This window comes from Agromyces salentinus (assembly GCF_009749395.1).
GTDB lineage: Bacteria > Actinomycetota > Actinomycetes > Actinomycetales > Microbacteriaceae > Agromyces > Agromyces salentinus.
On sequence record NZ_WBIR01000005.1, the window covers coordinates 225270 to 313596 of the forward strand.

Below are 88327 nucleotides of genomic sequence, written 5' to 3' on the forward strand. Positions count from 1 at the left end.
TCAGTGCGTGACGCACGATCGGTGACTCTAGCCGGTCACCGCCCCGCACTTCACCGTGCGTCACGCACCTCGAGGTGCGTGGCCTCGCACCGAACCCCTCCGAAAGGACCCCATGACGATCACGGATGCCGCACCGGCCCGCCTCGGCGACGACGTCGGAGCCTGCAGCTCGGCGCCCGTCGACCCGTGCGGCAGCGAGAGCAGCGAGGCGCGCATCATCCGCGACGTCCTCTCGCGCGTCGGCGACAAGTGGAGCTTGCTGGTCATCCGGATGCTGCACAACGGGCCGCTGCGCTTCACCCAGCTCCAGCGCAGCATCGACGGCATCTCGCACCGCATGCTCACCCAGACCCTGCGCAACCTCGAGCGCGACGGGCTGGTCTCCCGAACGAGCTACCCCGAGATCCCGCCGCGGGTCGAGTACGCGGCGACCGACCTCGGGCGCTCGCTCGCGCTGCCCGTGCTCGGGCTCGTCGAGTGGGCGTCGGGCAACCACGCGAGCATCACCGACGCGCGCGACGCGTTCGACGCGGCGCGGGACTGAGCGGGGCTCCCGGTCGGCATGGGCCGCGCGCTGGCGACCGGCATCGGAGCCGGAACTCGCCGCGGCGCGGACTAGACGATGAGGAAGAGCTGGCCGAACACGAGCGCGGCGATGATGAAGAGCACGACGATCGTGCCGACGATCGCGAGCGACTTGACCGACAGGTTCGCGACGGCGTAGCCCACGAGGAACGGCAGCGCCAGCAGGAAGATCGTGACGATCCACCAGAAGGCGGTGTACCCGCCCTGGCTGGTCTCGTCGAGGCGGCCGGAGAAGAGCTGCTGCGTGTTCGGGTGCGTCGCGAACGCGAATGCCCCCGAGAGCGGGACGGCGATGAACGCCGCCACGATCAGTCCGGCGAGGAACCCCCACAGGCCCGACTTGCCCTCGTCGATGTGCATCGCCTCTTCGTGCTGCTGCTTGGCCTTCGAAGTCATGCGGCTCACTCTAGTAGTACGGGGCTCACGGGATTAGCCTGAAAACACCGACGATCGGGGACGAAGATGACCGTGAAACCGACTGGCCACTATCAGCACCGGGCCGACGGCCTGTACCTGCAGTTCGACCGGCTCTTCCACGCACCGATCGAGGACGTCTGGTACAGCCTCACCAACCCGACCGCGATGAAGTCCTGGATCGGCACCTACACGGGGCGCCCGGCGACGGGTGCCGTGCGCTTCCAGATGACCGAGGAGGGCGCCGACTGGATCAACGTCACGGTCCTCGAATGCGAGGCGCCGCACCGGTTCACGGTCGATTCCGGGACGGGTCCGTCGGCGATGCGCCTGTTCTGCCACCTCCGCGAGGCCGGGGGCATGACGACGCTGACCCTCGGCCAGCGAGCGAAGGACGATTTCGACGCGTCGAGCATGGGCCCCGGCTGGGACTACTACCTCGACCGGCTCATCGCCGCCCGCACCGGCGCGCCCCAGCCGGCATGGGAGGCGTACTACCCGGCGTTCCGCACGTACTACCGCGACCTCACGCCGCCTGCTCACACCACCCCGACGGGACCCGGGTTCCAACGAGGAGGTCGCGGCGAGCCGGGTCACGGTCCCGAAGACGGGTTCGACCCGGCGCACGACGCCGACCTCCGGGCGCCGTTGCGGCACGACGGCAGGGTCGCGGCGCCCGAGTGATCTCCGCGTCGGCGCGGCGCGGCGGCGGAAGGCGCGCAGTGCGCGCTCCCTAAACTGACGCCGTGAACACGGCAGAGCGAATGCGGCGGCGCGAGCCCCAGGAGTCCAAGAGTTCGTTCTTCGCGAACCACCCGTTGCGGTGGGGGTTCATCGTCACCCTCGGGGCGCTGCTCGCGATCCTGCTCGGCATCGTCGTGTCGAACCTCCAGAGCGTGCTGCTCTCGGTGTTCATCGCCGCGTTCGTGGCGCTCGGCCTCGACCCGCTCATCCGGTGGTTCGAGCGGCGGGGCCTCAAGCGCGGCATGGCGATCGTGGTCGTGATCCTCCTGTTCGTGGGCGTCGTCGTCGCGATCATCTGGGTCCTGGTGCCGCCCGTCGTCGAGCAGGCGGTCGGACTCGTGAAGAACATCCCGACGATGGTCAAGAACGCGCAGGACGCCGGCTGGTACGACCAGGTCAACGACGCGACGAACGGCGTGCTCGCGACCGTCGTCAAGTCCGTCGAGGATGCCCTGAGCGACCCGAACCTCTGGGCCACGGTCGGCGGCGGCGCGCTCGCGTTCGGCGCCTCGGTCATCGGCGCCGTCTCGACGGGGTTCTTCGTGTTCGTGCTGTCGATCTACTTCATCGCCACCCTCGACAGCACCAAGCAGGCCTGCTACACCCTGATCCGCAAGTCGAACCGGGCGCAGATCTCAGACCTCGCCGAGCGCATCATGCTCTCCGTCGGCAAGTACCTCAGCGGCATGGTCATCCTCGCGTTCATGAACGCGACCTATTCGACGATCCTGCTGGTCCTCGTGGGCGTTCCCTACGCGCTCATCATCGGCGTGGTCGCCTTCTTCGTCACGCTCATCCCGCTCATCGGCACGGTGCTGACCACCATCCTCATGACGATCATCTCCCTGTTCGTCTCGCCGACGGCCGGCCTCATCGTCCTGATCTTCATGCTCGTCTACATGCAGGTCGAGGCGTACATCCTCACGCCAAAGGTCATGGGCAAGGCCGTGCAGGTGCCGGGCACCATCGTGCTCATCTCGGCCCTCGCCGGCGGCACGCTGCTCGGCCTGCTCGGGGCGCTCGTCGCGATCCCGATCTCGGCCGGCATCCTGCTCATCATCCGCGAGATCGTGATCCCGAAGCAGGCTCGCCTGTAGCCCAGGTCGAGGGCGCCTCGGCGCGCGTGGCCGGCAGCGCGACATCCGCGCCCCAGCGCTCGATCCACTCGGGGAGCCCCTCACCGCCGGCGGCGCCGAACGCCTGGACGAGTTCGGGCACCGGCACGACGCCGCCGGTCTTGCGCAGGAACCGCCCGCGGATGAAGCCCGTCGCGTAGATCTCGGGCCGCCCGTCAGCGCCTGGGCGCACGAAGCGCTGCTCGACGTAGACCGCCTTGTCGTCGAAGCCCAGGATCTTCGACTCGATCGTGAACCGCTGCCAGAGCTGCAGCGACTTGCGGAACGTGATCGTCTCGCTGGCCACGACCGGGTACCAGCCCTTCTCGCGCATGATGCGCCAGACGCCGTTGCGCACGAGCATGTCGAAGCGCGCGACATCCATGATCGAGAAGTACACGCCGTTGTTCATGTGCCGGTTGATGTCGAGGTCGGTCGGCAGCGTGATGAAGTCCGTGCGCGCGATCTCGTAGTGCCCGAGGCCCGACTTGCGGCGCGAGAGGAACAGGACGTGCAGCAGCGTACGGAAGAACATGTGCATAGTCGACGACTGTACGACCGTTTCGTGGTCGATTCCCCATCATTGGCGGGTCGCCACAGTGCGCGAGCGGATGCCGCATGCCCGCGTTGTACGGATGCGGGAAGGCTCAGCCGCGGTCGGGCACGTGCCGCTCGTCGGGGCCGTTGTACACCGAGAGGGGGCGGATCAGCGCGTTGGACGCCAGCTGCTCCATGATGTGCGCCGTCCAGCCGGTGACCCGGCTGGCGACGAACAGCGGCGTGAACGTCTCGGTGTCGAAGCCCATGAGGTGGTACGTGGGGCCGGCCGGGTAGTCGAGGTTCGGCTTGATGTTCTTGCGCTCGCCCATCGCGGTCTCGAGGGCGACGTAGAGCTCGAGCAGGTCGGGCCGGTCGTAGTACTCGACCATGCGTTCGAGTGCGTCGCGCATGGTCGGCACCCGCGAGTCGCCGTTCTTGTACACCCGGTGGCCGAAGCCCATGATCTTGCGCTTCTCGGCGAGCGCCGCGTCGAGCCACTCGACCGCGCGCTCGGCGCCGCCCTCGCCGGGGCCGATCTCCTCGAACGTGTGCATGACGGCCTCGTTCGCGCCGCCGTGCAGCGCGCCCTTCAGCGCGCCGACCGCTCCGGTGACCGCCGAGTACAGGTCGGCGAGCGTGGAGGCGATGACCCGCGCCGTGAAGGTCGAGGCATTGAACGAGTGCTCCGCGTACAGGATCATCGACACGTCGAACGCGCTCACGACCGGCAGTTCTGGCAGCTCGCCGAAGGTCTGCCAGAGGAAGTTCGCCGAGTAGCCGAGGTCGTCCCGCGGCTCGACGAAGTCGAGCTCGTGCCGGCGCCGCTGGTCGTAGGACACGATCGAGGGCAGCTTGGCGAACAGCCGGATCGACTTCTCGAGGTTCGCCTCGCGCGAGTCGTCGGGCGTCAGCGGGTCGATCGCGCCGATGACGCTCACGGCCGTGCGCACGACGTCCATGGGGTGGGCGGTGAGCGGCAGCTCGTCGATGACGCGCTTGATCTCGTGGTCGAGCCCGCGCAGCGACCGCTCGAGCGTCTCGAAGTCGGCGAGCTGGCGCTCGTCGGGCAGTTCGCCGTGCCAGAGCAGGTAGGCCACCTCTTCGAACGTCGCGGACGCCGCGAGCTCCTGCACGGGGTATCCGCGGTACAGCAGCGAGTTCGTCTCGGGGTTCACCTTCGAGACCGCCGTGTAGTCGACGGGGACTCCCGCGAGTCCCTTGTAGATCTCGGGTGCCTGCTGCTGGTCGCTCATCGTGCTCCTCGTGAGTGCTGGCGGGGCGGCGCCACGGTGCGACCGCTCCCCAAGCCTACGACCACGGCGGCGGCGGGTGGCTCGTCAGCGCAGCAACCGCACGCGCGCCGTCGGCGCGCTCTCGAGCGTGACCGGGTCGGCACCGCCGAGCGTTCCGGTGACGCGCACCGAGATCTTCGAGTACAGGTCCCGGATGCCGAGGCGGTAGGTCGACGCCGTCGCGCCGGGGATGGCCTTGCCGTTGCGCTCCCACCGGTAGGAGAGCGCGACGCCGTCGGGGGCCCACTCCCCGGCGTCGACGGTCAGCCGCGCGCCCAACCTGGCCGAGCCCGTGATCACGGGGACGGAGCCCTCGACGACCGGGGGTTCGTCCGCGATCGGCACGGCGACGCCGTCGGTGCGGCACTCCGCCGCGGGAAGGAACCGGAGGTTGTCGACGATGACCACGGAGTCGAAGAAGTCGTCGCTGATGTCCATCACCGACACGATCACGTCGGTGTAGCCGTCGCCCGCGACCGATCCGGCGCCGCTGAGCGGCACGTTCACCTCGAGCGGCGGCGACCAGCCGTTCACCCGCCAACCCGGTTCGGGCGAGAGCCCCAGCGGGCTCCGGGCGTCGATCACGCGACCAGCGGGGCTGGCGGCATGGTTGTCCGGCGGGTTCCCGTCCTCGGCGTCGTCGAAGGCGGGGCTCTCGACGGTGAAGTAGTCGATGTCCCCCGGTTCGAAGGGGTAGTCGAGCGCGCCCGGGTAGTCCTCGGTCCCGAACATCACGTCGAGGGCGAGGCACGCCGCATCCGACGGCGGTGCCACCGTCAGCCGGAGGCGCGTCTCATCGCTCTCGTCGAAGAACTCGAACGGCGCGGAGTCGATGTCGGTCGAGAGCTCGATCGCGGCGTCACCCGGTTCGATCGCCTCGGCCGCGACACCGGTCGAGAGCACGGCGTAGCTGTCGCCGGCCGTCGGGAAGCCGCGGATCGGCCGGGTGCCGACCGAGATCGCCTCGGCCTTGACGTAGGACGACGGGAGGAATCCGCCGAAGCGATCGCTGACGTGCGTCTCGTCGTCGGGGTCCATGGCGGCGAGCAGTTCGTCGATGCCCTCGACGGGGTCCGTCTGCAGGTATCCCCCGAGGCTCGGCCATTCGCTGTACCCGGCCTTCTTCGGGAAGACGGCGACGAGCACGTCCTCTCCTGACGAGCCGAGCGTGTACGAGTCCGTGGTCGCCCCCTGGACGGGAACGCTGCCGCGCGTCCACTGGAACGCGAAGGCGTCCGGCGTCGGCGTCCAGGTGCCCGGCTCGACCGTCAGCGGGGTGCCCGGTTCGCCGAGGCCGTAGACCGCAGGCGCATCTGCCGGGTCGATCGAGAACGAGAGGGCCGGGATGTCCAGGTCGAAGTCGACGACGGAGGTCTCACCGGCGCCCACGACGATGGTCGCCGCGGTCGCGAACGAGGTTCCGCCTCCGGACCACTCGGTCGCGCGGGCCTCCGTCACGGCCGAGAGGCGGTAGGAACCGGCCGGCAGGTCGAACGCGAAGTCGCCGGCCGACGACGTGATGTCGTACGCGATCGGGGAGGTCGGGGCATCGGCCCGGTAGGCCGCGACGAGCGACGCACTCCAGCCGATGTCGGGATCGGGCTGCACGCCCGAGACGGTGCCCGTGAGCTGCGCGGATCCGGCCGACTCGGACTCGAGGGCCTCCAGCGACGGGAGTCCTCGGCCCGCCTGGGGCACGGGCTCCGGCTCGGCACCCGCCGCCGACGTGGCGATGCCGAGCACGGCGACGAGCGGCAGGACGGCGAAGGCGCCGACCAAACCGGAGGCGCCGCGAACGCGGTGGGCGGATGGGCGGCGAGAACGCTGAACTGGCATCGGTGGCTCCACGCGTCGAGGTCGGGGTTTCCAGCCGGTTCGGCTGCACCCACGGTATCGAGTTCCGGGCACGCCGAACGTGAATTCTGAGCTTCCGTCAGGTTTCGGATGGATGACCCGGGCGCCCCCGAGGCGGCCCCACAACGGCCCGGAGCGGGCCGGCGATCGCCTGCGCTGCGGCTAGAACAGGCCGGTGGGGATCTCCACGCCGACCAGCGACCCGGGCGCCGCGGTGAAGGTCAGGGCACCGAGCTCGTCGGGGCCGAGCTCGGGCAGCCGCTGCGCGAGGTCGAGGAAGCGCTCGATCTCGGCCTCCTCGAGCGCCCACTCGGCGAGCGTGCGGAACTTCTGCACGTACTGCTCCCGAGCGAACGGTCGGGCACCCAGCGGATGCGCGTCGGCCACCGCGATCTCGTCGACGATCTCGCCGCCGTCCGCGAGCGTGATGACGACCCGGCCGCCGAACGCCTTCTCGGCCATGTCGTTCGAGTGGTACCTGCGGGTCCACTCCTCGTCCTCGACGGTCGAGACCTTCTTCCAGAGTTCGATCGTGTCGGGCCGGTGCGCGCGCTCGGGGTCGTACGACGTCTCATGGTTGAACGTGCCGTCCTGCAGGGCGACCGTGAAGATGTACGGGATCGAGTGGTCGAGCGTCTCGCGCGAGGCATCCGGGTCGTACTTCTGCGGGTCGTTCGCACCCGAGCCGATGACGTAGTGCGTGTGGTGCGAGGTGTGCAGCGTGATCGACTCGATGCGCGCCGGGTCGAGGATCAGCGGGTACTCCTCGTGGAGCTTTCGCGCCAGGTCGATCCAGGCCTGCGCCTGGTACTCGGCCGAGTGCTCCTTCGTGTAGGAGTCGAGGATGGCGCGCTTGGACTCGCCCGCATCGGGCAGCGGCACCTCGTAGGAGGCATCCGGCCCGTCGAGGAGCCACGCGATGACGCCGTCCTCGCCCTCGTAGATGGGCACGGGGCTGGTCTGGCCGCGCATGGCCCGGTCGACCGCCTCGACGGCCATCTTGCCCGCGAACGCGGGGGCGTGCGCCTTCCACGTCGAGATCTCGCCCTTGCGGGACTGCCGCGTGGCCGTCGTGGTGTGCAGCGCCTGGCCGATGGCCTGGAAGATCGTCTCCTGGTCGAGGCCGAGGAGGGTGCCGATGCCCGCGGCCGCCGACGGGCCGAGGTGGGCCACGTGGTCGATCTTGTGCGCGTGCAGCGAGATCGCCTTCGCGAGGTCGATCTGGATCTCGTACCCGGTCGCGATGCCGCGCACCAGGTCGCGGCCCGTGAGGCCCCGCGTCGCGGCGAGGTGCTGGGCCACGGCGACGATCGGCGGGATGTTGTCGCCCGGGTGCGAGTACTCCGCGGCCAGGAAGGTGTCGTGGAAGTCGAGCTCGCGCACGGCGACCCCGTTGGCCCAGGCCGCCCACTCGGGGCTCGTGCGGCGCGCGGCATCCGCACCGAAGACCGTGGCGCCGTCGCCGCCGATCGAGACGGGGTGTGCGAGCGCCTGGCTGCGAGCCGAGACGACCGGGCCGCGGGCGAGGGATGCCGCGGCGACCGCCGCGTTGTCGATGACCCGGTTGACGACCATGTCGACCACGTCGTCGTCGAGCTCGACCGGATCGGTCGCGATGGCCGCGAGCTGCCAGGCGAGCTGGCCCTCGCGCGCGAGGTTCTCGTCACTCCGGTGGGTGCGCAGGTGGTGGGTCTTCACCCTGCAACGCTATCCCGGCCACACCCGCTCATGCACCTGCGCGGCCAGCACCCGGTCGAAGATCCCAGGTTCGACGTCGGCCAGCGTCGCCGGATTCCAGGCCGGATTGCGGTCCTTGTCGATGACCTGGGCACGGATGCCCTCGTGCAGGTCGGGCTGCTCGATGAACCAGGACACGAGCTGGAACTCCTGCTCGAGCGCCTCCTCGAGGCGCGGGAGCGTGCGGGCGCGGCGCACGGCGGCGAGCGTGACGGTGAGGGCCGTGGGCGACAGCGTCTCGAGCTCGTCGGCGGCCTCCGCGGCCTCTGGCTCGGGGCGCGCCCGAAGGCGGCCGATGATCTCGGCGGGCGTCGGGGCCGAGTAGCAGGCGTCGACCCATTCGCGACTCGCCGCGAGTGCCGACGGGCCGGGCGTGTCGTCGAAGAGCATGACGATCTCGGCCGGGCTCCCGGGGTCGGCCCGCTCCGCGAGGGCCTGCAGCAGGTGCGGCAGGTGCTCGGACGGCACGAACGCGTCGGCGAACCCCGCGTGGATCGCGTCCGCGGCATCCATGGTCCGCGAGTTGAGGGCGAGGTGCGCGCCGAGTTCGCCGGGGGCCTTCGCGAGCAGCCACGAGCCGCCGACGTCGGGGGTGAAGCCGATGCGCGTCTCGGGCATGGCCACGCGCGAGCGCTCGGTCACGACGCGCACCGACGCATGGCCGGCCAGGCCGATGCCCCCGCCCATCGTGATGCCGTCCATGATCGCGACGACGGGCTTCGGGTAGCGGGCGATCGCGGCGTTGAGCCGGTACTCGGTGCGGAAGAAGGTGCGGGCGTCGGCGGCGCGCCCCCCGGTCGACATCTCGTACAGCTCGCGGATGTCGCCGCCGGCGCAGAGCCCGCGCTCGCCCGCACCGTCGAGCACGATGACGGCGACCTCGGAGTCGTCGCGCCACGCGTCGAAGACCTCGGTCAGGGCGAGGATCATCTCGTAGCTCAGGGCGTTGAGCGCCTTCGGACGATTGAGCGTGACGTGGCCGACACCGTCGGCGACGCTCGCGGAGATGTGGTCGCTCACCGTGCCACCGTACCCGCCCGGGCGCGGGCCCTCGCGAGGAGTAGCATCCGGGGATGGTTCCCATCGAGTCCCTCTGGGCGTTCGTCGTGGCGTCGATCGTGCTGATCGTCATCCCCGGCCCGAGCGTGCTCTTCGTCGTCGGGCGCTCGCTCGCGCTCGGTCGGGTGGGAGGCCTGCTGAGCGTGCTCGGCAACGCGCTCGGCATGATCCCGCTCGTGATCGCGGTGGCGCTCGGCGTGGGTGCGATCGTCGCCCAGTCGGTCGTGGTCTTCACGATCGTGAAGTTCGCGGGTGCCGCCTACCTCGTCTACCTCGGCGTGCAGGCGATCCGGCACCGGGCGGATGCCGCGGGCACGGCCGCCGGCGGCACGGCACCTCGTTCGCACTGGCGCCAACTGGCCGAGGGGTTCGTCGTCGGGGTCTCGAATCCCAAGACGATCGCGTTCTTCGTCGCCGTGCTGCCGCAGTTCGTGTCGTTCGGCAGCGGGTCGATCCCGCTGCAGCTGTTCGAGCTCGGACTCGTGTTCATCGTCCTGGCCCTCGCGTTCGACTCGGTGTGGGCCCTCGCGGCGAGCGCGGCACGCGATTGGTTCGCCCGGTCCCCCAAGCGCATCGAGCACCTCTCGGCCGGCGGCGGCGTCATGCTCATCGGCCTCGGCGGCGTGCTCGCGTTCAGCGGCGACCGGCACTGAGCCGGGTCTCGATACGGCCCTGGCGGGCCTACTCGACCGCCGGGCCGCACGACTCGCTCGCGGGATCGGCCCTGGCGGGCCTACTCGACCGCCGGAGCCGCGCTCGCCCGTGCGATGGCGTCCGCTGCGCGGACGAGCGAAAGGTGCGAGAGCGCCTGCGGGGTGTTGCCCATCTGCGTGCGGCCGGTCACGTCGTACTCCTCGCTGAGCAGGCCCACGTCGTTGGCGAACGAGCAGAGCCGCGTCATGAGCGCCTCGGCCTCCGCGATGCGACCGGTCGTCGCGTACTGCTCGACGAGCCAGAACGAGCAGGCGAGGAACGGATGCTCCGACCCGTCGAGCCCGTCGACCCCGCTCTCGGTCCGGTAGCGCAGCAGCAGGCCGTCCCGCAGCAGGTCCTCCTCGATCGCGGCGACGGTGCCGAGCATCCGCGGGTCGTCGGCGGCGACGAATCCGACCTGGGGCAACTGCAGCAACGCGGCATCCGTCTCGCTGCTGCCGAAGGCCTGGGTGAACGTGTTGCGCCCGGCATCGAAGCCCCGGGCGAGCACCTCCTCGCGAATCTCGTCGCGGATGCGCCGCCACCGGTCGACGGGGCCCTCGAATCCATGCCGTTCGACGGCGCGGACGCCGCAGTCGAACGCGGCCCACGCCATGACGCGCGAGTGCGTGAACTCCCGCTCGGGCCCGCGGATCTCCCAGATGCCGTGGTCGGGGCGCCGCCAGTTCTCGGCGAGGAAGTCGAGCAGGGAGCGCTGCAACGGCCACGAGAACGCGGTCTCGTCGAGCCCGGCCTCGCGGGCATGGTCGAGCGCCAGCATGACCTCGCCGAAGATGTCCCATTGGATCTGCTCGGATGCCGCGTTGCCGACGCGCACCGGGCGCGAACCCCGGTGGCCCGAGAGCTCGGGGAGCTCGAACTCGGCGAGTCGCCGGCCGCCAGCGACGTCGTACATGATCTGCAGGTCGGCCGGATCGCCGGCGATCGCCCGCAGCAGCCAGCGCCGCCAGACCTGCGCCTCCTCCACGTAGCCGTGGTCGACGAGCACCTGCACCGTGAGGGCGGCGTCGCGGAGCCACACGAACCGGTAGTCCCAGTTGCGCTCGCCCCCGATCACCTCCGGCAGGCTCGTCGTGACGGCGGCGACGATGCCGCCGGTGTCCTCGTGGGTGAGGGCGCGGAGCACGAGGAGCGACCGCTCGACCTCGCGTTCGAATCGCGCGGGGGGCGCGGCCTGCTCAGCCCACTCCCGCCATCCGTCGATGGTCGCCTGCAGCTCGGCCCCGATGTCGACGGGTGCGCTCGGATGCCGCCACGACCGTGCGTACGAGAGCCGGAGGTCGACGGCCTCGCCCTCGGCGACCGCGAACTCCACGACATGCGAGTGGTCGCCCGCCGTGCGACGCGGCCCGCGCAGGACCACCGAGTCGGGACCCGCGACGGCGAGGAGCCCGTACCCGCGCCCGTCGTCGATCCGTCGCACCCAGGGCACGACCGACCCGTAGTCGAAGCGGAACCGCACCGTCTCGCGGAACTCCATCCGCCCTCGGATGCCGCGGACCCGGCGCACGATCGCGGAGCCGTGGTCGCGCAGCGGCATGAACTCGATCACCTCGGCCTCGGCGCTGCCGTCACCGCTCCGCCAGCGCGTGCGGAGCACGAAGGTGCCGCGGTCGTACTCGCGGGTGCTCGTCGCGGCGGCGTCAGTCGGGCGCAGCGTCCAATGGCCGGCATCCGGCCCGCCGATCAGGGCTGCGAAGACCGACGGCGAGTCGAACCGCGGCAGGCAGAGCCAGTCGATGCCGCCCTCGCGGGAGACGAGCGCGGCCGTGCGGCCGTCGGCGAGCAGGGCATAGTCCTCGATGGCGGGAAACTCGCGCATGACTGGACGCTACCCCCGCCACCCGTGCGACCCGTCCTCCCCTGCCGTACCCGTGCGCGCCGGCCACGCCGAGGGCCTGCGGCGGGGCGCGCCGACGTGGGCGGTCGGTAGCGTGCCGGCATGATGCACCCGTTCGAGATCGCAGCCGAACCGATCCGCCGGCGGGTCATCGAGGTCCTCGCGACCGGTCGGCACCCGGCGTCCCTGCTGGCCGACGTTGTGACCTCGGAGTTCCTGGTGAGCCGCTCGGCCGTCTCGCATCATCTCCGGATCCTCCGCGACGCCGGCGTCGTCTCGGTGATCCCCGACGCCGCCGAACGGCTCTACGGCCTCGAAGAGGAGTACCTCCTGCGCCTCGACCAGGCCGTCGGCGAGCTCTTCACGCTCTGGGACCATCGCTACGGATTCGACGTCGAGCGCACGCCGTTTCCCCTCGTCGCGCCGTCGCGGACCCCGCAGTCCCACCGCGCCGGTCGCAAGGGGTTGCGCGGAACCACCAGGCGAGGACTCGAGCCGGACGGCTGGGGAGGTCCTCGCACGTAGTCGCCCCCCTCCACGGGGGCCGGGGCCTCACCGTGCCCGGATTCTCGAATGCCGGTCGCTCGACGTCGGCCCATCGGCATCGGTCCCCTCGCCCTGCGCCCATCGGCATCGGTCCCCTCGCTCTGCGCCCATAGGCATCGGTCCCCCGCCCTGCGCCGACCTGCATCGGTCCCCCGCCCTGCGCCCACCTGCACCGGCCCCTCGCCGTGTGCCCGAGCACCCCGGGTCGCTCGAGCCCCGTCGAGTTTCCTGATTCCCGTATGCCAGTTCCCCCTCAGCGATTGAGGGGGAACTGGCATTCCGGTTCGGTGACCCGTCGCGGGAGGCTGAACGGGCTGACGGCTGAACGGGCTTGACGGGCTGACGGGCTTGACGGGCTGACGGGCTGACGGCTTGACGGGCTTGACGGGCTGACGGGCTGACGGGCTGACGGCTGAACGGGCTTGACGGGCTTGACGGGCTGACGGGCTGACGGGCTGACGGCTGAACGGGCTTGACGGGCTTGACGGGCTGACGGGCTGACGGCTTGACGGGCTGAACGGCTTGACGGGCTGAACGGTGGCCGGCGACTGCTGGCCGCTCTCGGCAGGCACGCGGCATCCGCTCGTAGAATCTCGGGGTGGCCCTCGCCAAGATCCTCCTCTACTACGCCTTCGCGCCCATCGGCGACCCCGATGCCGTCCGCCTGTGGCAGCGCGACCTCGCCGAGTCCCTCGGGCTGCGGGGCCGCATCCTGCTGTCGAAGGACGGCATCAACGGCACGCTCGGCGGCGAGATGGGCGCGCTCAAGCGCTACGTGCGGAAGACCCGCGAGTACGCCGCGTTCAAGGACATCGACTTCAAGTGGAGCGAGGGCACGGGCCTCGACGAGCAGGGCGCGAGCCTGGACTTCCCGAAGCTGAGCGTGAAGGTGCGCGACGAGATCGTGTCGTTCGGCGCGCCGGGCGAGCTGCGGGTCGACGAGTCCGGCGTGGTCGGCGGCGGCACGCGGCTGACGCCCGACGCCCTGCACGACCTGGTGGCCGAACGCGGCGACGACGTCGTGTTCTTCGACGGGCGCAACGCGCTCGAGGCGGCGATCGGGCGCTTCGCCGGCGCCGTCGTGCCCGACGTCGAGACGACGCGCGACTTCGTCGAACTGCTCGACTCGGGCGAGTACGACGAGCTCAAGGGTCGACCGGTCGTCACCTACTGCACGGGGGGCATCCGCTGCGAGGTGCTCTCGAGCCTCATGACGAGCCGCGGGTTCGGCGAGGTGTACCAGCTCGAGGGCGGCATCGTCCGCTACGGCGAGCGCTTCGGCGACGACGGGCTCTGGAACGGCTCCCTCTACGTGTTCGACGGGCGCGGGTCGGTCGACTTCAGCGACCACGCCGCGGTGATCGGCACCTGTTCCACCTGCGGGGCGGCGACCAAGCGCACCGTCAACTGCACGGATGCCTCGTGCCGGGTCCAGCTCGTCGTCTGCGAGTCGTGCGGCACGGCGGAGTGCGCGCTGCACGCCGTGACGCAGGTCGGGTAGGCGGCGAGCGATCAGGCACGGCGACGCTTCGGCCGGGGTCGGCGGGCGTACGCGCGCGCGGCGCGGCTCGAGAGCGCGAGCATCACGAGGATGTCGAGCGAGAGCGTGAGCAGGGTCGTGCGCACCGTGATCTCCTCGCCGCCGGTGAAGTAGTCGACCGCGGCGGCCGTGATGCTGAAGGTCGTGAAGGTCATCACCAGCAGGCGTGCCACGTTGCTGCCGCGATAGACGGCCAGCCCGAACAGTGCGACGACGAGCAGCCCGAGGCCGGCGACGACGAGGATCACCACGAGCACGAGCGTGAGCGTCTGGTCGTCCTCGCTGCCCGGCACCACCTCGACGCCGAACTCGTCGGACAGCACCGGGCGCCAGGAGAGCGCGAAGGCGACCATCCAGATGACGCCCGCGACCACCCGCAGCATGACGAGCACCGCGCCGAGCGAGGTCGCGATCGGGCGTCGCATCGTCGGCGGGGCCGCCTCCCGCTCGGCCAGCACCGCCGGCGACTCGAAGGCCGCGCGCTTGCGGGGCACGGGCACGGGTGCAGGCCCGGCTGCGGGCACGGGGAACCGCCCGGGCGCGGCGTCGGGCGCGGGCCCGGCGCTCACGAGGGCTCCTTCACGGGCGGCGCGGCCGCTGCGCCGAGGGGCGGCGCCGCGGCATCCGGAACCGCATCGAGCTCGAGCACCGGCAGGTCGCCGTCGGTCGAGATCGAGTCGCCTCCACCGTTGCGGGAGTGGTAGCCGGTCGCGAAGTCGCGCAGCACCTCCACGCGGGCCTCGGGATTGGCGGCGAGCACGGTCGCGACGATGTGGTCGCGCTCGACATCCGTGTCGGCATCGATCTTGTGCGTGACCTGCAGCGTGAAGAGCGAGAAGCCGACCGCACGGTCGAACGTGCCGGCCGCCAACCAGTCGACGCGCCGGCCGCCCGGCAGCAGCCAGCCGTCGGGGGTGCGCCAGAAGCGCACGTGATGGCGCCTGGCCGGATTGCCCTCGACCTCCTGCTGGTACGCGGCGTCCTGCTGGCGCCCGAAGAGGAACAACGGGCTCACGGGGGCCTCGTCGTAGCTCCGCCGGGTGAGGGTCGAGGTGATGATGCGTCCGCTGGTGCGGAGCGTGATCTCATCGGCGCGGGTCCATCCGGCGCGGAGCATCGCCGCGTGGAGGGCCTCCGCCGAGCCGTCGACCGCGAGGTTCACCGGATCGCCGAGCAGTCCGTCGCTGGTGCGCGCACGGCCGATGAAGTAGTCGGGCACGTAGATCGTCGTGAGGATGCGGTGCAGCCGCGGCAGCACGAGGTAGGCGAGCAGCACCCAGAAGGCGACGAAGAACGCGATGCCCCACCAGCCGAACGCGAACGACTCCGTGAACACGAGCCACGCGAGCCACACCGCGGCGATGCCGGCGTAGACGAAGAAGAAGCCGTCGAGGACGGCGTTCACGGAGAACCGGCGCGGGCGCGGCGCCGGCGGTGCCTCCGCCCCGATCGCGCCGGAGCCCTCCCCGCTCATGACTGCATGCTACTGCCGGGCCGGGTCACCGTCGCGGTGGGTTCGCCGTAGGCTCGCGGCATGGCCTACGACGTCCCGCGCATCCGATCCGGTTTCCCGTCGCTCGCGAGCGGGTGGGCGCACTTCGACGGTCCGGGCGGCACGCAGACGCCGACGGTCGTCGGCGAGGCCATGGCGTCGATGCTCTCGGGGCCCCTCTCGAACCGCGGCTCGACGAGCGAGTCGGAGATCCGAGCCGACCGGGCGGTGCACGAGTTCCGCGCGGCGATGGGCGACCTGCTCAACGTCCAGCCGGCCGGCATCGTGCACGGGCGCAGCGCGACGCAGCTCGCCTACGACTTCTCGCGGCACCTCGCGAAGGACTGGGGGCCGGGCGACGAGGTCGTCGTCACGCGCCTCGACCACGACGCCAACATCCGGCCGTGGGTCCAGGCGGCCGAACGCGTCGGGGCCCTCGTGCGCTGGGCCGACTTCGACCCCGAGACCGGGGAGCTGCCCGTCGAGGCCGTGACGGGACTGCTGACCGACCGGACCCGCCTCGTCGCCGTCACCGCGGCGTCGAACCTCATCGGCACGATCCCGGATGTCGCCGGCATCGCCGCCGCCGCCCACGACGCGGGCGCGCTCGTCTACGCCGACGGCGTGCACTCGGCCGCGCACGAACTGCCCGACCTCGCCTCGCTCGGCGCCGACTTCTTCTCCTGCTCGCCCTACAAGTTCCTCGGCCCGCACTGCGGGGTGCTCGCCGCCAGGCCCGACCTGCTCGAGTCGATCGCCCCCGACAAGCTGCTCCCCTCGACGAACGTCGTGCCCGAGCGCTTCGAGTTCGGCACGCTCCCGTACGAGCAGTTGGCCGGCGTCACGGCCGCGATCGAGTTCATCGCGGGGTTCGTCGCGCCCTCCAGCACCGGCATCGCCTCGATCGACGCCGAGCAGTCGGATGCCGCGGGCTCGCGCCGGGCCCGCCTCACGAGGTCGTACCGGGCGCTGCACGCGCACGAGCGCCGCCTGCTCACGCGCCTCGAGGCCGGCATCGCCGAGCTGCCGGGCGTCACCGTGCACTCGCGGGCGAGCCGGCGCACCCCGACCCTGCTGCTGACGTTCGCCGGCCACGAGGCATCCGCCGTGTCCGCGAAGCTCGCCGAGGCGAAGGTGCTCGTCCCGAGCAGCCACTTCTACGCCCTCGAGGCCTCGCGCCGGCTCGGGCTCGGCGACGTCGGCGGCCTGCGGGTCGGGCTCGCGCCGTACACCGACGACGACGACGTCGACCGGCTGCTCGCGGGCCTCGCCGGCGCGCTCGCCTGACCCATACGCTGGAACCATGACCACTGCCGAACGCGCCACCGAACTCCGCCGCCTGCACGCCGCACCCGAACTGCTCCAGGTGGTGAACGTGTGGGACGTCGTCTCCGCGACCGCCGTCGCCGCCCTGCCCGGCACCCGCGCCCTCGCGACCGCGGGCCACTCCATCGCCGCGACCTTCGGCTACCCCGACGGCGAGCAGATCCCCCTCCACCTCATGCTCGACATGGTGGGCCGCATCGTCCGCGCGGTCGACGTGCCCGTGAGCGCGGACCTCGACGCCGGCTTCGGCGATGCGGGCGAGACGGTGCGACGCGCGATCGGCCAGGGCGTCGCCGGCGCCAACATCGAGGACCAGCTGAAGCCCCTCGACGAGGCGGTCGCCGCCGTGAGCGCCGCCGTCGCGGCCGCCGACGCCGAGGGCGTGCCCTTCGCCCTCAACGCGCGCACCGACGCGTTCGTTCGCGGGCGCGACCGCTCCCTCGACACCAACATCGCCGACGCGATCGAACGCGGTCGCGCGTTCCTCGATGCCGGTGCGACGAGCGTGTTCGTGCCGGGCATGTTCGGCGAGGACGTCGTGGCCCGGCTCGTGGACGGCATCGGCGACCGCAAGGTCACCCTCATCGGGCTGCCCGGCGTGCCGGCGCCCGCGCGCCTGCAGGAGCTCGGCGTCGCCCGCCTCTCGTACGGTCCGACGACGCAGCGCGTGGCGCTCGGCGCCCTCCAGGACCTCGCGACGAGCCTCTACGACGGCGGCGTGCTGCCCGAGGGCATCCGCCCGCTGAACTGACCCGACCGGCCCGGCGATCTCGCGAATCCCCCGCGCGACGGATGCCGCGTGCACCCCTCCCTCGCTAGGGTGAGCGTGAGGCGACTCGTCGCCGGGCCGTACGGGGGTGCGGTCATGCGCGGCCCGTACACCCCCGGCTACGAGGAGAGCGCATGAACAGCGGCATCCCCATCGAGATCACGGGGCTCAGCAAGCACTTCGGCAGCGTGACCGCCGTCGAGGACCTCAGCTTCACCGTGCAACCGGGGCGCGTCACCGGGTTCCTCGGACCGAACGGCGCCGGCAAGACGACGACCCTGCGGGTGCTGCTCGGGCTGGTCAAGGCCTCCAGCGGCACGGCCACGTTCGGCGGCACCCCGTACCACGCGCTGAAGCGGCCCCTCGAGACCGTCGGGGCGGCGCTCGACGCGAGCTTCCATCCCGGTCGCACGGCACGCAACCACCTGAAGGTCACGGCGACCGCCGCCGGCATCCCGTCCTCGCGCGTGCCGGTCGTGCTCGAGCAGGTGGGCCTCTCCGAGTTCGCCGACCGGCGGGTGGGCGGGTACTCGCTCGGCATGCGGCAGCGACTCGCGCTCGCCTTCACGCTCCTCGGGGATCCCGCCGTCTTCGTGCTCGACGAGCCCATCAACGGCCTCGACCCCGAGGGCATCAAGTGGATCCGCCTGTTCCTGCAGCGCCTGGCGCAGGACGGCCGCACGGTGCTCGTGAGCTCCCATCTCCTGAGCGAGGTGCAGCAGAGCGTCGACGACGTCGTGATCATCACGCGCGGACGGCTCGCGAAGACCGGCACGCTGTCGAGCCTCGAGCTCGAGTCGGCTCCCCGCACCATCGCCGACTCCCCCGACCGTGCGAAGCTCGCCGTCGCCCTCTCGCAGGCCGGACTGGAGTACACCGAGGGACGCAACGGCTTCATCGTCGCCGAGCCCGATCCGGGCCTCGTGGGGCACGCCGCCTTCGTCGGCGGCGTCGAGCTGAAGGCCCTGCACCGGCTGAAGTCGGGCCTCGAGGAGTCGTTCCTCGCGCTCGTGAACGGCGAGGGCGAACCGATCGAGCTGCACGAGACGGCGGATGCCGCGGCCGAGCCCGGCGCCACTGCCGGGGCGGGCTCCCCGGCCGAGCCGGCGTCCGCGGCCGAGCCGGAGTCATCCGCCCCGGTCGATTCCACTGACATCCCCGACGCACCCCCGCCACCCGACGCGCCCGATGCGCCGGCCGACGAGGCGAAGGGGTGACGGCATGATCCGCGCACTCGGCTCCGAGTTCCAGAAGATCTTCACCACCCGCATGTGGTGGCTCCTCACGCTGCTGCTCGTGCTGTACGTCGCGTTCCTCGCGGGCGGCTTCGGCGCGTTCCTCGGGTGGGCGTCGGAGAATCCGAGCGCCGCCGCCGGCGCCTCCACGACCCCGCTGCCGACCGACGGACTGGCGCCGCTCATCTACAGCTTCGCCTCCTCGATCGGCTACGTGTTCCCGGTGCTCGCCGGAGCGCTCGCGGTCACGACCGAGTTCCGGCACAAGACGCTGACCCCGACCTTCCTCGCGGAGCCGCACCGCGCCGTGGTGCTCGGCGCGAAGTTCGTCTCCCAGCTGCTCTTCGGCGCGGCCCTCGGCGTCGTCGCGTTCGCGGCCGCCGTGGGTGCCGGTGCGGGGGCTCTGGCGGGCTTCGGCATCGACACCGCGCTGGACTCGTCCGACACGTGGGCGCTCATCGGCCGCGGCGTGCTGGCGATGGCCCTCTGGGGCACCATCGGCGTCGGCCTCGGCTCGCTCGTGCCGAACCAGGTCGCCGCGATCGTCATCGTGATCGCGTTCACCCAGTTCGTCGAACCGATCCTGCGGCTGGGCGCCTCCTTCAACGAGGTCACGGCGAACATCGGGCAGTTCCTCCCCGGGGCCGCGAGCGATGCGCTCGTCGGGGCGTCCTTCTACAGCGTCGCCGCCGTCGGCGGGGCCGCGACCATGCTGGAGTGGTGGCAGGGCGGGCTCGTACTCCTCGGCATCGCCGTGGTCACGACCCTCATCGGCGGCGCGACCACCTGGCGGCGGGACGTCTCGTAGCGATGGACCTCGCGGCGCTGCGCGACCTGCGGCTTCGCACGCAGGGGCTGCGGCATCCGCCGGACGCATCCGCCGCCGAGTCGGTGCGCCGGTTCGTCGCGGTGCAGGCGCAGGAGTTCCTGCCCGCGCAGTGGGGGCTCGCGCAGCGGGTCCCCCTCGAGAGCCGTCCGGATGCCGCGAGCACGCTCGCCGACCTCGACGCGGGCCGCATCCTGCGGACCCACGTGCTGCGTCCGACGTGGCACTTCCTGCACCCCGACGACGCCAGGTGGGTGATCCGGCTCTCCGCCGAACGCGTGCACCGCGCGAACGGGTCGATGTATCGCTCGACGGGCGTCGAGGGGGAGGTCGCCGCCCGCGCCGTCGACCTGGTGGCCGAGGCCGTCGCGGGACGCCATCGCACGCGGGCCGAGTTGGCGACCATGCTCGCCGACGCCGGCCTGCCGTCGAGCGGCGTGCCGATGGTCTACGTCCTCATGCGCGCGGAACTCGAATGCCTCATCATCAGCGGCGCGAACGCCGGCAAGCAGCGCACCTACGCGGCATTCGACGAGCGGGTCCCGGCGTCGGCGCCTCGCGACCGGGCCGACGCGCTCGCGGAACTGGCCGCGCGCTACGTCGCGGCGCGCGGACCCGTCACCGAGCGGGACTTCGCCTCCTGGTCGGGGTTCACGCTCGCCGACACGAGGCGCGCCTTCGCCGACGCGATCGAGCGGGCGGATGCCGCGGGGCGGCCGATCACGACGGTCGACGTCGACGGCGTCGACCACCTCGTCGACGCGAGGGCGCTCGATCCGGAAGCGCGCGGCGGCGAGGATGCGACGGATGCCGCGGAGCCGCGCGTGGACCTCCTGCAGGCGTACGACGAGTACATCATGGGGTACGCCCCGCCTCGGGCGTACCTGCACCGCGTCGGTGACGAGGGCCTGCATGCCGAGTTCCCACTGCACGCGTTCATGGTCGACGGCATCATGGTCGGCCGGTGGGCGCCGCCGGTCGCGTCCGGCAGGCCGACCGTGCGCATCGTCCCGTGGCGCCCCCTCGCTCCCGCCGAGGAACGCGGGCTCGCGGCATCCGTCGCCGAGTTCGAGCGGTTCTTCGGAACCGGCGTCGCGGTCGAGGTCACGGTTGACAGCCGCGAGGGGTCCGCGGTGCAATGAGGGCATGACGAGCGCGGGCGAGGCATGGCTCGAGCGGTACGTGCGGGCGTGGGCGACGAACGATCCCGCCGACATCGCCGCGGTCTTCAGCGAGGATGCGGTGTACGACTACCGACCCGACGGCTCGGACTCCGTGGTCGGGCGCGACGCGATCGCGGAGGACTGGGTGCAGGAGGGCGACGAGCCCGGCACCTGGACCTTCGACGGGCGCGTGCTGACCGAGTCCCCCGGGCTGGTCGTCGTGCAGGGCATCACGAGGTACGCGGAGAACCCCGACTACGACAATCTCTGGGTGATCCGGCTCGACGACGACGGCCGTGCCACCCGATTCACGGAATGGTGCACCGAGCGCCGGGCCTGACGCCATCGCCGGCGGCCCGTTCCGCCCGCGCGCCCGCGCCACCGCCGGGCCGCACCGCCGATACGATCACGGCATGCTCGTCATCGCCAGCGTCTTCGTCGCCCTCGCCGCGCTGCTGCACGGCTACATCTTCCTCATGGAGAGCGTCTGGTGGACCCGGCCGGCCACCTGGAAGCGGTTCGGCGTCGCCGACCAGGCCGCGGCCGACACCACGAGGCCCATGGCCTACAACCAGGGGTTCTACAACCTGTTCCTGGGCATCGGCGCGGCCGTCGGCCTCGTGCTCGTGTGGACGGGAGCCGAGGAGGCCGGTCGAGCGCTCGTGCTCTTCAGCACGGCCTGCATGTTCCTCGCCGCCGCCGTGCTCACCACGACCGGCCCGGGGTACCTGCGCGCGGCCCTGACGCAGGGCACGCTGCCGCTCATCGGGTTCGTGCTCTTCCTCTTCGCCTGACGCCCGGCTCCTCCTTGGGCATCGCGGGGGCGAACGAGCGTCCGCAGGGCTGAGGAGCGTTTCAGCCGGCGAGTGCGCCGATCGCCGCCACGGCAACGGCGGCGAGACCGGCGACCGCGACCGCGCACGCCGCAGCGAAGGCGGCGATCACGACGACGGCCGACCGGCGAGAGCGGCGCGCGACCGACGGCAGGGCCGTCGTGGCATCGCGCGTCGGCGGCGGGCCGGCCGGGACGACCGGCTGCGGCGACGGGGTCGGAACCTCGACCTCGCGCGCCGCATAGTGGCCGGCGAGTCCGGGCCCGATGCCCGGCTCGGCGGTGCGGAGGACGTCGTCGGAGACCGGCGCGGGAGCCGGCCGGCGCCGGTCGCGGCGCGTCGGCGCCTTCATGATCTGCTCGGCGGCGTGGGTGAGCGCGGGCTCCGCGGGCTCGGCTCGCTCGGCGCGCTCGGCCCTGACCACGACGCGCGTGGCCTCCGCATCGTCCGTCTCCGCGGGCGCGTCGGACCGCGCGACCACGACCGTGGCCTCGTCGACGGCGTCGTCGGTCGGCTGCCCGTCGGGCCGGCCGTCGGACGCGCCGGCGGTTCGTCCGGTGCGGTCGACCACGACGGTGGCGTCGGCGTCGGCATCGGCACCCCGGTCGACGACGACCGTCGCCTCATCGAGGTCATCGAGGTCATCGAAGGCGTCGGGGCCGTCGAGGTCGCCGGCTCGCGCGAGGGGGTCGAGCGCAACGCGCTCGCGTTCGCGTTCGGTCATCGGCCCCTCCCGGGCACGGGGATGGTCGTCGAGTCCTCGTCGACCTCCTCGTGGGCGAGCGAGGGGACGCCGGTCGTGGCGTCCGACTGCTCGTCGATGCCGCCGGCGAGGACGTCCACGACCACGACCGTGACGTTGTCGCGCCCGCCGGCCTGCAGGGCGCGCTGCACGAGCGCCGCGGCCGCGGACTCGGGTCGGCCGCTCATCGTGAGCGTCGCCCTGATGCCCTCGTCGCTGACCTCCGAGGTGAGCCCGTCGCTGCAGATGAGCAACCGCTCGCCGTTGACGACCGGGAGCAGCCAGCTGTCCGCGGTGCTGTCCGGAGCACCGATCGCCCGGGTGATGACGTTGCGGCGGGCGTAGGTCGCGAGCTCCTCCTGGCGCAGCTCGCCGCTCTCGACGAGCTCCTGCCCGAGCGAGTGATCGACCGTCAGCTGCTCGAGCTCGATGCCGTGATGGCGATAGACCCGGGAGTCGCCGACGTTGAAGACCAGCCAGGCGGGGCCCTCCTCGTCCTCGACGAGTGCGATGCCGGCCACCGTGCTGCCCGCACCGCGATCCGTGCTCGCCGCGACGGCGTCGACGGCGCTGCCCGCGGCGGCGAGCGCCGCCCGCACCTGCCCGACGCTGGCCACGTCGCCGCCCGCCACGTGCTCGCGGAACGCGTCGATCACCGCGGCGCTGGCTCGATCGCCGGCCTCGTAGCCGCCCATGCCGTCGGCCACGACGAAGACCGGCCATTCGGCGAGCGCGGAGTCCTCGTTCGCCCGTCGCACGAGGCCGACGTCGGTCGCGACGGCGGAGGTCAGGCGGATGCTGGGGTGGGCCATCAGTACAGCGCCCCCGGTCCGGTCGGGTCGGGTTCGACGCGGGCCTCGAGGGTGCCGAGCACGAACCGGCCGGTGAACGGCGTGGCGACGCCCACCTCGATGAACTGGTCGGTGCCCGCGCCGTCGGCGATGAGGACGCCGTTCGTGGAATCGAGGTCGGTGATCCACCACTGCGCCCCGTCGAACTGGATCATGGCGTGGGTCTTGGACAGCGTCCGGCTCGGGTCCGGGACGACGAGGGCGCGAGCCGCGGCGTCGCCGGTGCGCGGGTTGCGCCCGAGCATGACGGTCGGCGCCTCGAGCGGCAGCGCCGTGCCGTCGGCGAGGACCAGTCGCCACTGGAACGCGGGTCGCCGATCCACGACGACCGTGCGGTCGAAGGGATCCTCGTCGCCCGTGACGATGGTCGCCGCGTCATCGACCTCGAACGCATCGAGGGGCGACGCGACCGCCTGCGCACCGGTCGCGGCGGCGCTCGGCGGCGCGAAGGCCGGCAGCGAAGCCGGAATGACGGGGCCTGCGGCGGGCCCGGTGGCGACCGGCCCGGTGGGCGGCGCGACGGGCGGGGTCGCCATGAACGGATTGGTGAGGGTCGCGAACGTCGGGGCCTGCGCCGGGGCGGGACTCGGGACCGCGGCCTGGCCGGGCGCCTGTGCCTCTGCCGGTCGATCCTGCGGCTGGGCCTGCGGCGCTCCCGGCATCGGCGGCAGCGGCTCGATGCGACCAGGGACGCGCGGCGGCTCGTCGATGCCGAACGCCGACGGCGGCGCGAAGGGGGACGACGCCGGGTCGGGAGCCGGCGTCGCCTGCCCGGCGGCCGGTGCCGCGAGCGGGCCGGTCGTCGGCTGGGCAGCCGGCCGGACGGGCGCCGCGGGTGCCGGCGTGATGGGGACCGCGCCGATCGGCGCGGGTGCGACGTGAGCGGATGCCGCGACCGGTGTCGCATCCACCGCGGGTCGGGGCGCCGCGAGCGGTCCGCCCGTCGTCGCCTCTGGATACGGTGCCGCGAGGGGGCCGCTGGGCTGCACGGGCGGGATGGAACCCGTGGCGCCGGTCCGCGACATCCGCCCGCGCTCGGGATCGGGCGACGGCCCGACGGCCAGCACCGTCGCCCAGACGGGCGGGAGCAGCACCCCGAGCACCGTCGTGCCGACGCCGCGCCAGCTCTGCCGGCTGATGCGGTGCAGCGCGAACACCTTGAAGACCAGCCCCACGACCTGTGCCAGGGGGACGTAGAGCAGCAGGGCGAGCCAGGGCTGCTGTCCGCCGATGCGGAACACCTGCATCTCGTTGTAGACCGGCACCCACGCCGACCAGGCGGGCCGGCCGTACTGCGCGAAGACCTTCGCGAGCATGAACGCGTACCAGACGTAGAGGCCGATCGCGATGACGAAGGTCACCCCGCTCACGAGCAGTGAGGCGGCGGCGATCTGCTGGGCTTCTTCGGGCGTCATCGTGCTGGCTCCTGGAGTGATGCTCGTGCGGGGCGGAGGGATCTGGCGAGGGAGGCGAACGAGAGACGCGCCGACAGCCGGCGGCGCGCTCGCGCCCCGCCCCGGAGTTCGTCACGCTCGCGATCGACGAGCGACCACGCGGCATCCGCCTCGCTCGAGGTGGGCGGGTCGCCGGCGAAGACCGCGCGATCGACGAGCGCCGCGAGCGTCGCGGCGGCCGGGCGGCCGACGGCGCGCGCGGTGTCGGCGCGCACGACGTGCTCGGCCTCGAGCAACCCGTGGTCGGCGTAGAGGTCGACGAGCTCCTCCCAGGCGCCGACGACGCGGACCTCGGGCGAGGGGTCGCGCCGCCGGCGACGCGACCGCAGGGACTTCGCCAGCAGCAGGACGGCGAGGGGCAGGAGCGCCAGCAGCACGGCGGCCGCACCGAGCCCGGTCCACCGCAGCCATGCGGCCACCGCGGGCGGCACGGCGGCGGCGCTGTCGTCGGGAGCCGCGGCCGCGTCGTTGGACTCGCTCTGCGCGGACGGCGGTTCGACCACCGGCGCGTCGGGACGCTCGGGCGTGGTCGGGTGCTCGGGGAGCTGCTCGCCCTCCTGGATGAGGCTCGGCGCGACCTCGTGCTGCGGGGTCGCGTCGACGGGCACCCACGCGTCGGCCCCGCCGGACACCTCGGTCCACGCGGTCAGCGCGGCGCCCGTGCAGACGTCGGTGCAGGCGTCGACGCCGGGCACCTCCGGGGCGCCGGGCAGCCGGAACCCGAGCACGACCCTGGACTCGTACCCGAGCGCCCGGGCGATCAGTGCCACCGCGACCGCGAACTGCTCGTCGTCGCCGATGCCCGCCACGAGGGCGGCGTCGGATGCCTCGGGCCCGGCGAGTCGCTGCTGGTCGGCAAGCTGGGTGAACAGGGCCTCGATGCGGGCCTTCGAGTGGCCTGAGTAGCTCGGCAGGAAGGCGTAGCCGCTCCCGAGTCCCGCGATCCAGCCGGCGGCGTCGGGGCCGTCGGCGGTCGCGTGGCTGAGGTACCCGCGCGTGCGCAGGCGATCGACGAGCTCGAGGAACCCGGCGGCGGTCGCGGACTGCCCCTGCAGGTCCAGCCAACCCGTCAGGGCCGGGTACTCCTCGGGATCGAGCAACGCGGTGCCGCCCGGCTCCCCGAGTTCCCGCGTGCCGTCGGGTGCGGCGATGACGGCGTACTCGTCGCCCGAGGCCAGGCCTCGAGGGGCGCCTCCGCCCGCGCCCGAGGCATCCGTGATCTCCGCCGTGTCGATCGAGGTCGCGTCGTCGGCCGAGCGGTGGAACCCGTCGTCGAGCGCTGCCGCGCGAGCACCCGTGAAGTCGGGCGCCGCGCGCAGGCCCAGTGGCGCGGGCACCCAGATGCCGGAGTACCCGTCGCCCACGCGCAGCTCGAATGCCGCGTCACCGGGCGCACGGACCGCCGCGCGCGGGAGGCGGTTGAAGCGGACGGCCTCCTCGTCCTCGTCGATGCCGACGTGGAACGTCTCGCCGTCGTACGCGTCGAGCGTCGCGAGCCGGAGCCGCTCGATGCCGGCGGTGTCGCCCTCGATGCTCAGCCACGGCTCGTCGATGCGCTCCGCGGTGAATGCGGATCGATAGCTCGCGAGCGGCGTCGGCGTCTGCCGCAGCACGACTTCGGGCTGCACGGCGTCGCGGAGCGCCGACCGGTCGACGATGCCGGCCGCGGCGGGCGCGACCACGGCGCCCGCGACGAGGGCGACGGCCACCAGCAGCCCGGCCAGTGAGCGGCGTCGGAACGCCGGCCAGCCGGAGAGTCCGGCGCGCTGGACGGTGCCCGCGGTCGCGCGCCTGAGCGCCATCGACCTGGTCGTTCGCGCCCGCAGCAGCAGCCAGGCGAGGGCGGCGACCAGCCCGCCGACGGCGACGAGGAGCTCGCGTGGCGCGGGCACCGAGATCGACCCGAGGAGGACGGGGGCGCTCACCGCGCTCGACCCGAACGCCAGGCCGAATCCCGACATCGCGAAGCCGACGAGCACCGCGAGCGGCGAGGTCCGGCGATCCGGCACGACGAGCAGGCCCGCGACGACCGTGCCGACGAGCATCACGAGGAGGAACGGCACGAGCACCGCCTGGTACTCGCCGAGCGGCAGGGAGAGCGTCAGCACCTGCTTCCAGCCCACCACGATGCCGACGGCGCCGTCGCGGATGCCGCGCCCCCATGCCTGCGGCCCGCCCGCCATCGCACTCGGGATGGCCACCGGGACGACGAGCAGCAGGTACGCGACGACCGTGGCCCCGACGATCGCGAGCCAGCGGAGCGGGCCTCGGAATGGAAGCGCCCGGGCGAGCGCGACGATGCCGAGCCCCGCGAGGATCCCGACCGCCGCGACCAGGATCGCCCGCGCCGAGCCGTAGATGGGCCACGCCGCGACGGTCGCGAGCAGGCCCGCGACGACGACGTAGCCGAGGCCCAGGGCAGCGCGGAACGCACCGGCATCGGACGCCCGTGCCGGGCGGTCGGCGCGACGGCGGGGCCCGCTCATCGCACGGCTCCGCGAGCGAGCAGTTGCGGCAGGTCGTCCAGTTCGCCGAGGGTGAGCACGGTGAGCTCGTCGGAGCGGCGGACGCCGGGCTCGGCGCCGGGCTCGCAGCGCACCGCGACGACGGCGATGCCGGGCGGGAGGGCGATGGACGCCCGCCGCAGGCGCTGCAAGGGGACGAGCGACCCGGTCACGAGGAACGCGATCGAGAGGTCGCCGAACGACTGGGCGACGAGTGCCGCGACGGATTCGAGGCGGATGACGCGCGCATCCGCGCCCGACGCGGACCCGCCCTCGAGGCCGGAGACGGCGTCGAGGAGGGTGCGCGGCGTGATGGTCGGGAGCGAGCGCATCGACTGCACCGCCCCGCGGTCGGCGACGTCGAGGCCGGAGCTCACGGCGACGAGCACGTCGCGGCCCTCCGAGACGCCTCGGACGCCCAGGGATGCCGCGGCGCTGACGGCCACCTCGAACTCGTCGTCGTCGGCGTAGCCCTCGAGGTCGAGGTCCAGCAGCACGGCGATCCGCGCGTGACGGGACTCCTCGTACTGGCGCACCATGAGCTTGCCCGTGCGAGCGGTCGACTTCCAGTGCACGTGCCGCTGCGAGTCGCCCGGCACGTAGTCGCGCACCGCGTGGAAGGAGAGGTCGGCGTCGACGAGGCGATTCGACGGCGCCCCCTCGAGGTCGCGGATGAGTCCTGCGCTCGAGGACGGCAGGAGCGCGGTGACGGGGTGCACGTGCACGCGCTGCACCTCGGGCCAGCTCATCGCGCGGCGGAGCACGCGCAGGGGGTCGCCACGGGAGACGGTCATCGGGCCCACGTCGATGATCCCGCGCCGCTGCGCGGCGATGACGAGGTCCTCCCGATGGTGTCCCCCGCCGCGGAGGAGTGGGACGTGCGCCTCGACGAGCCCCGGCCCCACCGGGATGTCGACGACACCCGGCAGCGCGGGCCGCGAGCCGTCGTTCACGATGTCGAGGGTGCCGCGGATCTCGGAGCCGGCGACGACGCGGTCGCGATCCAGCTCCAGCCGCACCCGGTACTCGTGCGCGCCGAGCAGGAACGGGATGCAGACCAGGAGCAGCGCCAGCGCCATCGCCGCGACCACCCACGCCTCGAACCATCCGAACGCCGCTCCGGCGATCGCGCCGCCGACCACCAGGCCGACGAGCAGGAGTCCGGCCGGGGAGACCGTCTCCTGCACCCAGGCGCCGGCCCGAGCCACCGCGGCGGCGACCGCGCGGGCACCACGGCGCACGCGCGCGGCGCCGGCAGCGGCGGGGCTGCGGTGCGTGCGCGCGAGTCGGGTGACCGTCGCGCCACGGGTCGAGGTGACCGTGTCGGTGGTCGCGGGTTCGCGGAGGAGCGCGTTCTGAGGGGTCACGCCACGCCGTTCTCCCGAGGCGCGGCCACGTCGAGCAGGATCTGGTTGATCACGGCGACCGCGGTCACGCCGTCGAACTCGGCCTCGGGCTCGAGCACGAGCCGGTGCGAGAGCGCCGCGACGGCGAGCGCGCGCACGTCGTCGGGGGTGGCGTACGTGCGGCCGGCAGCTGCCGCCCAGGTCATGGCCAGGCGCGACAGGGCGATCGCCCCGCGCACGCTGACGCCGAGGCGCACCTCGGAGGCCCGCCGCGTGGCGTCGACCAGGCGCATGACGTAGTCGGAGACGAGCGGATTCACGTAGACGCCGCGGGAGAGCTCGGTCATCGCGACGATCGTGTCGGTGCCGACGATCGCCTCGAGCTTGGGCTTCGGGGCGCCCACGGCCTGCAGGATCCGCATCGTGGCGGCCTCGTCGGGGTAGCCGATCGAGGTCTTCACCGAGAAGCGGTCGAGCTGCGCCTCGGGCAGGCGGTACGTGCCGGCCTGCTCGATCGGGTTCTGCGTCGCGATCACCATGAACGGATTGCCGACCGGGCGGGTGACGCCGTCGATCGTGACGTTGCCCTCCTCCATGACCTCGAGCAGCGAGGACTGGGTCTTCGGGCTCGCGCGGTTGATCTCGTCGGCGAGCACGATGTTCGCGAAGACCGGCCCGGCGTGGAACTCGAAGTGGCCGGCCTTCTGGTCGTACACGGTGATGCCGGTGACGTCGCCGGGCAGCAGGTCGGGCGTGAACTGGATGCGCGAGGAGGTGCCGTGGATGGTCTCGGCCATGGCGCGCGCCAGCGCGGTCTTGCCGGTGCCGGGTGCGTCCTCGAGGAGCACGTGGCCGCCGCTCACGGCGGTCGCGAGCACGAGCTCGACGACGTGCCGCTTGCCGAGCACGGCCTGCTCGACGTTGTCGGCGATGAGCGAGAACGTCTCGGCGAACCAGGCGGCTTGCTCCGGTGCGATCGTCACGGGGTGGTCCTCTCGGAGGGGGTGGGGTCGGTTGGTCTGGGGTGGGCCACTGCTACGGTCCGGCCGGCGGCACGGGGGGCTCGGGGTCCGGCGTGGGCGTGGGCGTGGGCGGGTCCGGCGGGTCCGTCGGCTCCGGCGGCGGGCACAGCGATCCACTGCGCACGATGGGCGCGAGGTCGACGTACTCCCCCGTGAAGACGAGGTCGTAGGTGACCGCGAGCGGCGCGTTGACGGGATCGGGCACGACCCAGTTGCGCACGACAGCCGAGCCCCATGCCGCCTGCGAGACGGTCGCGAAGACCTCGTCGAGCGTCGGGGCCGCAGCGTCGGCCGGTTGCGGGAGGCACTGCTCGGCGAAGTCGACCGTGACCTCGGTCGGCGCCGTGGCCGCGGTGACCGCCACCTCGTCGGAGCACTTGGTGCTGAACCACGACTGCTTGCAGGTCTTCACGCGCACGTCGCCGGGCGAGGCCGACGTCTGCAACGAGAAGTCCTCGCGCCAGTCGCCGTACATCCAGTACACGGGCCGGAATCCGCCGCTCGCCTCGACCACGGGCGCCTGCTGCAGCCGGTACTCGAAGTGGCTGCCGCCTCCGGACGGCGTGGTCGCCACGGTGTAGCTCAAGGAGCCACCGGGCAGGTCGACGTCGTGGATGGTGTCGGCCCTGGCCGTGTCGGACTGCACGACGCCGTAGCCGTTCGAGGCGCACACCTTCACGTAGTAGCGCTCGCGCTCGCCGAGCCCCGAGAGCGTCGAGGAGGTGGACTCGACCTCGGCACCGGAGGTCTGCAGGCCGCCGTCGCCGTCGACCCAGCAGCGGGCGTCGCCGTTGCGCCAGGCGAGGTAGCGCACGTCCGACGGCCGGTCGCTGAAGTTGACGTCGAGGCCGACGCCGGAGACCAGGATCGAGGTGTTCGAGGCGGATGCCGCGGCGATGGCGTTCGGGCTGAGTCGCGGCGCACCGGCGACGGTGACGGGAACCGCCGTCGTCGCGCCCTCGTTGCCTCCGCGCCCGGTGGGCGGGTCGAAGATGCTCACCGGCACGAGCGTGAGCATCTTCGGTCCGGGCGCCAGCGTCAGCTCGGTCCTCGTCGTCGCTCCGCTGCGCTCGATGACCGTCCCGGTCTCGACGACCCGGAAGGATCGCGCGTCCCGGTCGGCGGTGATGCTGAGTGCGACGACGCCGGCATCGGGTGAGGTCGTGCCCTCGCGGTAGACGGGCTCGGCCGAGGCGGACGCGATGTCGGGTGCCTCGTAGCTCCAGGTCGTCACGGGGTTCGTGCTCGTCGAGACGCCGACGCCGTTGACCGCCCGCACCGCGAAGTCGTGCCGTTCGCCGGGGGTGAGGCCGGAGACGGTGCACCACCAGGCGCCGGGCGCGCGGGGTCCGCAGTCGGCGGGAACGGTGCGGCCGCCCTCGAGCACCTCGAGGCCGGTGACGGGCGGGTGCGCGCGCATCGCCTCGCCGAGGGAGACCTCGAGGGTCACGCTCGAAGCCGTGTAGTCGGCCGTGGAGACGGCGGCCGGAGCCTGCGGCAGGCCGAGCAGGTCGACGGTGAGGCGGCCGGTGCCGGTCCGGCCCTGCGCATCGGCGACCGTGAACGGCACGACGCACTCGCCGCCGAAGGCGTCGGCGCCGCTCGGCCACGTGACGACGATGGTGCGATCGTCGGCGGCGCGAATGGTCGCGACCTGGCAGGACGTCGCGCCCGCGCCGAGTCCGGTGAGCTTCAGGCCGGAGCCGGTCTTGCCCGCGAACGGGTCGTACTCCCCGCCGACCCCGATGACGGTGACGGCGCAGGAGGCGCCGTCACCGACGGAGCACTGCTGGGTCAGCACGGCGCCGCGCGGGGCATCCGCGGGAGCGGAGCCGACCACCAGCGAGATGGCGGAGGTCAGTCCGTCGAAGGCGCCGATGCTGACGGTCGCGGTCTCGCGGGTCCCCGGCCTGGCGTCGGCGCGAGCGACGATGCTCACCCGGTCGCCCGCCTGCTCGACGGTGAAGGCGCTCCCGGAGTACGCGACCGAGTAGTCGAGCTTGGAGGGATCGCCCTCGCGGCCACCCTCCCATGTCGTCATCTCGTCGTAGAGCGCGACGGTCTCGCTCGCGCCGGGCGGCACGGTGCGGCTCACGGCCGAGAGGATCGCCTGCGGGTCCTTCGGGATGATCGCGATCGGCACGCCGACCCACGACCATCGCTTCTGGCCGTCGAGGCGCACGGGGATCAGGCAGTGGTCGCTCCACGGCGCCTCGCGCCCCGCGGCGTACTCGACCTCGCCGCCCGCAGCCGGTCGGCAGGTCGCGGCCGCGCGCTGCACGGCGTACGTCTCGGCGGCGTCGACCTCGACCGCGTCGCCGGAGGGGAGGTCGAGCAGCTCCCGGACCTCGAACTCGACCGACTGCTCCTCGCCGACCTCGATCGGGTCGGCGTCCGCGCGGAGCTGCACCCGCAGGTCGTCGGATGCCGGGACCACGAGGAATCCGAACGCCTCCGCCTCGCGGCCCGCTCGGTCCGTGCCGTGCACGCGGAACGGGACGAGGGCTCCGGCCTCGGGCGTGGGGCCGACGATGCTCTGGCCCGCGACCCGGTAGGCGTCGGAGCCGTCGCCCCAGATCTCGACCTCGAGCTGCCCGAGCTCGCCGGACGCCCATTCCACGTGACCCGAGACGACGTCGAGCCCGCGCTCGGGCAGCTGCGCGCGGGTGCTCGCGGTGACCACGGTGTCCGAGACGACCGGCGCGTCGGGCGACTCGGACTCGGTCACGTTGACGACGATGAGGCCCTCGGCCGTGCTCGAGGTGCGCGCGGACTTCACCGTGTACCGGTACGAGTTGGTGCCGGCGACGTCGCCGGGGCGCAGCACGACCCGGCCGTCCTCGAGCGAGGTCGAGCCGTCGACGAGCCCGTCGAGGCGTGCGTACTCGCTGCTGCCCTCTGGCGCGTTCGGCACGAGTGCGACCAGATCGAGGTCGCCCTGCGCCGGGTCCACGTCATTGCCCGCGGGCTGGATCGTCACCGGCGCCTCGGCGGACTGCTGGGCGCGCACGTAGTCGCTGAACGTCACGGGCGCGGCATCCGTCACCGAGGCCGTGAGCACGCCGATGCGCACCCGGCCGGTGCCCTCGTCGCCCGAGGCGTCCCGCACGGTGTACTCGAAGGCGGGCTGCTCGGCGCCGGTGCCGTTCTCGGGTGCGGTGTAGACGATCGTGTCGCCCTCGGCCGAGATCGTGGCGATGCCGAGGCCCGTGGCCGGCTGCGTCACCGAGGTGAGCACCGTGCGATCGCCGTCGGGGTCCATGCCGACCGCCGGCACGGGCACGCGCACGCTCTGCCCGCTGAGCACGCGGGCGAGGAGGAGCCTGGGCTCGGGCGCGCGGTTGGCGCCGTCGGGCAGAACGGTCACGGTCACCGTGCTGTGGTCGAGCCGCTCGGGCGCCTGCTCGAGGCCGACGGCGTATCCGAGCTCGTAGGTGCCGGGCGTGGTCGGGGCGAGGTAGCGGACCCGGTCGCCCGAGGCGAACGCGAGCTCGCCGGCCGCCGCGGAGGAGCTCACGTCGGGGTGCACCACGAGGCGCTCGCCGCGCGGGCTGACGTCGTTCGCCGTGACGGGGATGTCGACGAGCTCGCCGACTCGCACGGTGACGGTGTCGGGCATCGCGATGGGGCTGAGGCCGACGGATGGCGCGACCTGGAACACCGCGAGGTCGCCCACGGCCGTGCCGCCGGCGCCGTCGGCGACGGTCACCTTCGCGCGTCCGACGAGCCCCGGCTGTCCGTCGACGGTCACGCCCGTGGCGCGTACGAGCGACTGCGACACGACGCCCACGCCGAGCTCGGGCGTCGCCGAGACCGCCCCGGTGACGACGAGGACGCGGCCGGTGGTGTTCTGGGCCGCATCGAGGATGTCGACGAGCGCATCCTCACCCGCGCGCACGAACGCCGTGACGGGGGCGATCGCGAGCGCCGCGCCGGGCGCCGCGACGGTGACCCGGATCGAGGCGGTCTGCTCGGCCCGCGTCACGAGGTCCTGGACCGTGAAGGTCGCGAGGTACGCGCCCGGCGCCTCGGCCGAGAGCTCGATCTCGCCGGAGGACGCGTTCGGCACGACGGTCAGTCCGCCGCTCGCGGCGGTGGCCGTGGGAACGGCGTCGACGAGGCGGAGCGAGCCCGACCCGCCGCTCACGTGGTCGGCGATCTGCACGGTCGCGGTCTCTCCGGCGCCCGCGGTGACGGCGACCGGCGCGAGGTCGAGCGCGGCGCTCGAGGTCACGCGCAGGTCGAGGGTCGCCTCGGCCGTCGCCCCCCGCTCATCGGCGACGGTCAGGCGCACCTGGACCTTCTCCGCGCCCGCGTTGGGGTCGGTATGGCGCACGGCGACCCGGCCGTCGGCCATGGGCACGACCGAGATCGGCGCCGACGGGTCGACGGGCTGCGCATCGGCCAGGACGAAGGCGTCGCCCTCGGGGTCGACCCACCCGGAGAGCACCGAGACGAGCGCGGTGCCGCCCGGCATGAGCTCGGGCGCGGGCCAGCGCTGCACGCAGTCGGCGACGCCGCACCAGGCGGGCGCACTGTTGACGTCGTCGGGGACCACGGTGAGCGTCACGGTCGTGGCCGCAGAGCTCGCCGCGCCATCCGTCGCCGCATAGGTGAAGGTCGCCGACCCCGACGTCGCCCGCACGCGCACGGTCGGCGTCTGGTCGTTCGAGACGAGGGCAAGGTCGCCGAACGCCGCGTCGGAGAGCCCGCCGGTCATCGACGCCGGATCGACGGTGAGCACGTCCTTGGCGTTCGGGTCGTGGTCGTTCAGCAGCACCGGCAGCTCGACCTGCTGGCCGGCGCGCACCCCGAAGGCGTCGGCGACGGCGACCGGCGGCTCCTGGCGCGCGAGGTCCTCGACCTCCTCGGTGCCGACGCGGTCCTCGACCTCGTCGTCGAGCGCCCACTGCTCGAGCGGCACCAGGCGGCCGTCGGGGACGGTCCACAGCATGCCCGAGCTCGTCTCGTTGAGCACGGCCCGGTCGCCGTTGCCGCGCAGCACGGGTGCGAGCGACTGCGCGGCATCCTGGTCGCGGGCACCGGCCGGGAGTTCGAGCGCCACGGACCGATCGCCCTCGCTCGTCCAGGCGGTGCCGCCCTCGGGCGAGAGCCACGCGGCGACGACCTGGCCGTCGACCACGATCGGCTGCGCGGGCGTGCCCGCGGCGGCGACGGTGCGTTCGGCCTTCGCGCTCCCGTCGGTCGCGAGCTCGAGGAGGCCCCCGGAGTCGGCGATAGCGACGGATGCCGCGGCCCGGTCGCCCTGCTGCAGTCGCGCGTCGGCCGCGACGTCGATCCGGATCGGCTCGTCGGAGCCCTCGAGCCAGACGCGACCCTCGGCGGCGTCGAGGAGGACCCAGCGCGTGCCGACGACCGTCAGCTCGAGGCGGGCGTCGGCCACGGGAGCATCGACCACCGGGGCGGCGTCGCCGTCGAACTCCCCCGTCGCGGCGTCGTAGAGCCGAACGGCCTCCTCGCGGGCCGAGTACATCGCGATGAGGCCCTCGGGCGACACGCCCACGGTCGTGGCCGCGTACGTCTCCTCGTCGTCGCCCTCGGACGAGCGCTCGGCGTACGGGTCGACCGGGACGGCGTCATCGCCGTCGAGCCGCCCGGCGTGCACGGTGCCGGTGTCGGTCCGGTAGGCGATCCACTCGCCGGCCGTCACCACGTCGCGCGTGCCGGCCGGGGTCGGCAGCGAGCCGCCCCCGTCGTCGGAGGCGAGGTCGGCGGGATCGGCGGGGTCGATCGGCCAGCGCTGGCGCGACCCCTGGTTGTAGACGGATGCCGCGGAGCCGGCCTGCACGACCGTGGTGGGGTCGTCGACGTCGCGGACCACGTCGATCTCGGCGAGGTCGGTGTTCACTCGGGCGTACTGGCCGGAGTCGCGGGTGACCCACACCGAGGTCTCGACGCGCGGCACCTCCTGCGCCTCGTAGCCGTTGGCCGTGACCGCGAGCGTCGCCACCACGGCGACGGCGGCCACCCCGGCGACGGACGCGATGATCGCACTGCGACGGCCGGTACGCGCCGACGACCTGCCCGCGGCCATCAGATGACGCCTGCGAGGAGGAGCGCGGCCGCGCCGGCCGCGAGGACCAGGACGGCGGAACCGACCCCGATGAGCGCGGGTTTCAGCCACCCGCTGCCGGATCGCGCCGGCGCGAGGCCGCCCGCATCGACGACGGCGGCCGAGGGGCGCGCCTCGGCCTGGGCGGCGGCTCGGCCGGCTCGGCGCGAGTCGGGGTTCACGGTCGTGACGACCGGTCCGCGCTGCGACGCGTCGCCGAACGAGATGTGGGCCGCCGATGCCCACTCGGCCGACGCGACCTCGAGGCTCGTCGGGGCGACGCCGAGTTCGTACTGCGCCCACCGCAACTGCTCGCCGAACTCGGCCATCGAGGCGTACCGGCGGGCGGGGTCGCGCTGCATCGCGGTCGAGAGGACGGTGTCGATGCGGGCGGGCACGCCCCTGGGGCCGAGCGGCGTGTATTTGGCGCCGAGCACGCGGCGGGAGAGCTGGTCGACCGAGTTGCGGCTGCGGTCGGCGAGCTCGAACGGGCTGTGCCCCGCGAGCAGCGTGTAGAGCGTCGCCCCGAGGCTCCAGACCTCGGTCGCGACGGTGCCGGTGGTGCGTTCGCCGAGCACCTCGGGGGCGCTCCACGGAATCGACATCGCGAACGTCTCACCCCCGCCGCCGTCGCCGATCGCTCCTGCGATGCCGAAGTCGGCGAGCACCGGTGCCCCGAGCGAGTTCACGAGCAGGTTCGACGGCTTGATGTCGCGATGCAGCATGCCGGACCGGTGCGCCGTCTCGAGGGCACCGGCCATGCGCACGCCGATGTCGAGCACCTCCCCCGCCGGCATGGGGCCGCGCTTGACCCTGGCCCCGAGCGACTCGGGGCAGTACTCCATGACGAGGTAGGGGCGGCCGTCGGAGGAGATCGAGGCCTGGTGGATCGTGACGATCGACGGGTGCGCGCTGACCCGCGCCATGGCGTCGGCCTCGACCGTGAAGGCCCGGCGGGCGTCGGGATCGACGACGTCGACGAGGAGCACCTTCACGGCGGTCACGCGCCGCGGCAGGTCCTGCTCGTAGAGGAACACGTCCGCGAAGCCGCCCGCGCCGAGCGGGCGGACGTAGCTGTACCCGGCGAGCACCGGCGGCGCTGACGGCAAGCGTTTCGGCACGAACGTGGCCCCCTTCTGCCGGTGTTTCGTCGAGTCACCGGCGGAGCGGTTCGTATCGGAATGCGGAATGCGTGCGAGCGCGGGCCACGGGAGCGACCCGGTGGAGCGGAGGACGGCCGCGCCGCGGGCATCCGCGGTTATCTTAGACGACGTCTCGGAACCCACCGAATCGGACGGCAGCGGCCGAGCGGGCTTCGGCCGGTTTGCTACTCGGCGTCGAAGGGCGTCTCGCCGAGCTTCAGCCGGTCGATGAGCGCGGCCGCGTGGTTGGTGCTCAGGATGATGCGCGCGAACTCGCCGCCCGCGAGCTCGAGCACGACGGCCTGGCGCTTGCCCTTGACGATCACGAAGTCGAGGCCGCCGTGGTACTTCCACGCGCCGACGGCCACCACGAGCGGCAGCTCGGTGCCCTTGGTGCGGATGCCGCGGATCCACACCCACGGATCGTCGGTGATCGTCGCGGACCTGATGTCGTCGCGCTGCACCACGATGTCGTCGGCGCGCAGCGCGAGTGCCTTCTCGGCCGGGGTGAGGAGGACCTCGATCCGGTCGGTGTGCACGCGTAGCTGAGCCATGGTCCCATCCTGCCCGAGTCGTCCGACATGAGGACAGCCGACGCCCCACAACGGGGAAACGGTTCGATACCGTTATCGAGCCGTAACCGTGATGCCCGGTTACCGACGCTTCGGGTCGGCGCCGGGGCACCGGTCGCGCCGGCTCAGGCGGGACGAGCGGATGCCGCGGCGCGGGCGGCGGCCGGAAGCGCATCCACGATGCGACCGATCGCCGCCTCGTCGTGCGCGGCCGTGACGAACCACGCCTCGAACACCGACGGCGGAAGCGAGACGCCCGCGTCGAGCATCGCGTGGAAGAAGGGCGCGTAGCGCCACGACTCCTGGCGCTGCACGCCCGCGTAGTCGTGCACGCCGCCGGCGACCTCCTCGCCGAACACGAAGCTGAAGAGGTTGCCCGCCCGCTGCACGCCGTGCGCGACGCCCTCGACGGCGAGCGCCGTCGAGACCGCCTCGCTGATCGTCGCCGCCGCCTCGTCGAGGTGCGCGTAGACCGCGGCGTCCGCCGCCCGGAGCGTCGCGATGCCCGCGGCGACGGCGACCGGATTGCCCGAGAGCGTGCCGGCCTGGTAGACGGGGCCGAGCGGGGCGAGCTGGTCCATGATGTCGGCGCGACCGCCGAGTGCTGCGACGGGCATGCCGCCGCCGATGACCTTGCCGAAGGTCAGCAGGTCGGGCGTGTACGCGTGCTCGGTGCCGGACTCGAGGCCCCACCAGCCGGCCTCGGACACGCGGAAGCCCGTGAGCACCTCGTCGCTGATGACGAGGGAGCCGTTCGCGTGCGCGAGCTCGACGAGCGCCGCGTTGAAGCCGGGCAGCGGCGGCACGACGCCCATGTTCGCGGAGGCGGCCTCGACGATGACGGCGGCGATGCGGTCGCCGTGCTCGGCGAACGCCGCGCGCACGGCATCGAGGTCGTTGTAGGGCAGCACGAGCGTGAGCGCCGCGATGTCGGCGGGCACGCCGGCCGAGCCGGGCAGCGCGAAGGTCGCGAGCCCGGAGCCCGCCTCGGCGAGCAGGCCGTCGGAGTGGCCGTGGTAGTGCCCGGCGAACTTCACGAGCACGTCGCGGCCGGTGAAGCCGCGGGCGAGGCGGATGGCGCTCATCGTCGCCTCGGTGCCGGTGGAGACCAGCCGCAGCTTCTCGACCGGCGCGACGCGGGCCTCGACGAGCTCGGCGAGCTCGGTCTCCGCGGGCGTGGACGAGCCGAACGAGAGGCCGCGGGCCGCGGCATCCGTCACCGCCTGGACGACGCGCGGGTCGGCGTGGCCGAGGATCGCGGGCCCCCACCCGGCGACGAGGTCGACGTACTCGCGGCCCTCGACGTCGGTGACGTACGCGCCGCGCGCGCTCACAAGGAAGCGCGGGGTGCCGCCCACCGAGCGGAAGGCCCGCACGGGCGAGTTGACCCCGCCCGGGATCGCGGCCTGCGCACGGGCGAAGAGCTCGGCGTTGCTCGACGGGGCGTCGGCGCCGGAGTGGCGGGCGTTCATGCGACGTCTCCCTTGCGGATCCAGTCGGCCAGTTCGACGGCCCAGTACGTGAGCACGGCGTCGGCGCCGGCACGGCGGATGCCGCGCACAGACTCGATCACCGCCCGCTTGCGGTCGATCCAGCCGTGGGCGGCCGCTGCCTCGATCATCGCGTACTCCCCCGACACCTGGTAGGCCCAGACGGGCACGTCGGATGCCGCGGCGACGTCGGCGAGCACGTCGAGGTAGCTGCCGGCGGGCTTGACCATGACGATGTCGGCGCCCTCCTCGATGTCGAGCATCGCCTCGCGCAACCCCTCACGCCGGTTGCCGGGGTCGAGCTGGTACGAGCGGCGGTCGCCCTCGAGCGTGGACTCGACGGCGTCGCGGAACGGGCCGTAGAACGCCGACGCGTACTTCGCCGAGTAGGCCATGAGCACGACGTCCTGATGACCGCCGTCGTCGAGGGCTTCGCGGACCGCGGCGACCTGGCCGTCCATCATGCCCGAGAGGCCCAGCAGCTGGGAACCCGCACGCGACTGCTCCAGTGCCATCGCCGTGTACCGCTCGAGCGTGGCGTCGTTGTCGACACGGCCGCGCCCGTCGAGCACGCCGCAGTGGCCGTGGTCGGTGAACTCGTCGAGGCACAGGTCGGTCTGCACCACGAGCCGGCCGGCGGATGCCTCGACCGCGACGCGCGTGGCCACGTTGAGGATGCCCTCTGGGTCGGTCGCACCCGACCCGCGCGCGTCGCGCTGCTCGGGCACGCCGAAGAGCATGACGCCGCCGAGGCCGACGGACGCGGCGGCGTCGATCGCCGCAGGGAGGCTGTCGAGCGTGTGCTGCACGACACCCGGCATGGACGCGATCGGCAGCGGGGCGCTCGCGCCCTCGCGCACGAACATGGGAAGCACGAGCTCGGCCGGGTCGAGCCGGGTCTCGGACGCCAGGCGGCGGAGCGCCGGCGTCTCGCGGAGACGCCGCGGGCGGATGCGGGGGGCAGGCGTGGAAGTCACCGCACAAGCCTACGTCGCGGCGACCTCGTCGCCCCTGAGAGCCGGCCCCCGGATGCCGAGGCACCGTGTCGCGGCAGCCAGACCGGCCCCCGTCAGCGCCTGTGCTGATCTCGTCATCCCTCCTAGTATCCGGAGACGCCGGCCGGCCAATGCAGCTCGGCGCCCCTCTTCGTGAGCAGGGCTTGGAACTCCGCGAGGAGTTCCGGACTGGTGCGGATCGCTCGCGGGCGGGACGCGCGATCGAGGCAGAAGGCCGCGAGGCGGCCGGCTGCTTCGCCGATGTTCCACTCCACCGGGTGCAGCCGGAAGGCGCCGTTGGTGATGTGGGTGGTACCGACGTTCTTGCCCGCGGGCAGGAGGTTCTCCAATCGGCGGGGGATCAGGGCTCCGAGGGGGATCTCGAAGGGGCGCGACGGCAGGTCGAGGTAGTTGTCGCCACCGGTGCTGGGGTGCAGGTCGATGCGGTACATGCCGACGCCGACGGAGTCGTCGAACGTGGCGGGCCCGGTCTCGCCGGTCGCGGCGATGGAGAGGTCGAGCTCGGTGACCGTGGTCTCGGCGAGGATGCGACGCGACTCCCGGATGTAGGGCGCCATCGCCAGCCCGTCGGGCCCCTGCGTGAGGTCGGACCGCAGGCGCAGCCCGGTGAACCCGGTGCCGCCGTCGGGCCTCGGCGCCTCCGTCTGCAGCCAGTACAGCATCGAGAGCGACTGCTGACGTGCGGATGCCTGGCGCTCCGCGCGCACCGCCTCGGGCACGTCGATGATCGTGCCGCCGATGTGGTCGATCATGGGCCAGTTCACGAGCACGACGTCGCTCGGGTACGTGCCGGGCTCGAAGTTGTGCCGGGCGATGATGCGTCGGAAGGTCCAGAGCTCGCGATCGCCCGCATCCTCCCGCTGATCGGCGACGCGTTCGGCGTCGATGCCGGCATTCGGCGTGAACGTGCGGGTGGTGATCTCGAGCGAACGCGGGTCGGGGCCCGTGAGCGAGATCATCGGCGCGCCCCAGTAGTCGGGCTGCGCGGTGCGCCAGGCGTCGTACTCGGCCGGTCGGTCGATCGTGTGGTCGCCGTCGACGTGGTCGACGACGAAGCACCAGCTGAAGGCCTGCTGGTTCTCCGGTTGGGCCTCGTCGGGGGCGCTCGGCTCGCCCGTGTCTCGCCTGGACTCGAATCCGGTGACGTACTCGGCACCCGTGAGGGGCAGCAGGTCACCGAGTTCGGTGGCGTCGATGACGTAGTCGGCGACGACGATCGTCTCCCGGCCGTCGTCGAGACTGCGGAAGGTGACGGCCTCGACGCGGTCGCGGTCGACGGATGCCGCGGTCGGCACCGCCGGCTGCAGGATCGTGAGCCGGCCGGTCGCCCGGTACGGCGCGAGCATCTCCTCGATGACGGCGACGCCGACGAGGGGTTCGGCGCAGACGCGGCCCACGAGTCCGGCCCCCGGGTTCAGGTGCGGGTCGGTGCGCGCGGCCTCCGTGAGCGGGTAGTTGCGGCGGTAGTAGTCGCGGATGCCGTCGCGCAATGCGCGGTAGCGGGCGGTGGTGCCGAACGACTCGACCCAGGTGTGCTCGTCCATGGGCACGGCCTGGCTCGTGAGTTGCCCGCCGAGCCAGCGGTACTCCTCGGTGAGCACGACCGTGCGGCCGGCCTCGAGCACCCCGAGCGCGGCGGCGACCCCGCCCAGGCCGCCGCCGGCGATGAGGACCTCGGCGCGGAGTTCGGCCGGGCTGGTTCGAGTGGTCATGCGGAGCCTTCGGGGGTGGACCGGGTCCCGGATGCCGCGGGCGCGACGAGCGTGGCGCCCGCGAGCGTCGGGCAGGGCAGGGTCTGGCGGAGCTCGCCCTGCTCGACCCGATCGTCGGGGTCGAGCATGCGGGCGAGGAGACTGGTCGCCGCGGCCGCGAGCTCGGTGCGCGGCGGGCTGAGCCGGGTGAACTCGACGCGGCTGCCCCCACGACCGGGCTCGGCGAGCACGATCATGCCGAGCTCGGCCGGGACGTCGACGCCGTCGCGCACGGCGAACGCGTGCAGGCGCTCGGCCCACTCGGCGGTCTCGACGACGACCACGGTCGCGCCGGAGGAGCGGATGGCGGCCCAGTCGCGTTCGAGGTCGTCGCCGAGGGACGGGATGGCGACGAGTTCGGCGAGGGCGGCATCGCCGCCGCGGCGTGCGAGTTCGTCGAGCACGCCCGCGCGCCGGTCGAACACGGACTCGCCGCGGCTGTCGACGTGCAGGTAGGCGAAGCGTCGGTGGCCGAGCTCCCAGGCCTCCCCCACGAGACGGGCGGTGCCGCTCGTGTAGTCGATCGCCACGTACGGCACGCCGTCGACGTCGCGGCGGCCGATGGCGACGAACGGGAAGCCGTCGGCGACGAGGCGCTCGAGTTCGGCGTGGTCCATCTCGACGCCGAGCAGGAGGCATCCGTCGGCGAGGCGCAGCCGGTTGTGCTCGTGCAGCAGGCGGCGGGTGCCGTTCACGACCGGGGCGCTCGTGAACAGCAGGAGGTCGCAACCGAGGTTCTCGGCAGCCTGCTCGATGCCGCTGAGCAGCGGCGCGTAGAAGTCCCGGCTCTCGGTCGGGAACGCCGGCTCGTAGGTGAAGACGCCGAGGATCTTGTTGCCGACCCCGGCCAGGCGGCGGGCGGCCGGATCGGCCACGTACCCGGTCTCACGGAGCACCTTCAACACGCGCTCCCGGGTCTCCTCGGGGATGCGAGCGTCGCCGTCGGCCTTGTCGTTGAGCACGAGCGAGACGGTCGCCTGGCTCACGCCCGCGAGCGCGGCGATGCGTCGCTGCGTGATGCGTCGCGGGGGTGTCTGGGAAGTCGACATCGAGATCCTTGGGGTCGCGTCCTGCGGTGCTAATCCGCATTAGCAGCGACTCTAGAGGACGCTAATGCGGATTAGCAATGGGTTCGTCGAAGACGCCGAACACGTACACACGACTGGTCGGCCCGATCAGTCTGTCGAGCGGAGGTGGGCGGCCGTCAGGCGTGGGCGATCGCGGCGCCGACGACGGCGTCGATGAGCGACTCCGCACTGCGTTCGCGGGCCACGACGTCGACCCGGAGGCCGAGCTCCGCGGCGTCGCGCTGCGTCTGCGGGCCGATGGCCGCGACGAGGATCGACTCGGGGATCGGGCCGAGCTGCTCCTGCACCTGCTCGGCGACGCTGCCCGAGGTCACGAGGATCGCGTTGACGCGGCCGGAGCGCACGTCGTCGATGACCTTCTGCGCCACCGGAACGCCGACCGTGCGGTAGGCGACGACCCCCTCGACCGTGTGGCCGGCCTCGGCGAGGCCGATGGAGAGGACCTGCTTGGCGATGGCCGAGCGCAGCGCGAGCACGCGGAGCCCCTGGGCGCCGTCCGTCGCGGCCTCCCACTCCTCGAGGAGGCCCCTGGCCGAGTTGTCCTCGGAGGGCACGATGTCCGCGTGGTATCCGGCGGCCACGAGGGCGGCCGCGGTCGTCTCACCGACGGCGGCGACCCTCGTGGTCTCCGGGATCACGGCGTTGTAGGACGAGAGCACGTCGACCGTGGTGGCGCTCGTGACGGTCAGCCAGTCGAACGCCCCGGCGGCGAGCCGTGCGAGCGCCGCCTCGAGGGCGGGCTGGTCGTCGGTCGGTGCGAAGTTGATGAGCGGGGCGATGATCGGGGTGGCTCCGCGGGCGCGCAGCGCCCCCGCGACGCCGTCGCCCCAGGGACCGCCACGGGGCACGAGCACGCGCCATCCGCTCAGGGGCTTGCCGGCACGTGACGGCAGCCCGATGGGCCCGGTGACGGGTTCGTATTCGGTCACGAGGTCTCCTCAGTGGCAGCAGCGAGTTCAGCGGCACCGTTGCCGAGGAGTTCTGCGACGGCGCGATCGGCGACATCACGAGCCGCATCCGCCAGGTCGGCGGCCGAGCGGCTCTCGGGGGTCGCGGCGTGCGAACTGGTGATGCGCCGCGTCCCGTCGGCACTGTACACGCTCGCACTGAGGAACAGAAGTTCGTCGTCGAGGAAGGCGGTGACGCCCACCGGGGCCGCGCAACCGGCCTCGAGCCCGGCGAGCACGAGCCGCTCGGCGAGCGCCGCGGCCCGGCTCGAGCGGTGGTCGACGGCTTCGAGCGCCTGCTCGAGCGAGTGGTCGCCGCGCCCACGTCGCACCTCGATCGCGAGGGCGCCCTGGGCTGCGGCGGTGGGCCAGTCCTCGAGCGGGAGCAGGTCGGTCACGGCGTCGGAACGGCCGAGGCGTCCGAGCCCCGCGGCGGCGAGCATCACCGCGTCGAGGTCGCCCGACTCGACCTTGCCGAGCCTGGTGTCGATGTTGCCGCGGATGTCGAGCACCTCGAGGTCGGGGCGCACGGCATGCAGTTGCGCGATGCGGCGCGGCGACCCCGTGCCGACGCGGGCTCCGGCCGGAAGCGTTTGCAGGGTGAGGCCGTCGCGGGCGCAGAGCGCGTCACGGGCGTCGGCGCGCTTGGGCACCGCGCCGAGACGGAGACCCTCGTGGTCGGCCGTGGGCAGGTCCTTCATGGAGTGCACGACGAGATCGCACCGGCCCTCGAGGAGCGCTTCGCGCAGCGCGGTGACGAAGACGCCCGTGCCGCCGAGCGAGGCGAGCGAGGCCCGCGAGACGTCGCCCTCGGTCGTCACCGGGACCAGCTCGATCTCGGCCTTGGCGGCGACGGCGATGCGCTCGGCGATCTGCCGGGTCTGCGCCATGGCCAGCGCGCTCGCGCGCGTGCCGACGCGGATGACGGAGCCGCCCCCGCTCACGGCGCGATCCCGGACAGCGCCGGGCGGAAGCCGAGGCGCACGTTCTCGCAGCAGCCCGGTCGGCAGACGTCGTACCAGGGGCCGAGTTCGGTCATCGCGGGCCGCTCCGCGAGCGGGGTGCCGTTGACGCGCTCGAGCACGAGGTCGACGAGACCGGCGACATAGGCGGGGTGCGTGCCGGGGGTCGGCACGCGAACGGCGGCCAGGCCATGCTCCTCGGCGCTCTCGAGCGCCTCGTTGTCGAGGTCCCAGAGCACCTCCATGTGGTCGCTGACGAACCCGAGCGGCACGATCACGATCGCCTTGCGGCCGGCTGCCGGCAGCTCGGCGATGGCGTCGTTGATGTCGGGCTCGAGCCACGGCATCGAGGGCGGGCCGCTGCGGGACTGGTACACGAGCTGCCACGGGACGTCGGATGCCCCCGCTTCGCGCATGACGACCTCGGCCACCGCGAGGTGCTGGGCCGCGTAGGCGCCGCCCTCGCCGAACCCGCGCTCGGCCGGGCCGGACTTGGCGGCGTCGGTCGACGGGATCGAGTGCGTCGCGAAGAGCACCTCGACCTCGGTCGTCGGGTCGAGGCCGGGCGTCGCCGCCAGGAGCTCGGCGATGCCGTCGCGCACGCCCTCGATGAAGGGGGCGACGAAGCCGGGGTGGTCGAAGAACTGGCGGACCTTGTCGATCTGGATCGCGTGCGAACCCTCACCGGTGCCAGTGTCGGCGAGGGCGTCGGCGAAGTCCTCGCGGTACTGGCGGCAGCTCGAGTACGAGCTGTAGGCGCTCGTCGCGATCGCGATGAGCTTGGTGAAGCCGGCCGCCTTCGCCTCGTCGAGCGCGTCGTTGAGGTACGGGTCCCAGTTGCGGTTGCCCCACAGCACGGGCAGGTCGACGCCGCGGGTCGCGAGCTCCCGCTCCAGTGCGGCCTTCAGCTGCCGGTTCTGCTCGTTGATCGGGCTGGTGCCGCCGAAGTGGCGGTAGTGGTGGGCCACCTCCTCGAGGCGCTCGTCGGGGATGCCGCGACCGCTCGTCACGTTCCGGAGGAACGGGATGACGTCGTCCTGGCCTTCGGGCCCGCCGAACCCGGCGAGCAGGATCGCGTCGTACGCGACGGGCTCGGTCACGTGCGGGGCACCGCCCTGCGCGGCCGGCGTCGCGCCGGGCACGATGGCGCCCGCCACGCACGGTGCGGATGCCGCGGGCGAGGGCTTGCGGCCGCGCGGCGTCGTGCCCGCGGCATCCGCCCCGGTGCTCTCGCCCGCGGCCGCGCCGTCGGCGCCGGTCGATCCGAGGTTCACGGCGGCCATTACTGGAGCACCTCCACGAGTTCGGCGGTCGAGATCCGGCGGCCGGTGTAGAACGGCAGCTCGTCGCGCACGTGACGGCGGGCGTCGGTTGCGCGCAGCTCGCGCATCATGTCGACGAGGTCGGTGAGCTCGTCGGCCTCCATGGGGAGGAGCCACTCGTAGTCGCCGAGCGCGAACGCCGACACGGTGTTCGCGACGACCCCGCGGAACGCGGCGCCCTTGCGGCCGTGCTCGGCCAGCATGCGGCCCCGCTCGCCCGGGTCGAGCAGGTACCAGTCGTAGCTGCGCACGAACGGGTAGATCGTGAGCCAGTCCTTGGGCTCGATGCCGCGGAGGAAGCCGGGCACGTGCGCCTTGTTGAACTCGGCGTCGCGGTGCACGCCCATGGCGTTCCACGTCGGCAGCAGCGAGCGCAGGAGTCGTGCGCGACGCAGTTCGCGCAGTGCCCACTGCAGGCCCTCGGCGGTGTCGCCGTGCAGCCACAGCATCACGTCGGCATCGGCCCGCAGGCCGGAGACGTCGTAGATGCCGCGCAGGGTCACGCCCTCGTCCTCGACGAGGGAGATGATGCCGTCGAGTTCGTCGACGAAGCGTGGGACATCGTGGCCGTCGAGGTCGTCGGGGCGGGCGGGGTCGCGGCGGAGCACTGCGAACACCGTGTACCCCACGGGGGACTGCTCGGCGTCGGATTCGGTCTGGAGCGCGTCGGCTGCCGCTTCGGCAGCGGGGGAAGACATGTTCCTAGTCTCCCCCTTTCCCGCTCAACGGCCAAAAGTGTTCAGTCGTGCACGAGGAGCGAGGTCGAATGCTCGAGGTGTTCGCGGATCGCATCGGCCCCCCTCGACTGCACGTCCTCGACGAGCGCACGATGCTCCTCGGCGAGTCCGTCGAGCGTGTAGTGCGGGCGCACGTGCAGGAGGAAGAGCAGCATCTCGGCGCCGATCGCGGCGTGCGCCTCGATGATCCGGGGGCTCTCGGAGGCCGCGACGAGGGCCCGGTGCAGCTCGAGGTGCACCCGCTCGGTCTCGAGCCAGTCGTCGGATGCCCCGAGCCGGTCCAGTGCGTCCAGCACCGGGGCGAGCACCTCGGCCGGCCATGCGTCGCCGTGGCGTTCGTGGGCGATGCGGACCGCTTCGACCTCGAGTGCGGCACGGTACTGCTGCAGCGCGATGATGGTGTCGCGGTCGAACCGGGCGACGCGGACCCCGCGGTAGGGGGCCGCCACCGCGAGCCGGTCGGCGGCCAGTCGCTGGAACGCAGCCCGCACCGTGTGTCGCGAGACGCCGAACCGGGCGGCCGTGGCCTCCTCGCGCAGCGGCTCGTCGGCCGCGAGCGCGCCGCTGAGGATCTCGTCGCGCACCGCATCGGCCACCCGCTGGACGGCGGTGGCGTTCGGCGCGGCATCCTGCTCGCTCATCGAGGATCGACCCCGGTGCTCGCCGGCGACGACGCGTGGGTCACACGCCCGGCGCGACGAACCGGATCAGTCGTCGGATGCCGCCGCGCGGACGATGAGCCACACGGTGACCCCGACGACCGCGACGGCGCCCGCCGCGACGCCGAGCACGGTGGCGGGCTGCTCGTCGGCGAGGCGGCGCAGCTTCGCCTTGACCTCGACCGCCTTGCGCCTGGCCTGCTTGGGGAGGTTGAGCTTCTCCTCGAGCGCGTTGAGCGTCTCGGCGAAGTCTGCGCGGGCACGCTCGGAGGCGACGCGGGCCTGCACGCGCGTGAGGTTGCGCTCGCGCTCCTTGGAGCTGCGGTCGGAGGTGCGCGAGACGTCAGTGGCGGTCATAGTCACCGGTTCCCTTCAGCGCGTCGAGGTCGGCCTTCAGGCTCTCGACGGACTCGAGCGGCTGGCTGCCGCGCTTGAAGTTCGTGATGCCGATCCAGACCAGGACGGCGATGATCAGCACGAGGACGCCGGACACGGTCAGCGCCGCGGCCCAGGCGGGCATGACGAGCGCGAGCGCGAAGATCGCCGCGGTGATGAGCGTGAAGAGCAGGAACACGGCGACCACCGCCGCCGCCGCGAACAGTCCGGACCCGATGCCGAAGTGCTTGATCTTGTAGGAGATCTCGGCCTTGATCTGGTCGATCTCGGCCTTGATCAGCGTCGAGACGGTGTCGGGGAGCTCGCCGATCAGCTGGAACAGCGATCGGTCGTCGTTCGAGGTGGCAGCCATGGTCTCCCCGCCTCAGGAACCGGGCTTCGTCGTGCGCGGCTTGGTCGAGGCGACCGGCTTCGACGAAGCGGCCGACTTCGAGGCGACGGCGGATGCGTCGTCGATGGCCTCGTCGAGCTTGGCCGCCGCGTCGTCGATGGCTTCGCGCGCGGCATCCGCGGCCTTCGAGACGCTCGACTTGGCCGAGTTCGAGGCCGACCGGACGTCGGACTTCGTGGCGCCCGAGCCCTTGGTGGCCTTGCCGATGAGCGACTTCACGTTGTCGAGCACCGTGTCGCTGACATCGCCGACCCTCGCCATGGCGAAGTCCTTGGCGGTGGCGACGCCGTTCTGCACCGTGGGCGTGTTCCACACGCTCTCGGCCGCACCCTTGATCTGCTCGTACCGCTCGCGGCCGGCACGCGTGCCGAGCACGTAGCCGACGCCGAGACCGACGACGAAGAGGACCTTGCCCTTCATGTGCACCCCATTTCCCCACTGCGCGGATGCGCGACGTCATTCCAGCGTAGACCCCGTGACCCTTCGCGCAAGGGGGTTGCGCCGGGTTGCGCGGGAAAGTATGCCGTTCCGGCTATGCGTCGGCGGCCGGGTTCACGGCGAGGTGCCTGATGCGCGCGGCCGCCTCGACCGCGTGCGGCACGACCGATGCGAGGCCGGTGCCGGCGACCCAGGAGCCCGTGACCTCGAGGCCGGGCTCGGCCGCCACGGCCGTCTCGAGCGCCCGGACGCGGTCGCGCTGGCCGATGGTCGCCTGCGACAACGCGTCGCGCCAGCTCGCTCGGCCGAGCGCGAGCACCGCGTCGTCGCCGAGGTCGACCCCCAGCAGGGCGGATGCGTCGGCGATCGCCCGCGCACGGACCTCGGCCTCGTCGAGGCCGTCGAGCGGGTTCTGCTCGCCCGCGCGCCCGTAGGACAGGCGCACCACGTGCCGACCGTCGGTGCGGCGCGCGAGCCAGGGCCACTTCGCGGTCGAGTGGGTGAGCGCCTTGGCCGCGACGCCTGGGGTCCCGGTGGCCACGAGCACGCCGGTTCCACGCGGCGCGGCGTCGAGCGGGGGCGCGTCGAGCACGAGCGTCACGATCTCGACGGAGGCCGCGGGCGGGCCGCCCTCGACCTCGGCCCAGCCGTCGACGGCATCGGCCAGCAGCGCCCGCGCCGCGTCGGCGGGAGCGGCGACGATCGCGAACCTGGCGTCGACGATCAGGTCGGCATCGCCATGCGATGCCGACGCGCGCCATCCGGCGTCGCCACCATCGCCGTCGGCACGCACGAGCGACCCGACCGCGGCATCCGTCACCACCTCGGCGCCGAAGCGCTCGAGCTGGGCGAGGAGCGCGTCGACGACCCGATGCATGCCGCCGTCGAGCCCCTGGACGGCCCCGCCGGCCTTGCGCTCCTCGAGGAGCTGGCCGACCCCGCCCGAGAGCGAGCCCGTGCGGGTCATCGCCTCGTTCAGGCCGGGGGCGACGACGTCGAGGTCGAGGTCGTCGGGGTTCGTCGAGTAGACCCCGGACGAGATGGGCGCCACCAGCCGGTCGAGCACGAGCTCGCCCATGCGATCGCGGACGAGCCTGCCGAGGCTGTGCGCGCGACCGATCTTGAGGATCGGCTTGAGACGGTCGAGGTAGGCGCGCGACGCCCCGCTCCACCCGATGATGCGGCGCACGTCGTCGCCGAGCGGATTCGCCGGGATCCCGAGCACGCCGGTGCGCGGGAGCGGCGCGGCGTCGAGGCCGGGGGCTCCGCCGCCGTCGCGGCCGCCCTTGCCCCGCGCGGCGGGCCAGACCAGCCAGGCGCCCGCGGGATTCGGCTGCTCGATCGCGTCGGCGAGGCCGAGGTCGCCGAGGAGCTCGGCGACCGCTCCCCCGCGCGTGGCGAAGGACTCGGCGCCCGAATCCAGCGTGAGGCCGGCGAGCTCGATGCGTCCGACGCATCCGCCGGGCGCCTCGCGGCGCTCGAGCACGAGGACGCGGAGCCCGATCTTGGCGCATTCGAGCGCGGCGACGAGGCCGGCCACGCCGCCGCCGACCACGACGACGTCGGCCTCGCGATGCTCGGAGACCCGGTCGGTCATGCGCCCGCCTCGTGCACGAGTTCGACGACGCGGGTGAGCACCGCCGGGTCGGTCTCGGGCGGCACGCCGTGGCCGAGGTTGAACACGTGCGCCGGAGCGGCGGTGCCGCGGCGCAGCACCTCGCGCACGGCGGACTCGAGCGCCGGCAGCGGTGCGGCGAGGAGCGCGGGATCGAGGTTGCCCTGCAGCGGCACGCCCGCGCCGATGCGCGCGGCGGCCACGTCGAGCGGCACGCGGTAGTCGACGCCGACCGCATCGACGCCGATGCCGTGCATGGCGCCGAGCAGCTCGCCCGTGCCGACCCCGAAGTGCACGACCGGGACGGCGCGCGTGACGGGCGAGCCGGCGGAATCGGTCGTCTCGTACTCGAGGCCGTGCACGTGGCTCAGGGCGTTCGCCGAGGCGGGCGCGACGTGCGTCTCGTAGTCGGCGAGCGAGAGCGCCCCGGCCCACGAGTCGAAGAGCTGTGCGGCGGATGCCCCGGCGAGGACCTGCGCGCGCAGGAACCGCCCGGTGAGCTCGGCGGTCCAGTCCATGAGCGCGCGCCACGCCCCCGGGTCGGCGTGCATGAGCGTGCGGGCGGCGAGGTGGTCCTTCGAGGGACCGCCCTCGGCCAGGTAGGCGGCGAGCGTGAAGGGTGCCCCGGCGAAGCCGATGAGCGGCGTCGCGGTGCCCGATCCGTTGTCGGTGCGGTTCAGCTCGGCGATCGTGAGCGCGACCGCCTCGGCGATCGGCGCGGACGCCTCGTCGAGGCGCGCGGGATCGATGGCGGTCAGCTCGGCCACGCCCGCGGCATCCGCATAGCCCCGGCCGAAGACCGGGCCGCGACCGGGCTGGATCTCGACGTCGACGCCGACGAGCTTCAGCGGCACGACGATGTCGCTGAAGAAGATGCCCGCGTCCACCCCGTGGCGTCGCACGGGCTGCAGCGTGATCTCGCTCGCCATCGCCGGGTCGAGGCAGGCGTCGAGCATGCGGGTGCCGACCCGCAGCTCGCGGTACTCGGGCAGCGACCGGCCGGCCTGCCGCATGAACCAGACCGGCGTCGTGTCGGCGCGCTCTCCTCTATATGCACGCACCAGGCGCGAGTCACCCGTGAGGCCGGCGGAGAGGGGATGCTGCGGAGAGAGGATCACGCGAGCCATTGTCCCGCATCGGGCTGGGAGGGGCCGCCGCGGTGGGCGCCGTGGGCGCCGTGCGCACGCGAGCACGGCGCCCACCGCGCGCTGCTCTTGCGTGGGCGCGCAGCGGGCGGGCGCTTGTCGGCGAGCACGCCGAGGGTCTAAGGTCGGACTCGTTGTGCGCCCCCCTCGCACGACGACGCGCCGCAGGCGGCGTGCCTCCGTCCCCCCGGAGAAGTTGACGACATGTCCCGGTTCGTGTGTCCCCCACTGTCCCCCTCGCCGATGTCCGACCGCGCGATCGACGGCCATGGTGCCGCGCGCTCGCGTTCGTTCGAAGCAGGGCTCTCCGAACCGTGCAGGCGTTCAGCCGCACCCCGCCCCGACGCGAGCGGAGCCCGGCGATGAGCGACGATTCGCGGCGCAGCACGGCCCCCACCGTGCTCGTCGGCATCGCCGCCGCCCTCGTGGTGGCGGCGCTCATCGCCGGGTCCCCGATCATCGACGGCCTCGTGGCGCGCCTGCCGGCGGTGCCCTCCAGCGCCAGCGCGTCCGGGGTTGCGATGCTCTGCCTGCTCGCCGTCGGCATCTGGTGCCTCGCCCTGCTCGCTCGCGGTGCCAGGGTCCGCGCCAGGCGTGCCGCCCTCGCCCGCAGGCATGGCGACGACGTCGTGTGCGCCATCCGCACCGGCCCGATGGTGCAGCGGATGAACGAGCTCCGGCGCGAGGGCGCGAAGCCGCTCCGTCTCGGTCGCCGCTACTCGATCGTGGCCGACGAGGCCGGCATCACCCTCTGGGACGGCGGCCGGAGGCCCCGACGCGTCGACAGCTACCCCTGGCGCGAGGTCCGCAACATCCGGGCCGACGCGATGGTCGCGGGCACCCAGGTGCTCGCCGTGCTCGTGCTGCGGGTGCGGCGCCACAAGAACAGCGTCGAGGTGCCCGTCGTGCTCGCCTCGGAACGGCCGGGTCGGTACGCGATGTCGGATGCCGCGTTCTTCGCCGTCGTCCGCGACTGGAAGGCCAAGCACCGCACGGCCCTCGCGGCCGAGGGCCTCGAGGTGCCGCCGCTGACCGCGCCGATCCCCGTGATCACGGCCGCGATGGCCCGCGAGGACGCCGAGGCGCGAGCCCTCGCACTCGCAGCCCGGTAGTCGCGATGCCGCCGTGCACCCTCAGTGCCAACGCTGATCAGGCGACCAGCTGACGGCGGGTAGAATCTCTCCGTGCTCATCTGCTTCTCCGCGAGTCACAAGAACGCCGGGTTCGACATGCTCGAGCGTCTTTCGGCGAACGCGAACCAAGCGGCACCGCGCATCCTCGAAGGCCATGACGCCGTGAAGGGCGCCGTGGTCGTCGCCACCTGCAACCGCTTCGAGGCGTACCTCGACCTCGACGCCGCCGACGGCTCGTCGCCGGTCGAGGTCGTGCACGAGGCGGTCCGCGCCGTCGGCACGGTCGCCGGGCTCGACGCGGCCGAACTCCGCCAGACCTTCGGCTTCGTGCACGGCAACGCCGTCGCCGCCCACCTCTTCTCGGTCGCATCCGGTCTCGAGTCCGTCGTCGTCGGCGAGGGCGAGATCGCCGGCCAGGTCCGCCGCTCGCTCGACCGCGCCCGCACCGAGGGCACGACGACCCCCGAGCTCGAGCGGCTCTTCCAGCGGGCGTCGCAGACCTCGCGGCGCGTCAAGAACGAGACCGAGCTCGGCGGCGAGGGCCGCTCGCTCGTGCGCCTCGCCCTCGACCTCGCCGAGAGTCGCGTCACCGACTGGGCGCAGGCCAGCGTGCTCCTCGTGGGCACCGGCCGCTTCGCGGGCGCCTCGCTGGCCGCCCTCCGCGACCGGGGCGTCACCGACGTCGTCGTGTACTCGCCCTCGGGTCGTGCCGGCAAGTTCGCCGCGGGCCACGGCATCGAGGCCGTCTCGACCGACGACTACGCCCGCGTCGCGGCATCCGTCGACCTCATCGTCACGTGCACCACCGCCGACCGTCAGGTCGTCGACCGCGGCCTGCTGCTGTCGGGGCGCGAGTCGCTCGCCGCCGCGGCCGCCCTGCCCACGATCGGGCTCGTGGCCGAACCGGCGCAGGTCGACCGCCGCCAGCTCGTGATCGACCTCGGCCTTCCGCGCAATGTCGCCCCCGACGTGCTCGAGGTGGCCGGCGTCGAACTGCTCGACCTCGAGACCATCAAGGTCCACGCGCCCCTCGAGGAGTTCGCGGCCACCGACTCCGCCCGCGCCATCGTCATGCGCGATGCCCGCGCGTTCGGCGACTCCGGCGAAGAGCAGCGGCTCGCGCCGGCCGTCGTCGCCCTGCGGAAGCACGTCTTCGACATCCTCGACGCCGAGATCGCGCGCGCCGCCTCGCGCGGCGACGACGACGGTCGCACCGAGGCGGCGCTGCGCCACATGGCGGGAGTCCTCCTGCACACCCCGATGGTGCGCTCGCGCGAACTCGCCCGCTCCGGCGACCAGCAGTCCTGGATCGACGGCCTCGAGGCCATCTTCGGCATCGCGCCTGCCGCCGAAGCCGCCGGATCGATCGGTTCCGGTGCAGCATCCGCCGATGCCGACGAGGCGTCGGGCCCGGCGCGCTCGGCCGGCTGACGACTCACCCGGAGCGTCGTGTCGCCCGGCCGCGATAGCGTCGAAGCATGACCGACGCGACGCCCCGCTTCGACGGGCCACCGCAGCTCGCCCTGCCGTTCGACCTCGTCGATCCCCCATTCGCCCCGATCACGACCGATCGCCTGGACCTGCGACCGCTCGAGGCATCCGACGCCGACGACGTGTGGGAGTACCAGCGCCTGCCGGAGGTGCTGCGCTACATCCCCTGGCCCGAGCGCACGTACGCCGAGGGCCTCGAGCACACCGCGAAGCGCGCCGGGCTGCATCGGCTCGAGCACGACGGCGACGCGATCATCTTCGCGATCCACCTCATCGGCGAGCCGCGCGTCACGCCGGCCGAGAGGGCGGCACGGACCGCGGGCCCGACGCGTGCGACGGGCGGGGCGGATGCGACGGGTGCGGATGCCGCCGGCTGGCGCGTCATCGGCGACGTGATGCTGCGCGCCGACCGGGTGGAGCACGGCCAGCTCGAGATCGGGTGGGTCATGCACCCCGACTTCCAGGGGCGGGGATTCGCCTACGAGGCGGCGTCCGCGGTCATGGAGGTGGCGTTCGGCACCCTGCGCGCGCACCGCGTCCACGCGCTGCTCGACGCCCGCAACGCGGCATCCGCCGGACTCTGCGAGCGGCTCGGCATGCGGCGCGAGGCGACGATCCTCGAGGAGGAGTACAACGACGGCGAGTGGCAGGACACCGCGATGTACGGGATCCTCCGACGCGAGTGGGCGGCTCGGCGGGCGACGCCTGCTCGGTAGCCGACGCGGCGAGCGGGGGGCTCCGCGCGCTCAGTCGCCGCGTCGTGGCGAGCCGCGCTGACACCGGCCTCGCCGGTTATCCACAGGTTCATCCACACCTGAGGAACTCCCAGACGGCATGCGCCGGGAGTTCCTCAGGGCAGGACGGCTCGGGGGCCCTCAGGCTCCGACGAGGCGAGCGCCGAGGTAGGCCTGCAGCTCGGAGAGCGGCACGCGCTCCTGCGCCATGGTGTCGCGCTCGCGCACGGTCACGGCATCGTCGTCGAGCGAGTCGAAGTCGACCGTGATGGCGAACGGCGTGCCGATCTCGTCCTGGCGGCGATAGCGGCGGCCGATGGCGCCGGCGTCGTCGAAGTCGACGTTCCAGTTCTTGCGCAGGTTCGCGGCGACCTCGCGGGCGAGGGGCGAGAGCTTCTCGTTGCGCGAGAGGGGCAGCACGGCCACCTTCACCGGTGCGAGGCGCGGGTCGAGGCGCAGGACGGTGCGGCTGTCGACGCCGCCCTTCGCGTTCGGCACCTCCTCGACGTGGTACGCGTCGACGAGGAACGCCATGAGCGAGCGCGTCAGACCGGCCGCCGGCTCGATGACGTAGGGGGTCCAGCGCTCGTTCTTGGACTGGTCGAAGAACGAGAGGTCCTTGCCGGAGTGCTTCGTGTGGGTCGACAGGTCGAAGTCGGTGCGGTTGGCGACGCCCTCGAGCTCGCCCCACTCGCCGCCCGTGAACCCGAAGCGGTACTCGATGTCCACGGTGCGCTTGGAGTAGTGCGACAGCTTCTCGGGCGCGTGCTCGAAGCGGCGGATGTTCTCGGGATCGATGCCGAGGTCGACGTACCAGTTCCAGCGCTGGTCGAGCCAGTACTCGAACCACTCCTCGTCGGTGCCCGGCTCGACGAAGAACTCCATCTCCATCTGCTCGAACTCGCGGGTGCGGAAGATGAAGTTGCCCGGCGTGATCTCGTTGCGGAAGCTCTTGCCGATCTGGCCGATGCCGAACGGCGGCTTCATGCGCGCGGCCTGCAGCACGTTCGCGAAGTTCACGAAGATGCCCTGCGCGGTCTCGGGGCGCAGGTAGTGCAGCCCCGACTCGTCGTCGAGCACGCCGAGATAGGTCTTCAGGAGGCCCGAGAACGCGCGGGGCTCGGTCCACTGGCCACGGGTGCCGCAGTTCGTGCAGACGATGTCGGCGAGGCCGTTCTCGGGAGCCCGGCCCTTCTTCGCCTCGTAGGCCTCGATCAGGTGGTCCTCGCGGTACCGCTTGTGGCAGTGGAGGCACTCGATGAGCGGGTCGGTGAAGACGTCGACGTGCCCGGATGCCTCCCACACGGCCTTCGGCAGGATGACGCTCGAGTCCAGGCCGACGACGTCGTCGCGGCTCTGCACCATGTAGCGCCACCACTGGCGCTTGATGTTCTCCTTGAGCTCGACGCCGAGGGGGCCGTAGTCCCATGCGGAGCGGGATCCACCGTAGATCTCGCCCGCCTGGAAGACGAAGCCCCGGTGCTGAGCGAGGGCGATGACGGATTCGAGACGGCTGGCAGCGGCCACGGTGGCTCCAATGGTCGAGAGTTCGGGCCGATCGGCCCGGAAGAAACGGTGCCACCATCCTACGGTGGCCCGTCGGCCGCGACATCCGCTCGGGGTCCGTCGCTCCGGCTGACCGGAGCCGCCGGGCGGTACGCTGTGGCCATCGTCGGGCGGGGGCAGGGGGACGCATGCCGGATGCAGTGCTCGACCTGGTGATCGTCGACGGCCCCGCGCTCACCACCGTCTACGTGATCGCGGCCGTGCTCTTCGTCTACCTCCTCGGGCGCGAGGCATCCGCTCGCTGGGTGCTGACGGCGATCGTCGTGCTGCTCGTCGGCGCCATGATCGGCGGCGGCGTGCTCTGGTTCGCCGTGTACATCCTCGATCTCTTCGGCGGCCCGGTCGTCGAGCAGGTCTGGCTGTGGGTGCCGGGCGCGTTCGCGGCCAGCCTGCTCGCGATCTGGAACCTCTGGCGCTCCCGGTGGTGGCGCAAGCTCATCGCGCTCCTCTCGATCCCGGTCTTCGTGCTCACGGCGGTGCTCGGCATCAACGCCGCCTACGGCATCGACCGCACCGTGGCCAACCTGCTCGGCGTCTCGACGGCGCAGAAGGGGGACATCCGCGATCCGAACATCGATCCGCCGCCGCCCGATCCGGCCGAGCCGCTGTACACGACCTGGACGGCGCCCGAGGGCATGCCCGACACGGGCGAGGTCGGCACGCCGGACCCGCCCGTGCCGAACACCGCCTCCGGTTTCCCGGCCCGCGCGGCGGAGTACTACCTTCCGCCGGCCGCCCTCGTTGAGAACCCTCCGCGGCTCCCACTCGTGATCATGATGATGGGCCAGCCCGGCGACCCCGACGCGAGCTGGATCGCCGAGGTGCTCGACAAGCACGCCGCCGACCACGACGGCCTCGCGCCGATCGCGATCGTCGTCGACCAACTGAGCGACCCCACGGTCGACCCGCTCTGCCTCGACACGGATCTCGGCAAGGCCGAGACCTACGTCATGCAGGACGTCGTGCCGTGGGCGAAGCTGCACCTGAACGTGCTCCAGGGGCCGCAGTTCACGACGGTGGCCGGCTATTCGAACGGCGGCGGCTGCGCGGCGTACTTCGGCGCGAAGTACCCCGAGACGTTCGGCAACATCCTCGCGATCGCCCCGACGGAGTACGCGGGCGTCGAGCATGCAGCAGACGTGCTCGCCTCGGTCTTCGGCGGGGACCAGGCGGCGTACGACGCGGTGAAGCCCGAGGCGATCATGGCCGCCAAGGCGCCGTACGCCGACTCGACGGCGATCTTCGCCGTCGGCGAGGCCGACCGCGAGTTCGCACCCGGCACCGAACGCCTGGCGGATGCCGCGCGCGCGGCCGGCATGAACATCACCTACTACGAGGTGCCAGGCGGCGACCACGGCGTGAGCGGCCTGGTCGGGGGGCTCGAGGAGGGCTTCACGCTCCTGTATCCGCGGCTCGGGCTCGCCGCACCGGCGACGGCGGAGGAGGGCCGATGACCGGAGCCACGACCGACTCGCGTCCGGCGGACGACGTCGAGCCGAAGGGCCGGCTGCGCTCGACGGGCGAGCTGATCGCCGGATTCGTGCGGCGCATCCCGTTCAGCATCGTCGTCGCCGTCCTCCTGGTCGTCACGGCGGCGCTGACCGGCACGATGTTCGGACCCGCCGGAGAGGACACGCTCGAGTTCTGGGCCGCCGGGGTCATCAGCACCTTCGAGGGCGCCCAGTGGTGGACCGTCGGCACCTCCATCGCCATTCCGCAGGATCCGTTCCAGCTCGTGTTCGGCGTGCTGGCGGCACTCCTGCTCCTCGGCGTCGCCGAACGCCGCATGGGCACGTGGCGCGCCATCGTGGCGTTCACGGTGACGGGTCTCATCGGCACCGCGCTCGGAGCCTGGCTGCAGTGGTTCGGCGGCGAGGTCGGCGAGTGGTGGGCGACCGGCACCGCCGCCGACCTCACGCTGGACCCGCTCGCGGGCATCGTCGGGGCGCTCATCGCCTCGACCTCGTTCATGGGCGCCCTGTGGCGGCGCCGCATCCGCCTGGTGACCCTCGCGGCCATCCTCACGTTCGTGCTCTACGACGGCGACTCCTCGAACGTGTACCGCCTGATCGCGGCCGTCGCCGGATACCTCCTCGGCGCGCTGCTCGCCGGGGACGCGTCCAAGCTCTCGGTCCGACGCAGCTCGCACGCCGAGACCCGCACGCTCGTGGCCGCGGTCATCGCCGTCACCGCGATCGGTCCGGTCGTCGCCCTCTTGAACGGAACGGAGCTGACGCCGTTCGCCTTCGCCTCGTACCTCTTCGCCGAGCAGCCCGTCTCGCTCGACGAACTCGTCGCACGATGCGGCGACACGGCGTCCTCGCTCAGCGCCCAGTGCCTCAGCGACCTCGCCGTGCTCACCACGCAGGGCTTCGGCATGTTCCTGCTCTCGTTCGTGCCCGTCGCGCTCCTGCTGCTCGCCTCGTGGGGCCTGCACCGCGGGCGGCGCTTCGCGCGCTGGCTCGCGATCACCGTGAACGCGGCGATCCTGCTGTTCGCACGCACCTCGCTCGACGCGACCTTCACGGCGAACGACGTCGAGGACGACTGGTCGGCCTTCGACCTCGTCGAGCTGCTGGTCTGGGCGGTTGCGGCGCTCGCCCTGCCGATCGCGCTCATCATCATGCTGGTGGTGACGCGTCGCCATTTCGGGATCCGCAGCCCGCGCGAGGCGTTCCGGCGATTCGTCGCCATCGTCACCGGCACGTTCGTGGTGCTCGCGGCCGCCTACTTCCTCGTGGGCCTGGCCACCCTCGACGAGTTCTGGCCGGCGGCGACGCCCGCCGACCTCGCCGTCGACACCCTGAAGCGCTTCGTGCCGCCGCACTTCCTCGCCGTGGTCGACCCGATCGTGGTCCCCGGCCACGACCTGACGAGCGTGCTCTGGCAGGGCGTCGGCGTCGCCTTCTGGCTGGTCTTCATCATCGCGGCCATCCGGCTCATGACCCGCGCCCGGGTCGGTGCCGGTGCGGATGCCGCGCGCCTGCGAGCCCTGCTCCGCCGCAACGGCGGCGGCACCCTCGGCTTCATGTCGACGTGGCCGGGCAACGTCATCTGGACCTCGTCCGAGACGGATGCCGCCGTGGCGTACCGCGTCATCAACGGCATCGCGATCACCCTGTCGGACCCCATCTGCCGCGACGAGGACGCCGGCCGCGTCATCCGCGAGTTCGCTGCCTTCTGCGATGCGAACAGCTGGGTGCCGGTCTTCTACAGCGTGCATCCGCAGTACCTGCCGATCTTCGAGGAGCTCGGCTGGCAGCACATGTCGGTCGGCGAGGAGACGATCGTGCGGACGAAGGGCCTGGAGCTCACCGGGAAGCCGTGGCAGAAGGTGCGACAGGCGCTGAACCGGGGCGTCAAGGAGGGCATGACCACCGTCTGGGCGAGCTGGGACGAGCTGCCGAGGGCCACGGTCGCGGAGATCAACGCGATCTCCGAGGAATGGGTCGCCGAGAAGGAGATGCCCGAGATGGGGTTCACCCTCGGCGGCATGGAGGAGCTGAAGGATCCCGACGTGCGGCTCATGCTGGCGGTCGGACCCGATGGACGGCTGCAGGCGGTGACGAGCTGGCTGCCGGTCTTCCGCGACGGCGAGGTGATCGGCTGGACGATCGACTTCATGCGCAGGGCCGACGACAGCATGAACGGCATCATGGAGTTCCTCATCGCGTCGGCTGCGCTCCGCATGAAGGACGACGGGGCCGAGGTGCTGAGCCTCTCGGGGGCGCCGCTCGCGACGAAGCCGGTGGCGCCGGGCGAGACGGCACCGGACCCCACGGTCATGTCGCGCCTGCTCGAGTTCCTCGCCCGCACGCTCGAACCCGCGTACGGGTTCTCATCGCTGTTCCGCTTCAAGGCGAAGTTCAATCCCGACTACGAGACCATCTCGATGGCGTACCCCGACCCGCTCGCGCTGCCGACGATCGGGCTCGCGATCGGCCGGGCGTACCTGCCGGAGGTCTCCCCCAAGGAGGCGGTCGCGCTCGTGCGGACGCTCACGAAGTAGGCGGCCCGCCCGTCGGTCCGTCCGTCCGTCCGCCCGTCCGCCCGTCCGCCCGTCCGTCCGCCCGTCCGCCGGTCCGCCCGTCCGCCCGTCCGCCTGTCCTCATCCGAGAACAGGAACGGCCGCGGCATCCGTCACGGGGACAGGAACCCCGACGGAGTGTCGCGCCCCATCGCCTGTTCCTATGGGGCGGCGGCGAGCGAGTCCCGCCCGATCTCGGCGATCGAGCTGCGGCCGGCGAGCCCCATGGTGAGGTCGAGCTCGGCGATGTGGTTGCGCACCACGGCACGCACCCCTGCGGCGCCGGCGACCGCGAGCCCGTAGGCGTAGGGCCGCCCGATGCCCACCGCCGTCGCACCGAGCGCGAGCGCCTTGAACGCATCGGCGCCGCCACGGACCCCGCTGTCGAGCACCACGGGCACCCGGCCGCCGACCCGTTCGAGCACGGCGGGCAATGCGTCGAGGGAGGCGACTGCGCCGTCGATCTGGCGTCCGCCGTGGTTCGAGACGACCAGTCCGTCGACCCCGGAGTCGAGTGCCCGCGCGGCATCCGAGGGGTGCATGACGCCCTTCAGCAGGATCGGCAGGCTCGTCCACTCGCGGAGGTTCGCGAGGTCCTCCCAGGTGAGGCCGGGGTCGGCGAAGACGTCGAGGAAGGTCTCGATCGCGGCACGCGGCAGCGGGGACCTGAGCGACGCGCGGATGCCGCCGTCGATGAGCGGGCTCCGTGCACCGGCGCGCGCGATCGAGAGTGCCGAGACGAGGAGCGCGGGCGTGATCCGGGGCCGCGGGCCGGCCGCTCCCCCGGCCGCTCCCCCCGCCGCGAGGCGGCTGACGCGCTCACGCACGAGGTCGGCGAAGACGGGGTCGCTCGTGTACTGGGCGATGCCCTGGCCGCGGCTGAAGGGCAGGAACGCGGCGTCCAGGTCCCGCGTGCGCCAACCGAGCAGGTGCGTGTCGAGCGTGACGACGATCGCCTCGCAGCCGCACGCCTCCGCGCGACGCACGAACGACTCGTTGAGCTCGTCGTGCGAGCTCCAGTACAGCTGGAACCACCGGGACGCCTCCCCCATCTCGGCGGTCACCTCCTCCATCGACCGAGACGCCTGGTTCGAGAGCACGTACGGCACGTCGAGGGCGGCCGCCGCACGACCCACGGCGGTGTCGGCCTCGGGATGCGCGAGCTCCGCGACGCCGATGGGCGAGAGCAGGAACGGCGTGGCCCGGCGACGCCCGAGCAACTCGATCGACAGGTCGCGCCGGGAGACGTCCCGGAGGACCCTCGGCCAGATGCGCCAGCGATCGAACGCGGCGCGGTTCGCGGCCATGGTCGCCTCGGCGCCCGCCCCGCCGGCCAGGTAGGCGAACGCCTCGGCCGTGGTGGCCTTGCGCGCCGCGCGCTCGAGCGCGACCGAGTCGACCGGCACCGTCGGCCTGGTGCCGCTCAGCCCGGCGCGATACACCTCGGACTGGACCGCCCGCCCGATTCCGCGATCGTCGGCATCGCTCATGCTCAAGCTCCCTCGCTTCGCAGGTTCCGGCCAGCGTATCCGCCCCGAACCGCCGGAGACATAGGGTGGAACGGATGCCGCTGCCAGACCTGCTCGTCGCCGCGATCGCGCTCGTGCGCGACCGCCGCGTGCTCATGGTCACCGCGCGCGGCCGCGACGTGCACTACATGCCCGGCGGCAAGATCGACGCGGGCGAGACGCCGGCCGCCGCCGCCGCCCGCGAGGCGTTCGAGGAGGTCGCCCTCGAACTCGACCCCGACGAGCTCGTCGAGCTGTTCGAGGTCGTCGCCCAGGCCCACGGCGAGCCCGACGGGCGCCTCGTGCGCATGCGCGTGTTCCGCGCCGAGACGGATGCCGCGCCCGCCGCCTCGGCCGAGGTCGGCGCCCTGCACTGGGTGACCACGGCCGACGTGGGCCGCTGCCCGCCCGCGGGCGCCGAGGTGCTCCGGCTGCTCGCGGCATCCGGGGTCATCGACTGATGTCCGGGCGTCGGCCGTCGGTCCTCCGTCTCATCGGATGGACCCTGGCCGACGAGCTCTACGCCGGATGGCGCCAGCTCGCCATCGTCGGCGGCAACCGACGACCGCCGGCGTGGCACGAGGGCGACGACGCTCTGCCCGAGGTCGTGCTGCTGCCGGGCGTCTACGAGCATTGGACCTTCCTGCGGCCGCTCGGCAACGCGCTGAACGCGGCCGGGCATCGGGTTCGCGTGGTGCGCGGCCTCAGCGTGAACCGCCTGCCGATCGCCACGACCGCCGCGCGTGCGGTCGCCGCCCTCGCGGCCTCGCCGACGCCGAGCGCCGGACGCGTCCTCGTGGCGCACAGCAAGGGCGGGCTCGTCGGCAAGCACGTGCTCATGGACCAGGCTGCGGCGGCGGCTTCGGCCGCAGTTTCGGACGCTGCCGCGGGCTCGGAGCGAGCGGATGCCGCGGCCGGCGCGCTCGATCCCGGTGCGCCTCCGGTCCGGGTGCCCGACGTCGGGGTGCTCGGCGTCGTCGCGATCTGCACGCCGTTCGCGGGCTCCCGCTACGCCCGGATGTTCGTGAACCGCACGATGCGGGCACTCCGCCCCGACGACGAGACGATCGTGCTCCTCAGCGGCGCGGCATCCGTCAACGCCCGGATCGTGTCGATCTTCGGCGTCTTCGATCCGCACGTGCCCGAGGGCAGCGTGCTCGCCGGTGCGACGAACGTGCAGGTCGACACCGCCGGGCACTTCATGATCCTGCGCACGCCCGAGGCGGCCGGCGCCGTGCTCGACGGCATCAGGGCGCTGGCCTCGCCGCTGTGGGAGCCTCCGCCGGTCGAGCCCACGCCCGTCGAGTAGCGAACGTCTCGAGACGCGCCGCCGGTCGCGGAAGCCGGGGCCGATCGAGGCGTGCGTCGAATCGAGCTCGGGCCCGGACCGAGACCCCGCCCTCCAGGATCAGCGGGAGCTGACGCTCCGTCGACGCGCGAGCGCGAGACCACCGATCGCGACGAACATCAGGGCGACGAGCGCCGAGCCGGTGCCGTCGAATCCGGTCTCGGCGAGCTGAGGCTTGGAGGCGTCGTCAACGGAATCGGCCGGGACCTCGACGGGCTGGTCGGCAGGCGCCGCCGGCTCGGCCGGAGCCTCGACCGCGGCCGCCGTGATGCTGAGCTGCACCTCGTTCGAGAAGGCCGTCGAGCCGTCTTCGAACGACTGCGAGGCGTGGACCATGAACCGCGGACGATCCGGGGTGTCCGCACCGACGAAGGCGCCCGGCATGATCACGACGTCGATGGCGCCGTCGGGGTCGACCTCGATGAGCGGCGAAATGAGCGTTCCCTGGCCGGCCCGCACGGTGACGCGCGTCAACTCGATGCCGGGGATGAACCCGGATCCCGTCACGTGGATGCCGTCGAGCCAGTCACCCTCGGGGTAGACGGTGTTCTCGACCTCGATCGCGAGGGTCGGCAGCTCGAACGGAACGGCCTCCTCGGCGCCCTCGTCGGACTCCTCGACCGGCAGGCCGACCGTGGGCTCGGGCTGATCGGGGAGCTCCTCGGCTGCGGCCGGAGCGCCGACCAGGCCGACGAGCAGGAGGCCGGCGGCCGCGGCGAGCGCGGCGAGACGAATGGGGGCGGGGTTCACGGACAACGGCGTCGCTCTCGTTCGGGTGGGCGGGGTCGCCTCCGAAGAGGCGGGCTGCGATCACCCTACGGGAGGGAAGGAATCCGAACATCGCGGTGGCATCACGATTCGGACTCGAAGCCGCGCTCGACGCGCGGCGACCGCGCGGCGACCGTGCGGCGACGTCAGTGCACGTACTCGAGGAGGTCCATGCCGAGCTGGCGCATGCCGTCGAGCACCGCGAGACGCGAGGAGAGGCCCGTGTCGGCGAAGTAGGTCGACACCGCATACGAGACGCTCGCGCGCGGCCCGCGGAGCACGCCGACCTCGCTGCGCACGCCGCCGTCGGTGCCGGTCTTGTTCACGAGGAGCACGCCGTGGTCGGGGGTCCGGTGCGCGAGCGGGTCGAGGCCGAACGCGCTCGCGACCATCGAGAGGTCGGAGTTGAGCGAGAGCCAGCCGATGACCCGCTGGGAGACCTCGGGGCTCACGATCTCGCCTCGGGCGAGCGACGCGAACAGCCAGGTGAGCTCCTTGGCGGAGCCGATCGAGAGCTGCGGCGCATCATCGGGCCCGCGGTGGTCGCGGACGAGGTCGAGCAGCGCGGTCCTGGTCAGGCCCAGCGCCTCGGTGCGTGCGCGCACCGACTCGAGCCCGACGTGGCGGAGCAGCACGTTCGTGGCCAGGTTGTCGCTCGTCGCGCCGATCATGGCGGCGAGGTCGGCGAGCGGAAGCGACGGCGACTGGAGGTGCTGCCAGATGCCGGAGTCGCCCACGGCGTCGCGCGGGGCCCGGTCGAGCACCGTGAACGCCTCGGCGCTCGTGCCCCCGAGCCGGGAGGCGACCTCGACGAGCAGGAGCACCTTGCCGATCGAGGCGGTCGGCATCACCACGTGGTCATCGACCGAGAAGAGCTCCTTGCCCGTCGCGAGGTCGGTCGCCCTGGCCGAGACCTGCACCCCTGCGAGGGCGAGCTCGCTCAGCGCCTGGAAGCCCCTGGCGAAGTTCTCGTTGACCTCTTCGCCGCGATGCTTGCCGCGATGCACGTTGGAATGGCGCGCGCGTCGCTCTGATCCCTGCGACGGCGTCACCACGGTGCGTGCACGATCTCTCTGGGCTGGTCGGCGTGCTGGGCCACGGCGGTCGGCACGCTCGGGGGACGGACGGGTCTGGTGAAGCGGGTCGGCAGCCGGAGCTACCAGATGGTCACGCGCTCGGCCGGGTCGAGCCAGAGTGCGTCATCGGGGGTCACTTCGAATCCAGTGTAGAACTCGTCGATGTTGCGCACGATCTGGTTGCACCGGAACTCGTTCGGCGAGTGCGGGTCGATGGCCAGGAGCCGGATGACCTCCTCGTCGCGACCCTTCATCTGCCAGGCCTGCGCCCAGGAGAGGAAGAACCGCTGCACGCCGGTCAGGCCGTCGAGCACTGGGGGCTCCTCGCCACCGAGGGAGATCACGTAGGCCTTCCAGGCGATCGCGAGACCGCCGAGGTCGCCGATGTTCTCGCCGATGGTCAGCGCGCCGTTGACGTGGTTGGCGTCGACCTCTCGGTCGGCGTCACCGCCCGTCGTCGCAGCGTCGGCCTCGTCGCCTGCCGGGGCGCCGACGAGCTGGGCCGGCACGAGCGCGTCGTACTGCGCGATGAGCGCCTTGGTGCGCTCCTCGAACGCCGCCCGGTCGGCTTCGGTCCACCAGTCGGTGAGTCGCCCGTCGCCGTCGTACTTCGATCCCTGGTCATCGAACCCGTGCCCGATCTCGTGGCCGATCACGGCGCCGATGGCCCCGTAGTTGGCGGCGGCATCGCGGCCCTCATCGAAGAACGGGTACTGCAGGATGGCCGCCGGGAAGACGATCTCGTTGAACCCGGGGTTGTAGTACGCGTTGATCGTCTGCGGCGTCATGAACCACTCGTCGCGATCGATGGGCTTGCCGATCTTGCCCAGTTCCCGGTTGAACGCGAACTCCGCGGTCGCGCGCACATTGCCCACGAGGTCGTCGCCGATCTCGAGCGAGGAGTAGTCGCGCCACTTCACCGGGAACCCGATCTTCGGCGTGAACTTCGCGAGCTTGTCGAGGGCCTTGGCCCGCGTCTCGTCGCTCATCCACTCCAGAGCGTCGATCGACTGGCGGTACGCCTCGACCAGGTTGGCCACGAGGTCGTCCATCGCGGCCTTGGCCGTCGGCGGGAAGTGCCGCTCGACGTAGATGCGCCCGACGGCCTCGCCCATGGCCCCCTCGACGAGTGAGACGCCGCGCTTCCAGCGCTCGCGCAGTTGCGGGGTACCGCTCAGGGTGCGGCCGTAGAAGTCGAAGTTCGCCTCGACGAAGTCCTCGGAGAGGTAGGCCGCGCTCGAGCGGATGACCTGCCAGGCGAGCCAGTCGCGCCAGGCCGGCAGCCGGTCGGCACTGAGCAGGGTGCCGAGGGCCTCGACGAAGGACGGCTCGCGCAGCACGACCTCGTCGAACGCGCTCGCGGGCACGCCCATCGCGTCGCGCCAGACGTCGAGGTCGACCTCGCCGGACGTCGACGTCGCGGATGCCGCAGCCGAGGCATCCGCCCAGCTGGAGAGGTTGTACGTCTTCTCGCTGTCGCGCGTCTCGACGTTGCTCCAGTGCGCCGCGGCGATCTCGGTCTCGAGATCGAAGACCCGCTGGGCGCGGCCGGCCGGGTCCTCGAGCCGCGCGAGACCGAACATGCGCTCGAGGTGCGCGCGGTACGCGTCGCGGATCGGCGCGAAGCGCTCCTCGCGGAAGTAGCTCTCGTCGGGGAGGCCGATGCCGCCCTGCTCGAAGAACACGAGGTAACGGTCGGGGTCGCCCGGGTCGTTGTCGACGAAGAGCTGGAGGAGGCCCGCGACGCCCTGGCGTTCGAGGCGGCCGAGCGTGTCGAGGAACGAGCGGATGTCGCCGACGAGCGCGACCTCTCCGAGCTGGCCGGCGATCGGCGTCGCCCCGAGCAGGTTGGCCCGCTCCTCGTTGAGGAAGCTCGCATACAGGTCGCCGACCTTGCGCTCCTCGGTGCCGGCCTCGGCCTGCTGCGACTCCTCGATGATCTCGCGCACGGCCTTCTCGGCCTCTTCATGCAGCTCGATGAACGAGCCGAACCGCGCCTTGTCGGCCGGGATCTCGGTACGTTCGATCCACTTGCCGTTGACATGGCGGAACAGGTCGTCCTGCGGCCGCACCGCCTCGTCGAGTTCGTCGTGCGCGATGCCGGAGGTGAGCGAGACGTCGGTCATGCGTTCCACCCTATTCGTGCCCGCCGACCGGGCGGATGCCCCGCGGCCGGTCTCATGGCGCACTCGCAGCGTGGATGGGCGCCGATCGGCTCGGCGACCGCGAGCACCCCCAGTTCGAGGGGTGCGGGGGCGGAAAGCGTCGTCCGGGTCGTGCCGGGGAAATATGCTCGTCTCCACTTCCCACCCGAATGGACGACGTTGACCCCTCTCACCCGCGCGCGCGGGCGATCGCTCCTCGCGACCGCCACCACCGCATTCATCCTCGCCGCGCTCGTGCCGGCATCACCCGCGTTCGCTGCCGACGAGGACCCGGTCATTCCGGTCGCGTCCATCTCAGGCGTGGTCACCGATCCCACTGGCGCGCCCGCCCCGGACGCCTGCCTGGCGGCCGAAGTGCTCGCCGACGGCGCATGGGCGCCGATCGACCTGGGCCTCGAGATCCGCACGGATGCAGACGGCGCCTACAGCGTCGCCGGGCTCGGCGACGGCACCTACACGATCAGCGCGGCATCCTGCACGAGCCCTTCTGACACGCAACCCACGTGGGCGCCGTCGCGCTCGGAGCAGCCCGAGATCGTCGACGGCGTCGTCGTCGCAGACGGCACCGTCGTCACCGATGGCGTCGCAGCGGCGGCGGTTGACATCCAACTGCTTCCCGCGCCGATCGAGGTCGTCGACGGTCCGGCGATCTCCGGCGACGCCGAGTTCGGCGCGACGCTCACCGCGGACCCCGGAACGTGGACCGTCGGCGGAGTCGACTTCCCCGGACTCGACTTCGCCTACCGGTGGCTGCGCGACGGCGCCGAGATCGCGGATGCCACGGGCGCCGCGTACGTCGTGACCTCCGAGGACCTCGACGCGTCGCTCTCCGTCACGGTCACCGCGACGCGCGACGGATGGGAGCCGGCATCGGCCACCACCATCGGGACCGCGCCCATCGCGGCGCTGCCCATCACGTCGAGCACGCCGACGATCACGGGAACCGCGAAGGTCGGCGAGACGCTGACGGCGGCCGCCGGCGGCTGGTCGGTCGCACCGGCACTCGCGTGGCTCCGGAACGGGGCTCCGATCGCCGGCGCCACGAATCCGACCTACGTCCTGACGGCAGCCGACCTCGGTAAGACCGTCTCGGTGCAGGCGACGGCGGCTCTCGCCGGCCACACCACCGCGACGATGACGTCTGCATCCACGGCTGCGGTAGCGATCGGCACACTGGTCACGGCGGCGCCGACCGTCGCGGGTACCGCGAAGGTCGGATCGGCGTTGACCGCGATGACCGGATGGACACCCGGCGGCATCACGTACACCTACGTGTGGAAGCGCAACGGGACCACGATCACCGGCGCGACCCAGGCGACCTACACGCCCGCAGCAGCAGACCTGGGCGCCAAGCTCACCGTCACCGCGACCGGCCGGCTTCCCGGCTACAGCAGCGTCGTCCGCACCTCGGCACCCACCGCCGCCGTCACGGTCGGCACCTTCGCCGCACCCGCGCCGACCCTTTCGGGCACGGTCGCGGTCGGCCGAACCGTGACCGCCGTCCCTGGCACCTGGAAGCCCGGTGCGACGTTCACCTACCAGTGGAAGCGCAACGGCGTCTCGATCACCGGCGCGACGAAGTCGACCTACGCGATCACCGCGACCGACCTGAAGACCGCGCTGACCGTGACCGTCACCGGCCAGGCGACCGCCTACACGACCAGGTCGACGACGTCTGCCCCTACCACGGTCGCGGCCGGCACCTTGACCGCGGCGACGCCGACCATCGCGGGCATCCGCGCGGTCGGCCGGACCCTCACAGCGGTCCCCGGCACCTGGGCGCCGTCAGGCGTCACCCTCGCCTACCAGTGGAAGCGCGCGGGCGTCTCGATCACCGGAGCCACCGCATCGACCTACGTGCTCACCGCCGCGGATCTGGGCAAGACCCTGACCGTGGCCGTCATCGGCAGGAAGACCGCCTACACCTCGGCGGCCAAGACCTCGGTCGCCACGGCCGCGATCGTCGCCGGAACCATCACCGCGGCTACGCCGACCGTCGCCGGCATCCGCGCGGTCGGCAGGGCCCTCACCGCCGTGCCCGGAACGTGGGCGCCCTCGGGTGTGACCCTCGCCTACCAGTGGAAGCGCGCGGGCGTCTCGATCACCGGGGCGACCAAGTCGACCTACGTGACCACCGCGACCGACCTCGGCAAGCCCCTCACCGTCACCATCACGGGCACGAAGGCCGGTTTCACGACTGTGGTGAAGACCTCGGTCAACACCGCAGCCATCGCAGCAGGCACCATCACGTATACGCCGAAGCTCTCGGGCACGCAGCGCGCCGGCTCGAAGCTCGCGGTCACCGTCGGAACCATCACTCCCAGTGGCGCCACGGTGAAGTACCAGTGGTACCGCAACGGCACCGCGATCAGTGGCCAGACCGCATCGACCTACGCCCTCGGCAACGTCGATGCCGGCAAGGTCGTCTCCGTGACGGTCACCGTCTCGAAGACCGCGTTCACGACGAAGGCATCCACCCTGAAGACCGGAACCGTCGCGGTCCGTCCGGCGAGCTTCACCGGGGACGGATGGTTCCGCGTCGGCATCGACGTGCAACCCGGCACGTACTACACGGCGTCGTCGCCGTCGTCATGCCAGTGGTGGCGGACCTCCTCTGCTGACGGATCCGAGGCATCCATCCTCGGCTGGGATCCGGGTGGAACCGGCCGCCGCATGATCACGATCCTCTCCACCGACCGCTACGTCGTCTTCAGCGGATGCGGTTCCTGGATCCGCTACGACGGCACCGGCACGCAGAGCACGACGATGGCCGGCGACGGCATCGCCGTCGTGGGCGTCAACCTGCGACCGGGCCGCTACGTGTCCTACGGCAACTCCGGTTGCTGGGCCGGCGACTGGAACGCGCCGACGGGGGCCGAGGCGGACCTCCTGGCAGGCGGAACCTACGACGGTGACATCTACTGGATCGTCGAGCCCGGGATCTTCTGGGAGACGTACAACTGCAACACGTTCACCTGGTACTCGTACTGACCCGTTCCGCATGAAGGCCGGTCCCCTCGCCCGAGGGGACCGGCCTTCGCCGTCTCTCGGCGCCCCCGTTTTGGGGGCGGCCGTCTTCTGCATTTCATCCGGCGTTTCACCTAGGCTCGGCCGGTCCGCAAGAAATTGGAGAACGTTGAATTCACCGCTCAGGCATCGAGTGCGCTCGCTCGTTGCGACCACCGCTGCCGCACTCGTGGTCGCAGCCCTCATCCCGGCGTCACCCGCCTTCGCCGACCAAGCTGATTCGCTGGCTCCGGTTGTCTCGATCTCTGGTGTCGTCTACGACCCCGCTGGCCTTGCAGCGAGCGAGGTCTGCATCGCTGCGGAGGCGTTCGACGGTGAGGCTTGGACCCCGATCTCCGTCGGGCCCGAGATCCGAACGGATACCACGGGCGCGTTCTCCATTCTCGACCTGCCCGACGGCACCTATACGGTGAGCGCCGAATCATGCGAATCGCCGTCCGACACGGCCCGTACCTGGTTCCCGTCGCTGTCTGCGCAGCCTGCGATCATCGAGGGAGCCGTTGCCGATGGCATCGTCGTCAGCGGTGGCTTAGAGGTAACCAGCACCGACATCCATCTGCTCGCAGTACCTGTGACAAACACGAGCGCGCCGACCATCATCGGCGACGCTCTGATCGGGTCCACACTGACGGCAGACGTAGGGGCGTGGAGCGTTACCGAGTTGTCGTTCACCTATCAGTGGCTGCGCAACGGTGCGCCCATCGCGGATGCCGTCGGCGAGACCTACAACCCGACGGTTGACGACGCCGACACCAAGCTCTCGGTCGAGGTGGTTGCGGATCGCCATGGCTGGACGACAAGCTCGGCGACATCGGCGACGACGAACGTCGTACCACGCCTCGCCCTCACGGCCGGGACACCGACGATTTCCGGCACGGCGAAGGTCGGGCAGAGCCTCACCGTCACGCCCGGTGACTGGTCGCCCGAGGCGGTGGTGACATACGTCTGGTTGCGCGATGGAGACGAGATCGCGACTGCGACGACGGCCGACTACCTGCTCTCGGCCGCAGACGTCGGCGCGAAGATCTCTGTTCGTGTCACCGGCGCGGCGACCGGCCACACCACGGCGACGATGACGTCTGCATCCACGGCTGCGGTAGCGATCGGCACACTGGTCACGGCGGCGCCGACCGTCGCGGGTACCGCGAAGGTCGGATCGGCGTTGACCGCGATGACCGGATGGACACCCGGCGGCATCACGTACACCTACGTGTGGAAGCGCAACGGGACCACGATCACCGGCGCGACCCAGGCGACCTACACGCCCGCAGCAGCAGACCTGGGCGCCAAGCTCACCGTCACCGCGACCGGCCGGCTTCCCGGCTACAGCAGCGTCGTCCGCACCTCGGCACCCACCGCCGCCGTCACGGTCGGCACCTTCGCCGCACCCGCGCCGACCCTTTCGGGCACGGTCGCGGTCGGCCGAACCGTGACCGCCGTCCCTGGCACCTGGAAGCCCGGTGCGACGTTCACCTACCAGTGGAAGCGCAACGGCGTCTCGATCACCGGCGCGACGAAGTCGACCTACGCGATCACCGCGACCGACCTGAAGACCGCGCTGACCGTGACCGTCACCGGCCAGGCGACCGCCTACACGACCAGGTCGACGACGTCTGCCCCTACCACGGTCGCGGCCGGCACCTTGACCGCGGCGACGCCGACCATCGCGGGCATCCGCGCGGTCGGCCGGACCCTCACAGCGGTCCCCGGCACCTGGGCGCCGTCAGGCGTCACCCTCGCCTACCAGTGGAAGCGCGCGGGCGTCTCGATCACCGGAGCCACCGCATCGACCTACGTGCTCACCGCCGCGGATCTGGGCAAGACCCTGACCGTGGCCGTCATCGGCAGGAAGACCGCCTACACCTCGGCGGCCAAGACCTCGGTCGCCACGGCCGCCATCGCCGCCGGCACCCTCACCGCCCCGACCCCGACGATCTCCGGAACCCGCACCGTGGGTAAGACCCTCACCGCGGTCCCCGGAACCTGGGCACCCAGCGGGGTCGCCCTGACCTACCAGTGGAAGCGCGCCGGCGTGCCGATCACCGGCGCGACCAAATCGACCTACGTGCTCACTGCTGCCGACCTCGGCAAGCCCCTCACCGTCACCATCACGGGCACGAAGGCCGGCTACACCACCCTCGCCAAGAACGCCAGCAGCACCGGCCTCATCGCCGCTGGGTCGCTGTCGCTGTCGGTCGGCGTGAGCGGGACGACCAAGGTCGGCTCGACCCTGACCGCTTCCGCCAGCGCCACGGCCGGTGCGGCTCTGTCCTACCAGTGGTACCGCAATGGCTCGGCGATCAGCGGCGCGACCGGGCGCACCTACAATCCCTCCAACGCGGACGTCGGGAAGTCGCTCGCGGCCGCCGTGACCGCGCGCAAAGCCGGTTACGCGACCCGCACGGTTCGCTCTGGTGCCACCGCGGCGATCCGTCCGCCCGACCGCACCACGCCGATCAGCGGTACAAAGAACTGCCCGAGTTGGGCCCCAATCAAGGGCAACCAAGGCAGTCCCGAGTGGATCTACCATCTGCCCGGCGGCGGGAGCTACAACGTAACGAATCCGGAGGAGTGCTTCTCTTCCGAAGCTGCTGCAATGGCCGCCGGGTATCGACGGGCACGCAACTAACCACTTCAACGCGCACAGGCCGCCTGCTCGGTTCGAGTGGGCGGCCTTCGCCGTTCCCGGATCCGGCCGTGCCCGCCCCGTCTTCGAGCGCGCGTGCTCGGAGTCCCGGCCGGAGCCGTACCCTGTTCCCATGGCACCCGTTCCGCGGCGCACGGCCGCCCGCTCACCGTTCCCGACGACCCTGAGGCGGGGCGTTCGCGCGTCATTCGCGATCTCGATGCTCGCGGTGGCGGCGGTGGCCCTGAGCGCGTGCACGTTCGGTGACGACAGCGTCGACGCCGGGCCGGTCGACGGGGGCGACTTCGCCGACGACGGCTGCACGAGCGTCGTCGTCGCCACCTCGTCGGAGAAGGTCAACATGCTCGACGCGTTGGCCCAGGCGTTCAAGGAGTCGCCCGAGCATGAGGCGCTCGACGAATGCGCGACAGTGCGGCCCGTGAACGTCTCCTCCGGCGATGCGACCCGGTTCCTGACGGCCGGTGGTGACTGGCCCGACGAGGACCCCCGGCGCTGGCCGACGCTGTGGTCACCGGCGTCCACCGTCTGGACCGAGCGCGTCGCCGCCGCGGCATCCGCTTCGCTCGTGGGCGAGCCGGTGTCGTTCACGCACACCCCCGTCGTGTTCGGCGTGCCCGAGACGATGGCGAAGGCCCTCGGCTGGCCCGACGAGGAGATCGGCATTGCCGACCTCGAGAAGTTGTGCGCCGATCCCGAGGGATGGGGCAGCGTCGGCAAGCCGATCTGGGGCTCGTTCAAGATCTCGAAGACGAACCCGAACACGTCGACCACTGGGCTGTCGGCGATCCTGATGCAGTCGTACGAGGCATCCGGCAAGACCGCCGATCTCACGGCCGACGACGTCGCGGCGTCCGAGGAGTTCTCCCGCGTGTTCGAGGAGTGCGTGATCCACTACGGCGACACCACCGGCAAGGTGCTGAACACCCTCTACGACGAGACCCAGAACGGCTCCGGCGGATCGGGCTACGTCTCGGCGGTGGCACTCGAGGAGACCTCGCTGCTGAACTACAACCAGGGCAACCCCGACTCGCACACGGTGCAGCCCGGCGAGACCCTCACGCCGCCGAAGGAGAAGCTCGTCGCGGTCTACCCGTCCGGCGGCTCGATCTGGTCGGACAACCCGGTGACGGTTCTCGGAGCCGAATGGGTCACCGAAGCCCAGCGCCAGGCGGGCGAGGCGTTCATCGCATTCCTCGCCACCGAGTCGGGGCAGCGCATCCTTCCCGAGTACGGGTTCCGGCCGCTCGACGAGTCGGTGCCGCTCGGCGACCTGTTCACCGAGAAGTTCGGCGTCGACCCCGCCGGCCCGGCGATCACGCTGCCGCGCCCCGCGGTCGACGTCGTGTCGGCCGCCCTCGACCAGTGGACGCAGATCCGCAAGCCCTCCTCGGTGCTCGAGGTCATCGACATCTCGGGCTCGATGGACGAGCCGATCGGCGACGGCCGCTCTCGACTCGACGGCGCCATCGAGGGCGCCCAGTCGACGCTCGGCCACTTCCGCTCGACGGACGAGGTCGGCGTGTGGGCGTTCACGACCGAGGTCGAGTCCGTGGCGGGCAAGAACCTCATCGAACTGCGCCCGGTTTCGCCGCTCGGTTCCGACGGCGAGACGCTGCGCTCCTCCATCGCCGACCTCCGGTACGCGAATCGGCAGGGCACGCCCCTCTACGACGCGATCGCCGCGGCGTACGAGGAGATGGCCCAGCGCGCCGAACCGGGGCGCATCAATGCGCTCGTCGTGCTGTCCGACGGGCAGGACACCGACTCGTCCATCTCGATCGACTCGCTCATCGCGAAGATCGGCGCCTCGACCGGTGAGGGCGGCGAAGGCGGCGGCGACGCCCCGGTGCGCATCTTCCCCATCGCGTACGGAGAGGGTGCCGACACCGGCGCTCTGCAGCGCATCGCCGAGGCGACGGGCGGCCAGTGGTTCGACGCCTCCGATCCCGCGAAGATCGACCTCGTGTTCGCGTCGGTCATCAACAACTTCTAGGGACGACGGATGAATGCCGAGCTCGCCGTCGTCACGATCGTCACCGCCGGCTACGTCGACGATGCCGAGGACGCGCTGCAGGCGAGCCCGGTCTACGTCTCACCGGAGGTCGACGGCGCGACGGCCCTGCACGACCAACTGCTGACCCAGGTCGGCGACGCCTCGATCGGCGTGGCGGTGTTCTCGGACAACGCCGAGCTGGAGGCATCCGGAACCGAGATCGTCGGCCAACTCGCGGAGACCACGGGCTACGACACCATCATCGTGGCCGTCGGCGACGACCTCTCGGCCGGGTCGCGCGTGCTCGACGCGGGCGAGGCGATGCAGATCGCGAACCAGGCGGAGGCGAGCGCGGACGGTCTCAGCCCAGCGCTCACCGAGACGGTGCAGGAGGTGCAGTCGGCCCAGGAGCAGCCGTCGACCACGGGCGGTACCGAGGGCGGCGGCGGCCTCGTCCTCGGGCTCGCGATCGGGGCGGCGGTGATCGTCGCCGGTGCCGGTGCGGCGTTCGGCATGCTCCGCGCGCGGCGCCGCCGCGGAACGCCCGATGCCCGGCTGCCCGACCCGATCCGGCGACACGTCGCGACCCTGCGATCCCTGGGCGTCGCCTATGCCCAGGTCGGTACGGCCGGCAACCAGGTGGCCGCGCAGACCGCGACCGACGTCAACGGCATCGCGGTCAACGTCGAGGAGCTCTTCACGCGGCTCGACCAGCGCAGCGGTGCCGACCAGCGGGGACTCGCCGCGATCGAGCTCGATGCCACGCTCCGCAAGCTCACGGCGGCGCTCGATCGCGACTACCTGCTCGACATCCTCACGCACCCGCAGCTCTGGGACGACCCCGACGAGCGGGTCCGCGAGGTGCGGACCGCGGTCACCGCGGTCTCCGAGGAGCTCGTCGCGAACATCAAGCAGGTCAATGCCCGCCGCGGACTGCACTTCCAGGTCTCCCTCGACGGACTCATCGGCCGTCGCTCGGAACTGCAGGAGTGGGAGCGTGCATTCGAGCAGGCGGCCGACGACGGCGAGACCCCGCCGCGTTGAGCCGCGGCTCCTTCCCGCCGGAGGCGTGCGTGCCCGCCGCCGCCGCACCTGCTTGAATCGGTGCATGAACACCCTGCTGAACGTCATCTGGCTCGTGCTCTCGGGCTTCTGGCTGTTCCTCGGCTACCTCGCCGCGGGAGTCGTCATGTGCGTGCTCATCGTGACGATCCCGTGGGGCATCGCGTCGTTCCGCATCGGGCTGTACGCGCTCTGGCCGTTCGGCCGCAGGGTCGTCGCGAAGCCGACGAGCGGCGCCTGGTCCTTCATCGGCAACGTCATCTGGTTCCTGCTCGCCGGCATCTGGCTCGCCATCGCGCACCTGGTCTCGGGTGTGCTGCTCTGCATCACGATCATCGGCATCCCGCTCGGCATCGCCGACTTCAAGCTCATCCCGGTCTCGCTCGCCCCGCTGGGCAAGGAGATCGTCGACATCTGACGAAGCGGATGCCGCGTGCGAGCCGGATGCCGCGGCGAGCCCGCGACGTCGCCGCGGTCGGCGAGCACCCCGTGTCGCCCGCCGCCAATAGGCTCGAGACGCCCATGAACCAGCCACCTCCCGATCCGGCACGCACCGGCGTCGACCGCGACATCCTGCGCCTCGCCGTGCCCGCTCTGGGGGCGCTCATCGCCGAGCCGCTCTTCCTCCTCGCCGACACCGCCATGGTGGGCCACCTCGGGGCGACGCCGCTCGCCGGCCTCGGGCTCGCGAGCGCGGTGCTGCAGACGATCATCGGGCTCATGGTGTTCCTCGCGTACGCGACGACCCCGAGCGTGGCGCGCCGCCTGGGTGCGGGCGACGAGCGGGGCGCGGTCTCGTCCGGCGTCGACGGGCTGTGGCTCGCACTCGGCCTGGGCGCGGTGCTCGGCGTACTCGGCTGGTTCGCGACGCCATGGCTGGTGGGCGTGTTCGGCGCTCCGCCCGAGGTCACCGCGGCGGCATCCGAGTACCTCTCGATCTCGATGATCGGGCTTCCTGCCATGCTGCTCGTGTTCGCGGCCACGGGCCTGCTGCGCGGCCTGCAGGACACGACCACGCCGCTCTGGGTGGCCGGTGTCGGGTTCGCGGCGAACATCGGCCTGAACTTCCTCTTCATCTACGGCCTCGGATGGGGCATCGCGGGCTCCGCGGTCGGCACGGTGATCGCGCAGTGGGGCATGGTGCTCGTCTACCTCGTGGTCGTGGCACGACATGCGGCACGCGTGGGCGCGAGCCCGTGGCCGCACCACGCCGGTGTCCTGCGCGGCGCGACCTCCGGCGGTTGGCTGTTCCTGCGCACGCTGAGCCTGCGTGCGGCCCTCCTGCTGGCCACCTGGGCGGCGACCTCGCTCGGACCCGACGAACTCGCCGCCTACCAGGTGGCCATCACGGTCTACTTCACGCTCGGGTTTGCCCTCGACGCCCTCGCCATCGCGGCGCAGGCGCTCATCGGCAAGGGGCTCGGCGAGGGCGACGTGGAGCAGGTGCGCGCCGTGCTCCGGCGCTGCGTGCAGTGGGGCGTCTGGTCGGGCGTCGCGCTCGGTGCCCTCGTCGTCGCCACCGCCTGGGCGCTGCCGGCGCTCTTCACGTCGTCGGCCGAGGTCGCGGCGTTGCTCCCGCCGTCGCTCGTGGTGCTCGGCCTCTCGGCCCCGCTGGGCGGTCTCGTGTTCGTGCTCGACGGCGTGCTCATCGGAGCCGGCGACGCCCGCTACCTGGCCTGGACCGGCCTCGTGAACCTCGCCGTGTTCGTCCCGCTCGCGCTCGCGACCGTCTGGTGGTCGGATGCCGCGGGCCTGCCGAACGCGACCTCGCTGGCGCTGCTCACCGGCGCCTTCGCGATCGGCTACCTCGCCGCGCGCGCGGTGACCCTGTCGTTGCGCGCCCGCGGCGCCGCGTGGATGGTGACGGGCGTCAGCGCCTGACGCCGCGCACACCCGCCTGCCTACCTGCCTGCCCCGCGGTTCAGGCGCTCGCACGGTACTCAGGATCATCACGGTGAGACCGGCCTGAGCAGCGTGCGAGCGCCTGAATCACGGGCGTCGCATCGGAGCCCGGCCGCGGATCAGCGCGACGGTGCTGCGGTGGTGTCGCCCACGTGCAGCACGCTCGTGAAGCAGACCGACCGCGGAGAGTCGCCGGCGAGCAGGCTCACGACGGCCTCGCCCGCGGCACGTCCCTTCGCGACCGACGGCTGCACGAGCGTCGTCAGGTCGTGCTGCAGGCCGTCGACCCGGATGCCGTCGAAGCCCAGCACGCTGAGTTCGCCGGGCACCGCGATGCCGAGCTCGTCGGCGGCCTGGATCACGCCCGCGGCCAGCAGGTCGCTCTGCGCGATGATCGCCGTGGGACGGTGCGAGGGGTCGGCGAGCAGGGCCCGGCCGGCCTCGAGGCCCTCCTCGATCGAACTCGCGCCCGCGACTCGGCCGGTCGCCTCGGGGAACACGTCACGGGCCCCGGCGAGCCGCTCGCTCGCCGTCTCGGCGGTGCTGCCGAGCTCGAGGTCGGGGGTCAGCGGCCCCCGCGTGCGGGCGGCGTCGAACGGGAGCGTGACGAGCGCGACATCCGCGTGTCCCAGCTCGCGCAGGTACTCGGCGCCGCGACGGGTGGCCTCGCGGTTGTCGATCGAGATCTTCGGGATGCCGTCACCCGCGTCGCCCTCGATGGCGACCGAGGGGATGCCGCGACGGCGGAGCACCTCGACCGACTGGCCGAGGCGCGGGCTGCACCCGACGAGCACGACCGCGTCGACGGGCGCACTCTCGATGCCGACCGCATTGCCGCCCGCCTCGCCGGTGTCGGTGAGCAGCAGCAGCCCCGCGCCGAGGGAGGCGAGGCCCTCGGTGATGCCGTCGAGCATCTGGATCTTCACCGGGTCCAGGAACGCCGCGCGGACCCGCTCCTCGAGGACGACGCCGACGATGCCCGAGCGGCCCCGGCGAAGCGACTGCGCGCGCGGGTCGGGCCCGGCGTAGCCGAGTTCGGCCGCCGCCGCGAGGACCTTCTGCTTCGTGGCGCCCGACACCGGGCCGGAGCCGCTGAAGGCGAGCGATGCCGTCGAGGCCGAGACGCCGGCGCGGGCGGCGACGTCGGACAGGGTGGGTCGCGCGGACTCGGTCATCGTTCGTTCCTCAGGTGGGCGTGCGGCCGGGGGTCACCGGCACGCCCGATCATAGATCATCGACCTCGAATCGATTCGAGGGCTGCGGATGCCGCGTGCCGTGCGCCCACGTGCCGAATCGGCGCATGAGTGCGGGCCCGGTCGGTCGAGAACGGCACTCGGGCGCCGATTCCGCCCTCCGGCGGGGAATGGCGGATGCCGCGGGCCGACCGGTGCCCGCCTAGGCTGGCGGCATGCCGAAGACCGCACTCATCACCGGCGCGAGCTCTGGGCTCGGCGCCGAGTTCGCCCGCCAGCTCGCCGCAACGGGCGCCGACCTCGTGCTCGTCGCTCGAGATCGCGCCGCGCTCGACGCGGTCGCCGCGAAGGTCCGGGCCAGGTACGGCGTGGCCGTGGAGGTGCTCCCGGCCGACCTGCTGAAGCGACGGCATCTCGCGAAGGTGATCGCCCGCCTGTCGGAACCCGAGCGCCCCATCGAGCTGCTCGTGAACAACGCCGGCTTCGGGCTTCCGCTCGACTTCGCGGCGAACGACATCGAGGACGAGGTGCGTCACCTGCACCTCCACGTCGAGGTGCCGATGCGCCTGAGCCACGCCGCCCTCGCGCAGATGCTTCCTCGCGGACGCGGGCGCATCATCAACGTCGCATCCGTCGCCGGCTTCATCCCTCGGGCGACGTACGGCGCGTGCAAGGGCTGGCTCATCAGCTTCAGCCGGTGGGCGAACGACCGGTACGCGGCGCAGGGCGTGACCACCACCGCCGTCTGCCCCGGATACACGCACACGAACTTCCACGAGCGCATGGGACTCGCGCGCGGCAAGGAGGGCGTGCCCGCCTGGATGTGGCTCGACGCCCGCACGGTCGTCGCCGAGGGGCTGCGCGACGCCGCGCACGGCAAGGGCGTCTCCGTCCCGTCGCTGCGCTATCGCGCGCTGATCGCCCTCACCCGGCTGGTGCCGGCGTCGGTCGCGATCCGGTTCGGCGAGCGCGGGCGCTGACGCTCCCCGCCGCGATTCGGAAGACATCCGGTGGTCGAGTGGCGACGGAGGAGCGTATCGAGACCACGTCGCCGGGTCTCGGGACGCGTCCTCCTTCGTCGGGCGCTACTCGACCGCCGGAACCACCGCGGCGCGCGCCCCCTCGAACGCCTGGACGCAGCGACGGATCTCCTCCTCGGAGTGCGCCGCCGAGAGCTGCACGCGGATCCGCGCGGCCCCGCGCGGCACGACCGGGAACGAGAACGCCGTCACGTAGACGCCGCGATCCTGGAGGAGCTCGGCCATGCGCGCCGTCACGACCGCGTCGCCGAACATGACGGGCACGATCGCGTGCTCGCCCGGGAGCAGGTCGAACCCGGCGTCGGTCATGAGCGTGCGGAACAGCGCCGCGTTCGCCTTCAGTCGCTCGCGCAGCTCGCCCGACTCGGCGAGGAGCTCGAGCGCCTGCAGCGTTCCGGCGACGATCGCCGGCGCGAGGGTGTTGGAGAACAGGTACGGGCGGGCGCGCTGGCGCAGCAGGTCGACGATCTCCTGCCGTGCCGCCACGTACCCGCCGGATGCCCCGCCGAGCGCCTTGCCGAAGGTGCCGGTCGTGATGTCGACGCGGCCCTCGACGCCGCAGAGCTCGGGCGTGCCGCGTCCGTTGGCGCCGACGAACCCGACGGCGTGCGAGTCGTCGACGAAGACGAGGGCGTCGTGACGCTCGGCGAGGTCGCAGATCTCGGCGAGGGGCGCGATGTACCCGTCCATCGAGAACACGCCGTCGGTCACGATGACGCGCCGGCGGGCCCTGGATGCCGCGACGAGCTGCGCCTCGAGGTCGGCCATGTCCCGGTTGCGGTAGCGGTACCTGGCGGCCTTCGAGAGCCGGATCCCGTCGATGATCGAGGCGTGGTTGAGCTCGTCGGAGATGATCGCGTCCTCGGCGCCGAACAGCGTCTCGAAGACGCCGCCGTTCGCGTCGAAGCATGACGAGAAGAGGATCGTGTCGTCGTAGCCGAGGAACTCGGAGACCCGGCGCTCGAGCTCGAGGTGCTGCTCCTGCGTGCCGCAGATGAAGCGCACGCTCGCGAGCCCGTAGCCCCACTCGTCGAGCCCGCGGTGCGCGGCCGCGACGATGCGCGGGTCGTTCGCGAGACCGAGGTAGTTGTTGGCGCAGAAGTTCAGCACCTCCGTGCCGGCGACCTCCACCTCGGAGGACTGCGGGCCTCGGATGCCGCGCTCGCGCTTGGTCAGCCCGGCCTCCTCGATCGCCGCGAGCTCGGCTCGAAGCTGGTCCTTCACCGTTCCGTACATGCCTACGCCTCCGTCCAGTCGAGGATGACCTTGCCGACTCCGGCCGACCTGGCCGTGTCGAACGCCGCGCGCCAGTCGCGCGCGGGGTACCGCTCCGAGATGATCGATGCGACGCGTTCGCCGAGCACGGGGCTCGTCTGCAGCATCGCGCTCATCGAGTTCCAGGTCTCGAACATCTCGCGGCCGTAGATGCCCTTCACGGTGAGCATGTGGGTCACGACCTTGCCCCAGTCGACCGCATACGGCTCACTGGGCAGGCCGAGCATCGCGATGCGCCCGCCGTGGTTCATGTTCTCGATCATCTCGGGCAGTGCGCGGGGCGAGCCCGACATCTCGAAGCCGACGTCGAAGCCCTCGCGCATGCCGAGCCGGCCCTGCACGTCCGTGACGCTCTCGGTCGACACGTCGACGACGGCGTCGGCCCCCATCGACATCGCGAGCTCGAGGCGTGCGGGCGAGACATCCGTCGCGACGATGAAGCGGGCCCCGACGTGGCGGGCGACCGCGATCGACATGAGGCCGATCGGCCCGCAGCCGGTCACCAGCACGTCCTCGCCGACGACGGAGAACGCGAGCGCGGTGTGCACGGCGTTGCCGAACGGGTCGAAGATCGCCCCGACCTCGGGCTCGACCGGCGAGTGGTGCACCCAGACGTTCTCGCCGGGGATCACGATGTACTCCGCGAACGCGCCGTCGCGGTGCAGGCCCACGCCGAGGGTGCGGATGCACATCTGGCGGCGTCCGGCGCGGCAATTGCGGCACATGCCGCACACCACGTGGCCCTCGCCCGACACCTTGTCGCCGACGGCGACGTCGTGCACGAGCTCACCGACCTCGACGACCTCGCCGAAGAACTCGTGCCCGGGCACGAGCGGCGTGGCGATGTTCGACGCCGCCCAGTCGTCCCAGGCCTCGATGTGCAGGTCGGTGCCGCAGATGCCGGTGCGCAGCACCCGGATCTTCACGTCGGCGGGGCCCGGTTCGGGCTCGGGGCGGTCGGTGTACTCGAAACCTGCGCCGGGAGCGCGCTTGAAGAGGGCCTTCATCGATACCTCGTTGTTCGGTGCAGTGGCCGCTGGGTGCGGCGGCCGCTGCGAAGTGGTCCGGTGGGTGCGCCGGATGGCAGAGCCATCGTACCGGGCGCGGCTCGGGCGGGTCAGACGATGACGGATGCCTCGGCGCGGGCGCCGTCGGCGACCTCCACCTGTCCGCGCTCGAAGTACGCGACGAGGTCGTCGTCGAGTTCGGGCACGGCGAGCGCGGAGCCGTCTCCGCGGAGCGACTCGGTGGCGAGGATGCCGGCCGCGACCGCTTCCCGCGCGGCGACGGGGGACGTCTCGGTCAGCCCGCCGTCGCGCACGAAGCGGAGGAACTCGGCGATGAGCAGTGCGTCGGCGCCCTCGTGGCCGGCGTCGGCGGCCTCGGGCACGACGAACGACTCGTCGGGCTGGGCGGCACCCTGGTGGCGCCGGTTCCACAGCGCCACGGTCGAGCCGGCCGTGTCGCCGAGGTTCTCGATGCGCCCCTCGGTGCCGATGACCGTGTAGTTGCGCCAGTAGTCGGGCGCGAAGTGGCACTGCTGGTACGAGGCGAGCACGCCGTTCGACAGGTGCAGGTTGACCATCGACACGTCCTCGACGTCGACGACCGGGTTGAGTCCGGTGAGCGAGGCCGGCGGCCAGTTGTCGAGGCTGAACCAGTCGGGCATCCGCTCGCCCGATCGATCGCGGCGGTCGTCGATGCCGCCGTAGACGCTCAGCGAGCCCATTGCGGCCACCCGGTCGGCGTAGGCCCCGGCGAGCCAGTGGATGACGTCGAGGTCGTGCGCGCCCTTCTGCAGCAGGAGGCCGGTGGTGCGGCGCCGGTCGGCATGCCAGTCCTTGAAGTAGTAGTCGCCGCCGTTGCCCACGAAGTGTCGGCACCAGATGGCCTTGACCTCGCCGATGCGCCCCTCGAGGATCAGCCGCCGCATGAGCGCGATCACCGGCATGTGGCGCATGTTGTGGCCCACGTACAGGCGCGTGCCCGTGCGGCGCGCGGTCTCGAGCACGGCATCGGCGTCGGCGAGGTCGATGGCCAGCGGCTTCTCGCAGAAGACCGCGACGCCCGCCTCGAGCGCCGGGATGGCGACGCTCGCGTGCCGGTCGTCGGGGGTCAGCACCATCACAGCGTCGATGCCGGAGGCGAGCAGTTCGTCGAGCGAATCGGTCACCAGTGCGTCGGGGTACTCCTCGCGGGCGAGGCCCCTGGCCTGCTCCGAGAGGTCGCAGACGGCGGTGACGCGGCTGCCCTCGCCCGGGCGATGCGCCTCGTGCCTGAGGCTGGCTCGGGCGCCGAAGCCGACGATGCCGATCTTGAGGTCCACGGATGGTGCTCCTTACTGGTTGGCGATGAGAAGAGGTGCGGATGCCGCGGCGAGCGCCTGCGACATCGGGAGGGTCTCGGTCGGGCGCGCCGGCGCCGCCGTGTCAGGCGGGCGGTCGGGCCGCGGGCGCGTCGAGGTCGGTCGAGCCGCCCGGGAACAGGGACCAGGGGAACTCGTGCAGCTCCCCCGCTGACCGCTCGGGTGCGAGCGCCCTCGCCACGATGAGCTCGGCCTGCCGCTCGTAGAAGTCGGTGGGACCGACGGTGGTCAGCGTCGGCGCGACGAGCTGGGCATCGGGCGTGTTCCCGACGCCGACGACCGCGACGTCGTGCGGGACGCGCAGGCCCAGCATGTGCGCGGCGTTGATGGCCGCGATCGCCGCGAAGTCGGTCGTCGCGTAGACCGCCGTCGGCCGGTGCTCGCCTGACAGCAGTCGCACGGCCGCCTGGAACGCGCTCGCCTGGGTGCCGCCGAAGGTCGCCGTCCAGGCGGGATCGGGCTCGATGCCCCGCGCCCGCAGGCCCTCGAGGTACGGCGTGTACCTCGTGACCCCGTGCTCGGCGCCCATCACGGCGGCCTCGGCCACGAGGCATCCGATGGCCGTATGGCGCTCGAGCAGGTGCTCCATCGCGAGGTGGCATCCGGGGATGGCGTCGGAGCGGACGACGTCGTAGCCGGCCGGCTCGAGGTGCTCCGAGAACACGATGAGCCGCTGGCCGCGGTCGACGAGGTCGGCGAGCTTTCGCTTCGCGACCTCGTCGTGGCCGGCGCCGTCGAGGTAGGCGACGTCGCTCTCGACGCGGTCGAGCGCCGTGTGCCAGTCACCGTCGGCGAGGATCAGCGTCGTGAGCCCGTGCCGGTTGGCCTCGTCGTTGACGGCGTCGGCCACGGCAAGCGACCAGGGGTCGCTCAGCATGTGCAGCGAGAGCTGGACCATGCCCGTGCGCCCGGTGCGCATCGCCCGTGCCGAGCGGTTCGGGCGGTAGTTCAGCTCGTCGGCGGCGGCATGCACGCGTCGCGCGGTGTCCTCGGCGACGCCGGCGCCGGTCGTGCCGGCCCGCCCCGAGAAGACGTAGGACACCGTCGCGGTCGACACGCCCGCGAGGTCGGCGACCATGCGCAGGGTGGGGCGGCGCCTCGGGGCGCCGGAGTCAGCTGCGTGCGACATCCGTCACCCCTTCGTCCCGGAGAATGCGATGCCCTGGATGAACTGCTTCTGCAGGATAATGAAGGTCACGAGCATCGGCAGCGTCGCGAGCAGTGCGCCCGCCATGAGCACAGGGTAGTCAGTGCCATGCAGCCCGACGAGCTGCGACAGGCCCACCGAGAGCGGCATCTTCTCGGGGTCGGTGGTGACCACGAGCGGCCAGAGCAGGTCGTTCCAGGACCACAGCACCGTGAAGACCGTCAGCGCGATGATGCCCGGCTTCGCGAGCGGCACCATGATGCGCCAGAACGTCTGCCACGGGTTCGCGCCGTCGATTCGGGCGGCCTCCTCGAGCTCGGAAGGCATCGACATGAAGAACTGCCGCATGAGGAACGTGCCGAAGGCGCTGAAGAGCCCCGGCACGATGAGCGCCTGGAGGGTGTTCAACCAGCCGAGGGCCTGGATGATCTCGTACTGCGGAAGCAGGTAGAGCTGCGAGGGCACCATGAGGACCGACAGGAACACCACGAACAGCACGTTGCGCCCCCGGAACGGGATGCGGGCGAACGCGTACCCGGCCATCGTGCAGAGCACGACCTGGCCGACCGTGCGCCCCACCGTCAGCAGCACCGAGTTCAGGAACATCTGCCCGAACGGCATCGAGTCGAAGACCTCGGCGAAGTTCGTGAACACCCACGGGTCGGGGATCACGACCGGCGGCACCTGCACCGAGTCCTGGAACGTCTTGAACGCGGTCAACGTCTGCCAGATGAACGGGAAGACCATGACGATCGCGCCCGTGACGAGCAGCAGGTGCACCAGCCAGTGGCCGCGCCGCGTGCCCGTGCGGCCGCCCGCCGGGCGTCGACGATCCGCGGATGCCTCGGGCGCGACATCCGCGCCCGTCATCGCCCTCGTGTCGAGCGAGAGGTCACTCATAGTGCACCCACTTCTTCTGGAGCCGGAACTGCACGACCGTGAGCACCAGGATGATGATCAGCAGGAGGAAGGCGATCGCCGCGGCGTAGCCCCGCTCGTTGTCGCTGAACCCCGCCTCGTAGAAGAGGTAGACGATCGTGCGGGTGTTCGGCATCGCGGGATTGCTGCGGCCGAGCATCATGTAGACGAGGTCGAACACCTGCAGTGCGCCGATCACGCTGATGACGCTGACGAAGAAGATGCTCGGGCTCAGCAGCGGGATCGTGATCGAGAAGAACTTGCGCACGGGGCCGGCCCCATCGAGGTCGGCCGCCTCCATGACGGTGTCTGGGATGCCCTGCAGGCCCGCGAGGAAGATCACGATGTTGGTGCCGAGCCCGGCCCAGATGCCGACGACGGCGATGGCGACGAGCGCGGTGCTCGGGTCGGTGAGCCAGGACCGCCCGTCGATGCCGAAGACCGAGAGCATCTCGTTGAGCACGCCGTAGTCGCCGTTGTAGATCATGCGCCAGACGAGCGCGATCGCGGCCGGCATGGTCACGACGGGGATGAAGTAGAGGGTGCGGTACACGCTGCGACCGCGGAGGCCGGCCGTGTTGAGCAGGGCCGCGACCGCGACCGCGATCGGGATGCCGACGAGGGCGATGACCGTGTAGAGCGCCGTGTTGCGCAGCGCGCCGAGGAGCTCGGGATCCTCGATGAGACGCACGTAGTTGTCGAGGCCGACGAACTCGGAGCCGCCGAACGGGCCCGACTCGGTGAACGAGAGGATGAAGGTGCGGATGGTCGGCCAGATGTAGAACGCGAGCAGGCCGGCGGCCGTGGGGCCGATGAAGAGCAGCGCCCACCAGGCCGACTGCGCGGGTCCGCGGCGACGGCCCGCGCGTGGGCCGCGGCCAGGCCGGCCGGGCTCGCCGGGGGCGGCGGACCGCCCCCGGTCGAGCTCGGAGATCGGCGCCGCGGTGCGCTGCGCGATCAGGTCGGTCATGGGGTCACTCCGCCTCTGCGTCCAGTGCCGCCTGCATCTGCTCGGCGAGCTGCGCGAGGCCGTCCTTCGCCGAGACGCCGCCCGACCAGACCTGGGAGAGCACCTCGCTCTCGATGGAGGTCCATGCGGCGGTGTTCTTGGACACCGGGTAGGGCACGGCGGTGTCGAGCGCGTCGATGTAGACCTGCAGGTCGTACTGCGGGAGGGCGTCGACCCACGCCTGCTGGGTCCCGTTGAACGCGGGGATCACGGTGCCGGTCGCGGCCTGGATGTCGGCGGCCGCCTTCGAGCTGGCGAACTCGGCGAATTCCTTCGCGAGCTCGAGGTGCTCGCTCTTCGCGTTGGCGACGTTCGCGACGCCGTGGATCACGCTCTGGTTGCCGGTGGCGCCCGCAGGCAGCGGGGCGACGTTCACGGTCTCGGCGATGTCGGGGTTGTCGGCGTAGGCGATCGCAGCCCACGAGCCGTTCTGGAACATGCCGAGCTTGCCGGAGAGGAAGAAGTCCTCCGGGTTGGTGTCGGTCATCTGCTGGGCGGTCGGAGAGGATCCGTCGGCGATGAGGTCGGTCCAGAGCTCGATGCCGGCCAGCGCCTCGGGGCTGTCGTAGCCCGTCGTGGTCCCGTCGGCCGAGATGACCTCGCCGCCGGCCTGGGCGATCGAGTTGTAGAAGTTCTCCTGGCCGTACTGGCTCGCGGCGATGCCGTAGACGCCCGCGGCGGGGTCGCTGAGCTTCGCGGCGGCCGACTTCAGGTCGTCCCACGTCCAGTCGGCGCTCGGGTACTCCACGCCGGCCGCGTCGAAGAGGGCCGTGTTGTACCAGAGTGCGACCGTGTCGAAGTCCTTCGGGGCCCCGTAGAGCTCGCCCTCGTAGCTGTAGAGGTCGATGAGGCCCTCGGGGTAGTCGGCGGGGTCGATGCCGTCGCCATCGAGGGGGGCGAGCACGCCGTTGCCGGCGTAGAGCTGGAAGTTCGGGCCGTTCATCCAGAAGACGTCGGCAGCGGCCCCGCCGGAGACCGCGGTCTGGAGCTTGGTGAAGTACTCCTTGTACGGCGTCAGCTGGATCTCCACCTCGACGTTCGGGTGCTCCTCGGTGAACGCCGCGGCGATCTTCTCCATGGCCGGCTGCTGGTTCTGGTCCCAGATGGCGTAGGTGAGCGTCGCATCGCCGTCGGCACCTTCCGAGCCGGATGCGCCGGAGCAGCCGGCGAGCGCGACGAGTGCGGTGGCCGAGACGGCGAGCGACACCATGATGCGGGACTTCGGGACGTGGCGCATGGTCCTCCTTTGGACGTTCGATGAAGCGGTGAGGGCAGACGGCCCAAGTTGTTAATCGTTTAGCAGGGGACCATACCCACGGATTCGCACTGCGCGCAACTGCGAGAAACACGCAGATTCGCTCACCGAACCTGCGCGCGAGCTCCGGTCCGCGGGCCGGCGGAGGCCGTGATGGCGCGTGATGTCGAGGCGTGGGGGCGCGCAGCCGATTGCGCGTTTGCCCGCCACCGGTCGGCCGGCGCTCCGAAAATCGGGACGACCGGCGCGGCGCGGGCGCCTAGCTGTACTGACCTCGACCGTTGTTGATTCGGTCGATGGGGGTTTTGCCTCCGATGCCGAGGTGGGTTCTGTCTAGGTTGTAGTGGTCGAGCCAGGTTGGCAAGGCTGCTGCGCGTTCCGTGTTGGATGC

General features: G+C 72.1%; 72 protein-coding genes and 1 pseudogene. 27 read left to right on the plus strand and 46 right to left on the minus strand.

Annotated elements, in window-relative coordinates; all coding sequences use genetic code 11:
- The first annotated feature begins 112 nt into the window (after positions 1 to 112).
- Positions 113 to 544, plus strand: a complete 432-nt coding sequence (locus GQQ95_RS06840) for a winged helix-turn-helix transcriptional regulator (protein ID WP_157426902.1) — start codon at positions 113 to 115, stop codon at positions 542 to 544.
- Between the two features lie 71 nt (positions 545 to 615).
- Here the strand turns inward: GQQ95_RS06840 and GQQ95_RS06845 are convergent, their stop codons facing one another.
- Entirely contained in the window at positions 616 to 981 is a 366-nt protein-coding gene (locus GQQ95_RS06845; RefSeq protein WP_157426903.1) for a hypothetical protein, read from the minus strand.
- Between the two features lie 66 nt (positions 982 to 1047).
- Between GQQ95_RS06845 and GQQ95_RS06850 the strand changes: the two genes are divergently transcribed.
- Together GQQ95_RS06850 and GQQ95_RS06855 are read left to right on the plus strand one after the other, a co-directional pair.
- Positions 1048 to 1683 (plus strand): SRPBCC domain-containing protein, encoded by a 636-nt coding sequence (locus GQQ95_RS06850; protein WP_157426904.1) that lies wholly within the window; start codon positions 1048 to 1050, stop codon positions 1681 to 1683.
- A 62-nt stretch (positions 1684 to 1745) separates the two neighbouring features.
- Positions 1746 to 2840 (plus strand): AI-2E family transporter, encoded by a 1095-nt coding sequence (locus GQQ95_RS06855; RefSeq protein ID WP_157426905.1) that lies wholly within the window; start codon positions 1746 to 1748, stop codon positions 2838 to 2840.
- Here the strand turns inward: GQQ95_RS06855 and GQQ95_RS06860 are convergent.
- The 5 genes from GQQ95_RS06860 to GQQ95_RS06880 all read right to left on the minus strand — a co-directional run bounded on the left by GQQ95_RS06860 (position 2800) and on the right by GQQ95_RS06880 (position 9301).
- Complete coding sequence (locus tag GQQ95_RS06860; protein ID WP_343032761.1) at positions 2800 to 3393, minus strand: acyl-CoA thioesterase; 594 nt, start codon at positions 3391 to 3393, stop codon at positions 2800 to 2802. The genes GQQ95_RS06855 and GQQ95_RS06860 overlap by 41 nt on opposite strands.
- 112 nt (positions 3394 to 3505) lie before the next feature.
- The gene (locus GQQ95_RS06865) at positions 3506 to 4651 is read right to left on the minus strand and encodes a bifunctional 2-methylcitrate synthase/citrate synthase (protein ID WP_157426907.1); all 1146 of its coding nucleotides are present in this window, start codon (positions 4649 to 4651) and stop codon (positions 3506 to 3508) included.
- A gap of 84 nt (positions 4652 to 4735) precedes the next feature.
- Entirely contained in the window at positions 4736 to 6526 is a 1791-nt protein-coding gene (locus GQQ95_RS06870; RefSeq protein WP_157426908.1) for a carboxypeptidase-like regulatory domain-containing protein, read from the minus strand.
- A 180-nt stretch (positions 6527 to 6706) separates the two neighbouring features.
- Positions 6707 to 8242 carry an MmgE/PrpD family protein gene (locus tag GQQ95_RS06875; RefSeq protein ID WP_157426909.1) on the minus strand — a complete coding sequence of 512 codons (1536 nt, stop codon included), beginning with the start codon at positions 8240 to 8242 and terminating at the stop codon, positions 6707 to 6709.
- Positions 8243 to 8251: 9 nt separating this feature from the next.
- Positions 8252 to 9301: an enoyl-CoA hydratase/isomerase family protein gene (locus GQQ95_RS06880; RefSeq protein WP_157426910.1), complete on the minus strand. Its 1050-nt coding sequence runs from the start codon at positions 9299 to 9301 to the stop codon at positions 8252 to 8254.
- Between the two features lie 53 nt (positions 9302 to 9354).
- Here GQQ95_RS06880 and GQQ95_RS06885 point away from each other — a divergent pair, with 53 nt between their 5' ends.
- Positions 9355 to 9993, plus strand: a complete 639-nt coding sequence (locus tag GQQ95_RS06885; RefSeq protein WP_157426911.1) for a LysE family translocator — start codon at positions 9355 to 9357, stop codon at positions 9991 to 9993.
- An 80-nt stretch (positions 9994 to 10073) separates the two neighbouring features.
- Here the strand turns inward: GQQ95_RS06885 and GQQ95_RS06890 are convergent, their stop codons facing one another.
- On the minus strand, positions 10074 to 11876 hold the full coding sequence (locus GQQ95_RS06890) for a glycoside hydrolase family 15 protein (protein WP_157426912.1): 1803 nt from the start codon (positions 11874 to 11876) through the stop codon (positions 10074 to 10076).
- A gap of 120 nt (positions 11877 to 11996) precedes the next feature.
- Here GQQ95_RS06890 and GQQ95_RS06895 point away from each other — a divergent pair, with 120 nt between their 5' ends.
- Both GQQ95_RS06895 and trhO read left to right on the plus strand, forming a co-directional pair.
- Entirely contained in the window at positions 11997 to 12419 is a 423-nt protein-coding gene (locus GQQ95_RS06895) for an ArsR/SmtB family transcription factor (protein WP_157426913.1), read from the plus strand.
- A 619-nt stretch (positions 12420 to 13038) separates the two neighbouring features.
- Positions 13039 to 13941 carry an oxygen-dependent tRNA uridine(34) hydroxylase TrhO gene (gene trhO, locus GQQ95_RS06900; protein ID WP_157426914.1) on the plus strand — a complete coding sequence of 301 codons (903 nt, stop codon included), beginning with the start codon at positions 13039 to 13041 and terminating at the stop codon, positions 13939 to 13941.
- An 11-nt stretch (positions 13942 to 13952) separates the two neighbouring features.
- Here the strand turns inward: trhO and GQQ95_RS06905 are convergent, their stop codons facing one another.
- On the minus strand, positions 13953 to 14549 hold the full coding sequence (locus tag GQQ95_RS06905) for a hypothetical protein (RefSeq protein ID WP_157426915.1): 597 nt from the start codon (positions 14547 to 14549) through the stop codon (positions 13953 to 13955).
- On the minus strand, positions 14546 to 15454 hold the full coding sequence (locus GQQ95_RS06910) for an LssY C-terminal domain-containing protein (RefSeq protein WP_157426916.1): 909 nt from the start codon (positions 15452 to 15454) through the stop codon (positions 14546 to 14548). The genes GQQ95_RS06905 and GQQ95_RS06910 overlap by 4 nt, the downstream gene beginning before the upstream one ends.
- A gap of 60 nt (positions 15455 to 15514) precedes the next feature.
- On the opposite strand from GQQ95_RS06910, the gene GQQ95_RS06915 reads away from it, so the two are divergent.
- From GQQ95_RS06915 to GQQ95_RS06945, 7 genes are all read left to right on the plus strand, one after another.
- Positions 15515 to 16759 carry a cysteine desulfurase-like protein gene (locus tag GQQ95_RS06915; RefSeq protein WP_157426917.1) on the plus strand — a complete coding sequence of 415 codons (1245 nt, stop codon included), beginning with the start codon at positions 15515 to 15517 and terminating at the stop codon, positions 16757 to 16759.
- Positions 16760 to 16775: 16 nt separating this feature from the next.
- Positions 16776 to 17549 carry an isocitrate lyase/PEP mutase family protein gene (locus GQQ95_RS06920; RefSeq protein WP_157426918.1) on the plus strand — a complete coding sequence of 258 codons (774 nt, stop codon included), beginning with the start codon at positions 16776 to 16778 and terminating at the stop codon, positions 17547 to 17549.
- Between the two features lie 152 nt (positions 17550 to 17701).
- Positions 17702 to 18784, plus strand: a complete 1083-nt coding sequence (locus GQQ95_RS06925; protein ID WP_157426919.1) for an ATP-binding cassette domain-containing protein — start codon at positions 17702 to 17704, stop codon at positions 18782 to 18784.
- 4 nt (positions 18785 to 18788) lie between these two features.
- Positions 18789 to 19610: an ABC transporter permease gene (locus tag GQQ95_RS06930; protein WP_157426920.1), complete on the plus strand. Its 822-nt coding sequence runs from the start codon at positions 18789 to 18791 to the stop codon at positions 19608 to 19610.
- Between the two features lie 2 nt (positions 19611 to 19612).
- On the plus strand, positions 19613 to 20770 hold the full coding sequence (locus GQQ95_RS06935) for a winged helix DNA-binding domain-containing protein (RefSeq protein WP_157426921.1): 1158 nt from the start codon (positions 19613 to 19615) through the stop codon (positions 20768 to 20770).
- Positions 20771 to 20774: 4 nt separating this feature from the next.
- A complete protein-coding gene (locus GQQ95_RS06940) occupies positions 20775 to 21131 on the plus strand; it encodes a nuclear transport factor 2 family protein (RefSeq protein ID WP_157426922.1) in 357 nt (118 codons plus the stop codon).
- Between the two features lie 73 nt (positions 21132 to 21204).
- On the plus strand, positions 21205 to 21585 hold the full coding sequence (locus GQQ95_RS06945) for a DUF1304 domain-containing protein (RefSeq protein WP_157426923.1): 381 nt from the start codon (positions 21205 to 21207) through the stop codon (positions 21583 to 21585).
- A 61-nt stretch (positions 21586 to 21646) separates the two neighbouring features.
- Here GQQ95_RS06945 and GQQ95_RS19755 read toward each other — a convergent pair whose 3' ends face one another.
- The 23 genes from GQQ95_RS19755 to hemE form a co-directional block, all read right to left on the minus strand.
- Positions 21647 to 22348 carry a hypothetical protein gene (locus GQQ95_RS19755; protein WP_157426924.1) on the minus strand — a complete coding sequence of 234 codons (702 nt, stop codon included), beginning with the start codon at positions 22346 to 22348 and terminating at the stop codon, positions 21647 to 21649.
- Positions 22345 to 23178, minus strand: a complete 834-nt coding sequence (locus GQQ95_RS06955) for a PP2C family protein-serine/threonine phosphatase (RefSeq protein ID WP_157426925.1) — start codon at positions 23176 to 23178, stop codon at positions 22345 to 22347. The genes GQQ95_RS19755 and GQQ95_RS06955 overlap by 4 nt, the downstream gene beginning before the upstream one ends.
- Positions 23178 to 24632 (minus strand): DUF5684 domain-containing protein, encoded by a 1455-nt coding sequence (locus GQQ95_RS06960; protein WP_157426926.1) that lies wholly within the window; start codon positions 24630 to 24632, stop codon positions 23178 to 23180. The genes GQQ95_RS06955 and GQQ95_RS06960 overlap by 1 nt, the downstream gene beginning before the upstream one ends.
- Positions 24629 to 27157, minus strand: coding sequence for a transglutaminase-like domain-containing protein (locus tag GQQ95_RS06965; RefSeq protein ID WP_157426927.1), 2529 nt, complete (start codon positions 27155 to 27157; stop codon positions 24629 to 24631). Before GQQ95_RS06965 ends, GQQ95_RS06960 begins: the two co-directional genes overlap by 4 nt.
- Positions 27154 to 28542, minus strand: a complete 1389-nt coding sequence (locus tag GQQ95_RS06970) for a DUF58 domain-containing protein (RefSeq protein ID WP_157426928.1) — start codon at positions 28540 to 28542, stop codon at positions 27154 to 27156. Before GQQ95_RS06970 ends, GQQ95_RS06965 begins: the two co-directional genes overlap by 4 nt.
- On the minus strand, positions 28539 to 29504 hold the full coding sequence (locus tag GQQ95_RS06975; RefSeq protein ID WP_157426929.1) for an AAA family ATPase: 966 nt from the start codon (positions 29502 to 29504) through the stop codon (positions 28539 to 28541). Before GQQ95_RS06975 ends, GQQ95_RS06970 begins: the two co-directional genes overlap by 4 nt.
- A 52-nt stretch (positions 29505 to 29556) precedes the next feature.
- Positions 29557 to 35598: a fibronectin type III domain-containing protein gene (locus GQQ95_RS06980; protein ID WP_157426930.1), complete on the minus strand. Its 6042-nt coding sequence runs from the start codon at positions 35596 to 35598 to the stop codon at positions 29557 to 29559.
- Positions 35598 to 36737 carry a serine/threonine-protein kinase gene (locus GQQ95_RS06985; RefSeq protein WP_170296999.1) on the minus strand — a complete coding sequence of 380 codons (1140 nt, stop codon included), beginning with the start codon at positions 36735 to 36737 and terminating at the stop codon, positions 35598 to 35600. Before GQQ95_RS06985 ends, GQQ95_RS06980 begins: the two co-directional genes overlap by 1 nt.
- Positions 36738 to 36943: 206 nt before the next feature.
- Complete coding sequence (locus GQQ95_RS06990) at positions 36944 to 37312, minus strand: hypothetical protein (protein WP_157426931.1); 369 nt, start codon at positions 37310 to 37312, stop codon at positions 36944 to 36946.
- A gap of 143 nt (positions 37313 to 37455) precedes the next feature.
- Positions 37456 to 38802, minus strand: coding sequence for a glutamate-1-semialdehyde 2,1-aminomutase (gene hemL, locus GQQ95_RS06995; protein ID WP_157426932.1), 1347 nt, complete (start codon positions 38800 to 38802; stop codon positions 37456 to 37458).
- Entirely contained in the window at positions 38799 to 39797 is a 999-nt protein-coding gene (gene hemB, locus GQQ95_RS07000) for a porphobilinogen synthase (protein ID WP_157426933.1), read from the minus strand. The genes hemL and hemB overlap by 4 nt, the downstream gene beginning before the upstream one ends.
- 122 nt (positions 39798 to 39919) lie before the next feature.
- Positions 39920 to 41548: an FAD-dependent oxidoreductase gene (locus GQQ95_RS07005; protein ID WP_157426934.1), complete on the minus strand. Its 1629-nt coding sequence runs from the start codon at positions 41546 to 41548 to the stop codon at positions 39920 to 39922.
- Entirely contained in the window at positions 41545 to 42636 is a 1092-nt protein-coding gene (locus GQQ95_RS07010; protein ID WP_157426935.1) for a LacI family DNA-binding transcriptional regulator, read from the minus strand. Before GQQ95_RS07010 ends, GQQ95_RS07005 begins: the two co-directional genes overlap by 4 nt.
- Before the next feature lie 155 nt (positions 42637 to 42791).
- The gene (locus tag GQQ95_RS07015) at positions 42792 to 43568 is read right to left on the minus strand and encodes a uroporphyrinogen-III synthase (RefSeq protein ID WP_157426991.1); all 777 of its coding nucleotides are present in this window, start codon (positions 43566 to 43568) and stop codon (positions 42792 to 42794) included.
- Positions 43569 to 43600: 32 nt separating this feature from the next.
- On the minus strand, positions 43601 to 44566 hold the full coding sequence (gene hemC, locus GQQ95_RS07020; RefSeq protein WP_281352023.1) for a hydroxymethylbilane synthase: 966 nt from the start codon (positions 44564 to 44566) through the stop codon (positions 43601 to 43603).
- Positions 44563 to 45726 (minus strand): ferrochelatase, encoded by a 1164-nt coding sequence (locus tag GQQ95_RS07025; protein WP_246205240.1) that lies wholly within the window; start codon positions 45724 to 45726, stop codon positions 44563 to 44565. Before GQQ95_RS07025 ends, hemC begins: the two co-directional genes overlap by 4 nt.
- A 140-nt stretch (positions 45727 to 45866) precedes the next feature.
- Entirely contained in the window at positions 45867 to 46604 is a 738-nt protein-coding gene (gene hemQ / locus GQQ95_RS07030; RefSeq protein ID WP_157426937.1) for a hydrogen peroxide-dependent heme synthase, read from the minus strand.
- 41 nt (positions 46605 to 46645) lie between these two features.
- Entirely contained in the window at positions 46646 to 47284 is a 639-nt protein-coding gene (locus GQQ95_RS07035) for a GntR family transcriptional regulator (protein WP_157426938.1), read from the minus strand.
- Between the two features lie 66 nt (positions 47285 to 47350).
- Entirely contained in the window at positions 47351 to 47659 is a 309-nt protein-coding gene (locus GQQ95_RS07040; RefSeq protein ID WP_157426939.1) for a DUF3618 domain-containing protein, read from the minus strand.
- A complete protein-coding gene (locus GQQ95_RS07045) occupies positions 47646 to 48050 on the minus strand; it encodes a phage holin family protein (RefSeq protein WP_157426940.1) in 405 nt (134 codons plus the stop codon). Before GQQ95_RS07045 ends, GQQ95_RS07040 begins: the two co-directional genes overlap by 14 nt.
- Before the next feature lie 12 nt (positions 48051 to 48062).
- Positions 48063 to 48509: a hypothetical protein gene (locus GQQ95_RS19435; RefSeq protein WP_212275329.1), complete on the minus strand. Its 447-nt coding sequence runs from the start codon at positions 48507 to 48509 to the stop codon at positions 48063 to 48065.
- A 112-nt stretch (positions 48510 to 48621) separates the two neighbouring features.
- Positions 48622 to 50124, minus strand: a complete 1503-nt coding sequence (locus GQQ95_RS07055; RefSeq protein ID WP_157426941.1) for a protoporphyrinogen/coproporphyrinogen oxidase — start codon at positions 50122 to 50124, stop codon at positions 48622 to 48624.
- Positions 50121 to 51269 carry a uroporphyrinogen decarboxylase gene (hemE, locus tag GQQ95_RS07060; protein WP_157426942.1) on the minus strand — a complete coding sequence of 383 codons (1149 nt, stop codon included), beginning with the start codon at positions 51267 to 51269 and terminating at the stop codon, positions 50121 to 50123. Before hemE ends, GQQ95_RS07055 begins: the two co-directional genes overlap by 4 nt.
- A gap of 380 nt (positions 51270 to 51649) precedes the next feature.
- Between hemE and GQQ95_RS07065 the strand changes: the two genes are divergently transcribed.
- The 3 genes from GQQ95_RS07065 to GQQ95_RS07075 all read left to right on the plus strand — a co-directional run bounded on the left by GQQ95_RS07065 (position 51650) and on the right by GQQ95_RS07075 (position 54627).
- Positions 51650 to 52399: a hypothetical protein gene (locus GQQ95_RS07065; protein WP_157426943.1), complete on the plus strand. Its 750-nt coding sequence runs from the start codon at positions 51650 to 51652 to the stop codon at positions 52397 to 52399.
- A gap of 72 nt (positions 52400 to 52471) precedes the next feature.
- A complete protein-coding gene (locus GQQ95_RS07070; RefSeq protein WP_157426944.1) occupies positions 52472 to 53851 on the plus strand; it encodes a glutamyl-tRNA reductase in 1380 nt (459 codons plus the stop codon).
- A 47-nt stretch (positions 53852 to 53898) separates the two neighbouring features.
- Complete coding sequence (locus GQQ95_RS07075; protein WP_157426945.1) at positions 53899 to 54627, plus strand: GNAT family N-acetyltransferase; 729 nt, start codon at positions 53899 to 53901, stop codon at positions 54625 to 54627.
- Positions 54628 to 54786: 159 nt separating this feature from the next.
- Here GQQ95_RS07075 and GQQ95_RS07080 read toward each other — a convergent pair whose 3' ends face one another.
- Complete coding sequence (locus GQQ95_RS07080; protein WP_157426946.1) at positions 54787 to 56172, minus strand: glycine--tRNA ligase; 1386 nt, start codon at positions 56170 to 56172, stop codon at positions 54787 to 54789.
- A 167-nt stretch (positions 56173 to 56339) separates the two neighbouring features.
- On the opposite strand from GQQ95_RS07080, the gene GQQ95_RS07085 reads away from it, so the two are divergent.
- On the plus strand, positions 56340 to 57665 hold the full coding sequence (locus tag GQQ95_RS07085; RefSeq protein WP_157426947.1) for an alpha/beta hydrolase: 1326 nt from the start codon (positions 56340 to 56342) through the stop codon (positions 57663 to 57665).
- Complete coding sequence (locus GQQ95_RS07090) at positions 57662 to 60220, plus strand: bifunctional lysylphosphatidylglycerol flippase/synthetase MprF (protein WP_157426948.1); 2559 nt, start codon at positions 57662 to 57664, stop codon at positions 60218 to 60220. Before GQQ95_RS07085 ends, GQQ95_RS07090 begins: the two co-directional genes overlap by 4 nt.
- A 179-nt stretch (positions 60221 to 60399) precedes the next feature.
- Here the strand turns inward: GQQ95_RS07090 and GQQ95_RS07095 are convergent, their stop codons facing one another.
- Positions 60400 to 61728, minus strand: a complete 1329-nt coding sequence (locus GQQ95_RS07095) for an alpha-hydroxy-acid oxidizing protein (RefSeq protein WP_157426949.1) — start codon at positions 61726 to 61728, stop codon at positions 60400 to 60402.
- A 74-nt stretch (positions 61729 to 61802) separates the two neighbouring features.
- Here GQQ95_RS07095 and GQQ95_RS07100 point away from each other — a divergent pair, with 74 nt between their 5' ends.
- Both GQQ95_RS07100 and GQQ95_RS07105 read left to right on the plus strand, forming a co-directional pair.
- Positions 61803 to 62207 (plus strand): NUDIX hydrolase, encoded by a 405-nt coding sequence (locus GQQ95_RS07100; RefSeq protein ID WP_157426950.1) that lies wholly within the window; start codon positions 61803 to 61805, stop codon positions 62205 to 62207.
- The gene (locus GQQ95_RS07105; RefSeq protein ID WP_157426951.1) at positions 62207 to 63055 is read left to right on the plus strand and encodes a hypothetical protein; all 849 of its coding nucleotides are present in this window, start codon (positions 62207 to 62209) and stop codon (positions 63053 to 63055) included. The genes GQQ95_RS07100 and GQQ95_RS07105 overlap by 1 nt, the downstream gene beginning before the upstream one ends.
- A gap of 99 nt (positions 63056 to 63154) precedes the next feature.
- Here GQQ95_RS07105 and GQQ95_RS07110 read toward each other — a convergent pair whose 3' ends face one another.
- The 3 genes from GQQ95_RS07110 to GQQ95_RS07120 all read right to left on the minus strand — a co-directional run bounded on the left by GQQ95_RS07110 (position 63155) and on the right by GQQ95_RS07120 (position 67064).
- Positions 63155 to 63844 carry a hypothetical protein gene (locus tag GQQ95_RS07110; protein ID WP_157426952.1) on the minus strand — a complete coding sequence of 230 codons (690 nt, stop codon included), beginning with the start codon at positions 63842 to 63844 and terminating at the stop codon, positions 63155 to 63157.
- Positions 63845 to 64008: 164 nt separating this feature from the next.
- Positions 64009 to 64917: a serine hydrolase gene (locus tag GQQ95_RS07115; protein WP_157426953.1), complete on the minus strand. Its 909-nt coding sequence runs from the start codon at positions 64915 to 64917 to the stop codon at positions 64009 to 64011.
- A gap of 101 nt (positions 64918 to 65018) precedes the next feature.
- A complete protein-coding gene (locus GQQ95_RS07120; protein ID WP_157426954.1) occupies positions 65019 to 67064 on the minus strand; it encodes a M13 family metallopeptidase in 2046 nt (681 codons plus the stop codon).
- Between the two features lie 198 nt (positions 67065 to 67262).
- Between GQQ95_RS07120 and GQQ95_RS07125 the strand changes: the two genes are divergently transcribed.
- From GQQ95_RS07125 to GQQ95_RS07150, 6 genes are all read left to right on the plus strand, one after another.
- On the plus strand, positions 67263 to 70094 hold the full coding sequence (locus tag GQQ95_RS07125) for an Rv1352/Rv1906c domain-containing protein (protein WP_170297000.1): 2832 nt from the start codon (positions 67263 to 67265) through the stop codon (positions 70092 to 70094).
- A gap of 205 nt (positions 70095 to 70299) precedes the next feature.
- The gene (locus tag GQQ95_RS07130) at positions 70300 to 72759 is read left to right on the plus strand and encodes a sunset domain-containing protein (RefSeq protein WP_170297001.1); all 2460 of its coding nucleotides are present in this window, start codon (positions 70300 to 70302) and stop codon (positions 72757 to 72759) included.
- A 130-nt stretch (positions 72760 to 72889) separates the two neighbouring features.
- Positions 72890 to 74770 carry a substrate-binding and vWA domain-containing protein gene (locus GQQ95_RS07135; RefSeq protein WP_246205230.1) on the plus strand — a complete coding sequence of 627 codons (1881 nt, stop codon included), beginning with the start codon at positions 72890 to 72892 and terminating at the stop codon, positions 74768 to 74770.
- 9 nt (positions 74771 to 74779) lie between these two features.
- Positions 74780 to 75814, plus strand: coding sequence for a hypothetical protein (locus GQQ95_RS07140; RefSeq protein WP_157426957.1), 1035 nt, complete (start codon positions 74780 to 74782; stop codon positions 75812 to 75814).
- 64 nt (positions 75815 to 75878) lie between these two features.
- Entirely contained in the window at positions 75879 to 76250 is a 372-nt protein-coding gene (locus GQQ95_RS07145; protein WP_157426958.1) for a YccF domain-containing protein, read from the plus strand.
- 104 nt (positions 76251 to 76354) lie between these two features.
- The gene (locus GQQ95_RS07150) at positions 76355 to 77713 is read left to right on the plus strand and encodes an MATE family efflux transporter (protein WP_157426959.1); all 1359 of its coding nucleotides are present in this window, start codon (positions 76355 to 76357) and stop codon (positions 77711 to 77713) included.
- Between the two features lie 140 nt (positions 77714 to 77853).
- Here GQQ95_RS07150 and GQQ95_RS07155 read toward each other — a convergent pair whose 3' ends face one another.
- Positions 77854 to 78909 carry a LacI family DNA-binding transcriptional regulator gene (locus GQQ95_RS07155; protein WP_157426960.1) on the minus strand — a complete coding sequence of 352 codons (1056 nt, stop codon included), beginning with the start codon at positions 78907 to 78909 and terminating at the stop codon, positions 77854 to 77856.
- Positions 78910 to 79142: 233 nt separating this feature from the next.
- On the opposite strand from GQQ95_RS07155, the gene GQQ95_RS07160 reads away from it, so the two are divergent.
- Entirely contained in the window at positions 79143 to 79907 is a 765-nt protein-coding gene (locus tag GQQ95_RS07160) for an SDR family NAD(P)-dependent oxidoreductase (protein WP_157426961.1), read from the plus strand.
- Positions 79908 to 80012: 105 nt separating this feature from the next.
- Here the strand turns inward: GQQ95_RS07160 and GQQ95_RS07165 are convergent, their stop codons facing one another.
- From GQQ95_RS07165 to GQQ95_RS19610, 8 genes and pseudogenes are all read right to left on the minus strand, one after another.
- A complete protein-coding gene (locus GQQ95_RS07165; protein WP_157426962.1) occupies positions 80013 to 81203 on the minus strand; it encodes a glycine C-acetyltransferase in 1191 nt (396 codons plus the stop codon).
- A gap of 2 nt (positions 81204 to 81205) precedes the next feature.
- The gene (gene tdh / locus GQQ95_RS07170; RefSeq protein WP_157426963.1) at positions 81206 to 82249 is read right to left on the minus strand and encodes an L-threonine 3-dehydrogenase; all 1044 of its coding nucleotides are present in this window, start codon (positions 82247 to 82249) and stop codon (positions 81206 to 81208) included.
- A gap of 110 nt (positions 82250 to 82359) precedes the next feature.
- Positions 82360 to 83568, minus strand: a complete 1209-nt coding sequence (locus GQQ95_RS07175) for a Gfo/Idh/MocA family protein (protein WP_157426964.1) — start codon at positions 83566 to 83568, stop codon at positions 82360 to 82362.
- A 103-nt stretch (positions 83569 to 83671) separates the two neighbouring features.
- Positions 83672 to 84736, minus strand: coding sequence for a LacI family DNA-binding transcriptional regulator (locus GQQ95_RS07180; RefSeq protein WP_157426965.1), 1065 nt, complete (start codon positions 84734 to 84736; stop codon positions 83672 to 83674).
- Positions 84737 to 84739: 3 nt separating this feature from the next.
- Positions 84740 to 85654: a carbohydrate ABC transporter permease gene (locus tag GQQ95_RS07185; protein WP_157426966.1), complete on the minus strand. Its 915-nt coding sequence runs from the start codon at positions 85652 to 85654 to the stop codon at positions 84740 to 84742.
- Entirely contained in the window at positions 85647 to 86642 is a 996-nt protein-coding gene (locus GQQ95_RS07190; protein ID WP_157426967.1) for a carbohydrate ABC transporter permease, read from the minus strand. The genes GQQ95_RS07185 and GQQ95_RS07190 overlap by 8 nt, the downstream gene beginning before the upstream one ends.
- Positions 86643 to 86646: 4 nt before the next feature.
- Positions 86647 to 87918 (minus strand): ABC transporter substrate-binding protein, encoded by a 1272-nt coding sequence (locus tag GQQ95_RS07195; RefSeq protein WP_157426968.1) that lies wholly within the window; start codon positions 87916 to 87918, stop codon positions 86647 to 86649.
- A 277-nt stretch (positions 87919 to 88195) separates the two neighbouring features.
- Positions 88196 to 88327 (minus strand): annotated as a pseudogene (locus tag GQQ95_RS19610) (IS481 family transposase); the annotation flags it as partial.

Bases quoted from the DNA above. Each gene is read 5' to 3' on its own strand.
- GQQ95_RS19435 (WP_212275329.1), bottom strand. From the start codon at position 48,509: ATGAAGGGCAAGGTCCTCTTCGTCGTCGGTCTCGGCGTCGGCTACGTG.
- GQQ95_RS07090 (WP_157426948.1), top strand. From the start codon at position 57,662: ATGACCGGAGCCACGACCGACTCGCGTCCGGCGGACGACGTCGAGCCG.
- GQQ95_RS07120 (WP_157426954.1), bottom strand. From the start codon at position 67,064: ATGACCGACGTCTCGCTCACCTCCGGCATCGCGCACGACGAACTCGAC.
- GQQ95_RS06965 (WP_157426927.1), bottom strand. From the start codon at position 27,157: ATGAGCGGGCCCCGCCGTCGCGCCGACCGCCCGGCACGGGCGTCCGAT.
- GQQ95_RS07105 (WP_157426951.1), top strand. From the start codon at position 62,207: ATGTCCGGGCGTCGGCCGTCGGTCCTCCGTCTCATCGGATGGACCCTG.
- GQQ95_RS07190 (WP_157426967.1), bottom strand. From the start codon at position 86,642: ATGACCGACCTGATCGCGCAGCGCACCGCGGCGCCGATCTCCGAGCTC.
- GQQ95_RS06960 (WP_157426926.1), bottom strand. From the start codon at position 24,632: ATGACGCCCGAAGAAGCCCAGCAGATCGCCGCCGCCTCACTGCTCGTG.
- GQQ95_RS07140 (WP_157426957.1), top strand. From the start codon at position 74,780: ATGAATGCCGAGCTCGCCGTCGTCACGATCGTCACCGCCGGCTACGTC.
- GQQ95_RS06920 (WP_157426918.1), top strand. From the start codon at position 16,776: ATGACCACTGCCGAACGCGCCACCGAACTCCGCCGCCTGCACGCCGCA.
- GQQ95_RS07185 (WP_157426966.1), bottom strand. From the start codon at position 85,654: ATGAGTGACCTCTCGCTCGACACGAGGGCGATGACGGGCGCGGATGTC.
- GQQ95_RS07045 (WP_157426940.1), bottom strand. From the start codon at position 48,050: ATGGCTGCCACCTCGAACGACGACCGATCGCTGTTCCAGCTGATCGGC.
- GQQ95_RS07145 (WP_157426958.1), top strand. From the start codon at position 75,879: ATGAACACCCTGCTGAACGTCATCTGGCTCGTGCTCTCGGGCTTCTGG.
- GQQ95_RS06940 (WP_157426922.1), top strand. From the start codon at position 20,775: ATGACGAGCGCGGGCGAGGCATGGCTCGAGCGGTACGTGCGGGCGTGG.
- GQQ95_RS06860 (WP_343032761.1), bottom strand. From the start codon at position 3,393: ATGTTCTTCCGTACGCTGCTGCACGTCCTGTTCCTCTCGCGCCGCAAG.
- hemL (WP_157426932.1), bottom strand. From the start codon at position 38,802: ATGAACGCCCGCCACTCCGGCGCCGACGCCCCGTCGAGCAACGCCGAG.
- GQQ95_RS07055 (WP_157426941.1), bottom strand. From the start codon at position 50,124: ATGACCGACCGGGTCTCCGAGCATCGCGAGGCCGACGTCGTCGTGGTC.
- GQQ95_RS07195 (WP_157426968.1), bottom strand. From the start codon at position 87,918: ATGCGCCACGTCCCGAAGTCCCGCATCATGGTGTCGCTCGCCGTCTCG.
- GQQ95_RS06890 (WP_157426912.1), bottom strand. From the start codon at position 11,876: ATGCGCGAGTTTCCCGCCATCGAGGACTATGCCCTGCTCGCCGACGGC.
- GQQ95_RS06925 (WP_157426919.1), top strand. From the start codon at position 17,702: ATGAACAGCGGCATCCCCATCGAGATCACGGGGCTCAGCAAGCACTTC.
- GQQ95_RS19755 (WP_157426924.1), bottom strand. From the start codon at position 22,348: ATGACCGAACGCGAACGCGAGCGCGTTGCGCTCGACCCCCTCGCGCGA.
- GQQ95_RS06990 (WP_157426931.1), bottom strand. From the start codon at position 37,312: ATGGCTCAGCTACGCGTGCACACCGACCGGATCGAGGTCCTCCTCACC.
- GQQ95_RS06945 (WP_157426923.1), top strand. From the start codon at position 21,205: ATGCTCGTCATCGCCAGCGTCTTCGTCGCCCTCGCCGCGCTGCTGCAC.
- GQQ95_RS07035 (WP_157426938.1), bottom strand. From the start codon at position 47,284: ATGAGCGAGCAGGATGCCGCGCCGAACGCCACCGCCGTCCAGCGGGTG.
- GQQ95_RS06935 (WP_157426921.1), top strand. From the start codon at position 19,613: ATGGACCTCGCGGCGCTGCGCGACCTGCGGCTTCGCACGCAGGGGCTG.
- GQQ95_RS07150 (WP_157426959.1), top strand. From the start codon at position 76,355: ATGAACCAGCCACCTCCCGATCCGGCACGCACCGGCGTCGACCGCGAC.
- GQQ95_RS06930 (WP_157426920.1), top strand. From the start codon at position 18,789: ATGATCCGCGCACTCGGCTCCGAGTTCCAGAAGATCTTCACCACCCGC.
- GQQ95_RS06980 (WP_157426930.1), bottom strand. From the start codon at position 35,598: ATGGCCGCGGGCAGGTCGTCGGCGCGTACCGGCCGTCGCAGTGCGATC.
- GQQ95_RS07165 (WP_157426962.1), bottom strand. From the start codon at position 81,203: ATGTACGGAACGGTGAAGGACCAGCTTCGAGCCGAGCTCGCGGCGATC.
- GQQ95_RS06915 (WP_157426917.1), top strand. From the start codon at position 15,515: ATGGCCTACGACGTCCCGCGCATCCGATCCGGTTTCCCGTCGCTCGCG.
- GQQ95_RS06910 (WP_157426916.1), bottom strand. From the start codon at position 15,454: ATGAGCGGGGAGGGCTCCGGCGCGATCGGGGCGGAGGCACCGCCGGCG.
- GQQ95_RS07010 (WP_157426935.1), bottom strand. From the start codon at position 42,636: ATGTCGACTTCCCAGACACCCCCGCGACGCATCACGCAGCGACGCATC.
- GQQ95_RS06870 (WP_157426908.1), bottom strand. From the start codon at position 6,526: ATGCCAGTTCAGCGTTCTCGCCGCCCATCCGCCCACCGCGTTCGCGGC.
- GQQ95_RS06850 (WP_157426904.1), top strand. From the start codon at position 1,048: ATGACCGTGAAACCGACTGGCCACTATCAGCACCGGGCCGACGGCCTG.
- GQQ95_RS06895 (WP_157426913.1), top strand. From the start codon at position 11,997: ATGATGCACCCGTTCGAGATCGCAGCCGAACCGATCCGCCGGCGGGTC.
- GQQ95_RS07135 (WP_246205230.1), top strand. From the start codon at position 72,890: ATGGCACCCGTTCCGCGGCGCACGGCCGCCCGCTCACCGTTCCCGACG.
- GQQ95_RS07155 (WP_157426960.1), bottom strand. From the start codon at position 78,909: ATGACCGAGTCCGCGCGACCCACCCTGTCCGACGTCGCCGCCCGCGCC.
- GQQ95_RS07040 (WP_157426939.1), bottom strand. From the start codon at position 47,659: ATGACCGCCACTGACGTCTCGCGCACCTCCGACCGCAGCTCCAAGGAG.
- GQQ95_RS06885 (WP_157426911.1), top strand. From the start codon at position 9,355: ATGGTTCCCATCGAGTCCCTCTGGGCGTTCGTCGTGGCGTCGATCGTG.
- GQQ95_RS06865 (WP_157426907.1), bottom strand. From the start codon at position 4,651: ATGAGCGACCAGCAGCAGGCACCCGAGATCTACAAGGGACTCGCGGGA.
- GQQ95_RS06845 (WP_157426903.1), bottom strand. From the start codon at position 981: ATGACTTCGAAGGCCAAGCAGCAGCACGAAGAGGCGATGCACATCGAC.
- GQQ95_RS07075 (WP_157426945.1), top strand. From the start codon at position 53,899: ATGACCGACGCGACGCCCCGCTTCGACGGGCCACCGCAGCTCGCCCTG.
- tdh (WP_157426963.1), bottom strand. From the start codon at position 82,249: ATGAAGGCCCTCTTCAAGCGCGCTCCCGGCGCAGGTTTCGAGTACACC.
- GQQ95_RS06840 (WP_157426902.1), top strand. From the start codon at position 113: ATGACGATCACGGATGCCGCACCGGCCCGCCTCGGCGACGACGTCGGA.
- GQQ95_RS07100 (WP_157426950.1), top strand. From the start codon at position 61,803: ATGCCGCTGCCAGACCTGCTCGTCGCCGCGATCGCGCTCGTGCGCGAC.
- hemQ (WP_157426937.1), bottom strand. From the start codon at position 46,604: ATGTCTTCCCCCGCTGCCGAAGCGGCAGCCGACGCGCTCCAGACCGAA.
- GQQ95_RS06955 (WP_157426925.1), bottom strand. From the start codon at position 23,178: ATGGCCCACCCCAGCATCCGCCTGACCTCCGCCGTCGCGACCGACGTC.
- GQQ95_RS07005 (WP_157426934.1), bottom strand. From the start codon at position 41,548: ATGACCACTCGAACCAGCCCGGCCGAACTCCGCGCCGAGGTCCTCATC.
- GQQ95_RS07065 (WP_157426943.1), top strand. From the start codon at position 51,650: ATGAGCGACGATTCGCGGCGCAGCACGGCCCCCACCGTGCTCGTCGGC.
- GQQ95_RS07160 (WP_157426961.1), top strand. From the start codon at position 79,143: ATGCCGAAGACCGCACTCATCACCGGCGCGAGCTCTGGGCTCGGCGCC.
- GQQ95_RS07180 (WP_157426965.1), bottom strand. From the start codon at position 84,736: ATGTCGCACGCAGCTGACTCCGGCGCCCCGAGGCGCCGCCCCACCCTG.
- GQQ95_RS07095 (WP_157426949.1), bottom strand. From the start codon at position 61,728: ATGAGCGATGCCGACGATCGCGGAATCGGGCGGGCGGTCCAGTCCGAG.
- hemE (WP_157426942.1), bottom strand. From the start codon at position 51,269: ATGGCTCGCGTGATCCTCTCTCCGCAGCATCCCCTCTCCGCCGGCCTC.
- GQQ95_RS07085 (WP_157426947.1), top strand. From the start codon at position 56,340: ATGCCGGATGCAGTGCTCGACCTGGTGATCGTCGACGGCCCCGCGCTC.